Origin of the sequence: Kitasatospora sp. NPDC085464 (assembly GCF_044541955.1) — a bacterium.
Taxonomy (GTDB): domain Bacteria; phylum Actinomycetota; class Actinomycetes; order Streptomycetales; family Streptomycetaceae; genus Kitasatospora.
This window is the reverse complement of record NZ_JBITTM010000015.1, coordinates 56,159-171,501: the sequence shown is the minus strand read 5'-3', so window position 1 is coordinate 171,501 and position 115,343 is coordinate 56,159. Positions and strand designations below refer to the sequence as shown.

Annotated in this window: 96 protein-coding genes and 2 pseudogenes (2 of these 98 running past the window's edge); 46 read left to right on the top strand and 52 right to left on the bottom strand. The window is 71.5% G+C overall.

All coding sequences use genetic code 11. From position 1 onward, the window contains the following. Positions 1–680, top strand: the 3' portion of a protein-coding gene (locus ACIGG8_RS15985) for a hypothetical protein (protein WP_396548457.1). It extends 256 nt beyond the left edge of the window; the window shows 680 of its 936 coding nt (coding positions 257–936); its start codon lies off the left edge, out of view; its stop codon occupies positions 678–680. Between the two features lie 90 nt (positions 681–770). Here ACIGG8_RS15985 and ACIGG8_RS15980 read toward each other — a convergent pair whose 3' ends face one another. Then, positions 771–1,517 carry a DNA-methyltransferase gene (locus tag ACIGG8_RS15980; protein ID WP_396548456.1) on the bottom strand — a complete coding sequence of 249 codons (747 nt, stop codon included), beginning with the start codon at positions 1,515–1,517 and terminating at the stop codon, positions 771–773. Between the two features lie 574 nt (positions 1,518–2,091). Here ACIGG8_RS15980 and ACIGG8_RS15975 point away from each other — a divergent pair. The 14 genes from ACIGG8_RS15975 (at position 2,092) to ACIGG8_RS15910 (ending at position 16,498) form a co-directional block, all read left to right on the top strand. Continuing rightward, a complete protein-coding gene (locus ACIGG8_RS15975) occupies positions 2,092–3,273 on the top strand; it encodes a C40 family peptidase (RefSeq protein WP_396548454.1) in 1,182 nt (393 codons plus the stop codon). Between the two features lie 81 nt (positions 3,274–3,354). After that, positions 3,355–3,663 carry a DUF6112 family protein gene (locus ACIGG8_RS15970; RefSeq protein ID WP_188308008.1) on the top strand — a complete coding sequence of 103 codons (309 nt, stop codon included), beginning with the start codon at positions 3,355–3,357 and terminating at the stop codon, positions 3,661–3,663. Beyond that, on the top strand, positions 3,663–4,358 hold the full coding sequence (locus ACIGG8_RS15965; protein ID WP_396548451.1) for a hypothetical protein: 696 nt from the start codon (positions 3,663–3,665) through the stop codon (positions 4,356–4,358). Before ACIGG8_RS15970 ends, ACIGG8_RS15965 begins: the two co-directional genes overlap by 1 nt. A 36-nt stretch (positions 4,359–4,394) precedes the next feature. Further along, entirely contained in the window at positions 4,395–5,825 is a 1,431-nt protein-coding gene (locus tag ACIGG8_RS15960) for an ATP-binding protein (protein WP_396548449.1), read from the top strand. A gap of 148 nt (positions 5,826–5,973) precedes the next feature. Next, positions 5,974–7,443, top strand: coding sequence for an SCO6880 family protein (locus ACIGG8_RS15955; protein ID WP_396548447.1), 1,470 nt, complete (start codon positions 5,974–5,976; stop codon positions 7,441–7,443). A 35-nt stretch (positions 7,444–7,478) separates the two neighbouring features. Then, entirely contained in the window at positions 7,479–7,928 is a 450-nt protein-coding gene (locus tag ACIGG8_RS15950) for a DUF6238 family protein (protein ID WP_396548445.1), read from the top strand. A gap of 23 nt (positions 7,929–7,951) precedes the next feature. After that, the gene (locus ACIGG8_RS15945) at positions 7,952–9,457 is read left to right on the top strand and encodes an ATP-binding protein (protein ID WP_396548443.1); all 1,506 of its coding nucleotides are present in this window, start codon (positions 7,952–7,954) and stop codon (positions 9,455–9,457) included. Between the two features lie 297 nt (positions 9,458–9,754). Then, positions 9,755–10,513 carry a hypothetical protein gene (locus ACIGG8_RS15940; RefSeq protein ID WP_396548441.1) on the top strand — a complete coding sequence of 253 codons (759 nt, stop codon included), beginning with the start codon at positions 9,755–9,757 and terminating at the stop codon, positions 10,511–10,513. Positions 10,514–10,618: 105 nt separating this feature from the next. Next, a complete protein-coding gene (locus tag ACIGG8_RS15935) occupies positions 10,619–11,116 on the top strand; it encodes a hypothetical protein (RefSeq protein ID WP_396548439.1) in 498 nt (165 codons plus the stop codon). A 77-nt stretch (positions 11,117–11,193) separates the two neighbouring features. After that, complete coding sequence (locus ACIGG8_RS15930) at positions 11,194–11,697, top strand: hypothetical protein (protein WP_396548437.1); 504 nt, start codon at positions 11,194–11,196, stop codon at positions 11,695–11,697. A gap of 145 nt (positions 11,698–11,842) precedes the next feature. Beyond that, a complete protein-coding gene (locus ACIGG8_RS15925) occupies positions 11,843–13,075 on the top strand; it encodes a hypothetical protein (protein WP_396548435.1) in 1,233 nt (410 codons plus the stop codon). 100 nt (positions 13,076–13,175) lie between these two features. Then, positions 13,176–14,960 carry a type IV secretory system conjugative DNA transfer family protein gene (locus ACIGG8_RS15920; RefSeq protein WP_396548433.1) on the top strand — a complete coding sequence of 595 codons (1,785 nt, stop codon included), beginning with the start codon at positions 13,176–13,178 and terminating at the stop codon, positions 14,958–14,960. A gap of 126 nt (positions 14,961–15,086) precedes the next feature. Further along, positions 15,087–15,320 (top strand): hypothetical protein, encoded by a 234-nt coding sequence (locus tag ACIGG8_RS15915; RefSeq protein ID WP_396548431.1) that lies wholly within the window; start codon positions 15,087–15,089, stop codon positions 15,318–15,320. Continuing rightward, the gene (locus ACIGG8_RS15910) at positions 15,320–16,498 is read left to right on the top strand and encodes a DnaB-like helicase N-terminal domain-containing protein (protein WP_396548429.1); all 1,179 of its coding nucleotides are present in this window, start codon (positions 15,320–15,322) and stop codon (positions 16,496–16,498) included. Before ACIGG8_RS15915 ends, ACIGG8_RS15910 begins: the two co-directional genes overlap by 1 nt. A gap of 138 nt (positions 16,499–16,636) precedes the next feature. On the opposite strand, the gene ACIGG8_RS15905 is transcribed toward ACIGG8_RS15910, so the two are convergent. Next, entirely contained in the window at positions 16,637–17,689 is a 1,053-nt protein-coding gene (locus tag ACIGG8_RS15905) for a hypothetical protein (RefSeq protein ID WP_396548427.1), read from the bottom strand. A 1,573-nt stretch (positions 17,690–19,262) separates the two neighbouring features. Here ACIGG8_RS15905 and ACIGG8_RS15900 point away from each other — a divergent pair. The 11 genes from ACIGG8_RS15900 (at position 19,263) to ACIGG8_RS15850 (ending at position 27,757) form a co-directional block, all read left to right on the top strand. Beyond that, positions 19,263–20,474 carry an MFS transporter gene (locus tag ACIGG8_RS15900; RefSeq protein WP_396548425.1) on the top strand — a complete coding sequence of 404 codons (1,212 nt, stop codon included), beginning with the start codon at positions 19,263–19,265 and terminating at the stop codon, positions 20,472–20,474. Positions 20,475–20,501: 27 nt separating this feature from the next. Continuing rightward, positions 20,502–21,215, top strand: a complete 714-nt coding sequence (locus ACIGG8_RS15895) for an HAD family hydrolase (protein WP_396548424.1) — start codon at positions 20,502–20,504, stop codon at positions 21,213–21,215. A 137-nt stretch (positions 21,216–21,352) separates the two neighbouring features. After that, a complete protein-coding gene (locus tag ACIGG8_RS15890; protein ID WP_396548423.1) occupies positions 21,353–21,943 on the top strand; it encodes a DUF4913 domain-containing protein in 591 nt (196 codons plus the stop codon). Next, the gene (locus ACIGG8_RS15885; RefSeq protein WP_396548422.1) at positions 21,940–22,680 is read left to right on the top strand and encodes a glycosyl hydrolase; all 741 of its coding nucleotides are present in this window, start codon (positions 21,940–21,942) and stop codon (positions 22,678–22,680) included. The genes ACIGG8_RS15890 and ACIGG8_RS15885 overlap by 4 nt, the downstream gene beginning before the upstream one ends. Next, positions 22,677–23,168, top strand: a complete 492-nt coding sequence (locus ACIGG8_RS15880) for a hypothetical protein (RefSeq protein ID WP_396548421.1) — start codon at positions 22,677–22,679, stop codon at positions 23,166–23,168. Before ACIGG8_RS15885 ends, ACIGG8_RS15880 begins: the two co-directional genes overlap by 4 nt. Further along, positions 23,168–23,815, top strand: a complete 648-nt coding sequence (locus ACIGG8_RS15875; RefSeq protein ID WP_396548420.1) for a hypothetical protein — start codon at positions 23,168–23,170, stop codon at positions 23,813–23,815. The genes ACIGG8_RS15880 and ACIGG8_RS15875 overlap by 1 nt, the downstream gene beginning before the upstream one ends. After that, on the top strand, positions 23,812–24,654 hold the full coding sequence (locus tag ACIGG8_RS15870) for a hypothetical protein (RefSeq protein WP_396548419.1): 843 nt from the start codon (positions 23,812–23,814) through the stop codon (positions 24,652–24,654). Before ACIGG8_RS15875 ends, ACIGG8_RS15870 begins: the two co-directional genes overlap by 4 nt. Before the next feature lie 15 nt (positions 24,655–24,669). Then, entirely contained in the window at positions 24,670–25,503 is an 834-nt protein-coding gene (locus tag ACIGG8_RS15865; protein WP_396548418.1) for a winged helix-turn-helix transcriptional regulator, read from the top strand. Between the two features lie 117 nt (positions 25,504–25,620). Next, positions 25,621–26,409 (top strand): DUF317 domain-containing protein, encoded by a 789-nt coding sequence (locus ACIGG8_RS15860; protein WP_396548416.1) that lies wholly within the window; start codon positions 25,621–25,623, stop codon positions 26,407–26,409. An 18-nt stretch (positions 26,410–26,427) separates the two neighbouring features. Beyond that, entirely contained in the window at positions 26,428–27,243 is an 816-nt protein-coding gene (locus ACIGG8_RS15855) for a DUF317 domain-containing protein (protein ID WP_396548415.1), read from the top strand. A gap of 28 nt (positions 27,244–27,271) precedes the next feature. Next, a complete protein-coding gene (locus ACIGG8_RS15850) occupies positions 27,272–27,757 on the top strand; it encodes a hypothetical protein (protein ID WP_396548413.1) in 486 nt (161 codons plus the stop codon). A gap of 7 nt (positions 27,758–27,764) precedes the next feature. Here ACIGG8_RS15850 and ACIGG8_RS15845 read toward each other — a convergent pair whose 3' ends face one another. Then, positions 27,765–28,004: a hypothetical protein gene (locus ACIGG8_RS15845; protein WP_396548412.1), complete on the bottom strand. Its 240-nt coding sequence runs from the start codon at positions 28,002–28,004 to the stop codon at positions 27,765–27,767. A gap of 218 nt (positions 28,005–28,222) precedes the next feature. Here ACIGG8_RS15845 and ACIGG8_RS15840 point away from each other — a divergent pair, with 218 nt between their 5' ends. From ACIGG8_RS15840 to ACIGG8_RS15805, 8 genes are all read left to right on the top strand, one after another. Beyond that, positions 28,223–28,570: a DUF317 domain-containing protein gene (locus ACIGG8_RS15840; protein ID WP_396548411.1), complete on the top strand. Its 348-nt coding sequence runs from the start codon at positions 28,223–28,225 to the stop codon at positions 28,568–28,570. Positions 28,571–28,601: 31 nt separating this feature from the next. Beyond that, complete coding sequence (locus ACIGG8_RS15835; RefSeq protein ID WP_396548410.1) at positions 28,602–28,946, top strand: hypothetical protein; 345 nt, start codon at positions 28,602–28,604, stop codon at positions 28,944–28,946. A 160-nt stretch (positions 28,947–29,106) separates the two neighbouring features. Further along, positions 29,107–29,349 (top strand): hypothetical protein, encoded by a 243-nt coding sequence (locus ACIGG8_RS15830; RefSeq protein WP_396548408.1) that lies wholly within the window; start codon positions 29,107–29,109, stop codon positions 29,347–29,349. 60 nt (positions 29,350–29,409) lie between these two features. Continuing rightward, positions 29,410–29,814 (top strand): hypothetical protein, encoded by a 405-nt coding sequence (locus ACIGG8_RS15825; protein ID WP_396548407.1) that lies wholly within the window; start codon positions 29,410–29,412, stop codon positions 29,812–29,814. Further along, on the top strand, positions 29,815–30,351 hold the full coding sequence (locus ACIGG8_RS15820; protein WP_396548406.1) for a hypothetical protein: 537 nt from the start codon (positions 29,815–29,817) through the stop codon (positions 30,349–30,351). Positions 30,352–30,438: 87 nt separating this feature from the next. Further along, on the top strand, positions 30,439–30,768 hold the full coding sequence (locus ACIGG8_RS15815; protein ID WP_396548405.1) for an esterase: 330 nt from the start codon (positions 30,439–30,441) through the stop codon (positions 30,766–30,768). A 112-nt stretch (positions 30,769–30,880) separates the two neighbouring features. Further along, entirely contained in the window at positions 30,881–31,111 is a 231-nt protein-coding gene (locus tag ACIGG8_RS15810; RefSeq protein WP_396548404.1) for a MarR family transcriptional regulator, read from the top strand. Between the two features lie 117 nt (positions 31,112–31,228). Beyond that, positions 31,229–31,582 carry a hypothetical protein gene (locus tag ACIGG8_RS15805; RefSeq protein ID WP_396548403.1) on the top strand — a complete coding sequence of 118 codons (354 nt, stop codon included), beginning with the start codon at positions 31,229–31,231 and terminating at the stop codon, positions 31,580–31,582. A gap of 56 nt (positions 31,583–31,638) precedes the next feature. Here ACIGG8_RS15805 and ACIGG8_RS15800 read toward each other — a convergent pair whose 3' ends face one another. Then, positions 31,639–31,872 (bottom strand): hypothetical protein, encoded by a 234-nt coding sequence (locus tag ACIGG8_RS15800; protein ID WP_396548402.1) that lies wholly within the window; start codon positions 31,870–31,872, stop codon positions 31,639–31,641. A 452-nt stretch (positions 31,873–32,324) separates the two neighbouring features. Between ACIGG8_RS15800 and ACIGG8_RS15795 the strand changes: the two genes are divergently transcribed. Both ACIGG8_RS15795 and ACIGG8_RS15790 read left to right on the top strand, forming a co-directional pair. Then, the gene (locus tag ACIGG8_RS15795) at positions 32,325–34,229 is read left to right on the top strand and encodes a glycoside hydrolase family 15 protein (RefSeq protein WP_396548400.1); all 1,905 of its coding nucleotides are present in this window, start codon (positions 32,325–32,327) and stop codon (positions 34,227–34,229) included. Beyond that, positions 34,196–34,666, top strand: coding sequence for a hypothetical protein (locus tag ACIGG8_RS15790; RefSeq protein ID WP_396548398.1), 471 nt, complete (start codon positions 34,196–34,198; stop codon positions 34,664–34,666). The genes ACIGG8_RS15795 and ACIGG8_RS15790 overlap by 34 nt, the downstream gene beginning before the upstream one ends. A 193-nt stretch (positions 34,667–34,859) precedes the next feature. Here the strand turns inward: ACIGG8_RS15790 and ACIGG8_RS15785 are convergent, their stop codons facing one another. The 12 genes and pseudogenes from ACIGG8_RS15785 to ACIGG8_RS15730 all read right to left on the bottom strand — a co-directional run bounded on the left by ACIGG8_RS15785 (position 34,860) and on the right by ACIGG8_RS15730 (position 64,104). Further along, positions 34,860–35,894: an RNAseH domain-containing protein gene (locus ACIGG8_RS15785; protein WP_396548475.1), complete on the bottom strand. Its 1,035-nt coding sequence runs from the start codon at positions 35,892–35,894 to the stop codon at positions 34,860–34,862. 588 nt (positions 35,895–36,482) lie between these two features. Next, positions 36,483–37,649, bottom strand: a pseudogene (locus ACIGG8_RS15780) (pPIWI_RE module domain-containing protein); the annotation flags it as partial. A 37-nt stretch (positions 37,650–37,686) separates the two neighbouring features. Beyond that, positions 37,687–39,762, bottom strand: a complete 2,076-nt coding sequence (locus ACIGG8_RS15775; RefSeq protein WP_396548396.1) for a hypothetical protein — start codon at positions 39,760–39,762, stop codon at positions 37,687–37,689. A 201-nt stretch (positions 39,763–39,963) separates the two neighbouring features. Continuing rightward, a complete protein-coding gene (locus tag ACIGG8_RS15770) occupies positions 39,964–40,986 on the bottom strand; it encodes a hypothetical protein (protein ID WP_396548395.1) in 1,023 nt (340 codons plus the stop codon). Then, positions 40,974–42,227 carry a hypothetical protein gene (locus ACIGG8_RS15765; RefSeq protein WP_396548393.1) on the bottom strand — a complete coding sequence of 418 codons (1,254 nt, stop codon included), beginning with the start codon at positions 42,225–42,227 and terminating at the stop codon, positions 40,974–40,976. The genes ACIGG8_RS15770 and ACIGG8_RS15765 overlap by 13 nt, the downstream gene beginning before the upstream one ends. An 83-nt stretch (positions 42,228–42,310) precedes the next feature. Beyond that, positions 42,311–43,072, bottom strand: coding sequence for a hypothetical protein (locus ACIGG8_RS15760; protein WP_396548392.1), 762 nt, complete (start codon positions 43,070–43,072; stop codon positions 42,311–42,313). A gap of 136 nt (positions 43,073–43,208) precedes the next feature. After that, positions 43,209–45,545 (bottom strand): UvrD-helicase domain-containing protein, encoded by a 2,337-nt coding sequence (locus ACIGG8_RS15755; RefSeq protein ID WP_396548391.1) that lies wholly within the window; start codon positions 45,543–45,545, stop codon positions 43,209–43,211. Continuing rightward, positions 45,542–52,582 (bottom strand): DEAD/DEAH box helicase, encoded by a 7,041-nt coding sequence (locus tag ACIGG8_RS15750; protein ID WP_396548389.1) that lies wholly within the window; start codon positions 52,580–52,582, stop codon positions 45,542–45,544. The genes ACIGG8_RS15755 and ACIGG8_RS15750 overlap by 4 nt, the downstream gene beginning before the upstream one ends. After that, positions 52,579–58,263, bottom strand: a complete 5,685-nt coding sequence (locus tag ACIGG8_RS15745) for an Eco57I restriction-modification methylase domain-containing protein (RefSeq protein ID WP_396548388.1) — start codon at positions 58,261–58,263, stop codon at positions 52,579–52,581. Before ACIGG8_RS15745 ends, ACIGG8_RS15750 begins: the two co-directional genes overlap by 4 nt. A 49-nt stretch (positions 58,264–58,312) precedes the next feature. After that, positions 58,313–61,453: an SNF2-related protein gene (locus tag ACIGG8_RS15740; RefSeq protein ID WP_396548387.1), complete on the bottom strand. Its 3,141-nt coding sequence runs from the start codon at positions 61,451–61,453 to the stop codon at positions 58,313–58,315. 81 nt (positions 61,454–61,534) lie between these two features. Further along, positions 61,535–62,878, bottom strand: a complete 1,344-nt coding sequence (locus ACIGG8_RS15735) for a protein kinase (RefSeq protein ID WP_396548386.1) — start codon at positions 62,876–62,878, stop codon at positions 61,535–61,537. Positions 62,879–63,198: 320 nt separating this feature from the next. Beyond that, the gene (locus tag ACIGG8_RS15730) at positions 63,199–64,104 is read right to left on the bottom strand and encodes a TrmH family RNA methyltransferase (RefSeq protein ID WP_396548473.1); all 906 of its coding nucleotides are present in this window, start codon (positions 64,102–64,104) and stop codon (positions 63,199–63,201) included. A gap of 89 nt (positions 64,105–64,193) precedes the next feature. Between ACIGG8_RS15730 and ACIGG8_RS15725 the strand changes: the two genes are divergently transcribed. After that, the gene (locus tag ACIGG8_RS15725; protein WP_396548385.1) at positions 64,194–66,938 is read left to right on the top strand and encodes a SpoIIE family protein phosphatase; all 2,745 of its coding nucleotides are present in this window, start codon (positions 64,194–64,196) and stop codon (positions 66,936–66,938) included. 54 nt (positions 66,939–66,992) lie between these two features. Here the strand turns inward: ACIGG8_RS15725 and cobA are convergent, their stop codons facing one another. The 16 genes and pseudogenes from cobA to ACIGG8_RS15645 all read right to left on the bottom strand — a co-directional run bounded on the left by cobA (position 66,993) and on the right by ACIGG8_RS15645 (position 87,523). After that, positions 66,993–68,240: a uroporphyrinogen-III C-methyltransferase gene (gene cobA, locus ACIGG8_RS15720; protein WP_396548384.1), complete on the bottom strand. Its 1,248-nt coding sequence runs from the start codon at positions 68,238–68,240 to the stop codon at positions 66,993–66,995. Positions 68,241–68,346: 106 nt separating this feature from the next. Beyond that, complete coding sequence (cobT, locus tag ACIGG8_RS15715) at positions 68,347–72,342, bottom strand: nicotinate-nucleotide--dimethylbenzimidazole phosphoribosyltransferase (RefSeq protein WP_396548383.1); 3,996 nt, start codon at positions 72,340–72,342, stop codon at positions 68,347–68,349. A gap of 507 nt (positions 72,343–72,849) precedes the next feature. Beyond that, a pseudogene (cbiE, locus tag ACIGG8_RS15710) lies at positions 72,850–74,102 on the bottom strand (precorrin-6y C5,15-methyltransferase (decarboxylating) subunit CbiE). 243 nt (positions 74,103–74,345) lie between these two features. Continuing rightward, a complete protein-coding gene (locus ACIGG8_RS15705) occupies positions 74,346–75,011 on the bottom strand; it encodes a GNAT family N-acetyltransferase (protein ID WP_396548382.1) in 666 nt (221 codons plus the stop codon). Positions 75,012–75,216: 205 nt separating this feature from the next. Next, on the bottom strand, positions 75,217–76,041 hold the full coding sequence (locus tag ACIGG8_RS15700) for a MetQ/NlpA family ABC transporter substrate-binding protein (RefSeq protein ID WP_396548380.1): 825 nt from the start codon (positions 76,039–76,041) through the stop codon (positions 75,217–75,219). Between the two features lie 75 nt (positions 76,042–76,116). Further along, entirely contained in the window at positions 76,117–76,848 is a 732-nt protein-coding gene (locus tag ACIGG8_RS15695; RefSeq protein WP_396548378.1) for a methionine ABC transporter permease, read from the bottom strand. Beyond that, the gene (locus ACIGG8_RS15690) at positions 76,845–77,870 is read right to left on the bottom strand and encodes a methionine ABC transporter ATP-binding protein (RefSeq protein WP_396548376.1); all 1,026 of its coding nucleotides are present in this window, start codon (positions 77,868–77,870) and stop codon (positions 76,845–76,847) included. Before ACIGG8_RS15690 ends, ACIGG8_RS15695 begins: the two co-directional genes overlap by 4 nt. 548 nt (positions 77,871–78,418) lie before the next feature. Then, positions 78,419–78,919, bottom strand: coding sequence for a GNAT family N-acetyltransferase (locus tag ACIGG8_RS15685; RefSeq protein ID WP_396548374.1), 501 nt, complete (start codon positions 78,917–78,919; stop codon positions 78,419–78,421). 209 nt (positions 78,920–79,128) lie between these two features. Further along, positions 79,129–79,386, bottom strand: a complete 258-nt coding sequence (locus tag ACIGG8_RS15680; RefSeq protein ID WP_350523765.1) for a winged helix-turn-helix domain-containing protein — start codon at positions 79,384–79,386, stop codon at positions 79,129–79,131. Between the two features lie 108 nt (positions 79,387–79,494). Then, complete coding sequence (gene argH / locus ACIGG8_RS15675) at positions 79,495–80,919, bottom strand: argininosuccinate lyase (protein ID WP_396548373.1); 1,425 nt, start codon at positions 80,917–80,919, stop codon at positions 79,495–79,497. 114 nt (positions 80,920–81,033) lie between these two features. Next, positions 81,034–81,582 carry an arginine repressor gene (locus ACIGG8_RS15670; protein ID WP_049652068.1) on the bottom strand — a complete coding sequence of 183 codons (549 nt, stop codon included), beginning with the start codon at positions 81,580–81,582 and terminating at the stop codon, positions 81,034–81,036. A gap of 23 nt (positions 81,583–81,605) precedes the next feature. After that, complete coding sequence (locus ACIGG8_RS15665; protein WP_350523767.1) at positions 81,606–82,811, bottom strand: acetylornithine transaminase; 1,206 nt, start codon at positions 82,809–82,811, stop codon at positions 81,606–81,608. Beyond that, positions 82,808–83,683: an acetylglutamate kinase gene (gene argB / locus ACIGG8_RS15660; protein ID WP_396548471.1), complete on the bottom strand. Its 876-nt coding sequence runs from the start codon at positions 83,681–83,683 to the stop codon at positions 82,808–82,810. Before argB ends, ACIGG8_RS15665 begins: the two co-directional genes overlap by 4 nt. A gap of 177 nt (positions 83,684–83,860) precedes the next feature. After that, the gene (argJ, locus tag ACIGG8_RS15655; RefSeq protein ID WP_396548469.1) at positions 83,861–85,015 is read right to left on the bottom strand and encodes a bifunctional glutamate N-acetyltransferase/amino-acid acetyltransferase ArgJ; all 1,155 of its coding nucleotides are present in this window, start codon (positions 85,013–85,015) and stop codon (positions 83,861–83,863) included. 14 nt (positions 85,016–85,029) lie between these two features. After that, positions 85,030–86,058 (bottom strand): N-acetyl-gamma-glutamyl-phosphate reductase, encoded by a 1,029-nt coding sequence (argC, locus tag ACIGG8_RS15650; protein ID WP_396548372.1) that lies wholly within the window; start codon positions 86,056–86,058, stop codon positions 85,030–85,032. A gap of 253 nt (positions 86,059–86,311) precedes the next feature. Then, the gene (locus ACIGG8_RS15645; protein ID WP_396548371.1) at positions 86,312–87,523 is read right to left on the bottom strand and encodes a methyltransferase; all 1,212 of its coding nucleotides are present in this window, start codon (positions 87,521–87,523) and stop codon (positions 86,312–86,314) included. 96 nt (positions 87,524–87,619) lie between these two features. On the opposite strand from ACIGG8_RS15645, the gene ACIGG8_RS15640 reads away from it, so the two are divergent. Both ACIGG8_RS15640 and ACIGG8_RS15635 read left to right on the top strand, forming a co-directional pair. Then, on the top strand, positions 87,620–88,024 hold the full coding sequence (locus tag ACIGG8_RS15640) for a VOC family protein (RefSeq protein ID WP_350523769.1): 405 nt from the start codon (positions 87,620–87,622) through the stop codon (positions 88,022–88,024). 134 nt (positions 88,025–88,158) lie between these two features. After that, the gene (locus ACIGG8_RS15635; RefSeq protein ID WP_350523770.1) at positions 88,159–88,533 is read left to right on the top strand and encodes a S4 domain-containing protein; all 375 of its coding nucleotides are present in this window, start codon (positions 88,159–88,161) and stop codon (positions 88,531–88,533) included. 36 nt (positions 88,534–88,569) lie between these two features. Here ACIGG8_RS15635 and ACIGG8_RS15630 read toward each other — a convergent pair whose 3' ends face one another. From ACIGG8_RS15630 to ACIGG8_RS15620, 3 genes are all read right to left on the bottom strand, one after another. Continuing rightward, positions 88,570–89,094 (bottom strand): FBP domain-containing protein, encoded by a 525-nt coding sequence (locus tag ACIGG8_RS15630; protein WP_350523771.1) that lies wholly within the window; start codon positions 89,092–89,094, stop codon positions 88,570–88,572. 37 nt (positions 89,095–89,131) lie between these two features. Further along, positions 89,132–89,689, bottom strand: coding sequence for an HDIG domain-containing metalloprotein (locus tag ACIGG8_RS15625; protein ID WP_396548370.1), 558 nt, complete (start codon positions 89,687–89,689; stop codon positions 89,132–89,134). A gap of 124 nt (positions 89,690–89,813) precedes the next feature. Continuing rightward, the gene (locus tag ACIGG8_RS15620; RefSeq protein WP_350523773.1) at positions 89,814–90,698 is read right to left on the bottom strand and encodes an SAM-dependent methyltransferase; all 885 of its coding nucleotides are present in this window, start codon (positions 90,696–90,698) and stop codon (positions 89,814–89,816) included. A 208-nt stretch (positions 90,699–90,906) separates the two neighbouring features. Here ACIGG8_RS15620 and ACIGG8_RS15615 point away from each other — a divergent pair, with 208 nt between their 5' ends. Further along, a complete protein-coding gene (locus ACIGG8_RS15615; RefSeq protein ID WP_396548369.1) occupies positions 90,907–91,815 on the top strand; it encodes a polysaccharide deacetylase family protein in 909 nt (302 codons plus the stop codon). A 15-nt stretch (positions 91,816–91,830) separates the two neighbouring features. On the opposite strand, the gene ACIGG8_RS15610 is transcribed toward ACIGG8_RS15615, so the two are convergent. Beyond that, positions 91,831–92,649 (bottom strand): SDR family oxidoreductase, encoded by an 819-nt coding sequence (locus tag ACIGG8_RS15610; RefSeq protein WP_350523775.1) that lies wholly within the window; start codon positions 92,647–92,649, stop codon positions 91,831–91,833. 314 nt (positions 92,650–92,963) lie between these two features. Between ACIGG8_RS15610 and ACIGG8_RS15605 the strand changes: the two genes are divergently transcribed. Next, on the top strand, positions 92,964–93,833 hold the full coding sequence (locus ACIGG8_RS15605) for a 3-hydroxybutyryl-CoA dehydrogenase (RefSeq protein ID WP_350523776.1): 870 nt from the start codon (positions 92,964–92,966) through the stop codon (positions 93,831–93,833). Between the two features lie 91 nt (positions 93,834–93,924). Here the strand turns inward: ACIGG8_RS15605 and ACIGG8_RS15600 are convergent, their stop codons facing one another. The 12 genes from ACIGG8_RS15600 to infC all read right to left on the bottom strand — a co-directional run bounded on the left by ACIGG8_RS15600 (position 93,925) and on the right by infC (position 106,423). Beyond that, positions 93,925–95,016, bottom strand: a complete 1,092-nt coding sequence (locus ACIGG8_RS15600) for a sugar ABC transporter substrate-binding protein (RefSeq protein WP_396548368.1) — start codon at positions 95,014–95,016, stop codon at positions 93,925–93,927. Positions 95,017–95,282: 266 nt separating this feature from the next. Continuing rightward, positions 95,283–96,119, bottom strand: a complete 837-nt coding sequence (locus ACIGG8_RS15595; protein WP_396548367.1) for a chitosanase — start codon at positions 96,117–96,119, stop codon at positions 95,283–95,285. 121 nt (positions 96,120–96,240) lie between these two features. Then, entirely contained in the window at positions 96,241–97,206 is a 966-nt protein-coding gene (locus ACIGG8_RS15590) for an ABC transporter permease subunit (protein WP_396548366.1), read from the bottom strand. Further along, complete coding sequence (locus tag ACIGG8_RS15585; protein ID WP_396548365.1) at positions 97,203–98,129, bottom strand: ATP-binding cassette domain-containing protein; 927 nt, start codon at positions 98,127–98,129, stop codon at positions 97,203–97,205. The genes ACIGG8_RS15590 and ACIGG8_RS15585 overlap by 4 nt, the downstream gene beginning before the upstream one ends. Further along, positions 98,129–98,566 (bottom strand): GntR family transcriptional regulator, encoded by a 438-nt coding sequence (locus tag ACIGG8_RS15580; protein WP_350523781.1) that lies wholly within the window; start codon positions 98,564–98,566, stop codon positions 98,129–98,131. Before ACIGG8_RS15580 ends, ACIGG8_RS15585 begins: the two co-directional genes overlap by 1 nt. A 148-nt stretch (positions 98,567–98,714) precedes the next feature. After that, positions 98,715–101,216, bottom strand: a complete 2,502-nt coding sequence (gene pheT, locus ACIGG8_RS15575) for a phenylalanine--tRNA ligase subunit beta (RefSeq protein WP_396548364.1) — start codon at positions 101,214–101,216, stop codon at positions 98,715–98,717. Beyond that, positions 101,216–102,337 carry a phenylalanine--tRNA ligase subunit alpha gene (pheS, locus tag ACIGG8_RS15570; protein ID WP_396548363.1) on the bottom strand — a complete coding sequence of 374 codons (1,122 nt, stop codon included), beginning with the start codon at positions 102,335–102,337 and terminating at the stop codon, positions 101,216–101,218. Before pheS ends, pheT begins: the two co-directional genes overlap by 1 nt. Before the next feature lie 265 nt (positions 102,338–102,602). Continuing rightward, positions 102,603–103,706 carry an ATP-binding protein gene (locus ACIGG8_RS15565; protein ID WP_396548362.1) on the bottom strand — a complete coding sequence of 368 codons (1,104 nt, stop codon included), beginning with the start codon at positions 103,704–103,706 and terminating at the stop codon, positions 102,603–102,605. Positions 103,707–103,871: 165 nt separating this feature from the next. Then, positions 103,872–104,738, bottom strand: a complete 867-nt coding sequence (locus ACIGG8_RS15560) for a TrmH family RNA methyltransferase (RefSeq protein ID WP_396548361.1) — start codon at positions 104,736–104,738, stop codon at positions 103,872–103,874. A 113-nt stretch (positions 104,739–104,851) separates the two neighbouring features. After that, complete coding sequence (gene rplT / locus ACIGG8_RS15555) at positions 104,852–105,247, bottom strand: 50S ribosomal protein L20 (protein ID WP_030055649.1); 396 nt, start codon at positions 105,245–105,247, stop codon at positions 104,852–104,854. 109 nt (positions 105,248–105,356) lie between these two features. Next, the gene (gene rpmI / locus ACIGG8_RS15550; RefSeq protein WP_045701618.1) at positions 105,357–105,551 is read right to left on the bottom strand and encodes a 50S ribosomal protein L35; all 195 of its coding nucleotides are present in this window, start codon (positions 105,549–105,551) and stop codon (positions 105,357–105,359) included. Between the two features lie 143 nt (positions 105,552–105,694). Next, positions 105,695–106,423, bottom strand: a complete 729-nt coding sequence (gene infC / locus ACIGG8_RS15545) for a translation initiation factor IF-3 (protein WP_396548468.1) — start codon at positions 106,421–106,423, stop codon at positions 105,695–105,697. A gap of 476 nt (positions 106,424–106,899) precedes the next feature. Here infC and ACIGG8_RS15540 point away from each other — a divergent pair, with 476 nt between their 5' ends. Then, positions 106,900–107,277 carry a DUF1844 domain-containing protein gene (locus tag ACIGG8_RS15540; protein WP_396548359.1) on the top strand — a complete coding sequence of 126 codons (378 nt, stop codon included), beginning with the start codon at positions 106,900–106,902 and terminating at the stop codon, positions 107,275–107,277. Positions 107,278–107,328: 51 nt separating this feature from the next. Here ACIGG8_RS15540 and ACIGG8_RS15535 read toward each other — a convergent pair whose 3' ends face one another. After that, complete coding sequence (locus ACIGG8_RS15535; protein WP_396548358.1) at positions 107,329–108,102, bottom strand: SseB family protein; 774 nt, start codon at positions 108,100–108,102, stop codon at positions 107,329–107,331. Between the two features lie 91 nt (positions 108,103–108,193). Here ACIGG8_RS15535 and ACIGG8_RS15530 point away from each other — a divergent pair, with 91 nt between their 5' ends. The 3 genes from ACIGG8_RS15530 (at position 108,194) to ACIGG8_RS15520 (ending at position 111,062) form a co-directional block, all read left to right on the top strand. Then, entirely contained in the window at positions 108,194–109,411 is a 1,218-nt protein-coding gene (locus tag ACIGG8_RS15530) for an alanine racemase (RefSeq protein WP_396548357.1), read from the top strand. 59 nt (positions 109,412–109,470) lie between these two features. Beyond that, complete coding sequence (locus tag ACIGG8_RS15525; RefSeq protein WP_396548355.1) at positions 109,471–109,899, top strand: hypothetical protein; 429 nt, start codon at positions 109,471–109,473, stop codon at positions 109,897–109,899. Positions 109,900–110,144: 245 nt separating this feature from the next. Next, the gene (locus tag ACIGG8_RS15520) at positions 110,145–111,062 is read left to right on the top strand and encodes a lytic polysaccharide monooxygenase (RefSeq protein WP_396548354.1); all 918 of its coding nucleotides are present in this window, start codon (positions 110,145–110,147) and stop codon (positions 111,060–111,062) included. Between the two features lie 125 nt (positions 111,063–111,187). On the opposite strand, the gene ACIGG8_RS15515 is transcribed toward ACIGG8_RS15520, so the two are convergent. The 3 genes from ACIGG8_RS15515 to ACIGG8_RS15505 form a co-directional block, all read right to left on the bottom strand. After that, positions 111,188–112,483: a DUF2510 domain-containing protein gene (locus ACIGG8_RS15515; RefSeq protein WP_396548353.1), complete on the bottom strand. Its 1,296-nt coding sequence runs from the start codon at positions 112,481–112,483 to the stop codon at positions 111,188–111,190. A 111-nt stretch (positions 112,484–112,594) separates the two neighbouring features. Further along, on the bottom strand, positions 112,595–113,395 hold the full coding sequence (locus tag ACIGG8_RS15510) for a 3-oxoacyl-ACP reductase (RefSeq protein ID WP_396548351.1): 801 nt from the start codon (positions 113,393–113,395) through the stop codon (positions 112,595–112,597). Between the two features lie 101 nt (positions 113,396–113,496). Further along, the gene (locus ACIGG8_RS15505; protein WP_396548350.1) at positions 113,497–115,017 is read right to left on the bottom strand and encodes a glutamine synthetase; all 1,521 of its coding nucleotides are present in this window, start codon (positions 115,015–115,017) and stop codon (positions 113,497–113,499) included. A gap of 174 nt (positions 115,018–115,191) precedes the next feature. Here ACIGG8_RS15505 and ACIGG8_RS15500 point away from each other — a divergent pair, with 174 nt between their 5' ends. Then, positions 115,192–115,343, top strand: the start of a protein-coding gene (locus ACIGG8_RS15500; protein ID WP_396548349.1) for a gamma-glutamyl-gamma-aminobutyrate hydrolase family protein. It continues 637 nt past the right edge of the window; the window shows 152 of its 789 coding nt (coding positions 1–152); it begins with the start codon at positions 115,192–115,194; the stop codon falls past the right edge of the window.

Here is a 115,343-nt window from a genome sequence, read left to right as displayed (position 1 = left end):
CGCAGGCCGTCTCCTACCTCACCTGGTTGAAGAGCAGCCACCACGAGTTCGAGGCCCTCGTCAGGGAAAAGCTGGGGTCCGAGGCGGCCGAGTCCATCGACTGGCGTTCTCCCCGGGCGCTGTGCATCGCGGCCGGGTTCTCGCACCACGACCGGGTGGCCGTTGGTGACCTGGGTCGGCAGTGGCCGATCGAGCTGGTTCGCTACCGGATCTTCGACGGCGGGCTGCTGAGCCTCCAGCTGGTCGAGCCGGTCTCCGCTGCCGTCAGCCAGGCAGCCGTGCGCAGATCGACCACACCTTCGGTGCCGGCGGCTGCCGCCGAGGCGGCCGAGCTGCGGGTCGTCGGCGACGTACCGGAGTGCCTCCGGGATCTGTACGGTGAGCTGGACGAGGTGCTCACCGCGTCGGGCGAGGTGGAGACCGTCGTCCTGAAGCACTACATCGCTTACCGTCGGCTGCAGAACGTGGCGAGCGTGATCTTCCGGCCATCGGTTTCGCACCGGGTGATCCTGGTGTACCTGCGACTGGACCCGGACACGGTGGAGCTGGAGGAGGGTTTCACACGCGACATGCGAGGGATCGGCCACCTGGGCACCGGGGACCTGGAGGTGCGGATCGCCTCGGCGGACGACCTCAAGAAGGCGGGACCTCTGATCGAGCGAGCGGTTCAGGCGGCCTGACGAAATGGTGAGGGCGGCTGGAGCTTCATGCTCCAGCCGCCCTTCTGCGTCTGCGGGCCGGTCGGTGGCGGCTGTTCGGGGTTCTCACTGTCACGCCTCCGGTCCGGCGAGGACGAGGTCGTTCTTGGTCAGCTCGGTACGCAGCCGCTGTTCGGCGACGTCGGCGTAGTGGGGCGAGAGTTCGGCGCCGACGAATCGTCGGCCTTCGCGTAGGGCGGCGACGCCGGTGGAGCCGCTGCCGGTGAAGGGGTCGAGGACGACGCCGTTCTCGGGGCAGATCTGGACGAGCTGCTGCATGATCTCCAGCGGTTTCTGGGTGATGTGGACGCGGTCCTTGCGGGGCTGGCTGGCGATGAAGTGGCCGGGCAGGTAGAGGGCGCGGCTGTTATCGAGGGTGCCCTTGACGCCCCAGGTGATGAACTCGGCGCTCTGCTTGAAGCCGCCCTTGCGCGGGCGGCTGGCGGGCTTGATCCAGGGGATGGTGCCCTGCCAGGTCCAGCCGGCCATCTGGAGGGCGTCGCTGGTGGTGGGCTCCTGACGCCAGTCGGAGAAGACCATGGCGACCGAGTGCTCGGTGCTTGCCCGGTACGCCTCGGTGAGCAGTTCGGTGAGCCAGGAGCGGTAGGAGCGCTGGTCGCGGTTCTCGCCTGGGAAGGTCTTGAGGTCGTGGATGCTGCCGCTGGTGACGTACTTGGCGCGGGCGTCGCGGCTGGTGCGCTCGGAGCTGGTCCGGCCGCCGCTGTTGTACGGGGGGTCGGTGATGACGGCGTTGACGGACTCGTCGGGGAGGGTCTTGAGCACGGTGAGGGCGTCGCCTCGGTGCAGCGTGTAGGTCACGGGTTTTCCTTCGGGGCGTGGTTGGGCCCGCTCCGGGCGGCGCCCGGCGGCAGCCGCCGGGAGCGGGGATGCCGAGGAAGGTAGCCGCGATCGACGGCCGTACCTAACGGGCGTTGGCGGGGGTTCCGGGCCTGGCCAGGGGGTCGTTTGGTGCGGCCGACTTTCGCGTCTACTGTCTCGCCATGCCGACCGGGCAGCAGGCCAAACGGCCCTGGCCCGAGGCGTGTTGATCCGTGCTGCCCTGTGCTCGCGGAGCCACGCGGGCAGCATCTCCCCTTCCCCCGATCCCGAGGAGCGCCGTCGTGTTCCGGCTGAGATTACGAGCGCGGCTGGCTGCCGCGCGTGACCCGAGACCGGCGTCCTGGAGCTACCAACTCCCGTGACCCGGGCCCGCCCTGAACGAGGGCGGTTTCACCACCGGCGCGGTGCCGGCGACTTCTTCGCACGAGAGGCCGGCACCGCGTTCTCCTACGAACCCCTGAGGAGCCGCTGCGATGCAGCATGCCCTGGCACACCCGTGCCCTCGTCCAACTACGCCACCCGGTCTGCCGCTGCCCGGTGACCGGGAGCCGTCGTGAAGAAGACGGTCGGCGCGCTCGTCGGCGTCGTCGCGTGCGGTCCGCTGGTGCTGGCCCTGCCCGTCGCGATCGTCGGCGCGGGCAACGCCTCGGCCGCCGCGTCCAGCTCCTGCCCTCCCGGCGGAAATCCACAGGGTGTGGATTCCTCGGCGGTGGCGGCGCAGGTCGAGGCGATCCTCAAGGGCTCCAGCCCGCTGTCGGCTCCGGCCGTGGCCGGGCTGAGCAAGCCGTCCGAGCAGATCCCCAACGCGAAGACGATCCAGGCCACCGGCGTCGCAATGCACATCCCGGTGCGCGGGCAGGTCGTCGCCCTGGCAACGGCCTTGCAGGAGAGCGAACTTCGCAACGTCAACGGCGGCGACCGGGACTCGCTGGGCCTGTTCCAGCAGCGGCCGAGCCAGGGATGGGGCACGCCGGAGCAGATCATGCAGCCGGTGTACGCCTCGACGAAGTTCTACGAGGCGCTGCAGAAGGTCAACGGCTGGGAGTCGATGACCGTCACCCAGGCCGCCCAGGCGGTGCAGCGCTCCGGCTTCCCCGACGCCTACGCCAAGTGGCAGCCCTTGGCGGAAGCGCTCCAGAAGGCCCTCGCGCCGCTGCTCGCCCCCGCCGCCGGTACCTCGCCTACAGCGAACCCGACGCCGTCACCGGCGCCAACGGCGGGCGCGAGCGCCAGCCCGACCGCAGGTGGCGGCTGCAGGACGCCCACGGCGGGCGGTGACGGCAGCGACTTCGGCACGATCCCCGCGGGCTCACTGCCCAACGGGTACACGATCCCGGCCGACGCACCACAGCCGGTGCAGACCGCGATCCGGTGGGCGCTCGGCCAGTTGGGCACCGCCTACCAGTGGGGCGGCACCTGCACAAATTCGCACGGTGCGGACCCGATGGGCAGGTGTGACTGCTCCTCGCTGATGCAGATGGCTTACCGCTCGGCCGGCGTCTCGCTGGAGCGGACCACGTACGACCAGGTCAAGCAGGGCAGCGCCGCCTCGGCGGACTCGCTCAAGCCGGGCGACCTGCTGTTCACCCGGGGCACCGCCGCCGTGCCGGAGCACGTCGGGATGTTCATCGGCAGCGGGCTGATCGTGCACGCGCCGAAGACCGGTGACGTGGTCAAGATCTCGACCCTGGCCTCGTGGCGGCCGGAGATCCTCGCGGTCCGCCGGGTCGTCTGACCCGCGCCCTCGCCTCCCCTCTCCCTTCTCCCCCTTTCTTCGGGCTGCCTTCGCGCGCCCTGAATTGCTCTGGAGCTTCCCTTGTATCTCGCGGACGCAGTCGTACAGCTCGCCTACGACCCCGGCATCGCCCCCGCCGAGGGTGGTCTGCCCGGCCTCTCGGTCCTCAAGCAGGTGATGGGCAGCCTGAATCTCTTCGGGATCGTCGCGGTCGTCGGAGCCCTCGCGGTCAGCGCCGGGGTGTGGGCCTGGGGTCACCACTCCGGCGGCCACCAGGCCGAGGCCAACGGCAAGAAGGGCGTCCTCGTCAGCGCGGGCGCCGCCCTGCTACTGGGCGCCGCAAACGGGGTCGTCAGCTTCTTCTCCGGACTCGGCGGCCAGATCAAGTGATGCAGAAACGTTCCCTCAACCCCCCTGCTCATTCTGGGGACTTCGGCGGCGCGGTGGTGCGCCGCCGGGCGCTGCTGGGCTCGATCATCCTGATGCTGCTCATCACCAGCGCCGGCCTTCTCGCCTACCTCACCCGGGACGGCCGTGACGCCGCGAACCCGGCTTCCACGAATGCGAGTTCGCCCGCAGCCCCCGGCCCGGTGGCCTCGGCAACGCCGGGCGGACATCCGAAGGCGCTGGCGGGTCCGCCCTCGACGCACGATCCGATCGCGTTCGCGAAGGCGGCGGCGGTGGCGCTGTGGTCCTACGACACCCGCTCGTCCTCACAGCCTGAGCTGGTGGCCTCCCTCCACCGGTGGCTGACCACCGAAGGGCAGTACGTCGACGCCGACTCGATCGACCGCCTGGTGCCCTCCCCGGTGCTGTGGGGTCGGATGGCCGACTCCGGGCAGTTCGCCACCGCGACCGCGGACGAGGCGCACTTCCCGGACAGGTTCACCAAGGCGCTGCAGGCCGATCCGGGGGCGATCACGCAGGCGTACGTCTACGCCGTGACCGTCTCCGGGAAGCAGTCGCTCTCCTGGAACGGCTCCCCGGCCGGTGGTGCCGAGGACCGTTCGGCCACCCTCGCCGTGCAGTGCCGTCCTGACCGCCCGTGTGCCCTTGCCGGTGTGCTGCCGGCCGTGGCGCCCTGAGCTGGGAGGTCCCTCGTGGATATCTGCAATCTCCCCATGGTCGCCCAGGTCTGCAACGTGGTCGACGGCATCAACTTCGCCAGCGACCCGGGCAAGTCGATCACCGATGGCATCGGCGCGTGGATCGCCAAGAGCATGGGCGAGCTGGCGGCCAGTGCCGTCGACCTGTGCGCGAAGGCGGTTGACGAGACCACGGCCATCGATCTGTCGGCGCCCTGGTTCAGGGACAACTACCAGCTGATCCTTCCGATCGGGTTGATCCTGACCGTGGGCACCTTCTGCGCGCAGCTGGTCCTCGCCGCGTGGCGGCGGGACGAGCGGGCGCTGGCCAAGGCCGGGTGGGGCACGATGACCGGCGTGCTGTTCGCCTTCGGTGCGATCAGCTTCACGGCGGTCGCGGTGACCGTGGTCGACGCCTTGTCGGCCGGGCTGTTCCAAGCCGCGCACACCAGCGTGGCCGACGCCGTCAGGCGCATGATCAAGGTCAGCCAGTTCGGCGCCATGTTCCCGCTCGGCTGGGCGATCCCCGCCCTCGTCGCGGTCGGCAGCGCGATCGGGGCGTTCCTCTACTGGGGCGTAATGGTCGCCCGCAAGGTGGGCGTGCTGATCCTGGTGGCTCTCGCCGCCTTCGCCGGGGCCGGCGGCGGCTGGGAGGTCGCCCAGCGGTGGCGGCGCGGCTGGATCGAGGCCACCGCCACCCTGATCGTCTCCAAGCTGCTGATGACCGTGGTCTTCCTCGTCGGCGTCTCCGCGCTCGGTAAGACGGACGCCAAGGACGGCATGGCCGCCCTGTCCGATGCCCTGGCCGGTGTCGTGATCATGGTGATGGTGCTGCTGTGCCCGTACGCTGTCTACAAGTTCGTCCACTGGGCGACGGATGGCAGCGGCCACGACGACACGCACCGTACCGGCATGGCCGGCATGGCGGTCGCGGCAGGGGCGGCGAAGACCGCCGGTTCCCTGGCCATGCAGATGGGCACCGGCGTCCCGGCGCCGCAGGGCCCGGCCCAGGTCCCTGGCATGAGCGGGGGCGGTGCCGCCTCCGGCATCGACCCGACCGGGCGGATCAGCAAGGAAGGCATCGACGCCGGTCCGCAGCAGCAGCCGACGAAGTTCCGCTTCGGCGAGGACCCGAGCGCGCCCGGCGACCGCGGACGTGCCCTGGTCACCCGGCCCGGCCTGCCGGCCCTGGTCACCCGGGCCTCGCCCGGGGAAGGTGGCGGCCAGCCGCAGTCCGGCGGCGGCCAGGAGGCCCCGGCCGCACCGCCCTTCCAGGACGCTGTCGCGGCAGGCACGCTCTCGCCGTCCGGAACCGCCGTGCCCCAGGCCGCGAGCCCGCCCACGCCCGGGGCGTCCGCACCGGCGCCTGGAGGACCGGCCGCCCCGGCACCGTCCCCTGCCGGAGCACCCGCTCCGGAGCCGGTCCGGTTCGTCTTCCCGAACCGGCCCGCCCAGCCCGGTTCCTGACCGGAGCCCCGTAACCCGGGGTGGGCGGCAGACTCGCCGCCCACCCCGGGCCCCGCCCCCGAGCCCCTGGAAGGAGCACCCGCGATGACGTCCAGAAGAGCGCCGCGCCCCCGCCCGCCGCCCGCACGCTCACCCCGCTGGAATCCCGATGTCCTCCTCCACGCCCGACCTCACCCCTGCGTCCGTCAAGTTCCCCCACCGCAGCCGCCGAGGCGTGCTGCTCGGCCTGAGCGCCCCGCAGCTGACCACCTGCTCCGCCACCGGCCTGCTGCTGCTCGCCGTGCTCATCACCCGGGGCGTCACCGGCGCCCTTCAGCTCATACCCCTGTGGGCGGGTGTCGCCGCCCTGGTGTTCATCCGCTACCGGGGCCGCACCCTCGCCGACTGGGCGCCCGTCGCCGCCCGCTACGGCCTGCGCCGCCTGCGCGGACAGCTCATCTGGCTCGCCCGCCCCTCCTCCCGCCCGGTGCGCGAGGGCCTGCTCCACCTGCCGGGCAGCGCGGCCAGCCTGCGCGTGGTCACGGCCCCCGATGGCCGCTACGGCGCCGTCCACGACCCGCACGCCGGCAACCTCACCGCGATCGTCAAGGTCTCCTCCCGCGCCTACGCCCTCCTGGACCCCGGCACCCAGAACGCCAACGTCAGCGGGTGGGGACGCTCGCTCGCGGCGCTCGCCCGCACCGGCCAGGTCGCCCGCATCCAGGTCATCGAGCGGACCGTCCCCGACACCGGCGACGCGCTGCGACGGTACTGGGAGGAGCACGGCCGCCCCGACGCCCCGCTGGCCGGTGAGCTGTACGGGGAGCTGATCCGCGGCGCCGGTCCGGCCGCCGCCCCGCACGAGGCGTACGTCGCCATCGCCCTGGACTTCAAGGGCGCGCGGCGGCTGATCAACCAGGCCGGAGGCGGCCTGACCGGTGGCTTCGCAGTTCTGGCCCAGCTCACCTCCGCGTTCGAGCAGTCCGCCCGCACCGCCGGCCTCACCCCAGCCGGATGGCTGAACGCCGGCGAGATCGCCGCCGTCGCCCGCACCGCCTACGACCCGAAGTCCCGTGCGGCGCTGGACCGCTGGTCGGAGGACGGGTGTCCGTCCGCCGACCCGGCCGCCGCCGGCCCGGTGGTCGTGGTGGAGAAGGCCGATCACATCTCGACCGACTCCGCCCACCACTCCACGTACTGGGTGGAGAACTGGCCCAGGACGCAGGTCAACCCCGGTTTCCTCCACCAGGTCATGTTCGCCTCCGGCGTGCGCCGCACCGTCTCCCTGACCTACGAGCCGAAGGACCTCGACTCGGCGCTGCGCGACGTACGCCGCAAGAAGGCCAGCGTGATCGCCGACTCCGCCGAGCGCGCCCGCAAGGGCCAGGTCTCCAGCGAGGCCGACTCCGTGGAGTACCAGGACATCCAGGACCGCGAGCGCCAGCTGATCGCCGGCCACGCCGACGTCGCCCTCACCGGGCTGCTGACCGTCTCCGCGGACACCGAGGACGAACTGCGCTCCGCCTGCGCCGTGGTGGAGACCGCCGCCGTGGGCGCCCAGCTCGACCTGCGCCCGCTCACCTGGCAGCAGGCCGAGGCGTTCACCGCCTCCGCGCTGCCGTTCGCCCTCGCCGCGTGACGCCGGCCCTCCCGCCTTCCGAAAGAGCACCCCTGATGCCGGCCCCCACCCCCGTCGCGCAGGACTTCGTCCCGTACGCGACCGCCGCGATCGACTTCCACCGCGCGCTCAACCTCCCCACCGGCCCGCTGGTCGCCTCCCGCGCCGAACTCGACTCGCTCCACGAGCACCTGGTCGCGCTGCACGGCCTCCTCGACACCCACGCCCAGCGCACCAGCCCGCTGCTGCCCACCGAGGGCGACCACCTCAAGGCCGCACGCACCCGCCTGTGGCAGGCCGCCGACCACCTCCACGCCGCCTACCACGCCTCGCCCCGCCCCGGCAGCGGCGAGGTCCCCAGCCCCCACGCCTGCCGCGCCCGACTGCCCGAAGGCGCACCGGAGCTGAGCATCTGCCGCCGCCACCAGGAGACCGCGCAGCTCGTGCGACGCCGCACCACCCCCGCCGACCTGCACACCCCGTTCACCGGCCTCGTCCGCCGCTGACCCCCACCCCGGAATCCGTGATCATGCCCAGGAACCGCGCCACCGCCAGCCCCCTGTTCGTCCCCCGCAAGATCACCCGCGCCCAACAGCGCGCCGCCCGAGCCGAGTTCGCCCAGGCCCGCACCAAGGCCCGCCACTCCCCGCCCGCCACCGAACGCCCCCGGAACAGCGGCCCCGACGCGGACCTCCAGCCCGTCTACCCGGCTGCCGGCCGCCCGGGTCCGGCCTCCGCCCGCGGCGGCAAGCTCCGCCTGCCCAAGCACCGCCTGACCACCGCCGTCGCCGGTGGGGCCTACCCCTTCCTCGCGGAGGCCGGCCTCGGCGCCGAGGGCATCTTCATCGGCCGCGACCTCCACGCCGAGGGCTCGTTCTGCTACGACCCCTTCACCCTCTACAACTCCGGCCGAATAGAAGGGTTCACGAACCCGAACGGCATCTTGTGCGGCGTCATCGGCATGGGCAAGAGCGCCCTGGCCAAGTCCATCGCCACCCGCGCCATCGCCCACGGCTACAAGATCTACGTGCCGAGCGATCCCAAGGGCGAGTGGTCGGGACTGGCTGAGGCGCTCGGCGGCCAGACCATCGCCCTGGGCCCCGGACTCCCGGGCAGGCTGAACCCGCTGGACGCCCCACAGCGCCCGGAGGGGGTGAGCGAGGAGGACTGGAGCAGCGAGGTCCGCAAGCGCCGGCTCCTGCTGCTGGCCAGCCTCGCGGCCACCGTACTCAAGCGCGACCTGCTGCCGATGGAACACACCGGCCTCGACGTCGCGCTCGACCTGGTCGTCGCCGACGCCCTCGCTGCCGACACGGTGCCCCTGCTCGGTGACATCGCCCACGTCCTCGGCCGTCCCGAGCGCCTCGACGCCGCCCTCGGCGGCCAGGCCGGAAGCCTCGGCCACGCCGCCGATGACCTCGCCCACGCCCTGCGCCGCCTGGTCCACGGTGATCTCAGCGGAATGTTCGACGCGCCGTCCACCGTGACGTTCGACGCGAACGCGCCGATGCTCTCCATCGACCTGTCCCGCCTCGGCAGCAGCGGCGACGACACCGCCCTCGTCCTCGCGATGACCTGCGCGAGCGCCTGGATGGAGGCGGCCCTTGCAGACCCTTCCGGTGGCCGCCGGTGGGTGATCTACGACGAGGCGTGGCGGATCATGCGCCATGTCGGCTTGTTGGAGCGGATGCAGCAGCAGTGGAAGCTCTCGCGGGGCCTCGGCATCGCCAACTTGCTGATCCTGCACCGGCTTTCCGACCTGCTGTCCGCAGGCGACGCCGGATCGCGCGGGCGGGTTCTCGCCGAGGGCCTCCTGGCCGACTGCAGCACGAGGATCATCTACCGCCAGGAACCGGACCAGATCCCCGCCGCCATGGCCCTGCTCGGCCTCACCGGCGTCGAAGCGCAGGCCATCGCTGCCCTCACTCGCGGCCGGGGCCTGTGGAAGGTCGCCTCGCTCTCCTTCATCGTCCAGCACCTCCTCCACAGCCGCGAACGGGCGCTCTACGACACCGACTTCCGCATGGCCGCATGACCTGCATGACTTCAGAAATCCTGAACCCAGGGGTCCACCACGGACGACTCGCGCCTCACACCGGACAGCGAAAAGCGGGTCCCAGCCGTCCTCGTCCGCAGCGGCCGCCTCCTCCGCCAGCTCCCCGACCTTGCGGCGCGCGCTTCCGGATGCGTGGTGCCCGGCCCGGCTGACATGCGCTCTACCAGCAGATTCCGGCCGGGCCAAACTCCCGGTTCTCCGCATCATCAGCTCCGCCGGAAGCCGTCTTCACGGCCCTGGCAGCCCTTGTCCGTACCAGCGAAGCGGAACCCCACCGTGCCTGCCGCCGACCCCACCCAGCTTCCCGACGTCGCCATCGGCCACCACCCGAACCACGGCATCGTCGCCTCCCTGCCCACCCAGAACCCGGCCGCCCAGTGGATGCTGGAACGCCTCGACTTCCAGCGCCTGCCCGGCAACCCGCGCCTGTACACGCTCACCGACCAGCACCGCGAGGCCCCCGAGCGCGCCGCTTGGGCCGCCAAGCTCCTCACCGGCGCCGGCTACCGTGTCGACACCGACATGTCCCTGGCTCCCGAGAAGACCGACGGGCAGGAACGGGTCCGAGCTCGACAGGCGCGCGCCACGCCGGAGGTCCCCGGGCCGCAGCGTGCACCCGCGCAGGACGCCGGTCCGGACGTCGCCATCGCCGAGCACCCGAGCCTGGGCATCGTCGCCGCTGTCAACGACGACCTGCCCTTCAACCCGGGCATCTTCCTGGACACCGACGGCTGGCGCTACCACCGGGACCTGGACGTCTACCTCCCCCCGGCCGGCACCCGGGAGGAGTCCCTCGACGTGGTGGCCCACACCGTCACGGGACTGCGGCGCGGTCACTTCCAGGTCGCCATGCAGCCCCAGCTCGCCGAGGACGTCGCCGCCCACCGCGTAGCGGTCCGCCAGGCGTTCACCACGCACAAGTTCCGCGTCGACGAGGCCGCGCTCAAGACGCCCGCCACCGTGCCGCCCGCTGTCGCCGTGAGCCCGCCGCCCGCGGCGGTCGACCCGCGCATCGCCTTCGCCCGCGCCCGCTGACCGACCCCGCCGCACCGTCCGGCCACCACCCAGGGGGCCGCCGCCCACCGAGCCGGTACGCACGCCTGATGTCCACTCCCCCGATCACCAAGGAACAGAATTCAGATGGCTGTGAAGAAGGTCTGGCAGATCACCCACCAGTGCGGGCACGAATCGGCAAGGGATCTTGGTGACCGTCCGGCCGACCGCCGGGCCGGCTTCGCCGAGTGGCTGGCCAAGCAGGAGTGCACCGACTGCTGGCGCGCCGCCCAGAGCGAGGATGAAGCGGGCAAGGCGCACTGGTTGGAAGCCAAGCGCGCCACCGAACAGGCCGAATCCAACGCCTGGTCCGAGCAGTTCCGGATGCCGCCGCTGGAAGGCACCGCCAAGGGCGTTGCCTGGGGGGTTCGCTGCCGCCACCAGGTCCTCGCCGCCGCCTACACCGCCCTCGTCCTCGACACCGGAATGCCGGAGCCGCAGTGGGAGCAGATCGAGGACCAGGCCCGCACGATCACCCGCGCCGGCTGGTGGATCGACCAGCGCGCCTGCGAGCCGGGCGACCTGCCCGAGCTGCTGGAGGCGGCCGTCGACGCCGACCGGCCGACCGAGAACCCCTTCGTCTGACCCGCCGGCGCCCCGCCCCGGCGCAGGGCACCTACCCCAACTCCTCGCCAGCGCGCACTGATTCGGAACACAGCACCATGGCCACCGCCCCTCTGCATTGCACCGTTAAGCGCACCGAGAGCACCCCCGACCTGCTCGCCGCGCTGTACGACGACGATCCCAGCTTCGAGTCCTACCTGCTGGCCTCGTGGTCGCCCGGCCCGCCCGCCGAGCAGGACATCGTCCTGCCGGACCTGGCCGCGCTGCTGGACGAGCCGGTGGCTTTGCGCAAGCCTCGAACCGGCCACACCCCCTCCCGGCGTCTGACCTGGCACTGCTCGATACGCAGTACTGGCGCGCTCAGCGACGATCAGTGGTTCGAGCTGACGTGGAAGGTGCTCGACGCCACCGGCATCGAGCCGGACGGCGACCCCGGCGCCTGCCGGTGGGTCGCCCTGCGCAACACCGGCGACCGAGTCGACCTCGTCGCCACCGTCATCCGCAAGGACGGCCGCTGGGCCCGGCTGCACAACGACCAGCGCCTCGCCCGGTGGGCCTGCGAGGACTTCACCCGCGACCACCGGCTCACCGCGCGGCGCTGACCCCCGCACGGCGCCGCAACTGGGCCCGGCCGACGACCGGCTACCACCGATCTCCGGCCGGCCCAAACCGGCGGATCTGCGGATTCTGTCCCCTGCCAACCCGCCCGCCGGGCCCCGCCGTCCACCGTCCGAGAAGGGGACGTTCGTGATCGCTCACCTGCAGCGCACCGCCACCACGGCCGCGCTGATCCCCGCCCTGTACGGCCTGGACGACCCACGCGGCCGCCGGCGCCCCCGGCTGATCGGCGCCGACTACCGCGGCGCCGACAAGCAGCTGCCGCTGTTCGGCGACCCGCAGGAGGTCCTCGGCGGCGTACTCGACGCCCCGGCCCTGCGGATCGGCTCCCGGGCGCCCGAGCAGCCGGTGTGGATGTGCTCGGTGCGCTCCGACCGCCGTCACCCGGACCTGAGCGACGCCCAGTGGGCCGACGTCGCCAGGCGCCTGGTCACCGCGACCGGGCTCGCCCCCGCCGGCGACCCTCACGGCTACCGGTGGGTCGCGATCCGCAACGACGACCGGTCGGTGCACGTCGTCGCCACCGTCGTGCGCGAGGACGGATACATCCACAACACCTACCGCGACCCCTTCCACGTGCAGGCCGAGTGCACCCGCATCGCCGCCGAACTCGGCCACCTCACCCGCACCGTCACCACCGCCAAAGACCACCGGATGCCCGTCATCACCATCAGCGCCGAGCCCAGCGGCAGCGTCGTCGCCACGGGCACCAGCGACGACCTGTCGGCCACCCTGCTCCGCCACGCGGGGTTCAAGCAGATCGACGACTGGCACGGCCGCCGGCACCGGCTGCCCACCACCACGCCCCGCCCCGACGCGGCCGCCTGCGCCACCCACGCCGCCGAGATGCTGCGTGCCGCCCGCTACAAGGTCGACCTCGACCCCCGGCTCCACGTCGAGCCGCCTAACACCGCCAGCCAGCAGATCCTCGATCTCACCGATGAGCTGCGCGGCAGCACCAACTTCGCCGAACTCGGCGGGGCGCTCGACCAGCTGCTCGACCCGGACGACGGGATGCTCGTGCGCCTCCAGGAGGCCATGGAGACCGCCTCCGAGCAGATCACCGATCTCGACCCCGACCAGGTCGAACTCTCCGACCGGTTCGGCTTCGCGTCCGACCAACTCGTCGCTGTCCAGGCCGAACTGGCCGGGGCCGTCGACGAGGTGCAGCGCGCCGCGTCCGACGCGGCAGGCAGCGCCGAGGTCCGAGCCGCCGCCGACGACCTGCGCACCCGCGCCGCGCTCGCCCGCAGCACCACGGCCCCTGTCGCCAACGCCCCAGCCGTGCCCGCCGCAGCCGCCTCCACCCGGCTGCCGCCCGTACCGGCCGCAGCGGCGGTTCCCGCCGGCCGCACCCGCTGAAACGTTCCGCCAGTCCCACCTCCCGTGGAGAGCACCGTGATCCGTTCGAGAGCCGAGCGTGCCCCGCCCACCGCCCGCTCGCAGCCTCCTGGACTCCCTCTTGCCCGCCCCGCGCACCGGCGCGCCGTCGACCACCTCCGGCACGGACGCGCTCCTCTACCTTCTGTTCGCCGTCGTCGGCGCCGCCCTCGCCTTCGGCTCCCTCGCCTGGCTGACCGGCAACCTCACCAACTACCTTGTCGGGACCGGCAGGTGGGCGCCATTCCACGTCGCCGAAGCCCTCCTTAACCCCGACCGGCTGTGGCCCCACCTCGCCCCGGCCGCCGCCCTGGTCGGCGCCCGCGTCGTCCCCGGCGCGCTCACCCTCGCCCTCACCGTCACCATGCTCGTCCTGTGGCTGCGCCGCCGCGTCGGGACAAAGAGCGGCATGGCCCGGCCGGCGGACATCGCTCCGCTCCTGGACAAGGAGATCACTGCCAAGGCCCGCAGCCTGCGCCCGAGCCTGCGGGACGAGAAGGACATCGCTCCGGCCGACCGCGGCATCCCCATCGGCACGCTCTCCCCGGGCAAGGCCGAGGTCCGCGCAAGCTGGGAGGACGTGATGGTCGCCATCATGGCACCCCGCTCCGGCAAGACGAGCGGCATCGCGATCCCCGCGATCCTCGCGGCCCCCGGACCGGTGTTGTTGACCAGTAACAAGGCGGCGAACGACGCCTTCACCACAACCGTTGACGCCCGTGCGAAGGTCGGCAAGGTCTGGACCCTCGACCCGCAGCAGATCGCGCACCACCCGCGCGAGATGTGGTGGAACATCCTCGCGGACGCCCGGGACCTCGCCGGCGCCAAGCGCCTCGCCGGGCACTTCGTCACCGCCTCCGTCGACGAGTCCAGCGGCTCCGACTTCTGGTCGACCGCGGCGAGCAACACCCTCGGGTCATTGTTCTTGGCTGCGGCGAGCCACCGCCGCCCGATCACCGACGTGCTGGCCTGGCTCGCTTCCCCCTCCGACCGCACCCCCGTCGACCTGCTTACCGATGCCGGCCACCACGCGGTCGCCGCCCAGCTCCAGGGCACCGTCACCGGCGCCACCGAGACCAGGGACGGCATCTACGAGACGGCGCGCCAGTACGCGAGCTGCCTGCTGGACCCGGAGATCGCCGCGTGGGTCACCCCCACCCCGGGCCTGGCGGAGTTCAAGCCGTTCGACTTCGCCTCCTCCCGCGACACCCTGTACCTGCTCAGCAAGGATGGCGGCGGCAGCGCCTCGGCGATCATCGCGGCTGCGGCCGACGCGGTGATGCGCGCGGCCGTCATCGTCGCCGAACGCAGCGGCGGCCGGCTCGACCCGCCCGCCCTGTGTGTCCTCGACGAGGCCGCGAACGTGTGCCGCATCTCGGACCTGCCGGACCTCTACTCCCACCTCGGCAGCCGGGGCGTCATCCCGATCACCATCCTGCAGAGCTACCGGCAGGGCCAGCGCTGCTGGGGCGATGCCGGCATGGACGCCCTCTGGTCGGCGGCCACCGTCAAGGTCATCGGCAGCGGGATCGACGACGCCGACTTCGCGGACAAGCTGTCGAGGCAGATCGGCGAGCACGACGTGCAGACCGTCTCCGTGTCCGACTCCGGCAGCGGTAAGTCGACTTCGGTGTCGATGCGCACTGAGCGCATCCTGCCGCCCGACGAGATCCGCGCCCTGCCCAAGGGCAAGATCCTGCTCTTCGCGACCGGCATGCGGGTGGCGATGCTCAACCTCAAGCCCTGGTACAAGGAGCGCTCCGCCAAGGAGATCGGCCCGGCCTCCTCCCGCGCCACCAAGGCCATCACCGAACGCGCCCTCGCCAAGAGCACCGCCAGCCGCAACGATTTCACCCTCTCGGCCTGACCCGCCCCACCCGGCCGCGCCGACCGGGAACCCGCCTCCTCTTCGGCCGACGCCGCCCCCCGGCCGACTCTCTTCCCCCGCCCACCGCAGCCGCTGAACCACCACTCAAGCACCCAAAAGGCCTTCATGTCCGACACCAACTCGCCAACTGCCTACCATTGTTCGGCTCCGCTGGCCGGGGCACCAGTCGTTCGCCGGGGCGGCCAGTGGTGGCTGGTCACCTCAGTTGGTTCCCTGCTCGCCACCGACCCGACGTTCACCGGTGAGCTGGACCGCTTCGCCGCCGCAAAGGCCGCCGCCGACCGCGCCGTCGCCCAACTCCGCATCGACTGCGGCACCCCGCGCCGCCGGAGCCGGTGATGGACCCGCTGCTCCAAGGCGAGCAGGCCGTACTCGGAGCGGTCCTGCTCGACCCCCGCCAACTCGGCGGCCTCGACTGGCTGGAGCCCCGCGACTTCTACCGGCCCGGCCACCAGGCGCTGTTCGCCGCACTGCGCAAGCTCCGCGCCGAGGGCCACCCGGCCCTCGGCGCGGAGGGAGCGGTGCCGCTGGCGTGGCTCACCAACTCCCTCGCCGAGGCCGAACAGCAGGTGCGCGGGCTCACCGCCTCCTACCTGCACACCCTCATCGCTGCCTGCCCGCGCCCCGCCAGCGCCCAGCTCTACGGGCGGATGGTGCTGGAGGGGTCGATCCACCGCACCGTCGCCGAGCACGCCACCCGCCTGCTCGCCGTCGCCCGGGAGGACGCTGGGCAGCATGAGGTCCACGGCACCGCTGCCCAGGCGGACGTACTCGCGGGCGTCCTGGACGACCTCGCCAAGCGCTGGGGAACCCGCCCCCGGGCCACCGCGCCCAGGACACCGCCGCTCCCCGCCGCCATCGAACCTCCCGCGGTGGTCCAGACAGCAGACGAGCAGTTCCTCCTGTCCCTGCTCGTTCACCAGAACGGCGCGATCGAGGAGGTCTTCGACTGGCTGCGCCCCCAGGACTTCGCTGTTCCCGGCCACGGCCAGCTCTACCGCTGCCTCGGCGCGCTCCACCACCGGGGCGAGCCGATCGACCCGGTCACCGCCCTGTGGGAGGTCCAGCGGCGCGGTCTGCTCACCGAAGGCACGCTCACCGAGGAACAGCTCACGCCCGTGCTGCGCGATGGGACGGCGGGTTCGACCGAGTGGCTGGGCGAGCAGCTCCTGCGTTCTTCCGCCACCCGCGCCGCTGCCGGCGCCGCGCTGCAGATCGCCGCCCACGCCGAAAACTGGCGGCTCGCTCCCGGGCAGTTGATCGGCCATGCGCTGCACGCCCTCGGCCCACTCGACGAGGTGCGGGCCCGCTGGCGCATGGCGACGTCTCCATCCAATCGGCAGCGCCGGCCCGATGTCGGCGAAGCGGCCCGCGTACAGGCGGCGCTCGCCCGGAGCCCCACGCCGGCGCCTACTCGCAGCACCCCAGCACCGGACCGCGTCCCTCCCGTCGGCCCGGCACCGAACCAGGGCCTCGACCGCGCCACCCCGCACCAACCCTCCCGGAGCCTCTTGTGAACGCCCCCGACAGCGAGTCCCTTGCCCTCCATGAGCACGCGACCGCCCTGGAGCGGCAGAGGGACCTGCTGCCCGCTGCCAGCTTCCCCGTCCAGGTGTCGGACCCTGTTGCCTGCGGCAGCACGCTGGGCGCGTCTGTCAGGACGCATCCCTCTCTGAGTACTGACGCAACCGCCAGATTCGCAGGACGCGGTCATCCCGGTCCCAATAGCTCTCCGGGACCAGTTGGGCAAGGAGTGCTGGCTCGGGCTCTTCACGTAGGGCCCGGACCTCACCATCGTCCGCGGTGATGGCCTCCAGGAACCTGAGGGTGTATAGCGTGCTGAGCGCGCCGAAGAAGGCCATTCCTTGTTCTGCAATCTGACGTGCCGCATCCTCGTCGGGAGCGTATGGCCTGTAGGCGTAGTCGATTCTCGCGAGCCGACCCTGACCGTCGAAGTGAGGCTCTTCAGTCTCAATCCAGCTGCTGTGCAACATGAGGAACCAAGCGAGGTTCTGCTCTCCAGGATCGGTGATAGCCCGCCCAGCACTTAGCAGTTCCACCCCTCCAATGGTGAACGCACGTGTCTCTTCGCCGTCCCCGAGCTGTTCTACCACCCGCTCTTTATCGCGATCCATGATCACCGAGAAGGTGAGAGGTGGCTCGCTCGCGAGCATTCCGTCCCCAAGAAGTTCCTGCATCTCGTTGGCCTTGATGGCCTCACCCAGGGGCAGTCGCTGCTGAGTCCCGACCTGGTTGAATACGGACGGATCGACCAACGTCCACATACCCATGCCACTCCAGAAGAGTGCGTAGAGCAATCGTCCGCCAGTGGCCTGGGCATAGGCCTGGGCTGCGGCCATGTCCTTGGCCCGCACCTTGGCCTCACGCCCGGTTGGGGCCACGTTCTTGACCTCGACCAGCAGCTGGGTGCCGTCACGCAGGACGATGCGGAAGTCCGGCGGTTGGAGTTCACCCGTGGCGTCATCGAAGTAGAACAGCCCCGAATCCTCCGTTTTGATCAAGCGGACTGCACCAAGGGCTACCACCACAGCTTCAAATGCATACTGCGTTTGCCAGCCCTGCAGCCTGGAGGTGTTGCCGAGCGACTCACCAAGAGCATCACTGATCGCTGCGACACTCTCTGCATGCCGATCGCGGAGCAATCTTTGCCCGTCCGGGGTTGGCAACGCCAGCTCGATCAGCGACATGACCTCTAGTCCCAAGTTGCCTTTACGGCCTCGTCGCAGCGCCATGTGCAATGCTCCCAACTGATGCTAGCTCTGCGTGGCGGGCGGTTCCCCCACCGGACCCGCTGGGGCTAATGCGTACACCAACCCAGACCGGTTGCGCCACCGAAATCCATCAAGAGTCCTTTGGGAGCGGATCTTGCAGCGAATCCATGCATGCCAGATGTTGCGTCGGGTATGGCGGCCTTGACTGCTGCTGAGCTGCGCAGAGCAGGTGATCAACACCGGAAGCTGAGCCCGTACAACCCTGTATCAACGGCCAGTTCGTTCGATTCTGATCTACCTTCTGCGGAGCCATGACGGTCTATGACGAACTTCAGTCGACATGCGGGTACGAGGACGACAGCGGCCGAAGCCAGCCCGCGTCCCGCACCTGTCACGAGATCACAGCCAATCTGGCCGCCGCGTCGTACGGAACCGACTCTGTACGTGCTGTTTGGTTCGGGCACATTGCCGACACATTGACCGGCCCGGTTCCAGGCCCCTACCGCCGCACCAGGCACAGGCCCGCTTGTCCGTGTTGCGCTCCAGCCGGTCCTTGCCCTCACATGCCCGGCATATCGTCCGGCCTGGTTCCAACCCTACCGTGCGACACCCAGCGCACCGGCGCTTCGCGGCGGCTTTCTTGCTCTCACAGGCCGAACAGACATCCCGCGACGGCCCGACCAGAGTCGGGCAGGTCCGGCACTTCCTCGGCCGCGGGCCGAAAGTCATCAGCCGGTTCGTGGAGTGAAGCTGGACAGGGTCCGCAGTAGTTCGACGGGTTGGCGCCTGCGCTACCTGGCCCCGTGCACACAGTCGGCAGAGCGATCGGCCCTTCCTCGCAGTCTTCCCACACTCCAGACACCTGCCGCGCTGTTGACTGATCACGCTCCCCCCATCGGCCAGTGATCGCGTCATCTGGACCTTACGCGGAGCATCCCCGCCGAGGAAGCCCTCTGAGGTGACCGCAGCCGGGGAGACTTGCAGCAGGGGGCGGTGCGCCACAGATGCTCAGTCGGCGAGAACGATTTGTCGGCGAAGCAGGTCTAATCCTGCCCGGCCGATCCTTCCCGCTTGATCCAAACGCGGCAAACTCCCGAGGCGGCGGCAAACAGCTCGACCCCGAACGGTCGGGACCGTACGCCAGCGCCGTCGCCCGGTGGGAGATGCTCATCCGCCCGACGCCGCCGGCCGCCGATGAGGCCAGCAAGCTCCGGGCCGAGTTCGTCTAGTGGCTGCAGGGACTTGAGCCGGGCTGGGTGACAGCCACCCCGAAGCTCGAACGTCCGGCCCAGCCCACCGCCCTCGGCAACGGCTTTGCGCCCCAACAGGCTTCCGTTGCATTGGAGTTGAGGCGGTTGCTGGCACCACCCCTTCCCCGTCGCTGTACCAGCTGAGGGGCTTCTACCTCTTTTTCTCGGCCGTACCAAATCCCGGAATCCACGGACTCTTCTCTCCGCAGCCGCACCGAATCGAGGGGCTGTCATGCCTGCGCATGCCCCGGTCCGGCGCGCCCGCGCGCCGCCGGCCGTACGACCGAAGGACCTCCTCCTTGAGCACCACCACCGACCGCGGCCCGGCCCAGGACAGCAGCAGTTACCGCGCTGTCCTGGGTGTGCCGCACGTCGCCCGTCTGCTGGGCGGCACCCTGATCGGCCGCCTGCCCACCGGCATGGCGCCGATCGCGATCCTGCTGCTGGTGCGCGCCGAGCACGGCCCGCTCGCCCTGGCCGGGCTGCTCGGCGCCCTGTACGGTCTCGCCTCCGCACTCGGGCAGCCGCTGCTCGGGCGCCTGGTCGACCGCCACGGCCAGGCCCAGGTCCTCCTCCCCGCCACGCTCGTCGCCACTGCGGCGTTCCTGGCGCTGCCGTGCACCGGCCCGGTGCGCCACCCGGTGATCGCCGCGCTCACCGTGCTGGTGGCGGGGCTTTCGACGCCGCCGCTGGAGGCCGGCCTCCGCGCCCTGTGGCCGCACCTTCTGCCCGACGCCGAACGCCGGCGCACCGCGCTCTCGCTGGACAGCAGCACCCAGGGCCTGGTGTTCGTCGCAGGGCCCCTGCTGGCCACCAGCTTCTCGGCCGGTGCCGGAGCGGTGAGCGCGCTGGTGGCGACCGCGGCGCTCGGCCTGCTGGGCTCCGGCCTGGTCGTCACCGCCCGCGCCTCCCGTACCTGGCGGCCTGCGGAGTTCGTCGAGGCCATGCACTGGGCAGGTCCGCTGCGGATTCCGGGCCTTCGGGTGCTGTTCGCAGCACTGATCGGCACCGGTGTCGCGCTCGGCGCCGTCAACGTCCTTGCCCTGTCCGCCGCAGAGCGCCACCACTCCGGGTGGCTGGCCGGGGTGATGCCGGCCGCGCTGTCCATCGGCAGCATGCTCGGCGGCCTCGCCTACGGCCGACACGCCTGGCCCGGCGCCCCCGCCCGGCACCTGGTCGCCGCATCCATCGGCTTCGCCGCCGGATGGCTGCCGCTGCTGCCCGACCCCGCGCCCGCCGTCGCCGTCCTGGGCGCCGTGCTGCCCGGCACCTTCCTCGCACCGCTGCTGACCGCCTCCTTCCTCACCGTCGACCGCCTCGCCCCGTACGGCGAGAGCACGGAGGCGTTCGCCTGGCTGATCGCCTGCATCGGCGTCGGCCAGGCCGCCGGCACCGCCCTCGCCTCCCTCGCCGCCACCGCCGGGCCGCTGCTTGTCGCCGCCGTCCCGCTCGCCGGGGCCGCCTTCGCGCTGTGGCTACTGCACCGCTTCAACGACCACCTCTCCGCCTGACCCTCCACGCCCCCAAAGGACACCGCCGTGAACACCCCCTTCTTCGACGCCGCAACCCCCTCCACCCGCATGCACGTGGTGTGGGACTGGAACGGGACGGTCAAGGACGACCTCGACGACCACGTCGACGCGCTGAACGCGACCCTGCCCGCCCTCGGCGGCGAGCCGGTCGACCGCGAAACGTACCGGGCCAAGCACACCGTGCCGATCCCGAACTTCTACGCCCGCCTGCTCGGCCGCACGATCACCGAGCAGGAGTGGGTCTCCAGCGACAACGCCTTCCTGGAGCACCTGCGTTCCCAGCCGGTGCGCGTGCGCGAGGGCGCCGTCGAGCTGATGGCCGCCCTGCGCGAGGCCGGGCACACCCAGTCGCTGCTGTCGCTGTGCCCGCACGACACCCTGCTGCGCGAGGTCCAGGAGGCCGGCATCGGGCACTTCTTCACCCGGTTCGAGGGCCGCACCGGGCCCTCCGGCGGCACCAAGGCCGCCCCGCTCGCCGCCCACCTCGAAGCCCTCGGCCTCACCGGCCAGGCGCACCGGGTGCTGCTGGTCGGTGACGCCGTCGACGACGCCGAGGCCGCCCACGCCTGCGGCGCGTACGCGGTGCTGCACACCGGCGGCCTGCACCACCCCGCAAAGCTCGCCGCCTCCGGCCACCCTCTCACCGCAACCCTCGACGGCGCCGTCGCCCTCGGCCTGCGCCTCATCCAGGACCACGGCACCCAACTGGCCTGCGCCTAGCGCGAATCGGCGGCCGGACCAAACCGCCGATCCTACGGACCATCCCCCCAACGACCGCTTCACCGGAGCCCCGCTGTGACCAGAAGAAGACCCGCCACGCCCGCCCTCCCCGTCCGTACGAACCTCCTGGATGTGCCATGTCCGAGTCCGACCCGATGCCGGGCACCCCCGAGCCCGAGCCGATCCGCATCCCCGACGAGGACCTCGACGACCTCGTCAGCGCCCTGAACCGCACCATGGCCGAGGTCCGCCAACACGGCGTCATCCTCGACCGCCTCGGCTCCGAAGCCGACGACGAGACCGGGTCCGGCCCAACCGGGCCGGACCCCGGAGCCGGGGCCGAACCCGCCACCGCCCCTCCTCTGTTCATCCTCGCCATGGGCGGCGCCCAGTACACCGCCGAGCTGGCCGAGCTCTCGGCCTGGGTCACCCACCTCCTGCTGCCCGTCTACGGCCGGGAGATCGGCTCCACCCGCCCCTGGTGCGCGAAGTGGCACGAACACCCGGAGGCCGTCGCCCGCCTCCACGCGCTGTGGCTCGCCTGGCAGCAGCTGACCGCCGCCGAGGCCGGCCAGGGCGGCCCCTCGACGTGGCACCGCGACCACCTGGACCACGCCCTGCTCCAGCTCCGTGCCCCGGACGGCCCGTTCGCCGCGTGCACCACCAGCCCGTCCCGACCGGCCCACCGCGTCCTGACCACGCCCGACCAGCTGGGACTCGCCGCATGAACACCCTCGACTTCCGCCTCGACGGCCTCAAGCCCTCCGACGAGTCCCTGGGCCATGCATACAACTACCCCTGGGAGAAGGACTTTCAGCTCATCTCCCAGCACGACGTGGGCGAGCGCAGCTTCATCATCGCCTTCGACAAGACGGCCACCTGGGACTACCCCAACAAGGCCAACATCGTCTCCTTCGACGCCGACCGCGACAGCAGCCGAGGCATGTTCAGCATGCACCGGGAACGGCACGCCACCTTCGCGTTCGCGCAGAACTGGCTCGTCAACCGCGGCTGCCCGCCGGACGCGCTCGCACCGGTCCTCGGCGGCCCCACCCCCGCCGACGAGCTGTCCATCCGGGTCGAGGACCGCATCCGGCGCTCGGGCGAGCGACTGGAGGTCGCCGACTACCGGGTCATCGACGGGGCCGAGACCGAGGGCTGGAGCATCGCCGTCGACAGCGAGGCCAAGGAGCTGCCCGTCCGCCTGTTCATCGAGACGCTTCAGCCCGATCAGTGGACCTACACGGTGCGCGAGGGGGCCTTCGCCGACCACGCCGCCGCCGATGAGTGGCTGGAGAAGCGCTCCACCCCGCTGCCCGAGCCGCCCGAGTACCGCCGCGACGCCCTGCGCACCCGCGCCGCCCTCGCCCGCAGCACCACCTCACCGGCCAACGCCGCCGCCGTACTGGCGTCCGCGCCCGCGGCAGCCGCCGTCGCGCAGCCCGATCGGGGGCGGTCGCTGTGAGCCGCGCCAAGTTCGCCTTCTCCGCCCACCCCGACGCCATCGCGGACCTGCGCCAGCTCCCGGACGCCATCCGCGACCAGGCCCTGCTGAGTCTGCAGGACCTGGTCCGTGGCGAACGCGTCGCCACCCGCCTGGAGGGCCGGCTGGAGGGCTACCACAAGGTCTACCTCGGCGTCGGAAACGAGTGGGCCAGCCACCGCCTGGTCGTGCAGTTCCGCGACGCGCCCGCCGCCTCCCAGCACCGGCGCGAGGTCCATCTCGTTGCTGCCGGCCCCCGGCTCGACTACCAGGTCTACCGCTCCGCGCAGAACCGCCTGGGCCGTACCGGACTCAACCTGCCGTCCGGCACCAGCCCGGCCGAGGAAGCCCGCGTCCGCGCCGCCCGCGCCCGGTCCGTACGCCCTGCACCGGTGGCTGCCGGCGGTCCGGCTTACACCACCGCCTCCCCTGGCTTCGCCACCAGCGCCGCCGCCCGAAAGGCCCGCTGATGACCACCCCCGCCCCCACGCACGCCGATCTCGCCGTGTGGCTCGCCGAGGCCGCCCACGCCGTCTCCGGCATCGTCACCGCCCGGCACGCCACCGCGCCCTCACGTTCCCACCTCCACCCCGTCCTCGGGCCACTCACCGCCGGACCGCAGGTGATCACAACACTCGCCGGCAGGCTGGAGGACCTGCTGGACGCCAAGCTGTCGACCACCCCCGCCACCCTGTTCACACTCGCCTCCTACGCCTCTGCCCTGGGCTGGCTGAGCGAATCTCTCGCCGAACTCACCCAAGCCGTCGACCTCCTGGTCTCCGAGGCCGCCCTGCCGGACGGCGCCACGGCCACCACCCCCGGCGAGGCTGCGGACTTCGACCTGTCTGCCTACGCCCCGCAGGACCGGCAGGCCATCACGGCCCTCGCCGCCGAGGCCGCCCTCCCGCCCGGCCTCTACCTGCAGATCCTGGGCCAGGCCCTGCTCGCCTCCACGGAATTCACCGAGGCGTGCACGGAGATCATCGGCGCCCTGACCGAGGACGCCCACCGACTACTCGACGAGTCGGTCAGCGTCGTACGCCTCGGCGGCGACGGCCCCGACAGCCTGCCCACCCTGGTCCGCTCCCTCCTCGCCCGGATGGAGACGGCCCGGTGAACCCGCACAACCCACTCACCCACCCCGGCGCCCATCTCGTCTACGAACGCCTCGGCGCGTACAACGCGTCGGAGCTGAGCGCCGGCTACCCCGGCTCGGACCCTCTCGGGCGCCTTGCCTTCATGGTCGCCTCCTCGGCCCGCGAGGTCGACCGGCTCCACCAGGAACTCGCCGCTCGCGCCCAGACGGTGATCGAGCGCCTGGAACCGATCGCCCGCGGTGACCACGCGAGCATGCGCGGCGTCAACGGCATCATCCAATCCGCCGGCCTCCAGGTCGAACTGCTCACCGCCCGCCGGGGAGCGGCCTACGAGCAACTCAGCAGCGCGGTCAACGCCTACGGGCGGTGCACCGAGGCGGACCTGCCTGCGCCGGAAAGTCGGCTTGCTCTCAAGCACGCGACGGCCAGCGTCATCCCGGTGTCGGCCGAAGGGCCCAACCTGCCCAGCGCGTCGGCCGGGTACGACCCCCGCGTCCGGGAGTTCGAGGCCCTGGCGGCGATAGACCGTGGTGATCTGCGGCTGTGCGAAAGCGCCGTCTACGGCTACAAGTTCATGTCCGATGGCAGTGGCGAGAGTCCGTCGGTCTGGCCGCACACCGTCGAGGAGCTGATGGCCGAGGACCTCGTCATTGCCGACACCAGCTCATCGTCCTACCGGCCCGGCCACCTGCTCTCACTGACGCCCGCCGGCAAGGCCCTCCTCGACGCCTCACGCGCCGCCGACCAGCGCGTATCCGCCGCGCTTTCCCGCAGTGCCACCAGCCCCACCGCACCACCTGCCGCCGGGCCTGCGCCGTCTGCCCCCTCCGTATCCGCCCACCCGCCCCGCTCCCGTTGACCAGGAACCACCGCCATGTCCCAGACCCTCGCCGCCGTGTCCTCCCAGCCGACCACCATGAGCACCTCCGACGCGCAGCGGTCCGAGGCCGTCCTTCGCCGTCTCGCCCCGAAGTGGACCACCCACGTCGTCCACACAATCGCCAAATGGGGCCCGGAGATGCGCGTTTCCGACGTCACCCCGCATCTTCCGGCGATCTCCCAGTCGTACGTCAGCAAGCGCCTGGCGGCGATGTCCGAGGCCGGCCTGGTGGTCCGCGACGGCGAGTTCGACCGCGTTGCGCCCTACCGGCTCTCGCCCGCTGCCTGCACGCTCGGCCCGGTCTACCGCGCTCTCGCCCAGTGGTCCATCGACCATGTCGACCACACCCCGCAGGGCCGGTACGACCGGATCGAGGACGCCCTGCACCGCCTGCAACTGGCGGACACCACCGAGACCGTCCGCCTGCTCTCCGAGCACGGGAGCCTGCGCCTGCCTCACGTCGCCGAACGCCTCGGCGCGTCCGAGCAGTCCGCCGCCGCCAGGCTGAGCCGCATGCAAGCTGATGGCCTCGTCGCCCGCGCCGGCAACCGGGTGCACGGCGCCCCCTACATCCTCACCGACGCCGGACGGGCGCTCGGCCCCGTCTACTCCGCCCTCCAGCAGTGGGACCAACGGCACACGACCACCGTGGCCCCGGCAGTGCCGGCCGCCACGCGCACCCTGGACTCCCCCGCGCAGTCCGTACGCACCGCTGCGGCACTGCGCCGCAGCCCGGCCCCCTCCGCACCGTTCAGCCACGCCCCGGTGCCGCAACCGCGCATCCCCTCCGCCGCAACCGCGGCCTCCCACCCCGCGCGGGGGCGGTGACCACCGTGGACTCCCAGCTCAGAGCAGCTCCCCGACCTCAGCGCCCCGGGCCCGCACGCCGCCTCACCGCAATTGGCGGTGTGCGGGTCCGCTCCCCGCCGCGTTCAGGAGCCCCCGTTGTCCTCCGCCGCCCCTCTGCTCGTTCAACCGCTGCGTCTCGCCGGCCCCGGTGACCACCGCCTCGTCACCGGTCTGCTGGCCGCAGCTCCCGGCTGGAGCCGCGCCCGCGCGCCGGACGGCAGTGTCCGCTTCACCAGCCCCTGCCGCACCGCCGCCATCACCTGCTCCGGCCCACCCGACCACTCTTGGGCCTGGACCGTCCACGGCTACCCCGCGCCCGGCTCAAAGCCGCTGTGGCGTGCGGCGTTCGGCCCCGGCACGCCTGCCGAGATCACCGCTGCCTTCACCGCCGTCCTCGTCGACGGCTTGCGCAGCGGGCACCGCGACTACCTGCGCGGCGGGCCGCACCACCTGCCCGGCACGCCCGCGTCCGTTCTCGCCGACCGCGGCTGGCAGCCCGACCAGGGACCGAAGGGCTTCCACGACCAGGTCGCGCCGGACGCCACCGCCCGCTACCGGCACCGCGTCGGCCACCAGATGGCCGACGCGGAGGTCGCCGGCCTGGTCCCGCCGTCGTGGACCATGCTCGCGGGCGACCCGCAACACCCCTCCTGGCGTGCGGACTTCACCATCGGCGTGCCGTTCTACCCGCTCCTGCGCGCCGCCCTCGCCTTCAGCTCCCCCGAGCGGCCCCTCGGTGGCGTCCCTGCCCGCCACCTGCCCCATGTCACCGCCCGCCGCGCCCCCACCGCGCACCCGGCCCGCCGTCCGAACGCCTGCCCGCCGCCGGGCCCCGCCGCCCCTGCCGCTGCGGTGCCGGCGCCCGGCGGAGCGCGTCGGCGCTGACCCCACGAAGGAATCCTCATGCCGTACACCCCCGAGAAGCCCCGCGAGTACCGCGTCCAGCCGCGCTACCTCGCGGGGTCGGAGGCCGACGCCACCGATGCCATCACCCCGCTGCTCAGGGCCGGGTGGGCTGCCAGCAACGACGAGCTGGGCAACGCCTACGTCACCGCACCGGACCTGACGGCCCGCCTGGCGTTCCTGCCCGAGGGCCAGGACTCGACGCTCTGGAAGATCAGCGCCGGTCCGGAGGCGACCGTTCCCAGGTGGCTGGTCACCTTCGACGACCGGGTACCCAACGAGATCGTCCAGGACTTCACCACCGCCCTCGCCGACGCCTACACCCAAGGCCCCGACGCCTACCTCGGCCCCGGCAAGCCCGCCCCGCGCCGGGTGGCCGGACGGCGGGCGGAGCCCATCGTCGTCCAGAGCCCCGACCAGCTCGTCACGCGATCGACGCGCCCCGGCTTCCTGCCGCACGCCGAGGAGATGGACGACACCAGCGCACGGTGGCTCTTCGAATCGGGACCGCCCGAGCGCCGCTGGTACGCCACCGCCTCCTCGCACGTGCCCGCACCCCTGCTGGAGACGCTCACCGCCGCCGCCTTCGACCCGGCCCCAGTGCACCGGTACCTGCGGCGCGCGGAGGTCGCGCGCCTGCCCGCGGACGCCGTCGCGACGCCCACAGTGCCGAGCCCGCTGGAGGTAGCGCGCGTGCGGGCCGCCACCTCCCGCTCCGTCACCGCGACGCGCACCCTGGCCGCCGCACTCGCCTACACCACCTCGACCCCGCCGCCGGCACCCCCTCGGGTCGCCCTCGCCGGCCCCTCCCGCTGACCACCCCACCAACCTCCCGGAGGACACCGTGTCCGACGCCACCGCCCTCGACCACGCGGACGCCATGATCGAGCAAGCCTGGAAACGGCCGATCGCCGAACTGGAGAAGGCCGCGCCCCGCCTGCCCGTCGAGGACGCGATGCTGCGCGCGGCCATGCACCACCGCTCCCACCTCGTCGTCGTGTCCAACTCCATTGCCGTGCACCAGGACCGGCTGCACGCCCTGACCCGGCCCGGTCACGTCCCCGCCTTCTACGACCTCGACCGGATCACCGCCTCGGCGAGCGCCCTGCGCACGGCCTACGCCGAGAGCAACACGGCCGTCCAGATGATCCGCCACGTCATCGACGCCCGCGAACTCGCGCTCACCGCCGAGGGCGGCCCCAACGCCGAGCGCGTGCGGGCCGCCACCGCCCGAAGCTCGCGAGCACCCCACCCCCTCGGGCTTCCCGCCGACCAGCCCGTCCCGCCTTCGGCTGCCGCCGTGGCCCAGCCGGTGGCGAACCGGCGCTAGCCGCAGATCAGTTCGCCTCCGGTCCGTGGTGGGCACCCGGGTCGGTGGCACCCACCACGCGAGCCAACTCCTCCACGGTCAGCTCCACCCGCCGGCCATCCGCCAGCCGTGCCTCCACCGCCTCGTCCTGCCGCCGCTCGGCGCGGCTCTTCGTGGCGACGGCCCACTGGCCCTCGCCGATCGCCGCGACGTCGCCCAACGTCCACGCCCGCCCCGCGCTGCGGATCTTGCGCTCCAGCGCCGCCATGTCCCGACCTCTGCCCGCCACCATCGCCTTCAGCCCCCCGTAATCCCGTACGGCGTAGCGCCGCAACCCTGCTTCAGCACCCGGGCACCCCGATCCATTCCCGCCCAGTTCGCCCACGGCAGAGGGCGGTTCCCGGTAAACGACTACGAACTTCGGGACGCTGCATGTCAACGTACTCATGTCGCTGAATCCGCAGGTCAACGAAGGGACCGGTCCCCGTGAACACCCCCAGCAGCCTCCTGCCCGCTCCCGTCCGCCCGTCCGCCGAAGAGCGCTCCTGGCTCGCGTCCGATCACAGCGCGGAGCCGGTCCTCGCCCTGCTCTCCGGCCTCGGCTGGCCGATGGTCGACACCCCCGAGGCCAACGTGCACTGCACCAGCCCGGACGGGCGCGTCTACGTCGGCTGGCTGCCCGAGGACCCCGGCGCGTGGAAGCGCGGCATCCTCTGGCGCATCCAGGTCCAGCCCACCGGCGCCGCCCCGTGGACCCAGGAGTTCGGCGTCCATACCCCCTCCGAGGCCGTCGCAGGCTTCCTCGCCGCGCTCATCGCCACTCCCGCCCACTGACACCGGCCAACTACCGCTCCCGGAGGACTTGTTGTCCACACCCCGCCTCGACCACCGCATCGCCCACGGCACCGCGCGCGACGCGCTCGGCCGCGCCCTGGCCGACCCGCACATCGCGTGCGCGGACGGCTTCCGCCTCTCGGTGCTCGCCCCCGACCCCGCCGACGTGTTCCTGCTGCCCGCCGTCACGCTGGAGGTCGGCTTCCCCACCCGCCGCCCCGAACCGTGGGCCCGCTGGCGCGAGCACCTCGACCCCGGCGCGGACGAGGACGACCCCACCGAATCCGTGTACCTGCACGTCCCCGTTGTCCTGGTGCGGGACCTGATCGAGGCCCACGGCGGCGAAGCCCCGCCCATACCGCGCCAGCGCGCCTGACCGGCCAGCGCCGCCACCGACTCCGGCAAAGGAGGCATCCCTGACGATCACCACCGTCTTCACCCGCGCCCCCGGCCCGGTCATCTCCGCGCTCGGCCTGACCAACGCCTTCTTCGTCCCGCCCGTCTCCAGCACGTTCGTCCTCAGCCTCGGCTTCGCCGTGAGCGGCCTGCTGCTCGCCCTCGACGACGTCCACGAGAGCGACCTGCGCCGGGATGCCCGCATCCTCGCCCAGCTCGCCAAGACACCGGGCGGCACCCGGGTCCGCCGGATCGGCACCGCCCTCGGCCTGCGCGATCGCACCGTCGCCAGGTCCCTCGGCCGTCTGGCCGACGACGGCCTGGTCCTCCTCGGCCCCGAGGACGGGCCGCTGCCTCAGCGCTCCTGCCGCCTCGCCGACTGAACCACCACCGGCTGGCCCGGCCCGCGCCTGGGGCAGCCGCCCACCACAAGGGGCAGTGCCATGACCACCCATCACGTCGCCTTCCACCCGCTCATCGTCACCGCCGCCACCGCCCACCACGCCGCCCGCCTCCTCCTGGCCAGCCCCGCCCTTCGGATCGTCCGCGCCGACGAGGTCCGCCCCGGCGACCTGATCGTCTCCGCCTTCACCACCGACACCCCGCGCCTGCGCCGCACCGACTACTTCGCCGGCGGCCCCTACTCGGCCGACCCCGGCCCGTACGACCCGGCCTGCGGCTGCGGCGTCTGCGGCCTGCCCGAGGTCGAGGGCCCGCACGGCACCGTGGTCCTCACCCGGGACTTCCCCTGGGAGTGCTGCGACCCGTGGCCCGCCGACGAACCCGTCCTCGTCCGTCCCCGACGCCGCCTCCCCGCCCCGACGATCCCGTCCGCCGAAAGGACCTGAGTGACCGTCCACCGCGCCCCGCTGACCAACCACCACTCCGACGACTCCCTCTGCCCGCCGGACCACAAGCACACCAGCTCCGGCAAGCCCCTGCACCCCGACTGCCCCGGCCGCGCCTACTCCAGCGCCGTCTGCACCTGCGGCAGCTGGGAGTTCAAGGGCCCGGCAAGGACTACGTCAACGAGTCCCGCAAGCGCCACCTCGACACCCACCCCCGGCCCCGTCCGAAGGCCCCGCCCGTGCTGCGAGAGAGGCTCCGCCTCGACCTCCCGTGACCACCGCCCACACCCCCACCGCCGCCCCCTTCACCACCCGGAGACCGCTGTGCCCCAGTACCTGACCGTCGCCCACCTGATCGCCCAGCTCCAGGACCTCGACCCCAACCTGCGCGTCCGCCTCGCCGTGAACCCGGACTGGCCGTTCTCCCACCTGCTGGCCTCGAACGTCACGGTCCACGACGGCCTCGTCTACCTGGCCGAGGACGGCCAGGAGGGCTACCTGCCCACCGCCGTCCGCGAAGAGCTCGCCTGGGCCTGAACCATCGCCCGCCCGAAGGAGACCCGCATCCCCACCACCCACCGCCTCGCCCACCCGCAGCCGCTGGAGCGCTTCGCGCTGCGCCCCATGCCGCCGTGGGCCAGCGGAGCGCTCGTCCACCGCGCCCCCGCCGCCCCCGACCGGCCGATCCAGACCCTGTGGCTCCCGAACACCGCACCCAGGCTCCCCTTCGGCCGCGTCCTGCTGCGGTGGGAGAAGGCTCCCGAGGCCGGCTGGGACGTCACCGCCCGCCTCGGCCTCGCCATCACCGACGTCCACCTCGCCACCTGGCCCGCCGCCCCCGACGACTGGCCCCGCCTGGTGCGGCCCACCCTCCACGAGGTCACCGGCCTGTGCTCCGCCCTCGCCCTCGCCACCGCCGCCCTCAACCTCGCCAACCACCTCGCCGACTCCTGAACACCACCGCACAAGGCCGCCCCGCGCCGACCAGACCGGGGCGGCCTCGCCGTACGCCCACCCGCGCGGCGGCGCGTACGCTCGTCACCGAAGCACCGAGGAGGACACACGCATGGCCGACGACCAGCGGCTCTGGAGCTACGCCGAGGTCGCCGCGCACCTGGGCATCAGCGTCGGCGCCGCCCGCAACCGCCGTAACCGCGGCACCCTTCCCGCCCCCGACGACACCAGCATCCCCGACCGCCCCCGATGGAAGCCCTCCACCTTCCAGGACTGGAAGCCGATCGGCCAGGGCCACCGCAGCGACCTGCGCACCAGGACGGCCACCGACACCAGCAGCTGACGAAGTCCGCCGTGCCCACCTCTCCAATGCCCTCGCCCCCGTTCCCCGCCTGCGGCTTCCGCGGCACGATGCCGACACGCCCGTGACCAGGCCGGCCCCAGGAAGGACTGCCCGCCGATGACCGATCGCCCGATCCGCCGCCCCGGCGCGCTCTTCGCCTGCTGCACCCTCACCACCCTGGGCGCCGCCACCGCCGTCCCGGCCGCCCTTACCGACGCCTACGCGGTGTGCGCCATCGGCATGTTCGCCCTCGCCGGCGGCGCGCTCGGCGCCTACCGCACGATGCGCGCGGCCGACGAGCGGACCGACCGCGCCGTCCTCGAACACCTTCAGCAGGCCCCCGGCCTCGCACCCGAGACGCTGGCCGACAGCCTCGGCCTGCGCCCGGTCGCCGTCCGGCTCAGCCTCCACCGGCTGACCGTCTCCAGCCGACTCCCCTCACCAGCACCTCCTCCGACTCCGGAGCGCTGACCAAGCGCAAGGGACCGCCGCCCAACACCGGGCGGCGGTCCCTTCGCGTTTCCTGCCTACTCCAGGTACAGCCCGGCGAACATGCCATCGAACCCCAATGCGATTCGGGCCTCGGTGAGGCTGCCGTACCGCGTCCAGGTCGGATCCGCGATCATGGCGTCGAAGTCCCGCCGGGTGATCTCCGGCTCCAGCCACTCCGCCCCGCAGCGACAGCCGATCCAGACGTGGCGGCGGTGGTTGATCAGCAGCCAGTCGCGGCGCGCGCGGCATCTGGAGCAGGTCACCGGCATGCCACGCAGCGCCAGTTCGGAGGGGCACTGCGCGAGGCGGACGGTCTCGGGTCCGCCGGGCGGCTGGGTCTCGTACTCCAGCCCTCCTGGACTCGGCCGGCTTCACCGGCACCGTCCTCAATCCCCAGCCCGACACCGGAACGGAAACGCCGTTCGGCTGGCAGGAGCACAACCTGCGGCGCTTCAGCGCCGTCCTCCTGTGGCGCCCGCAGGGCGCCCACCAGGTCCGCGACTTCCAGCAGCGATTCCTCCACCGTTCGCGCACCGCGCTGGTCGTCGGCTGCGACCTGGACGACCGCGCCCAGCGGTTCATTCGCGCCGAACTGCTCGGCGCCATACCCCGGTTGACCGTCGCCGCCGGCCTCGCCGCCACCGTGCGCGCCGCCCTCGACCACCTCAACGCCCAGACCACCACCCGGCCCTGAGTACCACCACCCACCCGCAGGAACACCATGCGCACCCCCGCCCTCCGCCCTCACCCCCGCATCGAAGACCTCGCCCTGATCGGCAACACCACCACCGGCGCCCTCGTGCACCGCGACGGCACTGTCAACTGGCTGTGTCTGCCCCGCTTCGACTCCCCTGCCGTCTTCGCCGAGTTGCTCGGCACCGAAGAACACGGCTTCTGGCACATCGCCCCGGCCACGGACGGCATCCCGCGACCGTCCACCCGGCGCCGGTACCGCGGCGACACCATGATCCTGGAGCAGGAATGGGTCACCCCGAACGGCATCGTCCGGGTGACCGACTTCATGCCCTGCAGCCCCCAGGTCCCCCAAATCGTGCGGATCGTCGAGGGACTCAAGGGCACGGTGGCGATGACCTCGCTGTTCCGCCCCCGTCCCGGCTACGGCGCCAACAGCCCGCTCATCACCCGCACCGCGCGTACCGGAGCCCCACGGCTGTGCGCCACCACCTACCCCGACACCTACTGGCTCGACGGCCAGCACCACACCGTCACCGAAGACGGTGCCCGCGCCGACTTCACCATCACGTACGGCGTGTACACCACCTTCACTCTCACCTGGCAGCCCTCACACCTGCCCACCACCCCGACCATCCGCAGCGCCCGCACAGCACTGGCACGTACCGAGGAATTCTGGCGCGAGTGGGCGTCCAGCGGCACCTACCAGGGGCCCGACCGCGACGCCGTGGTGCGCTCGACGCTCGTCCTCAAGTCGCTGTGCAACCCGGGCGGCGGGATCGTCGCCGCGCCGACCACCTCACTGCCCGAACAGATCGGAGGCGAGCGCAACTGGGACTACCGCTACACCTGGCTGCGCGACGCCTGCCTCACCGCCACCGAACTCGCCCGCCTCGGCCACGCCGAGGAGCCAGAGGCCCTTCGCGACTGGCTACTCTGCGTCCTGGGCCGCGACGTCGAAAACATGCAGATCATGTACGGCCTCAGCGGTGAAACCGACCTCACCGAACGGACACTGGACCACCTCCCCGGCTACGAGGGATCCCGGCCGGTCCAAGTCGGCAACGGCGCCGCCGGACAGCTCCAGCTCGACGTCCCCGGTGAGATCGCCGACTTCCTGCTCGCCGCCGAGGACGCCAGCCTTCCGCCCTCGCGCGACGCCGACGCGATGCTGCGCGCCCTCGCCCGCTTCACCGAGGACCACTGGCGCGAGCCCGACGAGGGCATCTGGGAGATCCGCGGACCGCGCCGGCACTTCGTCCACTCCAAGGTCCTCGCCTGGGTCGCCATCGACCGCACCATCACCCTGCTGCGCCGCCGGCCGGACACCGCCCCCAAGGAACTCGCCCGCTGGGAGCGACTGCGCCAGGAGATCCACACCGAGGTCTGCGAGCGGGGCTTCGACCCGGAGCGCAACACCTTCACCCAGTACTACGGCGGCAAGGAGCTGGACGCCTCGCTGCTGCTGGTCCCCCAGGTCGGCTTCCTGCCCCCGGACGACAAGCGCGTCATCGGCACCATCGAGGCGATCCAGCGCGAGCTGTCCACCGAGGACGGCTTCGTGCTGCGCTACCCCACCCACGACGAGTCCGGCAACAACGTCGACGGCCTCTCCGGCCACGAGGGCGCCTTCCTGGCCTGCTCCTTCTGGCTCGCCGACGACCTCGCCATGATCGGCCGGGTGCAGGAGGCCCGCGAACTCTTCGACCGACTGCTCGCACTGCGCAACGACCTCGGCCTGCTCGCCGAGGAATGGGACCCGAGGCTCAAGCGCCAGGTCGGCAACTTCCCCCAGGCCCTGTCCCACATCCCGCTAATCAGCGCCGCCCGACGGCTCGCCACCTGCGGCACCGTCCACCTGCCCGCCCAGCGTGACCGCGCTCCCGCCCCGTCGCCGTCGTGGTCCGCGACGCCTCGGGCCGGATCCTGCTGATCCGCCGAGCTCCGCACGACGTCCTGCTGATGCATCTGCGCGAAGACAGGCCGGGCATCGCCTGGCCCGGCTACTGGACGCCGATCGGCGGCTGTCGCGAGGCCGACGAGAGTGCGCGGGGCGCGAGGTCCGCGGGAGGCCGGCATCGAGATCACCGGGCTGCGGCCCCTCCCCGACACCACGACCTCGGCCTCCCGCTCACCCGCGTCCTGTACGCCCTCTGGAACGGCCCCGACAGCGACCTGCGGCTCGGGGGCGAGGGCCTGGCCGTACGCATGGTCCCCTTCGATGAGGTGATCAACCTCAAGGTCCCGCCCTACATGCACCCGACCTCCGCCTCCTGCCCGGGCTGCTTTTCCTGCGGGACCATTCCCTCCAGATGCTGGCGCCCCTCCTTCGCGAGCGCCGCCAGCTCCGGACGCCGGGTGCGGACGTAGCCGCGGATCGTCGAGTACGACGCCAGATCGAAGTCGCACTCGACCGCCAGGCGGACCTTGATCCGCTCGATGGTGTGCCGCTGCTTGCGCGGGGCCTCCAGATCGGCTCACAGCATCTCGTCGATCCGGACCTTCACCGGTCACCTGCCCAATACAGGCCGCGGATGAAGCAGAACGCCGCCAGCGTCTCCCTTTACGTCTCCTCTACCTTCTCCGCCTCGCCTTCCCACTCTCCGAGCGCCTCAAGCTCGCTGTCCTGCTCAGGCGCTGTACGCCGGTACTGCGGGTGGTCCTTGTCCATCTGAACGGCAGCATGGAGAGCGATCGGGTACTTGGTTCGGTTACTCCAGGCCAGAGGATGCGTGGCCATTCGGGCGGTGGAATTCACCAACTGCTCGCCCCGTACACCATCGGCCAGCGCGATGGGATAGATGCCCGTCGCAGTCATCGTGTACCAGTTCTTGGACACCTCGTTCTTCTCGCCGCGGATGCCGTTCTTCTTGTCCGGCTTGACGCCGTGGTTGGCGGTCCATCGGGTCTTGTCCTCGCCGAGGCGGCCCGCACCGCCACCGTCGAACTGGTGGGGAGTCGTGACCAGGATCCATGTAGGTGTTCCGAGGTCCGTCTCGACCTCGAACAGCATGTCGGTTCTCTTCTGGGACGAAAGGACCTTACCCTCGCCGTCGACACGGCTGAGGCCGATCGGGCGGGGCATCTCATCCATGTCGACGTTGACCCGGATGATGCCGATGGGACGGTCCTTCGCAGGGAGCGTGCTGCCCGGAAGCCAGGTCTCCTCCGCCTCACCGTCCTGGCCCTGCCGCCGGTTGTGGAGCCCGGCCCACAGCCGCCGAGTTCCGACCGCGTCCACCGTCACCGTGTAGGGCGTGTGGCCGAGGTAATCCGCGAGATCGGACAGCGCTTGGTCGATCTCAGCGGCCACCTTCTTGTAGCCGGCGTTGTTGTCGACGAGCTCGGTCAGCTTTCCCTCGGGATAGTCCTTGGCGTGGTAGGCAGCCTGGGCTCGGTCGTAGGGCTGCCACCTCGGAGAGGTGTACGACCAGCCGTGCATCGTCCATGCCTCGTCGTTCCGGCCTGGCGGGACCATCACCGTAGCCGTGACGCAGATCTTCGCCGCCTTCTCGCCGCTTCGCTTGGACTGCCGGCGGACATGGATGCCGCAGTGCGCGATCTCGTCGGGCTTGTAGGGGCCGATCTTGTCCCGCATCACCGCGTCGATTCGCCGGTCGATGATGCCGAGGCTGCGGTAGAGGTCCTGCAGTGACATGAACGCCTGGTGATCGCGGGCCTTCTCGCCGTTCTTCCCCGGCTTGGACTGCTTGAGGATGCTCGTGTACTGCACGTTCAGTCCCAGTTCTACGAGGACCCGGTGGGACAGGTGCTTACCGTCCTCGCTCTCGGACTTCTTCTTTTTGGCCTTCTTCTCCTTGGCTGTGAGCGCCTTCTCGGCGTCCTCCTCGGTCTGGTCCTCCCCGTTGGCTGCTTCCCAGTCGGTCTCGGCCCATACTCCGAGCAAGGTGGACGCATCCCGCCGCAAGACTTCCATCCCGGCGGCCAGGGCTGCACGCCCGTCCGCCGGTCCGTGGCCGAGGAACTCAGGCGCGTGCCAGAACACGACGCTGATCGTGTCGCTGTAGAGGGGCACCGGCATACCGTCGACTGGATCGAAGCCGTCGATGCCGTACGCCTCGGCGAGAGCGCTGATCATCCGCATCCGGTTCTCGTCTCGGTCCCACAGGCACACGAGCCTCAGCCGCTCGTATCCCATGGACTTGACGGATCGTTCAACGTCTTGGGGCGGTGACACCGGTTCCTTGGGGTTGGGGCGCTTGAAGCCGCTCAGTGTCGTCTTGTGTGACAGGAGCGGTTCTGTCTTCTCCCCGAGGGTCTCTCGGATGTGCTTGTCCAGTTCTCGCATGTAGTGCATGCCGACACCGCGCCCGATGGGGAACTTGAACGTCTTGTTCTGGATCGGGAACAGCTCACCGTTCAACCCGGCCGGTTGGGCCTTCGACGTGCCCTCGGGCTTCTTCATCAGTTCGATGGGTGGGAGCTCGAACGCCTCCGCGTCTGCATCCGTCTCGTGAGCTTCCCGCTCCAACTGGGCGCGCTGCTGGATCACCGTCAGCGGGGTGTTGTCCACCTTCATCTTCCCCAGCACCGCCAGGGCCATCGAGCTGACGTAGCGGGCCTTTCCGCGCCCGTCCAGCTCCACTTCCAGCAACGGAAGCGACTTGTCCCGCTGAGGGACGAGGACCTTACGCGCGAACGCCAATCGGTCCTTGAGGCGGGTCACCTGGGACGACACCAGGATCAGCGGATCGCAGACCTGTTCCATCGTCTTCATCTTGAGGCGGACCCGCGGGACCGCGAACGCCGTCACGCCCTAACCGGTGTTGTCCGGCTGGAACGTTACCTGCTGCCCGTCGACGTTCCATGTCTTCTGGGCAAGGAAACGAGCCAGCTCCCAGGTCACCGTCGGGTACACCCAGGTGTCGGCGTCGGGCTGTGCGTTCCCCTCCTTCCGGAGGTGGTCTGCGAGCTTGCGGGCCTCCCCCGGGGTGCTGGACACCAACTCGGCAAGCCTGGGTGGGTTGTTCAGATCGATGGCATCGACGGGGTCGCCGAGCGCCATCCGGTACATGAGAGTGATCACATCGCACAGGTCGGTATCGTCGATGGCTTCTCGGCTGGCGAGGACGTTCCTCTTCGGGTCGAAGTGGACGTACCCCCCGTACATGGCCCGCAGCACGGTCGACACCACCGAGTATGGGGCCTGGACCTGGTCCTTCCCCCGCCTCTCCCGGTACTCCCTGTCGAACTTCATCCAGAAGTTCTTGATGTTGTCGTCGAAGGTACGAACGACTACCGACGCCTCGCCCAACGTCTCGTTGAGCAGGCTGGGCGTGCAGCGGATCGCCGCGAAATCACACCGAAGCCACTCTCCGGGCTCGTCGGCCATGCGGGACTCCTCCCTTATGCGTTCGATAATTTGCGAGTCACATCACGTCGGCAGTCGTGCGGATACCGGCGTAGGCGAGGAAAGTCGACAGCGCCTCGCGGTAGATGTCGTTCATCCTCTGCCGTACCTGCGGTGTCCAGTTGTCGTGGATCCGGCGCAGGATCGTCCGCAGGTCCGACTGCCACGAGTCCTCTTGGAAAGCGTGGTCGACGAGGTGAAGCGTCATATCGGTGCCGCCTCGCCGGGCACGCCCGGCGAGCTGGATCATGTCGATGATCATCCCGGCGACGATCTCTTCCTGCAGGTCGCGGTGGGTGTTCACGAACCCGGGAGCGGACCGCATGATCAGGTGAAGCCGGCCCCAAGCCGCTTCCCTCGCGCGCTGCAGCAGCGCCACCGGCGAACCTGACGGGCTGCCAGCCGCGTTCAGGCCGGCCGCGTTCACTGACGCGTACATCTCTGCCGGATCGGTGAGCAGAGCAAGCGGCCTGGTGCACAGGTACACGGAGGTGATCGCCGAACGGATCCCAATCACGATGTTCAGCCCACGGGCAATCCTCGCCATCGGCACGATGATGACCTGTCCCCGTTTGGGGAAGTCCTCGAACTCGTCCGGTGTCAGCTCGATGATGCCGGGTGGCAGCTTGATCCGGCGCTGCAGCTCCTCCCGGCGATCCTTGTCGGGTGGCACGGCCACACACAGCCGGTGCTTGCCATCCTGGTACTTCCCCGAGCTGTACATACCGATCGCCATGTACCGACAGTGCTCGTAGGAGTTCAGCACGACCGCGTCGTGCGCGCGGTCCCGATCTTCCTCCGCCAGCCGTTCCAGCTCATCGTGGATGATCTCGTCGTACAGCCGCCGTCCCATCTCCGTCAGAGCATGCTGTTTGAGATGTTGGGGAAGACCCGAGATCTGGATCGGCTTGTTCAGCGCGTTGCGCAGCATGTGCGGCTTCGCCCGGATGCTGGCCTCCGCGGCGTCGGTCATCCACCACTTCACCCGGGACCGGATGTGCTCACGTACCGCCTGCGGGAAGTACGCCGTGGCCGACAGGCCGAGGACGGGACGTTCCACACCCGCCGAGACGAGCGACACGATGCTGCCGAGCTGCGCGGTGTAGGTGTGAGGATCACCGGACAAGCTCTGCGTCGTCAGCTCGGCTGACTCGTCCGGGTCGTCGAGGCCGGTGATGCGGTAACCGTAAATGGCACGTCCAAGCGCACCGTGCCGGATGACGTCAGATCCGATACCTGGCCCCAGCTTACGAGCGAGGTCCTGCGCGGACGACAGGCCCATGGACCGGAGGTTCTCCGTCATGTCACGGAGCCGTTCCAGGGTGCGGTCGAGCTCTGTCAGCCACACCCGGACGATCAGAAGCTCGATCGCCTCGCTCCTCAGGTGGGCATCCGGGATGTGGTTCTCCAGAACACCGTGCAGCTCCGTACGGACCGTGGACAGGAGGTCCGTACCTCGGGAGGCCAGCAGTCGACCCATGAGGTCCTGCACAGCCAGGAGATGCGGTTCCAGGTCGACCTGGACGGTCCTGAGCTCCGACGACTCGTTTCCGATCTCTGCCGGGTCCGGCGGGTGGATGGCGTTGAGCTTGGCAAACAGCTCGACCGGGACTTCCTGCTCGTTGGGGATGTTCTCCTCGGGAAACAGCAGACAGATCAGGCGCCGGTCCCTGGACCCGGCCAGGTGCCACATGCTGCTGTTCGCCTGGGGATGATCCGCTGCCTCCGACCGGCCGTCGTAGTACCTGAGGTTGAGCTCTCGACTCGAGACCGCGGAAAGCAGGAACTCCGTCAGGTATCGGGCGTGGGTCAGCGTGGGGCTGAGCTCCTTCACGGTGCTCGGCGGCATGCCACGTACGTCGTCGTGGAGCCTGATCAGCGGAAGGTCTCGGCTCTTCCTCCTCGAGTCAAGGACGATCTGGCTGGAGCAGGAGTCGATCGCCGACGACATGAACTGGTCGACCTCGTCGATGAACACGCCGGCACGGGTCCGCAACAGGAACTGTGCCATGGACATGTTCCCGACCTGCCGGCCGTCCAGGACAACGCCGATCGGGAATCGTCCCATGAAGAAGAAGTGGTGGTTCGTGATCACGACCGGTCGGTCGCAGGCCGCACGGTACTGCTCGAACTTGCCGCAGGTGGGAAGCCAGGGGCATGAGTAGCGGCCCGACTCGGGCGGGAACGCCTGCAGGTAGTTGCAGCTCTCCTGACCGGGTGGGTACGGATGAGTGCTCTCAACCGGCAGGGCGCACCCATAGGACAGCTGCCCGAGCTTCCACAGCGTCTTGGGTGGCTAGGCAAGGAACGGCCCCTGGATCCGGGCCGCGACCTTCATCGCCCGCTCGTGGAGTCGCGAAGGAGCCATCAGTGGAGCAACGAGCTCCGGATATCCGAGGTCCTCCAGGTCGCGGTTGATTTCCCACGTCGCGGACAGCGTCGCCTCGACGTTCGGCAGCACGATCGCCAATGGAATGCCGTTGATCGCACACCACGACGCGGCGACTCTGACGAGGACGCTCTTGCCGGTTCCGGTCGGGGCGTTGAACACCTCGATCGGGCCGGAGAGGATCGAGAGGACATCGATCTGGCCGTCTTCATCGCACTGCAGCTGCTCGAACAGGACCTTGAGGGTCTTGTGGAGGTACCTGTTCTTGGCCTGGGATTTCTTCGGGAACCGAGCCTTGTCAACGGCTTTGGCGTGCTTCAGCAAGCTCTTGACCGACAGCTCGAAGCTCTCCTGGTACGGAACTGTCGCGATCTCCGGAAGGCTCTCGACGTCGGCGCCCGACGAGAACGTGGTGGTGCTGTCGATCCGGACCCGTCCCTTCACCAAGCCCTTGCCGGCGATGTACGTCTCACGGGTGGCGTAGTCGCCCGGTCCGGCCGGCTTGTGCGGGCGCCTGGGCCTGTCCTTCTTGCGCAACCGGTCGACGACGCGATCGACGAAGCCGAGAAGGTCATCACCGACCTGGGGAACGACCATGGTTGCCCGAGCAGGATTCCCGACCGGCAGGAACGGACTGGTGCGTGTCTCCGCTCCAGCCTCCTGCACCAGGTGATCCCTCATGAAGCGGGTGAACTCGCCGAGGCTTTCGAGGTCCTGACGGGCGTAGCGCAGCACAAGTGCGATCCGTTGCCGCTCCATGTGAGTGATGACTCGCCACTGCTCCCACAGGTCCAGGTGCCCGGTGAAGAAGAAGTACGCGTCGTCGAACGATGCCGCCAGCTGGCCCTCGTCGTCCTTCTGCGGGAAGTAGTGAGCAGCCAGGGCCAGCGCCGCCCACGCCGAGCCCGTCGCCTTGCTCAGCTTGTCCACGGTTCCCCCACCAGCTCGCACAGCATTGCGCCGAAGTCGCCGGCCGCCATGGCCCGCATCCGATGCTGGCGGCAAACCGAGTCGAGCATCGAGATGGTGTTCTCCCGGATGTCCGGCACGACGAGCCACTCTGCGCCACCGCCGTCACCGCCATCGGCGTTGATCTTGTTAGCGAGGAGCGTCGCGTACGTGTAGTCCTTCACGTCCACGCGAAACTTCTTGATTCCCCCGTGGCCGCCTGGAACACCGACGAACAGGTCGTACCTGTCCAGGTCCGGCCAAAGCTCCACGACCAGGCCCTTGTCTCGTAGACGGGCCGTCGACAACACCTTGTATAGACCGAGCTCGGGAAGGCCCGGGATCGTGGTGCAGCGCCAGACACCGCGGACCAGAGCCTTGTGCCCGTCGGCGAGAACAGGTTCAGGGATCGGCGCCTTCGGATCAGGGGCAAGCACCGCGGCGTTCCCCGCCGCCGAAACCACCGTGGACAGAAGCTGCAGCCGTGGAGGGCTCCCTGGTGCTGGGATCTTGAACTCGTATGCCGCACCCTGCTGAACGTGCGGCCGGTGATAGCAGCGTGCCTTCCCTACGGCACGGCCGTTGGCGCCATGCACCGTGATCTTCATCGGCCACCAGCACACCGGACAGCGAAACCACCACCGGTCGTGCACGGCGTCGTAGGGGATCGGCTGGTAGAACTCTGCGATCGTCGCCGGAATGTTCAGCCGCCGCAGCTCTCGGTCGGAACCTGAGGGGACCTCGATCAGCGTTGACCGCCACGCCACGTAGTCCTGCTGGGACTCCGTACTGGTCAACTGCCGGTGAAGTCTAGTCTGGTCGAGTTCGCGGTCCAGCGTGTCGACGCCTACCGTGCGCCCGCCGAATCCAGCCTTGCGTAGAGCCTGGAGCACCATCCTCTGCTCGATGTCGAGGTCGAACATATCCGGTTCGAAGTCGTTTTCCTCGTCGATCAGCCGCAGACCCTTCATCTCCTCGGCCGGCACTCCGTCCGGGAGCAGAGCGGACAGATCCCCGAGGAGCAGCTCCAGGCACTGACTAAACGTCAGCGGTTGGCCGGGGCCGCGTGCCGCCAGGACGCGGCCGTGACCGTCCATGAGGGCACGAAGGCGGGCCTCGGGATCGCTGTCAGCGTTGGTCAGTGCCGCAGCCGCCACGGACGCGGCCCTCATCACGCTGTTCCGGACCGCCATCTGGTTGGCTGAGACTGAAGTGGTAGCCACTTTCGCGACTCTAATGCGGGTACAGGAACTGACCAGCCACGCAAGGAATTTGATGGTTATTTTTCGGGATTCGAGTGACAGCCCTACGCATCTCGTGGTAGGTCGCCCAGCTCGACGTCCGGGTACAGCTCACGGTACTTGTCGATGTGCTGGCGGATGTGGCCTCGTCCCGCCTCTGTGAGGTGCCACCGGTACTCCACGGCGTAGGCGTCCGCTCCTTCCCCCTCCCTCACGGGCACGGAGTCGATGAAGCCTCTGCTCGCTGCCCTCTTGCCGGGCCGAAAGCCTGTGCCGAGGTAGAACTTCGACTTCCCCCACAGCCCATCCTCGTGGAGACCTTCCGGGGCGGCCGAGGCAACCTTCACGAGGTTCCTCCAGAGCCATTCCGACAACAGACCCTTCGCCGGCCTACTGGCACGTTCGCCGACGCCAGCCCGCGCGCAGGCACGCCCCACCCGGGTCAACGACACCAAGACTCGGGGCGCACCGCCGAGCGGGAACACCTCGACCTGGTCCTCGGACAGCTCGATCAAGCCCCGCCTGAGCAGGGCAGCCAGCGTTGCTCCAGCGCCTTCATCAAGCGTGCCCTGCTCTCTTAGTCGCTCCTGCAGGGCGGTGTACCCGGTCAACGCCGGGTCCGCCTTGATCGTGAACGGTAGCTTTCTCCATTCCTCGGCCACTCCTGGGTCGCCGTACGCCGTTCGTGTGGCCTGAGCCTTCGCCTCCGCCACCTGGTCCTCGCGATAGATCGCGGTGAGGTACAGACGCTGCCTGTCGTTCAGCGCTTCCCAGGTCTGAACCGCCTTGGACGGCCGATTCTGGGAACGGGAGTTGGCTCGGTCCACCGACCCACCATAGCCGGGGTGTAATCCTCTGTGGGTTAACCCGAACCTTGTCGGTAACGGCAGTAGCGACAGACCCACGCTTCGTCTGCCTCGTCCACCTCCCTTACCCACTCACCGAGTTAAACGACCACCGAGCTCAGGCGGCGGCCCCGGAATGCGACCCGCCGTCTGCCAGTATGTTGGTAGCGCCTACGGCCTGTTGAGTGGCCTCCCTGGGCAGGAAGCGGCTGGCCTTGCCGTTCCAGGTGATGACGAGTTCGTCGCGGGCACGGGTGGCGGCGACGAAGAGGAGCGATCGGGCGCGCTGCTCCTCCTGCCGGTAGCGCTGTGGGTTGCTCAGGCGGTGGGTCTCAATGCGCTGGTGCGGAACCTGTCCTTCGCTAACGCTGGTGAGGAATACCCGCTGGAACTCCAGGCCCTTGAAGCGGTGCATAGTTCCAATCCGCACGCCCTCGGGACTGCGCGGGCCTTCCTTTCCCAGTTGTGTGGCCGGGATGTTGAATGGTGGATGGGCCAGCGTCAGCGCCATCTGAGTTGCCGCCGCGCCGTCGGGGACACTGATGGCCATCGCCTCGTACGGAGTGCCGTACCGGTCATGGCGCTCCTTGACGAGGGTGGCCACGGTCCGCATCTCGGTCTGCCAGTCCGGTGCACGGTAGAGCTGCGGAGCAAGGCCGGAGAGCACCGAGCGGTAGCCGTCAAGGGTGTCGATGCCGTCGTCGAGGTCGTCGAAGGTCTCGCCGTTTATCAGGCCGTTGGCACTGCCGAGGATCTGGCGGGTGGTGCGATAGTTCAGAGTCAGGCGGCGTGAGGCGCGGCCGGGGGTCTTGATACCGAGCTGGCCCAGCACCACCTGGTGGGCGTAGATGCGCTGATGCGCGTCGCCGACAAGAAAGATGTCGTTCGATCCCGGCCGGACCATGGCGCGCAACATCCGCCAGTGAGAGGACGACAGGTCTTGGGCCTCGTCGACGACGATGTGCTGGTACCGGGGCTTGAGCCACATCCCGCTGCCGGCCTCGCGGTGGACGAGGTCGACGCCGCCGTGTTCTTCCTTGTATTGCGTCTGGGCCTCGACCCGGGCCATGCGGTGTTCCTCCACGCGGGCGGCCTCGGCGGCGATCTGCGCGTAGGTGGTCTGGAGCGGCGCTTCGGCGAGCTTCGCCTGGTACGCCTCGACCAGGGCCCAGAGGCGCACGCGCTGGGAGCGCTGGAACTGGCCGCGACCCTTGCGTGGGGCCCGCATGTACTGCGCGCAGGTGCCGCAGCCCTGGGCGAGGATGACGTGCTTCCACTCCGAGTCGAGGAACTCCACGTCGAACTCGTACTCGCCCACCTCGGTACACACGGTGTGCCACAGGTTCAGTGCTGACTCGTCGTCGATCGGGCGTCCCAGGGGCAGGCCGGGCTGTTCCTCGACGATCTCTCGCGCGAGCTGGTCGACGGACTTGATGTCGACGCGCCGCAGCAGTTCGGTGCCGCCGAGGAGCTGGAGGCGGTGCCGAAGGTCCGCGGCAAGATTGGTGTTGTAGGTGGTCAGCAGGACGGGGCGGGTGTGGCCCGGTTGCAGTTGGTCCACGAGATGGCGCACGCGGTGCAGGGCGACGACGGTCTTGCCGGTTCCAGGTCCTCCGGTGACCTTCGCCGATCCCTTGAAGGTCGCGGTGGCCAGGCGTTGTTGTTCAGGGTGGAGGAACAGCCGCCAGGCGTCGAAGCTGGAACCGAGCGCGTCGAGGACGGCGGCGTCCTCGGTGCTGACCTGGGAAACCGGGCGGCGGGCGGCCTGGGCCCAGTCGTGGGGGTCGACGTGCTCGTCGGCCTTCCACTGGCTGGTGATGTGGTCACGCACGTCGTCGGGATCCATACCGCCATGCAGGGCGAGCAGGACGTCCTTGGTGAGTTCGGGAAGATTGCGGGCTAGCAGGGCGTCGAGCTGACTCGCGTCCGTGAGCTTGCGAAGTGCGGGTAGCAGGGAGGCGATGACGCCGAGGCTGGTGAGAGTGGTGTCGTCGAAGCGTGCGAAGAGCCGCCCCCTCAGGTTGAGGGTGGGCTGCGACGGCGAGTCCAGCCCCTGCGCAGTTGGAGGTTCGGGGCGTTCGGGCAGGGCGATGACGTTGGCGCTGACCTCGGCCTGGTCGACAAGCTCGATCCCGCCGGAGACCGGGTTGATGTCGACGGTCAGGCGGCTTAGTTCGTCGTACGCGACGGGTCCTTCGCGCAAGGCGAGAACAGTGAGGCGGTTCTGCTCGGTCTCCAGGAGGAGCGCCATGCGGGTGCTGTCGAGCACCGCCGTGCACAGCTGGCCGTTGTCGCCTGCCGCGCGCAGCGGGAGTAGGCGCAGCGCGCGGTTGGTGCGGTCGGCGCGCAGTCGGCGGACGAAGTCGCCGAGGGCATCCTTGGCGCCACGTCCCAGCCTGCGGATGTCCTGGTGGGCCTGAGGTGAGACGGTGACCTGTGTGCTGATCTTGTTCACCGTTCGCCTCCAGTCGTGATAGCGAACTGTGCCGGCTCGCTGAGAAGGGCGAGGAGTTCCTCGATGTTCCAGTCGCCTGGGGCACGCACGTGCCAGCCTGCCCTGCGGCACTGGTCCATGTAGGCGGGATCATCGGAGTCTTCGGCCAGTACCACGCCGATCCGATGGTCGGGCCAGGCGAGTTCGATGGGCCGCTCGACGCCATCGATGTCCAGACCCGCCTGGGCGACCGGGGCGCCCTTGTGTTCGGCGAGCATGCGCGCGAGGGCGTCGACCTCGGGGTCACCCATGTAGGACAGTTCCTTGAGAACGGTCTGCCACAGGGCGCGTTCCAGCGCTGTCTGCGTCTGCTCTGGGGCCGCCGGGGCTGGCTCGGGCTGGACCTGGGGGACGGCGGTGAGACCGGTGCCGGACCGGTTGTCGCGAAGCGCGGCAAGTAGCCCACTGGACTTGTCCGCGGTCGCGGCTGCAGTGCTGGATACGGCGGCCAGCAGTCCGGCATCGAACGCGTCGAGGCCGGAGCGGGCAAGTTGAAGTCCGTCGGCGCGTCCGGTGCCGATGGGGTCGAGGAACTGCAACAGGTTGCCCCAGCAGAGCCACGCCTTCCAGCGGCGGCGGTGCTCGGCGCGGTCGCCGTCCACCGCCTCGGTGCGGTCGTCCAAGACGGCCAGGCCACTCCAACGCAGTCCGTTGCGCCGGTCCGCGATCAAGGTGAGCGGGAGGCCCGAAGCATCTTGGACGGCGATCAGTTTGAGGCCACCGCCGGTGACTGCCGGCCGGGCCCCGCCTCGCAGTGCGGCCTCGATCCATGGCGTGGCCGCAACTGGCTGAGCGTCCACGGCATCGCCGGGGCGGACCCTGTACAGGAGCCCGCCCACCGCGTGGATGGCGAGGTCCTGCCAGCGTGCCAGGTCCGGGTTCCGCAGGAAGCCCAGGAGGGAGGGGATAGCCCCGGAGAAGACCAGCTCGTCGATCTCACGTGGGTCGCGCCGCGCCTTGCGCCACTGCTCGCGCACCTTGCCGCCGGGGCCGGCGTCGCTCGTCGTCTCGTACGGAGGCCATGCGGCGTCGGCAGCGGGCCCGGCGATCACTGCCGCAATGGGGTTGACGGGAGCATCGACGTCGTCGAGGCGAGGCTTCGCCGGTCCGCGGAGGCTCTGTTCCCAGGCCATGACGTCATCCCAGGTAATCTGCCACACCAGGGTGCCATCCGCGCGCAGCCGGGCGCGCTTCGCGGCATCGTCCGCTATGCGGTTCGTCTTCGAGGAGGCGTGCCAACGGTAGCCGTCGAGGTAGATCGCGACCGACAGCGGCGGGGCACCGTCCCCTGTTGTGTCGCCGGCCACCGGGCGCAGCAGCAGATCGGGGCGGGTGGCGTGTTCGGGCAGGTACTTCTGGGCGACGAGCTCCCAATGAATGGAGGGGCCCGACGCGTCGTCTCGGTGCAGGGTGAACTGCTTACCGGCGCGTCCGGTCGGTGTCTCGTCGTGGCTCCGGGTGGCGTGGTGGCCGGGATCGGCGAGCCAGGTGTCGAGGGCTTCAATGAAGCGGCGCTCCAGGTCGCTCTCCGCCTGGTCGGCGAACCGCAGCCTGGCTACGCCCGTCGCTTCCCTGCGGACCTGCCAGCCGCTGTGGCCGTCGGAGCCGAGGAGATCATCGAGCATCCAGAGGGCTTCCTGACGGTCGAGCAGTCGGTAGTCCCGTTGGGGGGCGTGGCCGAGCAGACACAGGTGGCAGGCGCGGCGCTGGGTGTCCACACAGGGGCATGCGCGCAGGGCCTGCTGGGCAGCGGCGAGTACTGCACGGAATTCCTCGCCGTCTGCGTCAGCCAGGCGCTGCAGGTAGCCGGTACCCCCGGCAAGGGCGTCGTACAGCACGAGGTAGTGGCGAGTCAGATCGGTGTCGCGGTCGGGTTCAGTGCAGGTGGTGGAGCGGATGTGGGCCGGGTCGCCTCCGTAGCGCAGGCCGATACCCAGGTGCAGGGCTGCGGAGAAGGAGGCGAGGCGCTCCTGGACTTGGAGGGTCGCGGCGGGCAGCAGGATGCGCAGGGCCTCAGTGCGGTGCTCGGTTGCGGTAATGACGCGCTGATCGTTGGGCTGCTGGAGGTGGCTGCGGCTGCGGGTGGGACACCAGGGACGGTGGTGGGCCAGGTCGGGTCGCCCGGCCAGGGAGTCGGTGAGGGCTTCCTGGACAGGCCCGTTGCCCGGTTCGCGTTCGGTCGCGCCGCCGCACATCGGGCACACGGTGAAGCCGGTGACGGTGGCGGGCTGTCCGGCGAATGCGGTGTCGGCCCGGCGCCCGTACTTGGCCGGACCGAGGTTGAAGCGCCGGATGACGGCCTCGCGGACGTGGTCCACACCGAAGGTGGCCTTGGTGTGCCGCCAAGTGTCCTTGATCGCAGCGGCGTCGACGTCGACAGCGGTGACGATGGTGTAGACGCCGCTGCGCCGGGCGTCGTGGTCGTCGATGATCCGGGCGTCGTCGCGCTTGTCGCGTGAGGTGACCTTGCGGGGCACGATCACGGTCTGTAGGGCTGCGCGCCCGCCGATGCCTGTGCCGGTACAGCGCGGGCAGGCGGTGGTGTTGCTCTCGGCGTCCCGGGTTCGCACGTATCCGCAGTCCTGGCACACCCGCCAGGTCTGCACCCCTGCCGGCGTGCCGTCCTCGGAGCGGCGGGAGCGCGGGCCGAGGTCGAAGCCGTCGATCTCGTGCCGGTAGCCGCGGACGTAGTAGGCGTTGCCGGGTGCGAGTTCGCTGAGCGCGGCCTCTGCGGGGCGTTCGTAGGTGCGCAGTTCGGTACGCCAGCGGGCCTTGGGCGTCGCTTGGTCACCTTCGGCACCGGAGTCGCGCTGCCTGCGGGCGGGCTCCTTGTGCGTGAGCGATGCCTCCAGGCGCACGCGGTCCTCGACGAGGCTGTAGTTGGGCAGGAGTCCCTGCTCGACCAGGAAGCTCTGCGCGCTGGCCTGGCCGAGTTCGACCAAGCGGCTGCTGACGCCTGCGGCTTCGCGTTCCAGGTTGCGCTTCTCGCGGGCCTCATCCTCGACGTTCTCCTGGAGCGCGTCGGCCGCCTCGTTGATCATCGCGCGGCGGTCCAGCAGTTCGGTGCGCTCGGCCTCCCAGGCATCCTCAGCCTTCCTGATCTCGTCCTGAAGGCCGGCCTCGGCATAGCGGCGCAGGGCCTTGCGGGCGTCGCGGGACACGCCTGCGTCGAGCACACCCTCGATGTCGGGGAAGAGGCAGAGGAACCCCTCGACCAGGTCCATCCGCCCGGCAACCGCATTGCCGAAGCTCTTGAGCCACCCGGTGCGGCCGAACAATGCGGTGACCCGGTCGGGCAGCGGCAGGACGCCCTCGATTCGGCCACGGGCGGTGAGGTCGACAAGGTGGGCGGTGTACTGGCGGCGCAGCAGCTCCACCGCGGAGAGGAAGCAGCCTGGGGGCAGAATGCGCCCGGCGATGAGCTGGCGCGGTTCGGCAAGGTGATAGAGCGCGCGGGGGCTGGTGTCGGCGATGCTCACCATCAGCGCGTTGCCGGTCGAGCGCCCCGCGCGGCCCACTCGCTGGACGTATCCGGCGGTGGACGGCGGTAGGGAGGCGAGGATGACCGCCTCCAGCTGTCCGATGTCGATGCCGAGTTCCAGGGTGGGGGTGCAAGACAGCACGTTGGGGTCGGTGTGGCGGCCGTTGCCTTGGCGGAAGCCCTTCTCGACGGCTTCGCGCTCCTTGCGGGTCAGCACCCCGGTGTGCTCTGCGGCGACCACGCTGTACGGATCCGACTCGCGGTACAGGCGACGGTAGTAGTCGGAGCGGAAGTCCCGCGCGGCGCGCCCGTCGGCGCTGGACGAAGGTACGGTCAGCGCACCCTCGCAACGCTTCAGCGGGCAGGGCAGCCCCTGCCACACCGGCACCCGGTCCGGGTGGACCGTCTGCGTCCACCCGCACTCGGGGCAGGTCACGGCTGCCCCACCGGTCTGGGTGTCGTCCAGCGGACGCACCCGGACATGCCCGGCCGTCAGCCCGTACACTCCGTGATCACTGTTCTGGCCGCCCGAACGCCCCTCGCCGGTGCGCCGGTGCGCGAGCGCTTCGACGCCCTCGCCAGCCAGCCGGGGCACCAGATCGGCCAGGTACGCGGCAGCCTCGGTGTGGTCCAGCCCCAGGCAGCGGTGGGTGAAGTCGGCGTACCAGCTGTCCTTCGAATCGGCCCGTTCGAAGTCGGTACGCCCCGAACGGGCACCAACAAGCAGGAACGACGGCGCGTCGGAGCCGCGCCCGAACGCCGGCATGCCCTCAGGGCGGCCGGTCCAGACCGGGTAGCGGGTGCGCCCCTCCTCGTCGACATAGGCGTGCAGCCAGGTGTGCTGGATGCCGCCGCTCTGCCGCAGATGCTCCAACAGGCCGCGGACGTAGCCCTCAAAGCGGCGCTCGCGGTCGACCCCCGCGGGCGGCAACGGATGCTTCATCGCTTCGGCGGCGGGGTCGTCGATCCCCTCCAGAACCTGGCGGCGGTCCAGGTGTACCTGGAGCAGCGACTCGGCGATCCTCACCGCCCGACCCGGGTCCTTGACGTGAACCTCGGCGGCGACGGTCCGAGTCAGCTCCAGAGTGCGGCCCATCCGGGAGTAGAGTCCGAACTCCAGAAGGGTGTTGAACGCCAGGCGCTCACCGACCAGGGTCCAGGTACTGACAGGGATGCGGTTCTTCTTGTCCAGCAGTCGCGCCACCCGGTCGACGTCATGCAGATCCGGCGGAACCACGGACGCCAGCAGGTTCTCCTCCGGAACGGCGGCGCGACTCACCAACGAGGCGATCAACTCGTTGAGCGGCACACCGTTTTCGCGGTAGTCGTCCGTGTCCAACGCGCGCCACCGAAGCTGCTCATGAATCAGGGAACGCAATGAGAACTTCCAGGCCCGGCTCGCGACGAACCCGGCCCGGTGCGCGGCGTCCTGCACCGAGTCGTTGAAGATCAGCGTACGGCGGCGGTCCTGCCCCTTCGCGTCCTTGCCCGGCAACTCACCGCCCGTGAACAGCTGGGTCACGACCACGGAGGCGAGCGGAGCGACACCGGCGCCCAGGAAGCGGATACCCTGCGCCTGGCCGCAGGCCGGGCAGCGTTCGTTCCTCGAGTAGTCGTCGGCCTCGGGGTTGTCGTACCAGGCGAGGACGTACACGCCGTTCTCCGGCACGGTCGCGATCCGCCCGTCGGCCAACAAGACCTCGTCCGGGTCGATGTAGCGCAGTGCCTCGCCGTTGTTCTCCAGGACCAGGACGGTCGCGTCATGGCTGGCCGCCCGGCGTCCTCGGCGCTCGCGCTGCTGAAGGATGGCTCGCGCCTGCTCGGCCGCCTCGGTCGGTGTAGCCGACACCAGGGCCCGCACGCGTGCCTTGATCGGACCACCCGCGACGCTGCGCCGGTAGATCTCGTCGGGATCGCTGATCAGCGCGGCGCGGTTCCGCTCCGGGGAGATTGCCGCCCACCCGGAGCGGCCGCAGTCGCGGCAGTACACGGACGGCAGGCGGCCGGCACGGGGAATACGGCCCTGGCTGTGCTGCGCTCGGTCAACGGGGCTGGTGACGGCGGCCTGGTCGTCGTCGGACCAGGAGAACACCGGCTCGGGCGCGACGAACCTCAGCACGCGTGACAGTGCGCGCAACCACAGGTGCGTCTCCACCAGCAGCAGCGGGCGCTCACGGTCGGCCGGCGCGGACGGGTCGCGGGCAACCGAGATCAGGGCGACGAGACGGGCCAACGCGGCGGCGGCCGTCGCCGGGTCCTGGACGGCGGTGGCACGCCAGACCGAGGTGGGATCGAACCCGGCGAGGGCTTCGACGGAGGTCAACGGTGCGTCAACGTCTGCGCGCAGCAGGGCGTGGATGAGCGGATGCTTCAGCAGGCGGGTCCCGAGCTCGCGCGGGTCAGCGGTGTCGCAGCCGGCAACGGCCTCGGCGATCCGGTCCAGCGCGTGCGGCGTGCGGGCAGGGTCGGGGAGCGCGGCCAGGTCGGCAGGGGACGGCAGGGGAAGCGTCAGGTCGACCGGGGAGAGGAAGGAGTTGAGGTCGCGCCGATCCTCTCCGACGACGGCGTCGTCGGGGAACCGCACGCCGAAGACCTGCGAGGCGACGTCCAGCATCGGACGGGCCGTCGTGACACCGCCGGGCTGGACGGCTCCCTCCTCGGGTGAGGTCGGCTTCGCGGTGGCGGGACTCTCCCCCAAGGTCGCCGAGGTCGCCACCGGGCAGATCCCACCCAGTGGGCGGCCGGGCTCGGAGGCCCCGACGGCGGCGGCCAGTCGCCGTAGCAGCATCGCCACGTCGGTGCCCTGGGCGCCGTCGTAGGTGTGGAACTCGTCGATCACGATGTAGGCGAGGTCCGCGTCGAGCCACAGCGGGGCGTCGTGCTGACGCTGCAACAGCAGGTCGAGCATCTTGTAGTTGGTGATCAGGATGTCCGGTGGGTTTCGGCGGATCTCCTGCCGGTCCACCATGACTCGCTTGTAGGGCGAGGCGGCACGCGAGGCGCCCGCCTCACCGATGTAGAGCCCTGCGGTGACCTCCGCCAGGCGCGGATCCTCCAGGAGGTCGCCGATCCGGTCGGCCTGGTCGCCGGCCAGGGCGTTCATCGGGTAGAGCAGAATCGCCTTGATCCCGGCCCGGCCCTGCAGCCGAGCACGGCGGCAGTGGTCCAGAACGGGGACCAGGAACGACTCCGTCTTGCCAGAACCGGTGCCGGTGGTCACCAGCGTCGGCAAAGGGGTGTGGCCACCCTTGGTTGTCAACCGTGCGAACGTCTCCGCCTGGTGCGCGTAGGGCCAGAAGCCGTCCTGCCACCAGTCCAGATGCTCCTGCCAGCCGGCGTCGGCCGACCGGAAGGGACGGCGAATTCGCAGGTACGGACCACGGAACAACCCGTCGGCAGGGTCAGTGAGGAACTCCGTCAGCGCGTCCTGGGTATCCGGCTCGGCCAGCGCGAACGTCGTGGTCAGGTATTCGACGGTCGTATCGCGCAACGCCTGCGCGGCAAGTGTGGGCCTCATGACTCGGAACCGCCCCCTGTGGTGTGCGAGTGCTCGGATGACGATGCCTCAGACTGGCGATGTTCATCGCTCGGGTCGAACGTATCGGCCGCCGCTGACACACCCGGTCCAGACCCTCCCGGCACCCAGCCGGCCGCGCGCATTCGGCGGGTGAACTCGGCGTGTGCCACCCTCATCTCCGTCTCGCGGTTTGCGCGGTAGAGAGGCCCGGTATAGCCAGTAGGCACATTCGCCGCGAGCGGGAAGTCGTCATGGGAGCTGAGCTGCTTCCAAGCGTCCTTGGGCTGGCCATAGCCACTAACTTGATGCGCTACCGCCGGATTCGTGATGCGACGCCCGGCGAAGTCGAACCACATGTTGCCGTCGTACTGACGAAGCTGTGGGAAACGAGACCGGTAGATCGTGATCAGGTCGGATGCTGTAATGCCAAGCCAGACGGCCACCAGCGCATCCAACTCTACAAGCGCGGCTCGCCTCGCCAGTTCGACACGCAACGGAGTGTCCTTCGTCCATGAGTCGCGCAGCCCTGCGGTGAGCGGCAGCAGACCCTGCCATTTGACCGTCCATGTGTCCTGGAGCCAGTCTGGACTGTAGAGCGCCGTCCACAAGTCTTCATACGCCCGCGTCTGGCAGTTCAGGCGCATAGTCCTCAGCAGAAGCGCATCAGCTAGTGGATGCTCACTCATCGGCGCGGGCATGGTCTTTGCATCCGAAACGTCCAGATGGCCGCGCGCCCTAATGCGCACTGTGTAGTCCAGCGGCAGCGCCGCAAGGAATCCCGCAGCCAAGACGGTATCGCGCATGGAATCCATTGCCGCACTGCGCACTGCATGAATGTGCATGGCTCCAGGGGGAATCACCGCGGCCGTGAGACTCCGCTCGGTATTGAACCGAAACATCTCGCGCCATGCCACTCGATAGAAGTCCGAGTATGGGTGGATACTTCTCTCGACAAGCTTGCTTTCAATCATCGCCGAGCGCTTATCTACGGGCAGCCAAGGCATGGCTTGATCGATCTCGCGACTGGCTGACGCGATCGCCTCCGCATCGCTCTTGAGTTTTTCCAGATATTCACGATCGAGCCACTTATCCAGGGATGGCGAATAGATACTCGAGTCAGCCGGGAGCCGATAGTTGGTGTTCGGCACCTCGGCTTCGGCGAGTTTCAGGTGGTCCCAAGGATGGTAGTCGCGCTGGCTACGTGAGCCGGTTGATGGCGGCTGCTTCCCATACGGGGTCGCCACACCGAAGAAGGGCCCTTGGAGGATGACCTCAGCCCACTCGTCGGCGGGCCCAGGAGTCCAAGCGAAAAGTCCCGCCGTTCGGTCGGTCTTCTCATTGAAGCCAGAGCTGATGCGTGCACCAAGGGCGCCCAGCCGCTGCGGCCAGGCAGCGATCGCCGCAATCGCGGACTCCTCCGCACTGGTGACCGGGAAGAGCATCTTGGCTTCCTCCAGCAGAGAAGCTTCCTCATCGCCAGCAAGTTCAAGCCAGGAGGCGAGAACCTTTCGGTCTACCGTGAGCACCCTTTTACGGTGCGGACGAAGGTCCCATTCGCCATCGACCTTGATTCCAGGGATTTCACCATTCCCGCAATGACGGACCGAACCAGTTAGGACTTTCGGATGCAGCAGCCAACTCATGTGTTGAAATCTAATACTGCGGCTAGCCCCATAGATGTTCACACTGAAGTGACTGCTATTCCCGACCGGGGACGGGAAAAGCTTGAGCTCATTGACGAAATCGGCATGGAATCGCAAATGCCCATAGGTTGCTCGCCGGAGCCTGCCTTCCTTCGCCCCCGTCAGGTGCGTAGACGGGTGCAGTAGCCCCGCGATGCCTCGCTCCCCAGTCGCGCGCCATACCTGGAGCATGAACGCCCGATACATGTCGGGGCGAGTTCCCGCGAGCTCCGGGTACGTGTCCGGTGCGGCTAGAAAGCTGGAGATCGCTGCGATACCGGCCAACTCGTCCAGGTAGGTCGAGCGCTTACCTGGCTGGTTGAGGATGCCCTCCTTCAGCTCGGCCCTCTCCTTAATTCCAGGCTTTTCGGACAGCTTGAACCAGGGCTCGAACTCTGCCAGCACCCCGTCCTCGTCCCATTCCTGGCGGACCCAAGGCGGGTTCCCTACCATCAGGTCGAACCCGCCCTCCGCGAACACGTGCGCGAGGTCCAGCTCCCAGTGGAAGAACCCGCGCTCGCACGCAATCCGGTAGGCCGTCCCATACCAAGGAAAGAGGTCGCCCAGGTCGTACGGTTCCTCCCACGCCGTGGCCTCGATCATCTGCGCATCGAGGTTCCGCTCTGCCTCGTCGAGCTGTTCCAGATCGGTGACCTCGGCGACCTCGAAGAACGACACCTTCTGCTTCCCCGAGTCGACATCCACCCGCCCCACCACGGCCTCGGCGAACTCAATCCAATCATCGAGGGACTTCAGTGCGGTCTTGCGTCCTGGGTAACCCTTCTTGATCTTCGTCAGATCGACGTCGCCCTGGAAGTATTGTGCACGGTCGGTGCCGTTCAGCAGCCCGACTTCCTCCAACGGCCAGAACCACAGCGCGCACCAGGCGTCCATCACCTGTCGCAAGCGCCAATATGGGCTGCCTTCGGCGTGCAACGCAGCCAACACTGCGTCGCGGTCCATGGCCCGTCCACCGGCGGCTTCACGCGTCTTCGCGAGCGCGTCGGCGCTTGCGCCCCACACGCCCACCGTGCGGGCGATCTCCTGCTCCGATAGCTGCAGCCGCTTGACAACCAGCTGCCACAGGTACTCCACCCGCTGGGCAAGCGCCATCAACCGGCCGACCTGCGCGCTCTGCTCGCTCTCCTCCTGCCGTACCTCTGCCCGCTGGACGCGCTTGACTGCGGCCATCCCCCGCCCACCGCCGGCCGACCCGCTGAGGTCCAGGGCACCCTGCTGCCACGTATCCAACCCGAGGTCCAGCGCCCCCTGCCCGTGCTCCTCCTCGAACGGCAGCGCCACGTCGGCCGTGACGGTCGCAGGCGCCGCCTTCCGCGCCGCCGCGGCCTTCTTCGCCGCGCCCCCGCCCTTCGGCGCACGGCGAATCCCCGCCCGCCACTTCGTCATCGCCTCGATGATCTCGGGTTCGAGCCATGGAGCCGCGGCACCGGCCACCACGCTCGTCCGGGTCTGGTCGGCCGCGCCCTTCTTGGGCTTGCGCACCGACACGTCCTCGACCACCGAGCCCCACCCCAGCGCGGGCAGCAGGAACTGGTGGACCGCCTGCCCGGGCAGCGGCTGCCCCAGCGGGACCTCCCTAGGGGCGGCCTGCCCCTTGCTCCGCAGCCACCCGCCCTCGTGGAGCGAGTTCCCCGGGTACACCTTCCGCGACGCGCCGATCAGCGAATTGCCCCGGTGCAGGTGCAGCCCGTACCAAGGGGCCTTCATCCCCGGGTACATGGTGTTGAGCCACAGCGAGATCTCCGCCAGCTCCACCGCCGTGTCGTTGAGGTCAACCCCGTACGCGTTGTGCAGGGCGATGTACGCCTTGGCCTTCTGGAATTCGCGCTGGTAGTCCTCCGGGTCGATCTCCACGCCCCGCTCGCGCTCGGCCAGGCGCAGATACAGCTCGGCGAGCTGGTTCACCGCCTCGTTGAGGAAGGCCCCCGAGCCCAGTGCCGGCTCGCACACGCGCCAGCGCAGCACGTCCGCCGCGTTCACCCACGCCTTCTCTGGCTCCTTCGGGTCGACATTCCCCTCCGGGTCCAGGCGGAACCGCAGGGCCTGCTCGACGGTCGCCTGGGTCAGGGACTCGGGCGTGTAGTACGACGCGCTGGTCTGACGGTCCCGGCCAGCGAGGCGGTAGACGTACGTACCCGCCGGGTACGTCGCGGACTCCTCCTCACGGGTCTCCTTGTCGACCAGTCGCTTCACGAAAACGCTGTCGTTGGGCCCGTCCGGGTAGCGTCCGGACTTGACCTGGATGCCCTTGATCAGCCAGGACCCGCCCTCCGGGTCGCCGCCCTTGGCGACCTCGTACAGCACATCGTCCGCAATGAACCCGGTGTAGGACATCAGGCCCTCGTACACGGCCCCGAGGTGGTTGATGCTCAAATTGGCATAGGAGATGAAGCCTCCCCTGCCGTATCGGCCCTTACCCTCGATCAGTGTGAGGTGGCGCAGCACCTTGTGCAGCACCTCGTTGCGCAGCCGCAGGTCCAACGTCTTGGGGCCGTCGCCGACGCCGTGGCTGGGAGCGGAAAGCCTCTGTCCGACGAGCCTTATCGACACGGGATCGAAGAGCCGCGAGCGCAGCGCCTCGATCCGCACACCCTCCTGCCCGTCGTCACCGCTGAGTACCGTCTCTTCTCCGGTACCCACCGCGTCGCGCGTGGAGACGGTCTCGGCGACGGGATGGCCGGTGAAGACCTTGTCGAAGAGCAACGCAAGCGAGTCATGGAAGTGGTGTCCGCGCCGGGCGCGGCTGTCGGTGAGCTTCTCCGGGATCACCAGCTCTCGCAGCCGACTGACGCTGTATCCGGTGACGTACTCCTCGCTCTTCATCGGCAGGATGTCGAGTTCCGGCCGGGCCTCCGCGTACAGCAGGAACAAGATCCGATACAGGTAGCGCAGTGACTCGGCCGTGAGCAGCTTTGGCAGGTCGCCCGGTTCCTTGAGGACGTCGGGCAGCCACGCGGCGAGGTCCTCAACCCGTACCTTCTGCTCGCGGACCAGGTTCAGCACCTCGTTGGCGATGAGCTGGATGGAAGCCTGCAGCCCCTTGCGTAGGTCGCCGGTGACGCCGACCGAGTGATCACGGGACTCTGCGACGAAGCGGGCGATGTCGTCCTCTTTGCCGTCCTCCTTGGAGCGCAAGGAATCTGCTCCGAAGAGTGCGGCAATGACGTCGAGTTCGCCGGCGTTGGCGCCCTTGGTCCCCTTTCGGGGCAGCGCGATGTCGAGGCTGACGGCAAGGTACCTGCCGCGGGCGAAGTGCTCCCGGTCAGCGAGGATCATCACACCGCCGAAGAGCAGCAGGGCGTAGCGCGGCGGGTTGTCCGCGCTGAGCAGCCAGGCCGCGAGGTCGGTGACGGTCGTCAGGGTCTTGCCGGAGCCGACACGGACGGGGGCGGGCAGTCGGCCCGCCGCGCCGTCACCGTCGCCTCCACGTACCTGGTCCACGGAAGTGGCGAAGCCACCGGTGAGGACGACGAGTTGGTCCTCACTGTGGGCAACTGGCACGGCGACCGCCCCGGCCGGGCTGTGGACCGTGCGCAGGCCGGGGACGGGCGTGTAACCCAGGGCCCGCAGCAGCCGGTTGTGCCAGTCGGCCAGCGCCGCACGCCATTCGGCCTCGGCGCCGGCCTCGTGGGCCCAGGCCGCGCCGGGCTCCGGGTTGGTGCGCGCCAGCGAAGAGGGCAACTCGTCGCGTTCCACGACCCGCAGGGACTTCAGCGCCTCCGCGCCCGCCCGCTGGGCGGCGACGGCATGCACGTCCTCGGTGGCGTTGAACTTGTCCGCGGCGTCACGCAGTGCGGCGCGGGCGGTGAGATAGGGCGCCGACAGGTTGCGCAACCCCTGTCGAGGGGTGTCCTCTCCCGCGCGTTCCTTCGCGGTCCACTGCTTCAGCGGGCCGTTCTTGAGCTGCGTGGGCAGAATCTCGTCGAGGTAGAAGGCAGGGAAGTACTCGCCCTCGTTGACCAGGGAATCGAACGTCACGCCTGCTTCTCCTGCCCACTACTGCGCTTGCTCATAACGTCGTTGTCGCTCATGCGCTCGGCTCCAGAACGGCCAGGACGCGCACCATGGGCCTGCCTGCCGTCTTCAGCCGCTCAGTGCACCTGCGCAGCTGGTCGGCGGTCTCGTCGCGTTCGCTGCGCGTGAGGGCGCCGAGCCCCGGCAGGGTCTGCTGCCAGTGCTCGATCTTCCTCTCGTACTCACGCAGCGGGGCGTCCACCAGCTCGTCGCTGATCTTGCGCAGCTCGTACAGTTCACGGCGGGTCGCGGCGACAGCCGCCGGAAGCAGCTCCTTGAGCGCGTCACGATCGCCCGGCGCGAAGTGGTCGTCCATGCCGGGCCCGACACCGAGCTCGGCGAGCAGTTCGCGCGTCAGCGGGCGGATTCGCGGACGGTCCTGCGTCAGCCGGTCGACGGCGAGCCAGGCAACGACGGTTGGGCGCCCTTCGGCGTTGGACCACAGCCCCTGGGTCAGGAAGACCGGATCCGGCACCTTCCCGGCGTCCACCTGCACTACGGGGGCGCTCTGGCGGCCGATCTGGACCAGCACCTTGTCGGTGATCCATTCCAGGACGGGGTGGAGCTCGCCAACATAGTGGGAGTCCGGCCACAGGGAGTTGGAGTGGGAGTCCTCGCGGGCGCGGCGCAGCGAGTCGGCCGCATCCGCGGCATCGAAGGTGAGGTTCAGGCGCCGGTCGATGCCCTGATCGCGGCGGTAGGAATCGGGCAGGACGAAGAGGCGGTCGGCCAGGTCCTCCGGGGTGTCGAAGCTCAGGTCGTTTCCGTCGACAACGGTCTTCAGCCGGAAGGGTTCCAGGTCTTCGAGCTCCTCGAGCGCGGTCAGAACGTACTCGCGCCGGGAGGAGAAGAGGCGCAGTTCCTCCACCAGGGCCGGCGCGGCGGAGGGGTCCTCCGCCGGTTCTCCGTCGGGTTCGACATCCCCCTCGGCGTCGAGCAGATCGAGAAAACCCATCCCGATCGGGCCATCGTCGTACTCGGCCATCAACGCCTGCTCGACGGGCACCTCGGCCACATCGAGCACAGCCCCGACCTCCAGGTCTCGGACCGCATCCTCGGGCCGACGGCCTGCGAGGAGCGATTCCATCAGCCGCCTCTCCTCCTTGTCGGCATCGTGTTCTCGGCTGACGGCTTCCACGGTGCCGAGCGTCTTGTGCACGGCCTTCTCGCGGTCGAGAACGCGTTGCGCAACGTCCCGATCGTCCAAGGCGCCCTCGACACCGGAGACGAGGATCATCGCGCGGAACTCCGGCGGGTGCTGCTGTCCGTAGCGGTCGATGCGGCCGTTGCGCTGCTCGACCCGGATCAGGCTCCAGGGCAGGTCCCAGTGGATCAGGTGGTGGCACTGGCGGTGCAGGTTCACACCCTCGGAAGCCCCATCACCGGTCAGCAGCAACCTCACATCGCTGCCCGCCCGTGCGAACTCGTCCACGTACTCCTGCTGTTCGGTGTCGGGCACCAGGCTGTGCAGCACCTTGACCGCGTTCCTGCCGCTCTCCTCGGTCTTCCAGCCGAGCAGCGGCGGGAGGATCGCCCCGAGCCAGTCGAGGGTCTCGCGGCGTTCGGAGAACACCACCGCCCGTGCCCCACTGCCGGGCCTGACGCCGATCTCCCGAAGCTCCCCCACCAGTCCGGCGAGTTTCGCCGCCCCGTACTGTCCTTCGTTGCCGACGGCCTGCTCGATCTCATGAGCCAGACGGGCCAGGCGCAGCAGGGAGGCTACCTCCGGGGTGGACGACGCCGGGTCGGCAGACGCCGGGTCGGTGATGTTCTGGTGGCCCTGCGGCAGCTTGTGGCCCAGTTTCGCCAGTCGTGTCCGTGTGGTCGCGAACAACGCACGGTGCGAGGACAGGAACGACTTGAGCAGCACATACGGGAACAGCCTGTTCTCGTCGCTGCGCGATTCGGCTCCGCCACTGCCCGCTTCGCCCGGGCGTCGCAGCCAGAACGAAGCGAGTTCCGCGAAGACCTGCTCCTCCAGATCCGTCGCATTCAGCGGCACCGGGCGCGAATCGCCCCGCGCCGCCCACTTCACGACCTCGACGGTCTTTCCGTCCTTGACCTCGGTCTTCGTGGCAAGTACCCGCGCCACCTCACGGCTGGTCTTGGTACGGCGGATATAGAGGTGGCTCAGCTCGTCCGGCTTGGGATCGTTGACGTCCTTGATGGCCATCGGGTCGAGCAATCGGACGAGGCCGGCGAACGACCGCACCTTGCCGTTGTGGGGCGTTGCGCTGGCCAGGATCAGCGCGTCGGTGTGCTCTGCCAGGAGATTGGCGAGCGCCCGGCGCTCGCTGCTCTCCCCGATGAGATTGTGCGACTCGTCGATGACGACGGCGTCCCAGTGGACGTTCTCCAACCAGGGCTTGTAGCGCTTCGGGTTCTTGATCGTGTCCATCGAAACGATCACGCGCTTGTAGTAGGTGAAGGGGTTGCGCCCAGCTGGCACCCGCCGCTCGATACGGGCGATTCCGGCGCTGTCCAGACGCACGAGCGGCAGCGCGAACCGGGTCCACATCTCGTGCTGGAACTGCTCCAGCACCGGGGCCGGCGTCACCACGAGGATCCGCTCACCGCGCCCGCGCCGGACCAGCTCACCGAGTAGCACCCCGATCTCCAGGGTCTTGCCGAGGCCCACCACGTCGCCGATCAGCAGGCGTGGCCGAAGCGGGTTGGCCAAGGCCTTCTCGGCGGGGCGCAGCTGGTAGTCCATGCGGTCGATCAGGAAGCCGTCGGTCAGCGCCAGGCCCTTCTCGGACTGCGGCAGGGGTGTCCGGCGCATCACCGCCTCGAGGAAGAGGCGGCTGCGCTGAAACTCCTTCGAGGTGTCGGTCACCAGTCGGGTGTCCTCAGGGCGCAGTACCCGAGGCTGGTCCAGGGAGGTGAGGAACCGGGCCTCGTGCCCTCGGACCAGGTCAGAGGCGCCGGTCACCTCGATCAGGTACTCGCCCTTCCTGGGTTCGCTCACGCTGCGGACCAGCCAGTCCTCCTCACGCACCTCGACAACGGTGCCGACGGCAAGACCGAGCGGTGCGGCTGCTCCGACGGGGTCGGGTGAGACGGCTGCTGCGTCCGGCATCGCGTGGTGACCTCTCGAAAAACGATTGCGCCGCTGTGCGGACGCTGTGCTGGCAAAGTGATCTTCAGTGTTCATCTGGTGCCACCCGTTCGGGGCGAGTGGCGGGCTTCAGCCCCTTCGCTTCACGGACGTTCGCCCGCGGTCGGAGCCGAACGTCTACAGGTTGCGGCTACGGGCATACGCCTCACGGAGGAACCTGGCGACGCGCAGCGCGGCCGCAGGTGCCTTCGGCGGCAACTGGGCAGCGCCGACAGCTTCCGGCGTTTCGATCGGGAGGATCTTCGTCGTCCTCCCTGGGGACGGGTCCGCAGGTGCCAAGGGCACTGTGACCGCGTTCGCAGGATCGACCAGCGTGGGTGAGTAGGCTACTTCGGGCTCAGGCGCCGGTTCGAGCACCACCGGTTCGAGCTCTTCCGGCGTGAACAGCTGCGCGAAGAGGTCATCACCGCCGACCCACGGCGCGTCGGGCGCGGCTCCGGCGTCCACCGCCTGCTGCGCCGCCGCCTGCACCTCGGCGTTCGCGGCACCCTCGAACGCCGAGGGGGGCAGCTCCGGCGCGAGCCCCGCTCTCTCCACCACCTCGCGCAACTGCGCATCCGCGTCCTCGGGTGTCAGCCCGTGCTGGACGAGGAGCTCGTGCAGTCCCTGCTCCACCCCGTCGAGCGTCGGCCGCTGCTCCGGAATATGCACAATGATCTTGGCGAGCAATGGAACGAACGTGCTGTCGATGTCGTCCCAGACCGGTGACACCGGGACAGGGCCGTGCGGATACGGCGGACGGCCTGCGGCCGCATGGAACAGTGTGGCCCCCAGGGCGTACACGTCAGCCGGTTCCTTGACCCGCTTCAGGTCGATCGCCTGTTCCAACGGCATGTAGCCGGCGGAGCCGAACCCCAGCCCGGTCTTGGTCAACGCCTGGCTGGTGCGACGGTCTGCCAGTACCGCAAGGCCGAAGTCGAGGACGACGGGACCGGTGGGGCCGAGGACAACGTTGCCCGGCTTCAGGTCCCGGTGCAGCAGCTTCGCCCCATGGATGGCACGCAGCGCGTCCACCAGTGCAAGCCCCAGCGCGGCGTAGGGGCCGACGGAGAAGACGCCCTTCTCCTTGATCAAGGTGCTGAGGTTCGGACCGTGCACGTAGTCGATCGCCAGCCATGGCTGCGCGGCCTCCGGGTCAGCGGCGAGCAGCGACGGCACCCTGTCACTGACGACCGCCCGCACCGCGCCGATCTCCTGCGCGAAACGGGCGCGTTTCTCATCCTCGTCCTGCTGCGTGTTCTGCAGGTACTTCGGGCTGATCACCTTCACCACCGAGAGCGCGTTCTCGCGGTCGGCATCACCCTCGGACAGGTAGTAGCCGGCCTCCAGTTCGGGGCCCAGGTTCTCCAGGGGCAGTCGCCTCGCGAGATATGCCCGCCCCATACCCCCCTCGCCGAGGACGGCCAGCAATTCGAACGGGCCTAGCACCAGCGGGTCCACATCGCTGTCCAACGGCTCCATCAGCGCCCTCGTACCCCCGCCCGACTCGGAACTTGACCTGGACCCTCGTGACCGCATCCGACGAAGCCCGACGCACCCGCCACGGACCCACGGCACAGCACACTGACCAGTTTAGGGGGCGTGCACATGAACCCCGCCAGATCCCCGAAACCCGTCCCGACCCGGCAGTCGCCGCCAGAGCTCATCGCGTGGCACGCGGTCTCGGCCACGCCTCCGAGTCGTCCGATCAAACGGTTCGGGCCCGGTCAACGTTCCGGCAGTGCCGAAGGCGGGCAGCTGCCTGTTCGCCTTCGTAGCCGAAGAGGAAGAGCCAAGCCTTGTTACCGGACCGGCTCGCGTCGCGGGCGGGTCGTGTAAAAGGCCACTGCCGAGGCTGCTGCGACGTTGAGCGAGTCGACGCCGGCATCCATCGGGATGCGGACATGCTCGTCGACCGAAGCGAGTGTCTTAGCGGCGAGGCCATCGCCCTCCGTGCCGAAGACCAGGGCGAGCTTCTCGTCGTCCCGCGCAGCGAGTTCATCGAGAGTGATCGCCTGGTCGCTCAGGCACAGCGCCGCGACCGTGAAGCCCGCGGAACGCAGGATCTCGACGTCCTTCGGCCAGGCCTCCAGGCGAGTCCACGGCACCTGGAAGACGGCACCCATCGACACCTTCACTGACCGGCGATAGAGGGGATCGGCACAGCGCGGGGTGAGGAGGATCGCGTCGACGCCCAGGGCGGCTGCGTTCCTGAAGGCCGCCCCCATGTTGGCGTGATCGACGATATCCTCGAACACGGCGACGCGCCGAACGGCATGTTCTCGTAGACCCAAAGGCAACACCGCGCCGAGGTTGGTGTGGTCGACCAGGCCCTCCAGGACCGCGACCCGGCGGGCTCCGGCGAGCACGTCGGCGGCGTCCGGGAGGGGCTTGCGCTCCATCGAGGCGAGGGCGCCGCGGTGGACGTGGTAGCCGGTGACGGCCTCGGCGAGCGCGGGCTCGACCACGTGGACGGGGGCGTCCGCCTCGGCGATGACGTCGGCCATCACGTCCAGCCACTTCGCCGTGAGCAGCATCGACCGCATCCGGTAGCCGGCGGCGAGGGCCCGGCGGATGACCTTCTCCCCCTCGGCGATGAACAGGCCTTCGGCGGGTTCGCGGCGACGGCGCAGTTCGACGTCGGTGAGGCCGGTGTAGTCGGCGAGTCGGGGGTCGGCCGGGTCGGTGATGGTGCTGGGTTCGGACACCCTGCGATCTTGCCAAGCCGGGGCGGGGAAGGCCAAACGGCCGATCGGACGGGGTGGTCCCCGGCTGGTCGGAGTGCAAATATGACCGTATGGCCCGTTATCCGGGCCGATCCCGGGCTCCGTCGGCCTCTGGCGCCACTGGCTCCGCCGGCTCCTCCGGTGGGCGCCCACACGGTCGGCCACAGCTGCCGCGCGCGATGCGGGGATGGCCGGTGTGGCACCGGTCACTGGCGGGACAGGTGTTCGCACTGCAGATCCTGGTCGTGCTGCTCCTGGTGGCGGCCGCCGTGGTGGCGCTTGTGGTGCAGTCGCACAGGGACGCCGACAACGAGGCGCGGAACCGGTCGGTGGCGGTCGCCCAGACCTTCGCGAACTCGCCGGGCATGGTCGAGGCGCTCCGCTCCCCCGATCCGACCGCGATCCTCCAGCCGAAGGCGCAGTCCGCGCGGGTCGGCTCGGGCGTGGACTTCATCGTCGTCCTGAACAACCAGGGCATCCGCTACACCCACCCGAACCCGGCCCGGATCGGCCAGAAGTTCGTCGGCGACTACGAGCCCGCGCTGCAAGGCCAGGTGGTGACCGAACACGTCACGGGCACGCTCGGCCCGCTGGTGCAGGCGGTGGTCCCGGTGTACGCGCCGGACGGCCAGGTGGTCGGGCTGGTCTCGGCGGGCGTCACGCTGGCGAACGTCAGCACGGCGAGCGAGCGTCAGCTGCCGGTGGTGCTGGGCGCGGCGGCCGGCGCGATCGGCCTGGCCACCCTCGGGACGGCGCTGATCAGCCGTCGGCTGCGGCGGCAGACGCGCGGGCTGGGCCCGATCGAGATGACCCGGATGTACGAGCACCACGCAGCCGTGCTGCACGCGGTGCGCGAGGGCGTCATGATCGTCGGCGGGGACGGGCGGCTGCTGCTCTGCAACGACGAGGCGCGCCGGCTGCTGGACCTGCCACCGGACGCCGAGGGCCGTCCGGTGACGGAGCTGGGTCTGGAGCAGGCCCCGCTGGCGCTGTTGACGGCCAACCGCCAGGTGACCGACCAGGTGGTGCTGGCCGGGGAGCGGCTGCTGGCGGTCAACGTCCGGCTGACCGACCAGGCCCCCGACGGCCCGCCCGGCTGCGTCGCCACGCTGCGCGACTCGACCGAGCTGCTGGCGCTGTCCGGCCGGGCCGAGCGCGCGCAGCGGCGGCTGCGGCTGCTGTACGACGCCGGCGTGACGGTGGGCAGCACGCTGGACGTGACGCGGACGGCGGAGGAGCTGGCGCAGGTCGCGGTGCCGCGGTTCGCGGACTTCGTCACGGTGGACCTCGCGGAGCAGGTCCTGGTGGGCGAGGAGCCGCCGGCCGGCACCTCGCTGGGGCGGATGCGGCGGGCGGCGGTGCAGGGCGTCCGGGACGACGCGCCGTTCTACCCGGTCGGCACGGTGCTGGACGTCGTGCCCGCGACCCCGCTGGCCGGGGCGCTGCACAGCGGGGAGCCGGGCCTGGAGCCGAACCTGGCGGAGGCCCGGCGGTGGCGGGACCAGGACCCGGAGCGGTCGGCGCAGGTGCTGGAGTACGGGGTGCACTCGCTGGTCCGGGTGCCGCTGCGGGCGCGCGGGGTGCTGCTGGGGGTGGTCCGGTTCTGGCGGGCGCAGCGGGCGGAGGCGTTCGAGACGGACGACCTGGCGCTGGCCGAGGAGCTGGTGTCGCACGCGGCGGTGTGCATCGACAACGCCCGGCGCTACACCCGGGAGCACGCGATGGCGGTGACGCTGCAGCACAGCCTGCTGCCGCGCACCCTGCCGGCCCAGAACGCGCTGGAGGTGGCGCACCGCTACCTGCCGGCCCAGGCGGGGGTCGGCGGGGACTGGTTCGACGTGATCCCGCTGCCGGGCGCCCGGGTGGCCCTGGTGGTCGGGGACGTGGTGGGGCACGGGCTGCACGCGGCGGCGACGATGGGCCGGCTGCGCACCGCGATCCACAACTTCTCGACCCTGGACCTGCCGCCGGACGAGCTGCTGGGGCACCTGGACGAGCTGGTGAACCGGATCGACCAGGACGAGGCGGCGAGCGGGGAGCACGCGGGGCTGACCGGGGCGACCTGTCTGTATGCCATCTACGATCCGGTGTCGCGGCGGTGCACGCTGGCCACCGCCGGGCACCCGCCGCCTGCCGTGGTGGACCCGCAGGGCCGGGTGGTGTTCCCGGAGCTGCCGACCGGGCCGCCGCTCGGGCTGGCGGTGCTGCCGTTCGAGACCGCCGAGCTGGAGCTGGCGGAGGGCAGCCGGCTGGTGCTGTACACGGACGGGCTGGTCGAGGACCGCAGCCGGGACATCGACGAGGGACTGGACCTGCTGCGGACGGCGCTGACCGGCCCGCCGCGCACCGCCGAGCAGACCTGCGCGGACGTGCTCGGGGCGATGCTGCCCTCGCACCCGCAGGACGACATCGCGCTGTTGGTGGCGCAGACCAGGGTGCTGGCCTCGGACCACGTGGCGGAGTGGGACGTGCCGTCCGACCCGGCCGCGGTGGGTGCCGTGCGGGGCGCGGTGGCCCGGCGGCTGGAGGCCTGGGGGCTGGACGAGGCCGCGTTCGTCACCGAGCTGATCCTGAGCGAGCTGGTGACCAACGCGATCCGCTACGGCTCGGGACCGATCCGGGTGCGGTTGCTCCGGGACCGTGCGCTGATCTGCGAGGTGTCGGACGGCAGCAGCACCTCGCCGCACCTGCGGTACGCGGCGACCGAGGACGAGGGCGGGCGCGGGCTGTTCCTGGTCGCCCAGTTCGCGGACCGCTGGGGGACGCGCTACACGGCGACCGGGAAGGTCATCTGGACGGAGCAGCCGCTGGAGTAGGAAGTCGGCCGGGCCGACTTCCCACTCCGCGGGCCGGGCACTCCGGGGACGGGCCTACCGCGGGAAGGCGGCGGCCAGGACGTTGACGACGTCGCCGACGACGATGACCGCCGGGGGCTTGACGCCCTCGGCCTCGACCACGGCGGCGACGGTGCCCAGGGTGGCGTCGACCCGGCGCTGGGCGGCGGTGGTGCCCTCCTGGACGATCGCGACCGGGGTGTCCGCCGGGCGGCCGTACTCGACCAGCCGGGCGGCGATCGCGCCGATCTTGTCCACGGCCATCAGCAGCACCAGGGTGCCGCTCATCTTCGCGGCGGCCTCCCAGTTGGTGAGGGAGCGCTCGTCGTCCGGGCCGACGTGGCCGGAGATCACGGTGAACTCGTGGGTCATGCCGCGGTGGGTGACCGGGACGCCCGCTGCGGCGGGGACGCTGATCGAGCTGGAGATCCCGGGCACGACGGTGACCGGCAGGCCCGCCTCGGCGCAGGCCAGCAGCTCCTCGCCGCCGCGTCCGAAGACGTACGGGTCGCCGCCCTTGAGGCGGACGACGAACTTTCCGGCCTCGGCGTGCTCGATGAGGGTCCGGTTGATCGCCTCCTGGGCCATGAACCGGCCGTACGGGATCTTGGAGGCGTCGATCACCTCGACGTGCTCGGGCAGCTCTGCGAGCAGTTCGCGCGGGGCGAGGCGGTCGGTGACCACCACGTCGGCGTCCGCGAGCAGGCGGCGGCCGCGCACGGTGATCAGGTCCGGGTCGCCGGGGCCGCCGCCGACCAGGGCGACGCCGGCGCCGTGCGAGCGGTACTGGCGGGCGGCCAGCGAGCCGTCCCGCAGGCCGTCCACGATGGCGTCGCGCAGGGCGGCGGAGTGGCGCGGGTCGCCGGTGAGGACGGCCACGGTGGCGCCCGCGTCGCGGCCGCTGGCCGGGGTCCAGGCGGTGGCGGCGGAGGCGTCGTCGCTGCGGGAGCAGAACACCCGGCCGCGCTCGGCCTCGGCGCTGACCGCCGCGTTGACGGCAGGGTCGTCGGTGGCGACCAGGACGTACCAGGCGTCGGCCAGGTCGCCGTCCCGGTACGGGCGGGCGTGCCAGGTGAGCTCGCCGGCGTCGGCCATCGCCTGGACGGCCGGGGTGGTGGCCGGCGATATCAGGTGCAGCTCGGCCCCCGTGGCGATCAGTGCCGGCAGCCGCCGCTGGGCGACCTGGCCGCCACCGACCACGACGACGCGGCGGCCGGCCAGCAGCAGGCCGACCGGGTAGGGGGTTCGGCCCTCGGTGCTCGGGTGCGGGGTGGGCGCGGTCATCGGCGGGGCTCCTGATCGGGGTGAGGGTGTGGGGACGGTACGGCGAGACGCCGCTCCGCGGGCCGGCGCGCCCTCGGGCCGGTCCGCGGAGCGGTGCGAGTGTGCGTCAGGCCTTCTCGGTGACCCCGGCGGAGTCGAAGGTGGCTACATCGTGCATCGCCCGGGCCGCGCTCTGCACCAGCGGCAGGGCCAGCAGGGCACCGGTGCCCTCGCCGAGCCGCAGGTCCAGGTCGATCAGCGGACGCAGACCGAGCTTCGCCAGCGCGGCCTGGTGCCCGGGCTCGGCGGAGCGGTGCCCGGCGATGCAGGCGGCCAGCACCTCGGGAGCGATCGCCTTGGCGGCCAGGGCGGCCGAACCGGCGATGACACCGTCCAGCACCACCGGGGTGCGCAGCGAGGCCGCGCCCAGCAGGAAACCGGCGATGGCCGCGTGCTCCAGGCCGCCGACGGCGGCGAGGACACCGATCGGGTCGCTCGGGTCGGGCTGGTGGAGGGCCAGCGCGGCGCGGATGACCTCGATCTTGCGGGCGTGGGTCTCGTCGTCGATGCCGGTGCCGCGGCCGGTGACCTCGGCCGGGTCGAGGCCGGTGAACACCGAGATCAGGGCGGCCGAGGCGGTGGTGTTGGCGATGCCCATGTCGCCGGTGACCAGCGCCTTGTTGCCCGCCGCGACCAGGTCACGGGCGGTCTCGATGCCGACCTCGACGGCCTGGAGGACCTCCTCGCGGGTCATCGCCGGGCCCTGGGTCATGTCGGCGGTGCCGGGGCGGACCTTGCGCGGCAGCAGGCCGGTGGCGCGGCCCTGCTGGACGGCCTCCGGCAGCTCGGCGGCCACGCCGACGTCGACCACGCAGACCTCGGTGCCGATCTGCTTCGCGAAGGAGTTGATCACCGCTCCCCCGGCCAGGAAGTTGCCGACCATCTGGGCGGTCACCTCCTGCGGCCAGGGGCTGACACCCTGGGCGTGCACGCCGTGGTCACCGGCGAAGATCGCCACGCAGGCGGGCTCCGGGATCGGCGGCGGGCACTTGCGGGACAGGCCGCACAGCTGGGCGGAGATGATCTCCAGCATGCCGAGCGAACCGGCCGGCTTGGTCATCCGCTTCTGGCGGTCCCAGGCCTCGCCGAGCGCCTTGGCGTCCAGCGGGCGGATGCCGCGCAGGGTCTCGGCGAGCAGGCTCTGCGGCGCCTCGCCCGGCAGCGCGCGGTTGCCGTACTGCTCCTCGTGGACGACCCAGGACAGCGGGCGCTTCTTGGCCCAGCCCTGCTGCTCCAGCTCGGGCTCGTCCGGGAAGGAGTCGACGAAGCCGACGCACAGATAGGCCACGACCTCCAGGTGCTCGGGCAGGCCGAGCTCGCGGACCAGCTCCTCGTCGTCGAAGAAGCTCACCCAGCCGACGCCCAGTCCCTCGGCGCGGGCGGCCAGCCAGAGGTTCTCGACGGCCAGGGCGGCCGAGTACGGGGCCATCTGGGGCTGGCTGTGCCGGCCGAGGGTGTGCCGGCCGCCGCGGGTGCGGTCGGCGGTCACCACGATGTTGACCGGGGTTTCGAGGATGGCCTCGATCTTGATTTCCTTGAACTGCTTGGCCCGGCCCTTGGGCAGCGAGTCCGCGTACGCCTCGCGCTGGCGCTCGGCCAGGGCGTGCATCTTCTTGCGGGTCTTGCGCGAGCGGATCACCACGAAGTCCCAGGGCTGCGAGTAGCCGACGCTGGGCGCGGTGTGCGCGGCCTCCAGGACGCGGATCAGCACCTCGTGCGGGATCGGGTCCGAGCGGAAGCCGTTGCGGATGTCGCGGCGCTCGCGGATCACCTGGTGGACGGCGTCGCGACCGGCCTCGTCGTAGCCCGGGGCGGCCGGGCCGCGCGGCTCGGCGGGCTCCTCGGGCTGCGGCTCCTCGGCGGCGGGCTGCTCGGCGGCGGCCTGCTCCGCCGCGGCGGGCTGGTCGGCGGGCTGGTCGACGGCGACCGGCTGCTCGGCCTGCGGTTCCTCGGTGACGGCGGTCTCGGGGGCCTGCTCGACGGTCTCGACGGTCTCGACGGCTGCGTCGGCGGGCGCCTCGGCCGGGGCCTGGGCCTGCTCGGCGACGGGCTCGGCGGCGGCCTGGGCCTGCTCGGCGACGGCCTCCGGCGCGACCGCAGCGGCCTCGGCGGCCTCGGCGACGGGCTGCTGCTCCGGCTCCTGCGCGGCGGCTTCGGCGGGCTGCGCCGCCTCGCCCGCGGCGGCGGACTCGGCGGTGGCGGACTCGGCGGTGGCGGACTCCGCGGTGGCGGGCTCGGCGGTGGTCGCGGCTGCGGTGTCGCCCGCGGCCTCGGCCTGGACCTGCTCGGTGACACCCTCGGCGGGAGCCTCGGCCGGCACCTGGGCCTGCTCGGCGACCGGCTCGGCAGGGGCCTCCACCGGAGTCCCGGCCTGCGTCTCGGCCGGGGCCTGGGCCGGGGCCTGGGCCGGCGCGGCCTCCTGCTGCTGCGGCTGCTCGGCCTCGGCGGCAGTTTCGTTGACGGCCTCGGTGACGACCACGGCGCCGGCCTCGGTGACGGTCTCGGCGCCGACCTCGCTGACGGCCTGCCCGGACGGCATCTCACCGGTGCCCGCGGCGGTCTCGGCGACCGGCTCGGCGACGGCCTCCGGCGCGACCACAGCGGCCTCGACGGCCTGCGGCGCGACGGCCTCGGCGGCCTCCGCGCCCTGGGCGGGCTCGGCGACGGGAGCGGCCTGGACGGCCTCGCCGCCTTCGACGGCCTGCGGCGCGTCGGCGGCCACTATGGGCACGGACTGCTGCGGGGCCGCCTCCTCGACCGCCGGACCCTGGGCCGCCTCGACCTTGGGCAGGCCGTGCGGGGTGGGTGCGGCGAGGAAGGCGGAGATCCGGCGCGGCTGACCGGCCGGAGCCGCGGCCTCGGCCCCGGCCTGCTCGACGGCACCCTCGACGGACTGGACGGCGGCGGACTCGGCGGCGACCGGCTCCACCATCACCGACTCGACCGCGACGGACTCGACGGCGGCCGCAGCGACGGCGGCCTCGGCCTGGGCCTGCTCGGCGACCGGCTCGACCACGACGGCCTGCGGCGCGACGGCCACGGCCGCCACGACGGCCTCGGGCGCCGCCACGGCCTGCGCGACCTGGGCACCCTCGACGACCGGGGCGGCCTGAACGGCCTCCGGCGTCTCGACGACCTCGATCACCTCGATCGCCCCGACCGTCTCGACGGCGAACACGCCCTCGACCGACTGCGAGTCCAGCGGCACCTGGAGCGGCTGCTGGACGTCCGGGGCGAGCGGCGGCTGCTGACCGTCCGCCACCGGAGCACCCGGGACCAGCGGAACGACCGGCGGCACCGGCGCCGCCGGAGCAGCGTGCGGCACGGCGCCCGGAGCCTGGAAGGCGGCCTCGGCCATCGGCGGCCGGCCGACGACCGGGATGCCGTGCGCGGGCGTGCCGCCCTGCGACGGGCCGCGGTCGGCCAGCGAACGGACCGGGACCTGACCGGTCATCAGCGACGGGTCCGGGATCGGCGGCCCGGCGTGCAGCGGGCGGCGCGGCGGCTGAGCCTGCGTCATCGGCTGCTGCATCTGCTGCTGCATCTGGACGGGCTGCTGCTGGACCTGCTCGGCGCCGAGCACCGGCGGGTCCACCGGCGGCCAGGACGGCTCGACCGGGGTGCCGTCCTGCTGCGGCGCGAGCGGCATCTGCTCGGCGGGGACGGCCGCCATCGGCTCGCCCCAGGAACCCTGCGGGCCGGGCATCAGCAGCACGTCGTCATCGTCGTCCAGGCCGTCCGGCGAGTCGGGCTGGTCGAGGAAGTGGAAGGCCGGGCGCGGGGCGCCCTGGTCGACGCCCCACCCCTCGCCGGGGAGACCGGGCGCCGGCACGCCGGGGACGGCGTAGCCGGGCTGTCCCTGCGGCGGGATGGTGCCCATGCCCGGCATCGCGCCGGGCATGCCGCCGACCGGGGCCGCCGGGTTCGGGATCATTCCGCCGTCCGTCGCGACGCCCTGCAGAGGTGCAACGCCCGCGACGCCCTCCGGTCCGCCGAGCGGGTCAGGCCCGGCGTGCAGGTGCTCCGGCAGTCCCTCGCCCGGGACGTGGCCGCCATCGGTCATTGTCAAAGCTCCTTCCAGGCCGCTGCCGCGCCCTTGGCGACACGATCACCGATCGCAGCGCCCATCCGCACGGGCCGGGCCTGCACCGACCCGCCCCTCAACCACACGCGGCCGCCGCGCCGTAGCGCTGCGGCCCAAGTCCTTCCGGCGCGCTGCGGCACCCCGGCCCGGCGCACCGCCCGCACGGGGCGACGCATCGTCTGAAACAACGACAACCCGGAGCAACCGGCACGACCGCACCGGACCCTACGGCATTCTCCAGGTCCGGCACGAAGCTCGTCGAATTGCCCACACTCCGAGCGGAACCGGCCTGCACCACGTCAAAAAGGTGACAAACCGACCGAATCGGGTGGGTCGCCGACCGCTGCAGCCGCCCAGGACGTCACACTACCGGCCCGGCGCGGTCACCTCTCGAATCAGTGTCCGGATGCGACCTGGATCACCGTCCGCGCCGTGCGCGGACCACCGCCCGCGCGACCGCCGCGCCCCGGCGCGCGCCCGAGGCCTTCACACGATCTGCTCACCCCAGAGCACCAGTGCGCCGGTGCCGCCCGCCCCCAGTTCCAGCCCGCCGCCCTCGCCCGCGGACCGCAGCGGGGTCGACTGGAGCAGCGCGCCGTCCGCCCGGTAGCCGGCCCCGTCGATCGCCCGGCGGATCTCCTCCGCCTCGGCGAAGGTCCGGGCCAGGGCGACGAAGCGCGCCGGCTTGCGGGCCAGCACCGCGCGCACCACCTCCGGTCCGCCGGACTCCACCACCGCCGCGTCCGGCTCCGGCAGGCCGCCCAGCACCTCGGGACCGCTGCCGTACACGGCCTCCACCTCGACGCCGTACCGGCGGGCGTTGACGGCCAGCCGGGCGCAGGCCGAACGGGAGCCCTCGACCGCGACCACGGCGGCGCCGAACCGGGCCGCCTCCACCGCGAGGGCGCCGCTGCCCGCGCCGACCGACCAGACCAGGTCCCCGGGACGTGCACCCAGACGGGCCAGCACCAGGGCGCGTACGTGCGCGGGGAGCTCCTCCGACGCGCCGGTCCCACCACCCGTGCGCCCGGCGCCCGCGTAGGCATCACCGGGGAGCGCCCAGCCGCGCTCCGCGCCGGGGTAGCCGACCGGGCGACCGGCCAGCCGGCCGCCTGGTCCACCGCGGCGGCCTGGGCGCCGCCGCCGATCACCAGCACCACGTTGGGGTCGCGCCACACGTGGTCGGCGATCCGGTCGGAGGTGAGGACGGTGACGTCCTCGTCCGGGGTCCCGAGGGCCTCGCAGACCACGAAGGTCCGGTGCACCCCGCGCAGCATCAGGGCGAGTTCGGCGGGCCCGGCGCCCGGGGCGGTCAACACCGCGACCTTGGGGTGGGCCCGGCAGATGTTGGCCGCGCGGCGCAGCCGGCCGCCGTGCGCGCTGACCACCTGGGCGTCCTCCCAGGGCATGCCGGCCCGGGCGAAGGCGGTGGCGACGGAGGAGACGGCGGGCAGGACCTCCAGTTCGAGGCCGTACTCGGGGCGGCGCAGGGTGCGCACCACGCCGAAGAAGCCCGGGTCGCCCTCGGCGACCACGACGGCGGCGCCGCGGTGCTCGGCGATCCGGCGGGCGGCCTGCCGGATGTCGCCGAGGGCGATCCGCTCGGCGGCGTCCGGCACCGGGAGGGCGCTCAGTTGGTAGGGGGCTCCGGCCACCAGGGTCGCCGCGGCGAGGGCCGCACCGGCGGCCTCGGTCAGCGGCGTGCCGTCCCACCCGATGACCGTGATCCGGTCAGCCATCTGCGGCCGTTCTCCCTCGACTCGGTGCGCCACTCGGTGCGCCGCGGTGCGCGGTGGTGCGGCGCCGGTCAGAGGCTACCGGGTGTGATCCCCCGGAGGCGGACATCTCGTACACATGTCCGTGGCGGGCGGGTGACCGGCGGCTCTCCGGCCGGGCGGGGCCCATCGCGCCCGGTCCGACCCGGCGCGGTCCGGCAGGGCTCGGTCCGACCGGGCAGGTCCGGCGGCCCCGGTGCCGCGGGTTCAGTCGCGCAGCACGTAGCGGCGGTCGCCGTGCCATCCGTCCCGGTGCAGCTCGGGCGACTCCAGGTCCTCCGGGAGCAGGCTCCACAGGATGAGGTCGCTGCGGCTCTCTCCCCCGGCCCGGCGGCCGGGCGGCACCCCCACCACGACCTCGCCGGGCTCGTCGCGCACTATCCAGGCGCTGCGCAGCACGCCCTCGCTGATCGCACCGATCTTCCCGGCGACCTGCTGGGCGGCGGTGTTCCCCGCGGCGGTGCGCATCTCCAGGCGCAGGAAGCCGCGGTCCTCGAACAGCCACTGGGCGACCCCGAGGACGGCCTCCGGGGCGTAGCCCTCGCCGCGCGCCCAGGAGGCGGTGACGTAGGAGATCTCGGTGCTGCGCAGCCGCCAGTCGGTGTTGCGCAGTTCGACCAGGCCGACCAGGCGCTGGGTCAGGTGTTCGGTGACGGCGAAGACGATGCCGCGCCCGGCGGCCCGGTGGGCGGGGGCGAGGGCGCGGGCGAGCTCGGCGGCGTACGCCTCGGTGAACGGCTGCGGGAGGTCGGTCCAGGCCAGGACGAGGTCATCGGCCATCATCGTGGAGAGGCCGGGGGCGTCGTCCTCCGCAAGGGGACGCAACAGCAACCGTTCGGTGCTGATGGCGGTCTCGGGGAAGCTCGCTGCCATGCCGTCTCTCCTCGCCGGGTCGTGAACACAACACCGTACGCCTCCGTCGCACTCCGGGTACCACGCGGTGCGCCGCGCGCACGACGGTACGTCAGAACGCGGTCGCCCGAAGGTGTCCCTGGTGCATACTGCCCGACCGGGCCCCCGCCGAGGTGCGGCGGGGGCCCGGTCGGGCGTGGGGGGCGTACGGCGGCGGTACGGCGGATCAGAACGCCGGGACGACCGAGCCCTGGAAGGTGTCCTCGATGTACTTCTTGACCTCGTCGGAGTGCAGCAGCTCGGCGAGCTTCTTGACCCGCGGGTCGTTCTCCTTGCCCTTCTTGACGGCGAGGATGTTGGCGTACGGGTTGCCCTCGGCCTTCTCCAGCACCAGCGCGTCGGTGGCGGGCTTGAGGCCGGAGTCCAGCGCGTAGTTGCCGTTGATGACGGCGGCGTCGACGTCGGCGATGGAGCGGGGCAGCTGGGCGGCCTCCAGCTCCTTCCACTTGAGGTTCTTCGGGTTGCCGGTCACGTCGGCCGGGGTGGCGGCGGTGCCGGCGCCGTCCTTGAGGGTGATCAGCTTGTTGTCGGCGAGCAGCTTGAGCGCGCGGCCCTCGTTGGTGGCGTCGTTGGGCAGGCCGATGGTGGCACCGTCCGGGAGGTCGGTGATCGACTTGACCTTCTTGGAGTAGACGCCGAGCGGCTCCAGGTGCACGGTCCCGACCGAGACGACGTCCGTGCCGCGCTTCTTGTTGAAGTCCTCCAGGTACGGGGCGTGCTGGAAGTAGTTGGCGTCGGCCGAACCGTCCTGCACCGCCGTGTTGGGGGTCACGTAGTCGGTGACCTCCTTGATGTCCAGCTTGAGGCCGGCCTTCTCCGCGAGGTTGTCCTTGACGAACTTGAGGATCTGCCCGTGCGGGGTGGGGCTGGCGACGACCTTGAGCGGCGCGTTCGGGTCCGAGGAGGACGAGCCCGAGCTGCTGCAGGCGGCCACCGAGAGGGCGAGGCCGGCGGTGGCGAGGACACTGGTGAACTTCACAACGTTGCGCACGAAAAGTGCCTTTCTGCGTGATACGGGGAGCCGCGCCCGGGGATCGGACGTGGGAGGTCTGGGAGGCGACGGGGCCTAGGAGGCGACGAGGTCCTCGTCGGCGGTGGCGGCGCCGGGGAGGCGCAGCAGGCGGGTCCGGCCTCCGCCGTGGCCGCGGTTGGCCAGGCGGCGCACGAGGTAGTCGCCGGCCAGCTGGACGGCGGTGACGATGAGCGCGATCTCGGCGACGATGATCCACATGAAGGCGGTCTCGAAGCGCAGGTAGCCGTACCGGTAGGCGAGGTCGCCGAGGCCGCCGCCGCCGACGGTGCCGGCCATCGCGGAGTAGCCGATCAGCGCGATGACGGTGGTGGTGACGGAGGCCACGATGCCGGGGAGGGCCTCGGGGACGAAGGTCTTGCGGACGAGCGTCCAGGTGCCGCCGCCCATCGCCTGCACGGCCTCGACCAGGCCGCGGTCGACCTCGCGGACGTTGGTCTCGACGAGCCGGGCGAAGAAGGGGATCGCGCCGACGGTCAGCGGCACGGTGGCGGCCTGCCAGCCGAGCGAGTTGCCGGTCAGCCAGCGGGTGAAGGAGATCAGCGCGATCATCAGGATGATGAACGGCAGCGAGCGCGCGAGGTTCACGATCGCGCCGAGCACCTTGTTCACCGGCTGGTTCTGGAGCGCCCCGCCCTTGGACGTGAGCACCAGCAGGACGCCGAGCGGCAGGCCGAGCAGCACGGTGAAGACCGTGGACACGCCGACCATCTGGAAGGTCTCCACCGTGGCGGGCCTCATCAGGGCCCACATCTCGTCCCAGGTCATGCCACCGCTCCTTCCGCCGCGCCGATCACGTCCACCTGCAGGCCCTGCTCGCGCAGGTAGCCGATCGGCACCACGTTGTCCTGGTGCCCGCCGGTCAGCTCGACCCGCATCCGCCCGACCATCCGGCCGCCGATGGTCTCCACCGCGGCGCCGAGGATGTTGATGTCGATCTGGTAGGTGCGGGCCAGCTGGGAGACGAACGGCTGGGCCGAGGTGTCGCCCTGGAAGGTGATCTCCAGCACGGTGGAGCCGGGGTGGCCGGTGCCGAACTCGCTGAGCGGGAACAGCTCGCGGGCCAGCTCGGAGCCGGGCTCGGCGAGCAGGTCGGTGAGCGCGCCGGACTCGACCACCTTGCCGCCGCGCATCAGGGCGGCGGAGTCGCAGACGGACTTGATGACGTCCATCTCGTGGGTGATCAGCAGGACGGTGAGGCCGAGCTGCTGGTTGAGCTCGCGCAGCAGGTTGAGGATCGAGCGGGTGGTCTCCGGGTCGAGTGCCGAGGTGGCCTCGTCGGAGAGCAGCACCTTGGGGTCGCCGGCCAGGGCGCGGGCGATGCCGACGCGCTGCTTCTGGCCGCCGGACAGCTGGTTGGGGTAGCTGCGGGCCTTGTCGCCGAGGCCGACCAGGTCGAGCAGTTCGGCGGCCTTGCGGCGGCGCTGGGTGCGGTCCAGACCGATGATCTCCAGCGGGAGTTCGACGTTCTGCTGCACCGTCCGCGAGGACAGCAGGTTGAAGTGCTGGAAGACCATGCCGATCCGGCGGCGCGCCTCGCGCAGTTCCCGTCCGGCCCGGTTCTCGCCGCCGGGCAGCGCGGTGAGCTCGACCCCGTCCACGGTGACGGTGCCGGAAGTCGGGCGCTCCAGCATGTTCACGCAGCGGATGAGGGTGGACTTGCCGGCACCGCTGGTGCCGACGACGCCGTAGACCTCGCCCGGGCGGACGTGCAGGTCGACACCGGCGAGGGCGGTCACCTCGCGGCCTCGGGAGCGGTAGACCTTCGTGAGGTCCGTGGTGGTGATCACAGCTGCTTCCGTGGGTCGGGGGCGGGCGGCACGGGTCGACCGCCCGACCGGGTTCCGGTCGGCGGTTTCCTGCGGCGCTCCGCCGGGGGGATCCGGACCTGACGCCCTTGGTCGTGGCCGCCGGGCGGCCGGGACGCGCGACGGCGCGGCCCTCACGAGTCACCGGCGCCCGCGAGTGGGCGGGCACGGCAAGGGAAGGGGTCCGGGAGGATGGGCGCGCTCGCACGGGCGGGAGCGGCGCCGAGTCTCGCTTCGGGGCGCGAGGGGAGGCACCCGTACGGGGGTGCCGGGGGCGGTGGCCCTCAGCAGTGACACATTCGACGGCACATGGCACGCTCACCTGCCGGCAGCGTGCCGGTGGGGGTGCAGTTCGTCGTCGCAGTCATGTGAGCCAGTAAAACAGATGGTTCGGGGTACGCCCAATTATTTGGCGGTCGCTGTCCGCAATGCGGACAGCGACCGCTGTGACCAGGGAAGACATGACTCGGCGCCGCCACCGGACCGTCCGGATGGTGGCGGCGCCGAGTGGGGGGCGCGGTGCGGCGGGGTCAGGCCGTCGCGGCGAGCGGGGTGCCGACGGCCTTCTCCAGGTGGACGAAGCTCAGCCGGCTGTTGACCTGTTCGACCCGGGTCTGACGGTAGCCCTGGCGGGCGTACAGGCGCAGGTTGCCGAGGCTGCGGTGGCCGGTGAACAGGCGGTAGGCGGACACCGGGCCGTCCTCGGCGAGCCGGCGCTCCAGCGCGTCCAGCAGGCGGCCGCCCAGGCCGTGGCGCTGCATCCGCGGGTGGACGACCAGACGCCCTATCCGGCCGACGCCGTCGGCGTCGATCCGGCCGCGGACGGTGCCGACCACCTCGTCGCCCAGCCGGGCGACCAGGAAGTGCTGCTCGGTCAGTTCGGCGCGCAGGCTCTCCAGGCTCTGCGTCAGGGGCTCGATCGCCCAGTCGCCGTACAGCTCGGCCTCGGGCTGGTACCCGAGGTACTGGAGCTTGAGGATCTGCTCCGCGTCCTCGGCCGCCGCGGCCGAGATGATCACGCTCATGCCCATGTGGAGGGGCCTCCCCAGTCGTCGTGCCCTGCGCGCAGAGGGTGGCGCGCTCACGCTCAGTATCCGAGTGATCGCGGCACCGTCAAGAGCTGCGTTCGCCAGCGCTCTACCCGGGCGTCAGCTCCCCTCAACCTTCGCGGGGCCGGACGTGGCGAGGGTCACGCCCGGTTCCGGGGGCGGCGCGGGTGCCCGGAGGGCCCCGGGGCGCGTCACGGATAACGCTCCGCTCGGAGCAGCGTGCGCAGGCAGGCGAGGCAGCGGGAGCGCGTGGGACCGATGGAGCCGCGGGGCATGCCGAGGCGCTCGGAGAGCTCGCGGTAGGTGGGCGGCGGGTCCTCGGCGAGGGCGGCGATCAGTTGCGGACAGCGGCCGGGCAGGGCGGCCACGGTCTCGCGGACCACGCGGCGGCGGCGTTCGGCGAGGTAGACGTCCTCGGCGGAGGGGACGGGGGGAAGGGTGGTGCACACACCGTGCATGACGCACCGGGGCGGGGCCGGTTACGCCCGGGCCGTGGCGCGGACGCCGGAGGGGCGCGCCGGTCGGACCGCCGCGCCCCTCCTCCCGCCGGCGGCCGGTCAGCCCCGGGCCCACTCCTGCTGCCGCGCCAGGTCCGCCTTCACCTCGGCGAGCTGGACCGCGACCGCGGAGGGGGCGGTGCCGCCGCGCCCGTCGCGGGAGGCGATGGCGCCGTGCACGCTGAGCACCGAGCGCACCTGCGGCGTCAGGTGCTCGGAGATCGCGGCGAACTGCTCGTCCGTCAGGTCGGACAGCTCGATGCCCTCGGCCTCGCAGACCTTGACGCAGGCGCCGGCCACCTCGTGCGCGACCCGGAACGGCACGCCCTGCTTGACCAGCCACTCGGCGATGTCGGTGGCGAGCGAGAAACCGGCCGGGGCGAGCTCCTCCAGCCGCTCCCGGTGCACGGTGAGGGTGGCCATCATCCCGGTGAACGCGGGCAGCAGCACCTCCAGCGTGTCGCAGGAGTCGAAGACCGGCTCCTTGTCCTCCTGGAGGTCCCGGTTGTAGGCGAGCGGCAACGCCTTGAGGGTGGCCAGCAGGCCGGTCAGGTTGCCGATCAGGCGGCCGGACTTGCCGCGGGCGAGCTCGGCGATGTCCGGGTTCTTCTTCTGCGGCATGATCGAGGAGCCGGTGGAGAAGGCGTCGTGCAGCGTGATGAAGCCGAACTCCTTGGTGTTCCAGATGATCACCTCCTCCGCGATCCGGGAGAGGTTGATCCCGATCATCGCGGTCACGAAGGCGAACTCGGCGACGAAGTCGCGCGAGGCCGTGCCGTCGATCGAGTTGCCGACCGAGCCGCCCTCGAAGCCGAGGTCGGCGGCGACGGCCTGCGGGTCGAGGCCGAGCGAGGAGCCGGCCAGCGCCCCGGAGCCGTACGGCGAGACGGCGGTGCGGGCGTCCCACTGGCGCAGCCGCTCGGCGTCCCGGCCGAGGGCCTGAACGTGCGCGAGGACGTGGTGGGCGAAGAGCACCGGCTGGGCGTGCTGGAGGTGGGTGCGGCCCGGCATGGCGGTGTCCGGGTGCGCCTCGGCGAGGCCGACCAGGGCCTCCTGGAGGTCGAGAAGCAGGCCGCCGATGGTCTTCGCGTGGTCCCGCAGGTACATCCGGAACAGGGTGGCGATCTGGTCGTTGCGGGAGCGCCCGGCCCGCAGCTTGCCGCCGAGCTCGGCGCCGAGGCGCTCCAGCAGGCCGCGCTCCAGGGCGGTGTGGACGTCCTCGTCGGCGACAGTGCCCGTGAAGGTGCCCGCCTCGACGTCGGCGAGCAGCCGGTCGAGGCCGGCCAGCATGGCGGACAGCTCGTCGTCGGACAGCAGCCCGGCCTTGTGCAGGACCCGGGCGTGGGCCTTGGAGCCGGCGATGTCGTACGGCGCGAGCCGCCAGTCGAAGTGGACCGAGGCGGACAGCCTGACCAGCGCCTCGGACGGGCCGTCGGCGAAGCGCGCGCCCCAGAGGCGGACGTCGGAGGACTGCTGGGCGGTCATCGCGTGGCTCCTTCATGCATGTACAGCGGACGGCATAAGTATGCACGATGGCGTATGGAACACAAAACCCCGGCCGCATGGATCCGTCGGCCGGGGTCGTGGGGTTTCCGGGCGCTACTGCGCCTTCGCCTGGGCGAGTTGCATGAGGTGGTCGGCGAGCGCCTGGCCGCCGGCCGGGTCGCGGCTGATCAGCAGCACCGTGTCGTCGCCGGCGATGGTGCCGATGATCTCGAACACCTCGGCCTGGTCGATCGCCGAGGCGAGGAACTGGGCGGCGCCCGGCGGGGTGCGCAGCACGACCAGGTTGCCGGAGGCCGTCGCGGAGACCATCAGCTCGCCGGCCAGCCGGGCCATCCGGCCCTCGCTGGCCGACTCCCCCATCGGTGCGCGCGGCGTGCGGTCGCCGCCCTCGGCCGGGACGGCGTAGATCAGCGCGCCGTCCCGGTTGCGGATCTTGACCGCGCCCAGCTCGTCCAGGTCCCGGGAGAGGGTGGCCTGGGTGACCACGAGTCCGTCGTCGGCGAGCAGCTTGGCGAGCTGGCTCTGCGAACGCACGGGCTGGCGGGTGAGCAGGTCCACGATCCGCCGGTGGCGCGCGGTGCGGGTCTGCGGGACCTGCGGCGTCGGGCCGGCGGCGGACGGGCCGGAATGGGAAGCGGTCATGTGATTATTCTCCCGGACGACGGTCAACTCGCATCGGCCGGGGCGTTCTCGCGCACCGTCCGGAGGATGCCCGGCAGGGCCGCGAGGAAGGCGTCCGCCTCCTGCTCGGTCAGGACGAGCGGCGGAGCCAGCCGTACGGCGTCCGGGACGGCCGCGTTGACGAGGAAGCCGGCCTGCTGCGCGACGGCCTGGACCTGCGCCGAGACCGGAGCGGTGAGCACGATGCCGAGCAGCAGGCCGGCGCCGCGCACGTGCGAGACCAGCGGGTCGCCGATCGCCTCGACGCCGTGCCGCAGCCGTTCGCCGAGCTTGCGGACGTGCTCCAGCAGGCCCTCGGACTCGATGGTGTCCAGCACCGCGAGCCCGGCCGCGGCGGCCACCGGATTGCCGCCGAAGGTGGTGCCGTGCTGGCCCGGGGTGAGCAGCTCGGCGGCCGGGCCGAAGGCGAGGACGGCGCCCATCGGCAGCCCCCCGCCGAGCGCCTTGGCCAGGGTGACGACGTCCGGCTCGACGCCCTCGAAGGCCTGGTGGGCGTACCAGTGGCCGGTGCGGCCCACGCCGGTCTGGATCTCGTCCAGGACCAGCAGGGTACCGGTGGCCCGGGTGATCTCGCGCGCCGCCTTCAGGTAGCCGTCCGGGAGCGGGACGGCGCCGTTCTCGCCCTGGATCGGCTCCAGGAAGACCGCGGCGGTCTCGGTGGTGACGGCCGCGCGCAGCGCCTCGACGTCACCGAACGGGACATGGGTGACGTCGCCGGGCAGCGGGCGGAACGGGTCCTGCTTGGCGGGCTGGCCGGTGAGCGCGAGGGCGCCCATGGTCCGGCCGTGGAAGGCGCCCTGGAGGGCGACCAGGTGGGTGCGGCCGGTGCGCCGGCTGATCTTGAACGCGGCCTCGTTGGCCTCGGCTCCGGAGTTGCAGAAGAACACCCGGCCGCCCGCCCGGCCGTCCAGCTCCAGCAGGCGCTCGGCGAGGGCGATGGTGGGCTCGGCCATGAAGAGGTTGGAGACGTGGCCCAGGGTGGCGATCTGCCTGCCGACCGCCTCGACGACGGCCGGGTGGGCGGTGCCGAGGGCGTTGACGGCGATGCCGCCGAGCAGGTCGGTGTACTCCTTGCCGTCGGCGTCCCAGAGCTTGCTGCCCTCGCCGCGCACCAGCGGGATCCGCGGGGTGCCGTAGTTGTCGGTGAAGCTGTGCTGCCACCGCTCGGCGAGCTGCTCGTTGTGCGTCATGCCAGTCCCCCGGTCACGGTCGGTTCGTCGTCCGGCACGACCATCGTGCCGATGCCCTCGTCGGTGAAGATCTCCAGCAGCAGGCTGTGTGGCACCCGGCCGTCCAGGACGCGGGCGGTGCCGACGCCGGAGCGGACGGCGCGCAGGCAGCCCTCCATCTTGGGGAGCATGCCGCTGGCCAGGCCGGGCAGCAGTTCGTCCAGCTCGCTCGCGTTGAGCTGGCTGATCACGTCGTCGGAGTTCGGCCAGTCCTTGTAGAGGCCCTCGACGTCGGTGAGGATGACGAGCATCTCGGCGCCGAGCGCGACCGCCAGGGCGGCGGCGGCGGTGTCGGCGTTGATGTTGTAGACGTGGCCGTCGGCGCCCCGTGCGATCGAGGAGACGACCGGGATCCGGCCGTCGGCGATCAGCGCCTTCACCGCGCCGGCCTCGATGTTGACGATGTCGCCGACCAGGCCGATGTCCACCTGCTCGCCGTCCACCACGGCGTAGCGCTTGACCGCCGTCATGGTGTGCGCGTCCTCGCCGGTCATGCCGACGGCGAACGGGCCGTGCTCGTTCAGCAGGCCGACCAGCTCGCGCTGCACCTGGCCGGCCAGGACCATCCGGACCACGTCCATGGTCTCGGGGGTGGTGACCCGCAGGCCGTTGGTGAAGCTGGACTCCAGGCCGAGCCTGTCCAACTGGGCGCTGATCTGCGGGCCGCCGCCGTGCACCACGACGGGGTGGAGTCCGGCGTAGCGCAGGAAGACGACGTCCTGGGCGAACGCGGCCTTCAGCTCGTCGTCGACCATGGCGTTGCCGCCGAACTTGATCACGACGGTCTTGCCGTGGAAGCGCTCCAGCCACGGCAGCGCCTCGATCAGCGTCATGGCCTTGGGCAACGCGGTGTTGTTGCGGGCCTGTTCGCCCTTGGGTGCGATCTGCACGGGATTCCCTCGTCGATGGGGGTCCCCCGGGCCGGAGGCCAGGGGGAGGACGTCGCGGCTCGGTGCTGCCGCGGCTCGGTGCTGCCGCGGGTCAGGATGTCGCGGACGAAGTGACGTGGATCAGGTCGAGTAGGCGCTGTTCTCGTGAACGTAGTCAGCGGTGAGGTCGTTGGTCCACACCGAGGCGCTCGCGGGGCCGGCGTTGAGGTCCGCCGTGATGACGACCTCGCGGCCCGTCATGTCCACCAGGTCGCGGTCCTCGCCGACGCCGCCGTCCTTGCAGACCCAGACCCCGTTGATGGCGACGTCCAGCTCGTTCGGGTCGAACGCGGCGGAGGTGGTGCCGATCGCGGCCAGCACCCGGCCCCAGTTGGGGTCCTCGCCGTGGATGGCGCACTTGAGCAGGTTGTTGCGGCTGATCGTCCGGGCGACCTCGACCGCCTCGTCCTCGGTGGCGGCGCCGGTGACGTCGATCCGGATGTCCTTGCCGGCGCCCTCGGCGTCGCCGATCAGCTGGCGGGCCAGGTCGGCGCTGACCGTGCGGACGGCCTCGGCGAACTCGGCCCCGTCCGGGGTGACGCCGGAGGCGCCGGAGGCGAGCAGCAGCACGGTGTCGTTGGTGGACATGCAGCCGTCGGAGTCGATCCGGTCGAAGGTGGTCCGGGTGGCGCCGCGCAGGGCGGCGTCCAGGCCGGCACTGTCGACGGCGGCGTCGGTGGTGAGCACGACCAGCATGGTGGCGAGGCTCGGCGCGAGCATGCCCGCGCCCTTGGCCATGCCGCCGACCGTCCAACCGGCCGGGCTGGTGACCTGGGCGGTCTTGTGCACGGTGTCGGTGGTCTTGATGGCGATCGCGGCGGCCTCGCCGCCGGTCCCGCTGAGCTCGCCGACGGCCTGGGTCACGCCCGGCAGCAGGATGTCCATCGGCAGCCGGACGCCGATCAGGCCGGTGGACGCGACGGCGACCTCGCCCGCGTTGAGCTTCAGCTCCTCGGCGACCTTCTCCGCGGTGGCGTGGGTGTCCTGGAAGCCGAGCGGGCCGGTACAGGCGTTGGCACCACCGGAGTTGAGGACGACGGCGGACACCAGGCCGCCCTTGAGGACCTGCTCGGACCAGAGCACCGGCGCGGCCTTGACCCGGTTCGCGGTGAAGACGCCGGCCGCGGCGAGCGACGGGCCGTCGTTGACCACCAGGGCGAGGTCGGGGGTGCCGGAGGCCTTGATGCCAGCCGTCACACCGGCGGCGCGGAAGCCCTTGGCTGCCGTCACGCCCACGTTGGTGGCAGTGCTCACGGTGCGACTCCGTTCACGGGAAGGCCCAGCTCCTCGGGAAGGCCGAGGGCGATGTTCATGCTCTGCACCGCGCCGCCCGCGGTGCCCTTGACCAGGTTGTCGATCGCGCTGATCGCGACGATCCGCCCGGCGGCGGCGTCCAGGGCGACCTGGACCAGGGCGGTGTTGGCGCCGTAGACGCTGCTGGTCTGCGGCCACTGCCCCTCGGGCAGCAGGTGGACGAAGGCCTCGTCCGCGAACGCCTCGGTGTAGGCGGCGCGCAGGCTCTCGGCGGTCACGCCGGGCTTCGCCTTGGCGGAGCAGGTGGCGAGGATGCCGCGCGGCATCGGGACGAGGGTGGGGGTGAAGGAGACGGTGACCGGCTCGCCCGCGAGCGGGGTGAGGTTCTGGGCCATCTCGGGGGTGTGCCGGTGCACGCCGCCGACGCCGTACGGGCTGACACTGCCCATCACCTCGCTGCCCAGCAGGTGCGGCTTGGCGGCCTTGCCCGCGCCGGAGGTGCCGGAGGCGGCGACCACCACGGCCTCCGGCTCGGCCAGCCCGGCCGCGTACGCGGGGAACAGCGCGAGCGAGACTGCCGTCGGGTAGCAGCCGGGCACGGCGATCCGGTTGCTGCCCTTCAACGCGGCGCGGTGGCCGGGGAGTTCGGGCAGGCCGTAGGGCCAGGTGCCGGCGTGCGCGGAGCCGTAGAACTGCTCCCAGTCGGCGGCGGCCTTGAGCCGGAAGTCGGCGCCGCAGTCCACCACCAGGACGTTCTGGCCGAGGGCCTCGGCGACGGCGGCGGACTGGCCGTGCGGCAGCGCCAGGAACACCACGTCGTGATCGGCCAGCACCTCGGGGGTGGTGGGTTCGAGGACGCGGTCGGCGAGCGGGATCAGGTGCGGCTGCAGCGCGCCCAGCCTGGCGCCCGCGTTCGAGCCGCCGGTGAGCGCCCCGATCTCCACCTCCGGGTGGCCGAGCAGCAGGCGCAGCACCTCGCCGCCCGCGTACCCGCTCGCGCCGGCGACGGCGACTCGCAATGCCATGGCGTTCCTCCTTAGTCTTGGCATGAATATACGCGCGACGGAAAATTCATGCAAGGAGCTCATGGCGGACCCCGGCCTCCGCCCCGGGCCGGGCCGGGGCGGGGCGGGGCGAGGCGGCGGTCAGGAGGCCAGGAGGTCAGGGGTGGTTCAGCCGGTCACGGGTGGTTCGGCTCGTCACCGGGCCGGTTCGGTCGCGCCCGCCCGGCCCGGATCGGCGCTCAACGACGCCGGATCAGCGCTCGACGGCGCCGGATCAGCGCTTGACCGCCCGCAGCACCACGAACTTGGGGTTGCCGGCCACGAGCCGGCAGTTGCCGAAGAGGCGACGCAGCTTGACGTGGTAGCCGAGGTGGCGGTTCCCGACCACCCAGAGCTCACCGCCGGGCCGCAGCGCCCGCTTGGCGCCGGTGAACATCCGCCACGCGGTGGCGTCGGTGGTGGCCTGGTGGGAGTGGAACGGCGGGTTGTTGAGCACCAGGTCCACCGAGCCGGGGGCGACCGCGTCCGTCGCGAGCGCGTCGGCCGTGAGGAACTCGGCCGGGGCGTCCGGGCCCAGGTTGGTGCGGAAGGTCTCCTCGGCGGAGGCCACCGCCTGGTGCGACTCGTCCACGAAGAGCAGTTGCGCGCCCGGCCCGGCGAGCGCCGCGGCCGTGCCGACCACGCCGTTGCCGCAGCCGAGGTCCACCACCCGGGCGCCCGGGGCGGGAGTGGGCAGGTGGGCGAGGAAGAAGCGGGTGCCGATGTCGAGGCGCTCGGCGCAGAAGGTGCCGGCGTGGTTGACCACCGTACGGCCGGCCGCGGGGCCGATGTCCGACGGCAGCGCGTAGCGGTGCGGCCACGGGTTCGGGCCGGGGTCCAGCGCCGGGTCCGGGGTGCAGAGGATCAGCCGGGCCTTGCGGACGGCGAGCGAGGTGCGGGTCGGGCCGAGGATCCGCTCGAAGAGCTGGAGCGTGGAGGTGTGGATCTCGGTGACCATGCCGGCGCCGATCACCACGGTGCCTGGGTGGATCGCGGGGGCGAGCCGGTGCAGTTGGTCCTCCAGCAGCGCCAGGCTCTTGGGGACGCGCACCAGCAGCACGTCGATCCGCTCCGGCGGGGTGTCCCGGGTGGTGAGCAGCCGGTCCTCGTCGACGTCGGCGCCGGCCCGGGCCAGGTTGGCCAGGGTGGCCTGCCGGCCGAGGTGGGAGTCGGAGATCTGGACCGGCCGGAATCCGGCGAGCGCGGTGGTCAGCGCGCCCCAGCGGTCGCCGAGGACGGCGATCCGGCGGTCGGCCAGCTCGGTCGCGGCGCCGGCCGCGCTCGCCGCCTCGCCCGCGAGGTGGCGCAGCAGGTACTCGTCGGCGGCGTCCCAGGCCCGGAGCCGCTCGCGCGGGTCCTCGGGGAAGCGGGTGAGGTCGAGGGCGCCCCACGGGGTGGCCAGCAGGGTGGTCGGCGGGTTCGCGGCGGGCGTGGTCTGCGGATTCATCGTGTTCTCAGGCTATCGGACGGGCACCGGGGAACAGTTTTGGATGACGGCCGCCGGACGGATACTGGAAGAGCCCGACCGAGAGGGGTGAGGGCGATGGACTGGAAGCTCGAAGTCGTGGTGGTCCCGGTGTCCGACGTGGACCGCGCGAAGCTCTTCTACGAGGAGCAGGCCGGCTTCACGGTGGACCACGACACCCGCCTGCGGGACGGGGTCCGGGTCGTCCAGCTGACTCCCCCGGGCTCGCCCTGCTCGATCGTGGTGGGCAAGGGGGTGATCGACTCCCCGCCCGGGTCCGTCAAGGGCCTCCAACTGGTGGTCGCGGACATCGAGAAGGCGCACGCCGAACTGCGGGCGCGGGGCGTGGAGGTCAGCCCTGTCCAGCACTTCGTGGCGGGGGCCCGGGTGAACGGGCACGGCGAGGCCTGGAACAACTTCGTGTTCTTCAACGACCCGGACGGGAACGGCTGGGCGGTCCAGGAGGCGCCGCGCGCGGCGTAGGCCGGCGGACGGCGGCGCGGACGCCCTTCCGCCGCACGGACGTCGGGGGCGTGCCCCCGGCCGCGCGGGTCCCGCCTGCACGCCCCCGGCCGCGCAGCCCGGGAAGGACCGGACCGCTTGGGTAGGCTCCGAGGATGGCTGAACACGAGGGAAGCGTGCGGGTGGACAGCTGGATCTGGTCGGTCCGGCTGGTGAAGACGCGAGCGCTGGCGGCGGCCGCCTGCCGGGCCGGGCACGTCCGGGTGAACGGGGAGCGGGCCAAGCCGGCCCAGGCGCTGAAGGCCGGGGACGAGGTCCGGGTCCGCGAGGAGAACCACGAGCGGGTCGTGGTGGTGCGGAAGCTGATCCGCAAGCGGGTCGGTGCCGAGGTCGCCGCGGAGTGCCTGGTCGACAACAGCCCGCCGCGGCCGCCGCGCGAGTTCGTCGCGGCGGCCGGGCAGCGGGACCGCGGGGCCGGGCGCCCGACCAAGCGGGAGCGCCGCGAGCTGGACCAGCTGCGCGGGCAGTGAGCCCGGGGCTTGGGCGCCCTACGCGGACACGGGGCGCTACGCGGACACGGCGGACCCGACGGACGTGTCGGTGAGCACCTTGGCGACGAAGGCGTCGAGGTTGCCCACCGTCCGGGCGATCTGGTCCTCCAGCGGCAGCGACTCGTCGGGCCTGGTGACCAGGGCGGACTTCTTCAACCCGCGCACGTACAGCGAGCAGGCGAGGTCGGCGCAGATGTACGTCCCGACCGTGTTGCCCTCGCGCCCGGCCGCGCCGGCCCGGCGGGCGGCGAGCAGCGCGACGCCGGTGCCGGCGTGCGCGGTGATGCACAGCGAGCAGACGTTGGTCTTGGTCAGGCTGCGCCGGACCGTCGGCACCCGCAGTGTCACGCCGACGAGTTCGCCGCCGTGCCGGGCCACCAGGTAGGCGCGGTCGGGGGCGCCCTGGTCCCGCCAGCCGAGGAAGTCCAGGTTCTCCCAGGGCAGTTCGGCCAGACCCCGGGGCAGGTTGAGCCGACGGGCCTCGCCCTTGGAGCAGTTGACGAAGGACGCGCGGATCTCGTTCTCGCTCAGGGGTTCCATGCCCGGAAGCTAACACCGCGCCGCGGGCGCTGTCGCGTCAATTTCTCCCGGTTCGTACGGGGTGCCCGGCCTGGACGGCGAGCCGCCGCGGGGCGTCCTCGCCGATCCGGGTGAGCAGGTCGTCCAGGGCGAGGAAGGCCTCCCAGCGTTCCCGGCCGCCGGCGGCGGCGAGCCGGTCGACCACGCGGTCCTCCAGGTCGGGGACGCGCTTGTTCTTCCAGGCCTTGTCGGCCAGGCTGACCAGCAGTTCCTCGACGGTGGTGCCGGGCTCGCCCCACCGCGCGTGGCTGCGGGCGAAGCGGGCGAGCCGCTCGGGGACGCCGCGGGCGATCAACAGGGCGTGGCCGGCGGCCTCGTGCGCGGAGCCGGGCGCGGAGAGCTCCTCGGGGTGGACGGTCTTGCCGATGTCGTGGGTGGCGGCGCCGTACCGGACGGCCTCGCGGTCGAACTCCAGGCCCTCGCGGGCGCAGAAGTCGGCGATCTCCTCGGCGACCTCGTGCACCAGCGCGAGGTGGGCGACCAGTCGGGGCGGCGCCGCGAGGGCCCGCAGCAGGTCGGCGACGTCGGCGGGCAGCGGCGGCAGGGCGGTGGTCACGCCGCAGGCTACCGGGGCGGGTGAGGGGTTGTCAGTGCGGGTGCGTAGGCTGCGGTGACCCGGTCCCGGCGCAGGAGGGAGGCGCCGGGACCGGGCTCGGTCCCGTACGGGTCGGCCGGCGGGGCTACGGCTTGAAGGCGACGCCCGCGTACGCGGAGACGTCCTGCCAGCCCTCGGGCAGTTCGGTGGTGGGGACGTGGCCGGCGGTGGGGCGCCAGAGCGGGAGCTGGACGAGCCCGGGGCCGGCGAACTCGAAGTCGCCGAAGAAGGGTTCGACACCGGCCCGGGGGCGCAGCACGAGCGGGGCGCTGGCGCTCCGGTAGATCCGGGTGCCCTCGGCTGCGCTCTCGCGGGAGGCGAAGTCGGGGCTGCCGTGCGAGAGGATCAGGGCGCTGCCGGGCGCGAGCGCGTCGCGCAGGGTGCGCACGATCTGCTGCGCGCCGTCCTCGTCGCGGATGAAGTGCAGCACGGCGACCAGCATCAGCGCGACCGGCCGGGAGAGGTCGACGGCGGCGGCCAGCCCGGGGTGGGCGAGGATCGCGGCCGGGTCGCGCAGGTCGGCCTCGATCACCGAGGTGTGCCCGGCGGGGTGGCTCGCGAGCAGGGCGCGGGCGTGGGTGGCGACGATCGGGTCGTTGTCCACGTACACCACGCGGGCGTCCGGGGCGACCCGCTGGGCGGCCTCGCTGGTGGAGCCGACGGCCGGGATGCCGGTGCCGATGTCGACGAACTGGCGGATGCCGCGGCCGGCCGCGAACTCCACCGCGCGGCCGAGGAACTGCCGGTTGGTGCGGGCCAGCAGCGGCAGCGCCGGGTAGGCGGCTATCGCGGCCTGGGCGGCCTTGCGGTCGGCTTCGAAGTTGTCCTTGCCGCCGAGGTAGTAGTCGTACATCCGGGCGGTGTGCGGGACGCCGGTGTCCAGCTCGCTCGGCGGCTGCCAGTCGTCCGCCCTGGCCCAGCCCCAGTCGGTGCCGCCCGCCTGGCCGGTGGCCGTGGTGTCGTCGTGCATCCTGTTCCGCCCCCAATGCGCAATGCCGGAATTGTGCGACCGCCCGTCAACACGCGGTGCGCGGTGATCGTATCCAACGACACACCGTGGAAACAGCGGTAGTTCAGGTTTACGCAACGCCCGTAGACAGAATGTGTGCACGTCAAGACGATGGGGACCGGTCATACCGGATCGCCCGCCCCGGCCGTGCTCTCTATGCTGGCTGCCGATGACTGCCGACCGCCGCACCGTACTGCGCACCGCCGCCAAGCTGGCCGCCCTCTCCGCCGCCGGTGGCCTCCTCACCGCCTGCGGCACCGACGTACCCCGCCGCGCCGACCCCGGGGCGTTGGCCGCACACCCGGGCACCGTCGACCCGCAGCACGTCACCGACCCGGCGTGGAACGGCGGCGAGGGCCCGGCCTCCCCCGCCCCGACCACCCCGGCGGAGCCCCAGCCCACCGCCGAGGCCACCCCGGCCGCCGCCCAGGCCTCCGCCCCGCCGACCCCGCCCCCGCTGCCGCCGCTCGCGCCCGGCACCCCCGTCGAGGTCGTGTACGGGCCGCGCACCGGCAAGAACGTGGCGCTCACCTGCCACGGCAGCGGGGACCCGAAGCTGGCCACCGCGCTGCTGGAGATCGCCGAGCAGCGCGGCGCCAAGCTGACCGTGATGGTCGTCGGCAGCTGGCTCGACCAGCAGCCGCAGATGGCCCGGCGGATCCTGGACGGCGGCCACGAGCTGGGCAACCACACCCAGAACCACCTCAACATCTCCGCCATGACGCCCGACCAGGCCCGCGCCGAGATCGCCCAGTGCGCCGACCGGCTGCAGCGGCTCACCGGCTCGATCGGCCGCTGGTTCCGCCCGTCCGCCGCGCAGTACGCGACCCCGATGGTGCGCGAGCAGGCCAGGGCCGTCGGCTACGAGCACGTGCTGTCCTTCGACGTCGACCCGCGCGACTACAACGACCCCTCGGCCGCCGAGCTGCAGCGCCGGGTGCTGAACTCGGTGCGCGGCGGCTCCGTCGTCGCGCTGCACATGGGCCACCAGTGCACGGTGGACGCGCTGCCGGCCATCCTGGACGGCCTCGCCAAGGCCGGGCTCAAGCCGGTGACCGCCAGCCAACTCTGCGCCTGAGGGCCCCGGGGCCCGTCAGACCATCGGATCGTCGTCCTTGTACGGGCGCAGCCGCAGGGTGCGGGCGTCCGAGGCGCGGATCGCGTCGGCCCGGCCGACCATCTCCTCCAGGTCGTCCCGCCCGGCGTGGATGAACCGCCCGTGCAGCCCGTCGAAGCGGCCGCGGGCGGCGTCCACGGTGACCGCGACCATGTACGGGATGGAGCCCCAGGTCTTCATGTCCTGGAACATCGGCATCCCGGCGGTCATGTCGGTGGCCACCGCGCCCGGGCTGATGTCCAGGACCACGACGTCGTGCTGCGCGAGCGAGTCCGCCATGTTGTCGGAGAGCTGGAGCAGCGCGCCCTTGGACGTCGCGTACGCGGTGTAGTTGCCGTCCGGGCGCAGCGCGAAGCCGGAGTTGAGGTTGACCACCCGGCCGCTGCGCCGGTCGACCATGCCGGGCAGCACGCAGCGCAGCAGGTTGTAGGGGCCGCGCAGGTTGGTCTCGATCACCTGCCACCACTGGTTGACGTCGGTCTCCCAGATCGGCACCTCGGCGCGGTCGACCAGGCCGGCGTTGTTGACCAGCAGGTCGATCGGGCCGAGGTCGCGCTCGACCAGCCGGACCGCCTCGCGCACCGATCCGGGGCGGGTGACGTCGGCGGTGACGGCGACACCCCGGGAGCCGCGCTTGACGCACTCCTTGAGGGTGTCGGTCAGCGTCTCGTGCGTGCGGCCGACCAGGCCGACCGCCATCCCCTCGGCGGCCAGGCCGATGGCGATCTCCCGGCCGATGCCCCGACCGGCGCCGGTGACCAGGGCGACCTGTCCTGCGAGCGATCCCGTCGACACCGTGTGCTCCCTTCCCGCCCCCGGCCCTGTCCGCTGTTCCGCTGTCCGTCCGCGGCCCCCGTCTGCGGCATTCTGTCGGCCACCGGGCGGCGGCGGCCCCGGGCGCACGGGCCGGGACCGCCGCCTCACCCGTTCGGAGGACCCACCCGCGGTGGCACTCCGCCAGGGAGGGGGTGACCTACTGGCCGGTACGGAGTAGTAACGTCGTCGGGGCGGTGACCGGTGCACCCATTCCGGTACACCGACCCGCTGACCAGCAGCTCGCTGGGCCACCAGTCGCTGGGCGACCCCCAGCACCACCGAAGGGCAACTGAGTGAGTGACATCGCGCGCGTCGGAGTAGTCGGCTGCGGTCTGATGGGGTCGGGCATCGCCGAGGTCTTCGCCCGGGCCGGGCTGGACGTCCTGGTGTCGGAGGCCACCGGTGAGGCGCTGGAGCTCGGCCGTACGCGGCTGACCAACTCCCTGGACACGGCGGTCAAGCGCGGCAAGCTGACCCCCGAGCAGCGGGACGAGGCGATGGCCCGGCTGTCCTTCACCGTCGACCTGGCCGACTTCGCCGACCGCGACCTGGTGGTCGAGGCCGTGGCCGAGCGCGAGGACATCAAGGTCCGGATCTTCCAGACCCTGGACCAGGTCATCGTGCGCCGGGACGCGATCCTCGCCTCCAACACCTCCTCGATCCCGATCGTGAAGCTGGCCGCCGCCACCTCCCGCCCGGAGCAGGTGATCGGCCTGCACTTCTTCAACCCGGCGCCGGTGCAGAAGCTGGTCGAGGTCATCCCGACCCTGACCACCTCCGCGGCGACCACCGAGCGCGTCGAGGCCTTCGCCTCCCAGGTGCTCGCCAAGGAGCCGATCCGCGCCCGCGACCGGGCCGGCTTCGTGGTCAACGCGCTGCTGGTGCCGTACCTGCTGTCCGCGGTGCGGATGTTCGAGTCGGGCGTGGCGACCGCCTCCGACATCGACAAGGGCATGGAGGCCGGCTGCGCCCACCCGATGGGCCCGCTGCGGCTGTGCGACCTGATCGGCCTGGACACCATCGTGTCGATCGCCGAGTCGATGTACGACGAGTACAAGGAGCCGCTGTACGCCGCTCCCCCGCTGCTCTCCCGGATGGTCGACGCGGGCCTGCTCGGCCGCAAGTCCGGCCGCGGCTTCTACGACTACACCGCGAGCGCCTGACCCGCGAAGGACGCCTCCGCACGAAGGCGGCTCCGGCCGGCGGCGACGCGGCCGGTGCCCCGCCCCGCGGGGCGGGGCACCGGTCCTCGCACTACTTGACGCCGGCCGCCGCGCAGGCGTCCGCGTACTGCGCCGTGCAGATGTCAGCGGCCTTGTAGAGGCCGCCGCCGACCACCGTGGCCTGCACCTTCGCCTTGGTCACCACGATCGGGGTGAGCAGCAGGGACGGGATGTGCAGCCCGCCGCTGTCGGTGATCGAGGTCGCCGTCGAGCTGATGTCCAGGCCCTCGACCAGCTGGACGGCGATCCTGCCGGCCGCGTCCGCCTCGGGCTTGTACGGCTTGTAGATGGTGTAGGCCTGCTCGCCGGTGAGCACCCGGTGCACCGCGTCCATGGACGCGTCCTGGCCGCCCACGGGCACGTTCTTGATGCCCGCCGCCTTCAGGGACTCGATGACGGCCGCGGCCATGCCGTCGTTGGCCGCGTAGACGGCCTGGATGCCGTCCTTGCCCAGGCTCTGGATGGCCTCGTTCATCTTCGCCGTGGCCACCTCCGGCTTCCACTCGCCGGACTGCTCGTAGGCGATCTTCTTGACCTTGCCGTCCAGCGCGCGGTGCGCGCCCGCCTTGAACTGGGCCGCGTTGGGGTCGGACTCGGCACCGTTGATCATCACGACATTGGCCGAGGCGGCCTTCGGGCCGAGCGCGTCCAACAGGGTCTGACCCTGGAGTTCACCGGTGCGCCCGTTGTCGAAGGACACGTAGGCGGCGACCTTGCCGGCGGCCAGCCGGTCGTAGGCGACGACCTTCACGCCCTTGGCAGTGGCGGCCTCGACCCACGGCGCGGTGCTCTTGGCGTTGACCGGGTCGAGCAGGATGACCTTGACGCCCTTGGCCAGCATGTCGTCGAACTGGCGCTTCTGGGTGCTCTCGTTCCCGTCCGCGTTGGCGTAGTCGATCGTGCACCTCGGGCAGAGGCTGGTGACCGTCTGCTGGATCAGCGGCCTGTCGAAGGCCTCGTAGCGGGTGGAGGAGGTGTTCTCCGGCAGAAGCAGACCGATGCTCCGTTCGCTCCCGCCGGCCCCCGGCTGCTGCGACGCGACGGTCTGACCGCAGGCCGCGAGGGTGAGTGCGAGCGACACGGCGGCCGTGCCCGCGGCCGCGAGACGCATGGGTCTGTTCATGATCGGTGGTGCCTCCTGTACGGCGCCGCGACGTCGCGGCAGTGCCAGGGAGTCAAGCGTCACCGGACCGATGCGTCAATAAGTGAAGGAGACTTCGCCGCCCTCCCGTCCGATTCGTTATGAAGCGAATGATCCGTGCGCATCGCCGCAGGAAGGCCGCCGGACGGCTCCGGAGCGGCGTCGACTCCCGAAGGAAGCGTCAAGCCGAAAGCCGACGGCGGGCGACCCCGAGGAGAGGGGTCGCCCGCCGTCGGGACGGTGACGGCTCAGCTGTTGATGGCGTAGCTGTCGCCGTAGACCTTCCACTTCAGCGGCGGGTTGAGGTCGAAGTTCTTGGCGTTGAGGAAGACCATCTGCTCGGTGTCCACCCGGCTGGTGTCGGAGTGGGCCTCCTCCTTCTTCATGACGACCTTGCGGGCGTCCAGGAAGGCCTTGATGTAGGCGGCCTCGTCGCCGCCCTGGGCGGGGGTCTTGGCCTTCTTCATGGCGGCGGCGCGGATGCCGCCGAAGCTGTCCGAGCTGTTGCCCGGGCCGTGCATGACGATGGCGTCGTAGTAGGCGAACTGGCCGAGCCCGCGCAGGCCGTCGGCCTTGGCCTGCTTGACGGCGGGGTTGAAGTAGACCCGGTCGCGCTCGTCGTTCTGGGCCTGCTGGAAGACGGCGTCCTTGGCGGCGGTGGCCCAGTCGCGCTCGAAGGCGGAGCCGAGGCCGGCGTGCGAGTCGGTGCCGTTGACCTTCTTCAGCGCGGGCAGGTACTTCGCCAGGACGTTGCCGGGCTTGAGGTCGGTGTAGTGCTCGACCAGCTCCAGCATGTCACCGGTGCCGGAGCAGAAGCCGATGATGCCGGCGGTGTAGCCCCGCCCGTCCTTGATGTCCTCGATGTACTTGTACTGGGCCTTCCAGTCCAGCGACGAGTTCTCCGCGCTGGACACCAGCTGCATGGCGATGTCCTTCTTGTGCGGGTCGTCCAGCCCGACGCCCTTGAGCTGGACGGCCGGGGCCGGGGCGGCCTGGGCCGCCGAGGTGGCCGCGACGGTGAGGGGCGCGGCCACCAGGGCGGCGGCGAGGGCTATGCGGAGGGCACGACGGGGCTGAGGGCGCATGGGACGCTCCGATTCCTCGATGGGTTAGGAAACTTTCCTAACGAGGAGTAGGAAACGCTGTCCGCCCGTACTCCGCAAGGGTTTTGACGGAAACTCTTCAAGCCCTCCACGGCCCCGCAGGTCAGACCGCCCGGCGCCGGACCCACCAGACCGCCGCCGCGCCCAGGACGACGGCGAGCGCGGTCGTCCAGCCGAACTCGATGAACTGGAAGGACCAGTAGCGGCCGTCCGGCTGGTAGGACTCGTGCAGCGAGTAGCCGCCCTCGCCCAACAGCTTCTCCGCCCCGTAGTAGTCGCCGCCCAGGTCGTACAGCCGGTTGAGGTCGAGCCGGCTCCCCGCCGGGTCGGTGGCCCACAGGCCGCCCTCCCAGCGATGGTCGAGCGAGCCCTGGGCGAGCGTGTGCACGGTGTCCTCAAGTGGCGTGCGGTAGTGGAACCGCAGCGACTCGGCCACCAGGTTGGTCACCACCGAGGCCCCCACGCCGATCCCCACCGCCACGACCGTCCGCCGCAGCACCGCCCCGGCGAGCGCGGACAGCGTGAAGACCAGCAGCACCCGGCCGACCAGCGCGGGCGGAGCGCTGCTGAACGCCAGCGGGGTGAACCGGCCCGCATGCGTCGCCAGCGGCGCGATCCACCAGTTGAGCACCGCGGCCGTCAGGGCCGTCGCCACGGCCAGCACGCCGCCGACGAGCACCAGCCCGCCGGCCGTCCACCGGGTGCGCCCCGCCCCCTGGGTCCAGGCGAACCGAACCGTGCCGTGCTCGAACTCGCGGGCCAGCAGCGGAGCTCCCACGAACGCCCCGAGGGCGCCGCCCAGGAAGTAGACCAGGTTCCCCCCGACCGTCAGCGCGGGGCCGTACCCGCGCAGGAACACCTTCCAGCGCTCGTTGCAACTGCGCAGCGCCGTGTCGCACCCGGCCGCACCGGACCGGTCGAGTCCGGCATGGACGTAGTACCCGGTGACGGCCAGCACGAGGAGCAGCCCGGCGAGGACACCCAGCAGGGTCCGCAGCGCCGGCCGGTGGCGCAGCCCGGCGGCCCGCAGGACGGCGGAGCGGGGCGGGGCGAGGGTCAGGGAACTCACGACAGCAGGGCCTTCTCGCTCGGACGGACGGCCCCGCGCGGGCCGGGAAGGGCGGAGGCGGTCGGCTCGCGCAGGTAGGCGAGCACCAACTCCTCCAGGCCGATGCGCTGTTGGCGCCAGCCGGCGGAGACCGGGGCGTCCACGCCGCCGGTGCGCACCAGCAGGTGGGACTGCGCGTCGGCGCGGCGGTCGCGGACCACCGGCAGCTGCTCGGCGATCCGGTCCGCCTCGGCGGTCGGGCCGGTGAGCATCCGGTGGCCGCCCAGGAGGTCGTCGACCTCCCCCGCCACCTGGACCCGGCCGCCGCCGAGCACCACCAGGTAGTCGCAGCTCTGCTGCAGCTCGTTGACGGCGTGCGAGGAGAACACCACCGAGAGGCCGTCCTCGGCCACCGCGGTCAGCAGCACGGCCATGAAGTCGTGCCGGGCGAGCGGGTCGAGTGCGGCCAACGGCTCGTCCAGGAGCAGGAGTTCGGGGCGCTTGGCGAGCGCCAGGGCGAGCGAGACCTGGGCCTGCTGGCCGCCGGAGAGGCGGCCGTACCTGCGGTCCAGCGGGATGCCGAGGCCCTCCAGGTGGGTGCGCGCCCGGGCGTCGTCCCAGCGGCGGTTGAGGTGGCGGCCCATCGCGAGCAGGTCCCGTACGGGCAGGCCCGGGTAGAGCGCGGCGTTCTGGGCGACGAAGCCGATCCGGTCCAGGGCCCTCGGTGAGCCGGGGAGTTGGTCGCCGAGGACGGTCATCGCGCCCTCGCTCGGCAGGGTCAGGCCGGCGGCCAGGCCGAGCAGTGTGGTCTTGCCGGCGCCGTTCGGGCCGACCAGCGCCACCACGTGCCCGGCGGGGACGGCGAGATTGCAGTCCCGCAGGGCCCAGGAGCGGCGGTAGCGCTTGCCGATCCCGCCGCAGTCGATCACGGTGTCCCCCGTCATCACGCCACCACCCCGTCGCGCCCCTCACGCAGGTCGCGAAGCGCGTCCTCGAACACGGCGACCATCCCCTCGTCGTCCAGCCCGGCGGTCCGTGCCGAGCGCATCCAGTCCAGCAACCCCCGCCGCAGCGCGGCCCGTTCGCGCAGCGGCACCACCCCGGCGGGCAGCCCCCGCACGAAGGTGCCCTGGCCCCGGCGGCCGGCCGCGAGACCGCGGTGCTCCAGCTCGCGGTACGCCTTGAGCACGGTGTTCGGGTTGATCGCCAGCCCGGCCACCACCTCGCGCACCCGGGGCAGCCGGTCCCCCTCGGTCAACCAGCCCATCCGCAGAGCCTGTTCGACCTGCTGCACGAGCTGCAGGTAGGTCGGGACGCCGGAGGCCGGGTCCAGGCGGAACTCGATGGGAGAGGGCCGGTCATCACCTTTATCTACTTCCATAGGTAAAGAGATAAACGACGGACTGACGCCGCGTCAAGCCGGAGCGCGGCCGAAGCGTTCGAAGCGGCCGAATCCGGGCAACACGAGGGGCCCCGCCCCCGGACCGGGTGGTCCGGGGGCGGGGCCCCTCTGCTCGGGTGCTACGGCATCAGGCGCCGCGCAGCACCGCTCCGGTACGGGCCACGGCCTCGGCGACGGCCGCCTCACGGGCGGCGGTGGCCTCGTCCGCGGTCAGCGTGCGGTCGACGGCCCGGAAGCGCAGCGCGTACGCCAGCGACTTCTTGCCCTCGCCCACCTGCTCACCGGTGAACACGTCGAACAGCCGGATGGCCTCCAGCAGTTCGCCGGCGCCGGTGCGCAGCGCGGCCTCGACGTCGGCGGCCGGAACCGCGGTGTCGACGATCAGCGCGACGTCCTGGGTGGCCACCGGGAAGCCGGAGACGGTCGGGCCGCTGACCCGCTCGGCGCCGTCGGCGGTGAGCAGGTCGACGTCGATCTCCATCGCCGCGGTCCGGGCCGGCAGGCCGAGCGCCTTGACCACCCGCGGGTGCAGCTCGCCGGCGTGGCCGACCACCCGGTCGGTGCCGGTGACGACCAGCTCGGCGCAGCGGCCCGGGTGCCAGGGCGCCAGCTGCCCCTGGCGGACGGTCAGCTCGACGCCGGCCGCGCGGGCCACCGTGCGGGCCGCCTCGACGGCGTCCGCCCAGGAGGCCTGGGCGCCCTTGCCCCACCAGCCCGACGGCAGCCGCTCGCCCGCGAGGGCGACGGCGATCCGGCGCGGCTGGTCCGGCAGCGCGGCGTCCAGCTCGGCCAGCTCCTCGTCGCTGGGCCGGTGGTCGACGGCCGGGCGCGGGGCCACGGACAGCTCGTCCTTGGGCAGGAAGACGGTGCCGGACTCGAAGACCGCCAGGTCGGTGTTGCCGCGGCCGATGTTGCGGCGCAGCGCACCGAGCAGGCCCGGCAGCAGCGTGGTGCGCAGCGCCGGCTCCTCGTCGTTGAGCGGGTTGACCAGCTTGACCGTACGGCGGCGGCGGTCGCCCGGCTCCAGGCCGAGCGCGTCCCAGGCCGCGTCGCCGAGGAACGGGTAGTTGTTGACCTCGACGTAGCCGGCCCCGGCCAGCGCGACGCCGATCCGGCGGTTGACCCGCTGGGCCTCGGTCAGGCCCTTGCCAGGCGGCGCGGCGGGCATCCGGGCGGGGACGTTGTCGTAGCCCTCCAGCCGGATGACCTCCTCGGCGAGGTCGTACGGGTCGGTCAGGTCGGGGCGCCAGGTCGGCGGGGTGACCTCCAGGACGTCGGCGCCGGAGACCGAGCAGCCGACCTCCTGCAGGCGCCGGGTGACGGTCTCGCGGCCGTACTCCGTGCCGGCCACCCGGTCGGGCAGGTCGGCGGCGATGGTGATGGTGCGCACCGGGTGCGGGGCGGCGATGTCGGTGACCCCGGCCTCGGCGGTGCCGCCGGCGATCAGGACCAGCAGGTCGACGGCGCGCTGCGCGGCGGCGCGGGCGGCCTCCGGGTCGACGCCGCGCTCGAAGCGCTTGGACGCCTCGGAGGGCAGCTTGTGGCGCTTGGCGGTGCGGGCGATCGCGACCGGGTCGAAGTGCGCCGCCTCGATGATCACCTCGGTGGTGCCCGGGCCGGCGGCCGGGTCGAGGATCTCGGTCGACGCGCCGCCCATGACACCGGCCAGGCCGATCGGGCCGCTGTTGTCGCAGATCAGCAGGTCCTCGGCGGAGAGCTTGCGCTCGACGCCGTCGAGGGTGGTCAGGCTCTCGCCCTGCTCCGCCCGGCGGACCGTGATCGGGCCGTTGACGCGCTGCTTGTCGTAGGCGTGCAGCGGCTGGCCGACTTCGAGCATCACGTAGTTGGTGATGTCGACGGTCAGCGAGATCGGGCGGATGCCCGACTTCTGCAGGCGGCGCTGCAGCCAGATCGGGGACTTGGCGTTCGGGTCGACGCCGACGACCGTGCGGGCCACGAAGCGGTCGCAGCCGGCCGGGTCGTTGACCTTGACCAGGTAGCCGAAGGAGTTGGCCGGCGGCACGTCGAGCAGCGCCGGGTCGGCCAGCGGCAGCCCGTACGCGGCGGCGGCCTCGCGGGCCACGCCGCGCATGGACAGGCAGTAGCCGCGGTCCGGGGTGACGGCGATGTCGAGCACCTCGTCGACGAGCTGGAGCAGCTCGATGGCGTCGGTGCCGGGCTCGTACTCCGGCGGGAGCACGATGATGCCGTTGTGGTCGTCGCCCATGCCCAGCTCGCGGGCGGAGCAGATCATGCCGGCCGAGGTCTGGCCGTAGGTCTTGCGGGCCGCGATCGGGAAGGGGCCGGGCAGCACGGCGCCGGGGAGCACGACCACGACCTTGTCGCCGACGGCGAAGTTGGTCGCGCCGCAGACGATCTCCTGCGGCTCGCCGGTGCCGTTGGCGTCGCCGACGTTGACGAAGCAGTGCCGGATCGGCTTCTTGAAGCCGGTCAGCTCCTCGATGGAGAGCACCTCGCCGACCACCAGCGGACCCTTGAGGTCGGCGCCGATCTGCTCGACGGTCTCGACCTCCAGGCCGGCCCGGACCAGGCGCTCCGCGACGTCACGGCCGGTCGCGCCGGTCGGCAGGTCGACGTACTCGCGCAGCCAGGAAAGCGGGACGCGCATCAGATCTCCATCCCGAACGGGAGGGTGAAGCGCACGTCACCCTCGACCATGTCGCGCATGTCGGCGACGTTGTGACGATTCATCAGGATCCGCTCCAGGCCCAGGCCGAAGGCGAACCCGCTGTAGCGCTCGGGGTCGACACCGCAGGCGACGAGCACCCGCGGGTTGACCACGCCGCAGCCGCCGAGCTCGATCCAGCCCTCGGAGGAGCAGGTGCGGCACGGCCGGTCCGGGTTGCCGACGCTCGCACCCAGGCACACGAAGCACTGCAGGTCGACCTCGGCCGACGGCTCGGTGAACGGGAAGTACGAGGGCCGCCAGCGCAGCTCCAGGTGGTCGCCGATCAGCTTCTCGACCAGGACCTCGATGGTGCCCTTGAGGTCGGCGAAGGTGATGCCCTCGTCCACCGCAAGGCCCTCGACCTGGCGGAAGACCGGGGTGTGGGTGGCGTCCAGCTCGTCGGTCCGGTAGACCCGGCCGGGGCAGACCACGTAGACGGGGGGCTCGCGGTCGAGCATGGTGCGGGCCTGGACCGGGGAGGTCTGGGTGCGCAGCACCACGCCGGAGTCGGCGGAGCCGTCCGGGGCCTGGACGAAGAAGGTGTCCTGCATCGAGCGGGCCGGGTGGTCCGGGCCCAGGTTGAGGGCGTCGAAGTTGAGCCACTCGGCCTCGACCTCGGGGCCCTCGGCGACCTGGTAGCCCATCGCGACGAAGGTGTCCTCGATGCGCTCGGCCATGGTGGTCAGCGGGTGCCGGGCGCCGCGCGGGGCGCGGTCGTACGGCAGGCTGACGTCCACCGCCTCCTCGACCAGCACGCGGGCGTCGCGCTCCGCCTCCAGCTCGGCCTGCCGCTTGGCGAGGGCCTGGTTGACGGCGCCGCGGGCCTGGCCGATCAGCTTGCCGGCGGCGGCCTTGGCGTGCGGGGGCAGGGCGCCGATCTCGCGGTTGGCGAGCGAGAGCGGGGACCGGTCGCCGGTGTGGGCGACCTTGGCCTGCTTCAGCTCGTCCAGGGTGCTGGCGGCGGCGAAGGCGGCGACGGCCTCGTCCCGCGCCTGCTCCACCACCTCGGGCTTGAGGGCCTCGACCTCGACCGGGTCGTACGACTTGTTGGGTGCCGACATCTCTATCTTTCCCGTGCTCCTGCTCGTCCGTGCTCAGGTGTGTGGGTTCGCCTTCGCGCCACGCCCGGCGGGGCCGGGGCACGGGCAGCCGGTTTCCGTTCACCGGAGGCTCACGGGAGTGGGTGTCCGCGGCTCAGCCGCGCAGGGCGTTGCTCGACGCCAAAGGTCGAGTGTAGTCGCAGCGCGTAGCGCCGCTGCCGCGATGCCCGTCCGGCGGGACTCCGGCGACCGGTCAGAGCGGGCTCTGCTGGTCGTCCGAGCTCTCTCAGAGCATGAAGTCCGGGACGCCGGCGGGCAGGATAAATCGGAACCGGGCGCCGCCGCCGGGCGCGCGGTCGACGCGGATCGAGCCGCCGTGGGCCTCCACGATGCCCTTGACGATGTAGAGGCCCAGGCCCGTGCCGCCGCGCTTGGAGCCGCGCCAGAAGCGGGTGAAGACGCGCGGCATCGACTCCTCGGGGATGCCGCTTCCTTCGTCGCTCACGGTGACCGCTGTGCCTTCCACGATGCGGGGCGGGGTGCCTGAGCGCTCCCAGACGGGCGCCTCGACGACCTCCTTGGCCGGTGCCACCTCGATCGTGACAGTTCCCTCGCCGTGCCGCACCGCATTTTCCAGCAGGTTGGCGAGCACCTGGTCGACCTTGTCCGGGTCGGCCCACAGGACGGTCAGCGGCTCGCTGACCCGGACGTCGAAACGCTCCTCGGGGATCCCGGTGGCGACCTTGCGCTCGACGTGCCGGCGCACCGCCGCGGAAAGGTCGACCACCTGCTTGCGCAGCTCCAGCCGCCCGGCGTCGATCCGGGAGATGTCCAGCAGCTCGGCGATCAACCGGGTGACCCGGTCGGCGTCGGCGTCCACGGTCTCCAGCATCAGCCGCTTCTGCCCGTCGGTGAACCGCTCCCACTTGGCCAGCAGCGTCGCCGTGAAGCCCTTGACGCTGGTCAGCGGGGAGCGCAGCTCGTGCGCGACGGTGGCGATCAGCTCGGCGTGGCTGCGCTCGGTGCGGCGCCGGGCCTCGGTGCCGCGCAGGGCGATCACCAGGCGCTCCAGCGGCCCGCACGGCGCCGCGCGGACGTACCGGGCGGAGACCAGCACCTCGTGGCCGCCGGGCAGCAGCAGGTTGCGCTCCGGCTGGCGGGTGCGGATGGCCAGGCCGCCGTACGGGTCGGTCAGCTGCCACCAGCGGCGGCCGTCCAGGTCCTCCAGCGGGAGGACGTCCTCCAGCGCGCAGCCGAGCGCGACCTCCGGGAGCACACCGGTGAGCCGGGCCGCAGCCCGGTTGAAGCAGACCACCCGGCCCAGCGCGTCGGCGACCACCAGGCCGTCCGGCAGGTCGTCCGGGTCGAGCTCGGGCCCGCTGCCGACCATGGGTTGCCTCCCCGATTACCCACCGTGCCTATCCCCACACCGAGGCAGACCCTAGCGCCTCGCAGGCCCCCGCAGTAGGGCTTGCGGGGCGGATCGCCCGGGCCCGGCGGGATCCGCCCGGCGAACCCCGCGTGCCACGGGGTGATCCGGTGCGCCCCGGGTGCGTCAGGCGTTCGAACGGCAGCCGCCGGGCGAGCGCTGCGCCCGGGCCGAGGCGTACAGGCAGACGGCCGCGGCAGTGGCCAGGTTGAGGCTCTCGGCGTGCCCGTGGATCGGGACGCGCACGACCTCGTCGGTGAGCGCGCGGGTCTCCTCCGGGAGCCCCCACGCCTCGTTGCCGAACACCCACGCGCCGGGCGCGCCCAGGGTGCCCTCGTCCAGCTCCTGGTCCAGGTCGCGCTCCCCCGCACCGTCCGCGGCGAGCACCCGGATCCCGGCCTCGCGCAGCTTCCCGACGGCCTCCTCGACCGGCACGCCGACGGCCACCGGCAGGTGGAAGAGGCTGCCCACGGAGGCGCGGACGGCCTTCGGGTTGTAGAGGTCCACCGAGGCGTCGGTGAGCACCACGGCGTCCGCGCCGGCCGCGTCGGCGGTGCGCAGCACCGTGCCGGCGTTCCCGGGGTCGCGCACGTGGGCGAGGATCGCGACCAGCTTCGGGCGGGCCGCGAGCACGTCGTCGAACGGGGTGTCGATGAAGCGGCAGAGCGCCACGATGCCCTGCGGGGTCACGGTGTCGCAGATGTCGGCGATCACCTCGTCGGTGGCGGTCAGCACGGGCAGCCCCTCCGCCAGGGTGGCCTCGACGATGCCGGCGTGCCGGTCGGCCGCCTCCGGGGTCACGTAGACCTCGACCACGGCGTGCTCGCCCGTGCCCGGCAGTCTGCCGAACGCGACGGCCTCCCGGACGGCCTGCGGGCCCTCGGCCAGGAAGCGGCGCTCCTTGGTGCGCTGGTTGCGCTTGGCCAGCCGGCGGGCGGCGACGACGCGCGGCGAGCGCAGGGAGGTCAGCAGGGGGGTGTCGGTGCTCGGCATGGTCTCGATCTCTGGAGGCGCAGGCGGACGGAGGGCGCTGAGGGGCGGAAATGCAGAACCGGACCCGCAGGAGAGCCTGCGGGTCCGGTCAGAGCTCAACCGATCTCGGAAGATCAGGCGGCGTCGGCGGCGGCCTTCGGGGCGTTCACGTCGGCCGGCAGCGCCTTCTGGGCGACCTCGACCAGGGAGGCGAACGCACCCGGGTCGTTGACGGCCAGGTCGGCCAGCATCTTGCGGTCGATCTCGACGCTGGCGGCCTTCAGGCCCTGCACGAAGCGGTTGTAGGTGATGCCGTTGGCACGGGCCGCAGCGTTGATGCGCTGGATCCACAGCTGACGGAAGTCGCCCTTGCGCTTCTTGCGGTCGTTGAAGTTGTAGACCAGCGAGTGGGTGACCTGCTCCTTGGCCTTGCGGTACAGGCGCGAGCGCTGGCCACGGTAGCCGCTGGCGCGCTCCAGGATGACCCGGCGCTTCTTGTGGGCGTTGACTGCCCGCTTGACGCGTGCCACTTCATTACTCCTTGGGTTGGACCACGGACTACTTCACGTGGTCCGTCATTCGAATGGGTCGGGAAGGATCAGCTGCCCCGCACACGGCTCGCGCCGGGCGGGAGGGCGATCACTTGCCGAGAAGCTTCTTGATCTTCTTGGCGTCAGCGGGGGCCAGCTCGATCGTCCCGGCCAGCTTGCGGGTCAGCGTCGAGGGCTTGTGCTCCAGGAGGTGGCGGCGACCGGCGCGCTCGCGCAGCACCTTGCCAGAGCCACTGATCTTGAAGCGCTTGCTGGCGCCACTGTGCGTCTTCTGCTTCGGCATTTCGCCGTATCTCCTCGTCGGTCCCGTTCACGCCCGCGCAGCGTCTGCCACACGGGCGTGAACTGGATGGATCTGTGGTGACCGGGCGGGCTGCCCCGTCACCCTTGGGGCCGGTCTCCCGGGCTGCCCTGAGCCGTGAAGGCTCAGGCGCCCTGGGACGCGGCCGGCTGCTCGACCGGAGCGTCGGCCTCGACGGCCGGCGCCTCGGCCGGGGCGTCCTGCGCCTCGGTCACGGCGTCGTCGACAACGGTGTCCTCGGCCACGGCCTCGTCCGCGGGGGCGTCGGAACCGGCGGTGCGGCCCTGACGCTCGGCCTTGCGGGCGTCCGCGAGGGCGCGGGCCTCGGCCATCGCCTCGGTCTTCTTCTTGTGCGGGCCAAGAACCATGATCATGTTACGGCCGTCCTGCTTCGGCGAGGACTCGACGAAACCCAGGTCCTGGACGTCGTCGGCGAGCCGCTGCAGCAGGCGGAAGCCCAGCTCGGGGCGGGACTGCTCACGACCACGGAACATGATCGTGATCTTGACCTTGTCGCCCTGCTTGAGGAACCGGACGACGTGACCCTTCTTGGTGTCATAGTCGTGCGGGTCGATCTTCGGCCGGAGCTTCATCTCCTTGATGACCGTGTGCGCCTGGTTCTTGCGCGCCTCACGAGCCTTCATGGCCGACTCGTACTTGAACTTGCCGTAGTCCATGAGCTTGCACACCGGCGGCCGGGCGGTCGCCGCGACCTCGACCAGGTCGAGGTCGTACTCCTGCGCAAGCTCCAGCGCCTTGGCAAGCGGCACGATGCCGACCTGCTCGCCGCTGGGACCGACGAGTCGCACCTCCGGAACGCGAATCCGGTCGTTGATGCGGGGCTCGGTGCTGATGGGGCCTCCTCGGTTGCACCTTCTGCGATGCGGCCGTCGGACGGCGGTCGCACGTAGTGGACTCGACCACTGGGCGGGGCTTCATTCGTGCTGCGCTGCCCGGCACCTTCCGGCACCGTCGCACCCGCGACACGAAAAAAGCCCCGCTCGGTACAAGCGGGGCTCCACACAACCGGGGGCTGCGCCCGGTGAGGGGCGCTGCGGCGACTAGGCGCCAGGCGCCCGTCGCGGACCGGGACCCGTCGACCGCGAGGCCGATCGGGTGGGAGACTTTCGCGGTTGCCCTCTCGGGCCTCCTCAGTGGAGCCTCCACTTGCTGGCCAGGCGCCCATGCGGGATCCCGGCCGGTCAGTCTCGAAGCATACAGCGCCGGGAGGCCCGACGCCATTCCGCCCCGGCGCAGCGCCTTCCCGGCGCGCCACGGAGCCCTTGTACGCTCCACGTGTACCCACACGGCACGACGGAACGAGCCCCCCTTGAGCAGCCAGCCCACCCAGACCCCCGGCACGGACGACGACGCGATCGGCTTCGACGACCTCACCCGCGACATCGCCGAGGTCCCCGCCGTCGAGGTGATCACCACCGTCGCCGTGCACCTGATGAGCGCGGCCGCCGTCAAGTGCGGTCTGGCCGAGGGCGGCGAGAAGGACAAGGACCTGGACGAGGCCCGCAAGCTGATCACCGCACTGGCCGGGCTGGTCACCGCCGGCGCCCCGGAGATCAGCAACTTCCACGCCGCCCCGCTGCGCGACGGCCTGCGCTCGCTGCAGCTCGCCTTCCGCGAGGCCTCCATCGTCCCGGACGCGCCGGGCGCGGGCCCGGGCGAGAAGTTCACCGGGCCGGTCTACTCCTGACCCGCATGGGAGGGGGCACCTACCAGCTCTGGTAGGTGCCCCCTTCCGCGTCTAGCGCCGGTACAACGGCTCCCCCGGCAGCTCGGCGCTCGCCGGCAGCACCGCGAGGTCCAGCCCGCGGTCCAGCCGCACCCGCAGCACCGGGTCCGCGGCCACCGCCTGACCGACCCGCTGCGCGGCCGCCTGCAGCCCCGCCTGGTCCAGCGCCGGGTCGAACACCACCGCGAGCACCCCGTCCGAGCCCCCGGAGGCCGCCAGCAGCCCGCTGACCACGTCCGGCTCGGCCGCCAGCAGCACCCGCACCGCCTCGCGCACCTCCGGGTCCAGGGCCGGCGGCACGAACGGACGGTTCTCCGCGAGCGCCCGCAGCCGCGCGCCGCTCAGCTGGAAGGCCACCGGCCCGGCCGGGTCGATCAGCAGGGTGTCGGCGCGCTCCGAGAAGGCCACCATCGCGGCCTGCGGGGCGGCCGTCGGCGCCGGACGGGCGTCGGCGCGCCACCGGGCGAGCGACTCCAGCGACGTGAAGGCGGGCAGCGCGCGGCGCCCGTCCGGGGCCTCCAGCACCGGGACGGCCATGTCGCTGGTCTTCTCGTGCTTGTGCCCGTGCTCATCCACCTCGACCTCGCCGAGGATCGCCACGATCGGCACCATCAGCCGGGTGGGGGTCAGCGCCGCCAGCACCTCGGGCTCGGCGGCGCGGTCCTGCGACCAGCGGGCGAGGGCCTCGACGAGCGCCGGGTCGGCGGTGCCGTCGTCGTCACCGAAGCCGGGGTTCGGGATGTTCTTGCCGACGAACGCCGGGTTGGAGAAGTCTTTGCGGTCCACCCGCCCGACCCTATGCCACCGCACCCGACCGGCCCGATTTCCCTGCACGCGCCCCCTACCCACCGGTAGGCCACTGTGGCACCCTGCGCCCATGGTGATCCTCGACGCACCCGCGCCCACCCCGGTCTCCGACCGCCTCCGGTACGACCGCGCCACCGCCCACCTGGACGGGCCGGTCGCCGTCGTCGACCTCGCCGCCTTCGACGCCAACGCCGCCGACCTGGTGCGCCGGGCGGGCGGCAAGCCGATCCGGGTCGCCAGCAAGTCGGTGCGCTGCCGGGCCCTGCTGGAGCGGGTGCTGGCCGTGGACGGCTTCGCCGGGGTGATGAGCTTCACTCTGGACGAATCGCTCTGGCTCGCCCGCACCGGCGTCCGGGACGTCCTGCTCGCCTACCCCTCCGCCGACCGGGACGGGTTCGCCGCCCTCACCGCCGACACCGCGGCCGCCCGGGAGATCGCCGTCGTCCTGGACGACCCGGACCAGCTCGACCTCATCGACAAGGCCCGGGCCGGCGACGCCGAGGTCCGGGTCTGCCTGGAACTGGACACCGCCCTGCACCTGCTCGGCGGCCGGGTCCGGGTCGGCGCCCGGCGCTCGCCGCTGCGCACCCCCGAGGACCTCGGCGCCTTCGCCGAACTCGTCCAGCGCCGCCGGGGCTTCCGGGTGGTCGGCCTGATGGCGTACGAGGGACACGTCGCCGGGGTGGGCGACCGGGTGCCCGGACGGCCGGTGCGCTCGCACCTGATCCGGCTGATGCAGGCCAAGGCCCGGACCGAACTGGCCGAGCGCCGCGCGGCGGTGGTCCGCCGGCTGCGGCAGGTCGCCGAGCTGGAGTTCGTCAACGGCGGCGGCACCGGCAGCATGGAGTCCACCGTGGCCGAGCGCGCCGTCACCGAGGTGGCGGCCGGCTCCGGGCTGTACCAGCCGCAGCTGTTCGACAACTACCGCTCGTTCCGGGGCCGTCCGGCCGCCCTGTTCGGCCAGCCGGTGGTGCGCCGCCCCGGCGTCGGCGTGGTCACGGTGCTCGGCGGCGGCTACCCGGCCTCCGGCGCGGCCGGCCCGGACCGCTCGCCGGTGCCGTACCTGCCGCCGGGCCTGCGCTACGACCCCATGGAGGGCGCCGGCGAGGTCCAGACCCCGCTGCTCGGCCCGGCCGCCGACGACCTGCTGATCGGCGACCGCGTCTGGTTCCGGCACGCCAAGGCGGGCGAGCTGTGCGAGCGCTTCGCGGAGCTGCACCTGATCGAGGGCGAACGCGTCGTCCGGACCGTGCCGACGTACCGGGGTGAGGGGAAGACATTTCTCTGACGGTTCGTCCGTCTCTGCCCTACCGTGGTGCCGACAGAACGGTACGACAAGGGAGCAGCATGGACCCCGAGTTCACGGACATCGCCACGAGGGGCGCGACCGCTCTGGCCGGCCTCATGGTCACCTCGGCCTGGGACCGGGTCAAGCCGCGTGTCGCCGCGATGTTCGGCGGCAGGGCGGAGTCGATCTCCGAGGATCTGGACGAGACCCGGGCCGAGGTGGCCGCAGCGCCGGAGGACAGCCGCGAGTCCGCCATCCGGAGCGCCCAGGGCGAGTGGCAGCCGAAGCTGCGCCGGCTGCTGGCCGACAACCCGGCGATGGCCGAGGAACTCCAGGCGATCCTGGACGAGTTCATCCCCAAGCGGCCCGAGCAGGTCACCGTCTACCACAACGAGCTCAAGGACATGACGGTCCACGGCACCGTCCTGCAGGTCGGCCATGGCAAGGTCGTCACGACCGAGACGATCAACGGCGACCTGAACTTCTGACCTTTCCCCAGCCTTAACCAGGCCCGATGGAACGGCTAACTACAGCCTTCCATCGGGCCTTTGCGCTGTTCCGGGGCCTACAGTCCGTCAACAAGTGGTCCACGCGCGGCTATTGCGCTCTGGTCCAGACCAATCCTACGCTCGGGCCGGGGGTCGCGATCCGGGCCGACCGGCCCCCGAACGGGCAGGCGTGCCCGCTCTCCCCCACAACTCGCCCGGCACGACGGTCAAGGAGTCCCCACCCCATGTCCATCAAGCGAAGTGCCCTGTCCGTCGGCGTGGTCGGCGCCGCGGTCCTCGCGGTGGCCGCGACCACCGCCGGCACCGCCAGCGCCCACGGCACGATGACCAACCCCGTCAGCCGGGTCGCCGCCTGCTACGCGGAGGGCCCGGAGCACCCGGTGTCCCAGGTCTGCAAGGACCTCGTGGCCGCGAGCGGCACCCAGCCGCTGTACGACTGGAACGAGGTCAACATCGCCAACGCGGCCGGCAACCACCAGGCGCTGATCCCGGACGGCAAGCTCTGCTCGGCCAACCGCGACAAGTACCAGGCCCTGGACTGGCCGCGCACCGACTGGCCGGCCACCCCGGTCAAGGCGGGTGCGTTCACCTTCCAGTTCCGCACCACCGCGCCGCACGTCGGCACCCAGACCGTCTACATCACCAAGCCGAGCTACGACCCCACCAAGCCGCTGAAGTGGTCGGACCTCGACCCGACCCCGGTGGCCCAGGTGCAGGTCACCCGGACCGCCACCAACGGGTACTACACCTACTCCGGCACCCTGCCGCAGCGCACCGGCCGCCAGCTGCTGTACATGGTCTGGCAGCGCAGCGACAGCCCGGAGGCGTTCTACAGCTGCTCCGACGTCGACTTCGGCTCGACCGCCGCCGCTGCCGCCCCGGCGCTCGCCGCGCAGGCCCCGGCCGCGCCCAGCGACGCCCAGATCGCGGCCGACGCGCCCAGGTCCACGGTCGCCCACCACGGCCACGGCGGGGACCCGAACGCCCCGGCCGGCCAGATCGTCCCGACCACCTCCGCCGCCGTGGCCGGCACCTCGGCCACCGGCCCGCTGCTGCTCGCCGGTGCCGCCGCGATCGGCGTCGGCTGGGCCGGCATGGTGCTCCGGCGCCGTCGTGTCGAGGCTGTTCGACGCGACTCCTGACGCCGGACGCGGGCGCCGGGCCGGTCACACCCCCGTCCGGCCCGGTTCCCGTGACCGCATGACGGCGGCGGCCCACCCGGGGGTCTGTCTCCCGGGTGGGCCGCCGCCGTGTGAGGAGCGCGGGCTCAGGTGGTGGTGCCCCCGGTGCCTCCGGTGCCTCCGGTGCCCCCGGCCGCGCCGCCGCCCGCGCCGCCGGGGCCGGAGCCCGAGCCGGGCAGCCCGGGGATGCTCGGCAGCTTGCCCTTGTAGTCCGTGATGCCCTTGACGATGGTGTCCATCACGGCGACGTCCGGCGCCTTGTCGGCGATGTCGAAGCCGAAGTGCACCGAGACCAGCGCCTTGCCGTCGGCGGACGGGAAGACCACGGTCTGCACGTAGCCGGGGTTGCCCTTGGCGACGTCCACCTTCCAGCGGACCAGGTAGCCGTCCTTGCCGTTGACCTTGACGGCCTCGGACTTGAGCTCCTGGTGGCCGGTGATGCCGACGTACGAGTCCTTGGCGGCCTTGTCGATGTCGGCCTTGGCCGCCGCCTGGGCGTCGGTGCCCGCACCGTCGATCCGTCCGGTGTTCGCCCCGCCGAGGGTGCACTCGTTGCCGCTGCCGTCGGGGCAGTCGTACGGGCCGACGGTGATCATGGCGTAGCCGTTGTCGGTGGTGTCGGCCTGCCAGCCGCTCGGGACCGGCAGGGTGAGCCTGTTCACCATGTCGATCGCGGTGTCGGCGCCGGGCCGGACCCGGCCGTTGCCGTTCCCCTGACCGTTGCCGTTGCCCTTGCCGTTCCCGTTGCCCTTGCCATTGCCATTGCCCTGGCCGTTGCCCTGGCCGTCCTGGCTGCTGCCGTCGCCGCCGCCGGAGCCCGGGTAACCGCCCCAGGGGCCGAAGTTGCCGCGGGGGGTGTGCTGGGCGACCGGCTTGGACTTGTCGCCGTGGCCGTCCATGGCGAGGTAGGTGATCCCCGAGCCCGCGCCCAGGCCGAGCAGCGCGGCAACGGTGGTCGCCACGACCAGCTTCGACGGCTTGCGCCGGGCCTTGCGCGGCGGCCCGGCCGCGCCGAAGGCGGCACCGAAGGGCGGCGGCTCCGGGTAGCGGACGGTCGGGCCGCTCTCCAGGACCTCGCCCTCCAGCACGGTGGGCTGCTCGGCCGTCTCCGCCCCGGGCTCACCGGCCGCAGCCGAGGCCTCCGGGGCCGCCGGGGCCTGCGGGGCGTCCGAGGCTTCCGGGGCGTGCGAAGCCTCGGGGGCCGCCGCCGCACCGGACGCCGACGCGGCGCCCGGCTCCGGGGCGTCCGTCTCCGGGACGTCCGAGGCTGAGGGCCGGGTGGCGCCCGTCCAGCCCTTGCCGTCCCACCACCGCTGCGTCGCCGGGTCGCCGGTGCCGGCCTTCGGGTCCGGGTACCACCCGGCGGGAATCTGCTCACTCACAGCAGAGAATCTAAAGGCAGCCGGATAAACGCGAAATCAGCGCGGCACGGAATTCCCGCGGTTTTCGATGAGATTACGGTGAGAAGGCGTGGCGGTCCCTGCCGGCGTCGCTCAGAGCGGGGTGACGTAGGCCCCGGAGATGCCGCCGTCCACCAGGAACTCGCTCGCCGTGATGAACGAGGAGTCGTCGCTGGCCAGGAAGGCCACCGCGGCCGCGATCTCCTCGGCCCGGGCGAACCGGCCGAGCGGGACGTGCACCAGTCGGCGGGCCGCCCGCTCCGGGTCCTCGGCGAACAGCTCGCGCAGCAGCGGGGTGTCCACCGGCCCCGGGGAGAGCGCGTTGACCCGGATCCCCTCGCGGGCGAACTGCACGCCCAGCTCGCGGGACATCGCGAGCACCCCGCCCTTGGAGGCGGTGTAGGAGATCTGCGAGGTGGCCGCGCCCATCCGGGCCACGAAGCCGGCGGTGTTGATGATCGAGCCCCGTCCGTGCCGGCGCATGTACGGCAGGGCGGCCTTGCAGCACAGGTAGACCGAGGTCAGGTTGACCTCCTGGACCCGGCGCCAGGCGTCCAGGCCGGTGGTCAGGATCGAGTCGTCCTCCGGCGGTGAGATGCCCGCGTTGTTGAAGGTCACGTCCACGCTGCCGTAGGTCTCGTACGCCTCGTCGAAGAGCGCCTCGACCATGTACGGATCGGTGACGTCGGTGTGCACGAACAGCCCGCCGACCTCCTTGGCGGCGGCCCGTCCGGTCTCCTCGTCGAGGTCGGCGCAGACCACCTTCGCCCCCTCCGAGGCGAGCCGGTGGGCGGCGGCCAGGCCGATGCCGCTGCCCGCGCCGGTGACCACGGCGGTGCGGCCGACCAGCCGACGGCAGACCTCCCCGTCCTGCGCGGCGTGCTTCTCGCTCATCGGACTGTCACTCCTCGCTCTGGATGACGACGTTCCTGGCCCCGCATCCGTCGGTCATGTCTCACTTCCGTCGGTCATGCCTCACATCCGTCGATCATGCGTCACATCCGTTCGAAGGATCGGTAGCGCTCCCAGTCGGTGACGGCGCCGTCGTAGGCGGCCTGCTCGACCCGGGCCATGTTCAGGTAGTGGTCGACGACGTCGTCGCCGAAGGCCTCCCGGGCCAGTTCGCTCTGCGCCCACAGGTCGGCGGCCTCGCGCAGCGATCCGGGCACCCGGGCGTACTCCTCGACCGCGTAGGCGTTGCCCAGGCAGGGCGCGGGCAGCTCCAGCTTGCGTTGCAGCCCGTACAGACCGGCCGCGATCATCCCGGCCACGGCGAGGTAGGGGTTGACGTCGCCGCCGGGCACCCGGTTCTCCATCCGCAGGCCGGTGCCGTGGCCGACCACCCGGTAGGCGCAGGTGCGGTTGTCCCGGCCCCAGGCGACGGCGGTCGGGGCGAAGGAGCCGGGGCGGTAGCGCTTGTACGAGTTGATGTTCGGGGCGTAGAGCACGCTGAACTCGCGCAGCACCTTCAGCTGGCCGGCCAGGAAGTGCCGCATGGTGTCGGTCATCCGGCCGTCGCGGTCGGCGAAGGCCGGGGCGCCGACGGCGTCGCGCAGCGAGAGGTGGATGTGGCAGCTGTTGCCCTCGCGCTCGTCGTACTTGGCCATGAAGGTGAGCGCGCAGCCGAGTTGGGCGGCGATCTCCTTGGCCCCGGTCTTGTAGACGCTGTGCTGGTCGCAGGTGGTGAGGGCGTCGGCGTAGCGGAAGGCGATCTCGTGCTGGCCGAGGTTGCACTCGCCCTTGGCGGACTCCACGACCAGGCCGGCGCCGGCCATCTCGTTGCGGATCCGGGCGAGCAGCGGCTCGACCCGGGCGGTGCCCAGCATCGAGTAGTCCACGTTGTAGAGGTTGGCCGGGGTCAGGCCGCGGTAGCCGCCGAGCCAGGCCTGCTCGTAGGTGTCGCGGAAGACCAGGAACTCCAGTTCGGTGCCGATGTCGGCGGCCAGGCCGTACTCGGCGAGCCGGGCGATCTGGCGGCGCAGCAGTTGGCGCGGGGCGGCGTCCACCGGGTGGCCGCCGTGCCGGGCGAGGTCGGCGGTGACCTGGGCGGTGCCGGGCTGCCAGGGGGTCAGCCGCAGGGTGCCGAGGTCGGGGCGCATCGCGAAGTCGCCGTAGCCGGTGGCCCAGGAGGAGAAGGCGTAGCCGTCCACGGTGTTCAGGTCGACGTCGACGGCCAGCAGGTAGTCGCAGGCCTCGGCGCCGTGCTCGGCGACTTCGTCGAGGAAGAACCGGGCGGCGAAGCGCTTGCCCTGCAGCCGGCCCTGCATGTCGGTGAAGGCGAGCGCGACGGTGTGCACCTCGCCGGCGTCCACCAGGGTGCGCAGCTCGTCCAGGGTCAGCGGCGGCCGGGGTGGCACGGCCGCGGCGGTGGTCCCGGACGTGGTGCGCTCCGGCGCGGCGTTCCCGGGGGCGGCGCTCCGCGGGGTGGCGCTCGCGGGCTTGGAGTTCCCGGGTGCGGTGTTGCCGGGGCCGGCGTTCTCGGGGCCGGCGTTCTCGGGGGCGGCGTTCCCGGACATGGCGGAGCCCTCCTTCCTCGACGTCCTGCATTCCTTCGATCACTCTTCGAGATCAAGCAGTCACAGCGAACCGTACGGCCTGCGACTCGCGGGGCGGAAGAGGGCGGACTGGTGTGGCGCGCCGATATGCGTGGTTGACGGTGGATCAGGTGGTTCGGGAGGAGAATGCGCGCCATGAATCGCAGGCCTTTGATCGGCGTCAGCACCTACCTCGTGGACGCGAGCTGGAGCGACTGGCGGGGCCGCCGGGTCGCCCTCGTGCCCGAGCGGTACACCGCGTACGTCCGGGACTCCGGCGGGATCGCCGTCCTGCTGCCGCCGGACGC

Coding starts and splice junctions, on each gene's coding strand:
- ACIGG8_RS15965 (WP_396548451.1), top strand. CDS start 3,663: ATGCAGAAACGTTCCCTCAACCCCCCTGCTCATTCTGGGGACTTCGGC.
- ACIGG8_RS15960 (WP_396548449.1), top strand. CDS start 4,395: ATGGTCGCCCAGGTCTGCAACGTGGTCGACGGCATCAACTTCGCCAGC.
- ACIGG8_RS15955 (WP_396548447.1), top strand. CDS start 5,974: ATGTCCTCCTCCACGCCCGACCTCACCCCTGCGTCCGTCAAGTTCCCC.
- ACIGG8_RS15950 (WP_396548445.1), top strand. CDS start 7,479: ATGCCGGCCCCCACCCCCGTCGCGCAGGACTTCGTCCCGTACGCGACC.
- ACIGG8_RS15945 (WP_396548443.1), top strand. CDS start 7,952: ATGCCCAGGAACCGCGCCACCGCCAGCCCCCTGTTCGTCCCCCGCAAG.
- ACIGG8_RS15935 (WP_396548439.1), top strand. CDS start 10,619: ATGGCTGTGAAGAAGGTCTGGCAGATCACCCACCAGTGCGGGCACGAA.
- ACIGG8_RS15930 (WP_396548437.1), top strand. CDS start 11,194: ATGGCCACCGCCCCTCTGCATTGCACCGTTAAGCGCACCGAGAGCACC.
- ACIGG8_RS15915 (WP_396548431.1), top strand. CDS start 15,087: ATGTCCGACACCAACTCGCCAACTGCCTACCATTGTTCGGCTCCGCTG.
- ACIGG8_RS15910 (WP_396548429.1), top strand. CDS start 15,320: ATGGACCCGCTGCTCCAAGGCGAGCAGGCCGTACTCGGAGCGGTCCTG.
- ACIGG8_RS15905 (WP_396548427.1), bottom strand. CDS start 17,689: ATGTCGCTGATCGAGCTGGCGTTGCCAACCCCGGACGGGCAAAGATTG.
- ACIGG8_RS15890 (WP_396548423.1), top strand. CDS start 21,353: ATGTCCGAGTCCGACCCGATGCCGGGCACCCCCGAGCCCGAGCCGATC.
- ACIGG8_RS15885 (WP_396548422.1), top strand. CDS start 21,940: ATGAACACCCTCGACTTCCGCCTCGACGGCCTCAAGCCCTCCGACGAG.
- ACIGG8_RS15875 (WP_396548420.1), top strand. CDS start 23,168: ATGACCACCCCCGCCCCCACGCACGCCGATCTCGCCGTGTGGCTCGCC.
- ACIGG8_RS15865 (WP_396548418.1), top strand. CDS start 24,670: ATGTCCCAGACCCTCGCCGCCGTGTCCTCCCAGCCGACCACCATGAGC.
- ACIGG8_RS15855 (WP_396548415.1), top strand. CDS start 26,428: ATGCCGTACACCCCCGAGAAGCCCCGCGAGTACCGCGTCCAGCCGCGC.
- ACIGG8_RS15845 (WP_396548412.1), bottom strand. CDS start 28,004: ATGGCGGCGCTGGAGCGCAAGATCCGCAGCGCGGGGCGGGCGTGGACG.
- ACIGG8_RS15825 (WP_396548407.1), top strand. CDS start 29,410: ATGACCACCCATCACGTCGCCTTCCACCCGCTCATCGTCACCGCCGCC.
- ACIGG8_RS15815 (WP_396548405.1), top strand. CDS start 30,439: ATGCCGCCGTGGGCCAGCGGAGCGCTCGTCCACCGCGCCCCCGCCGCC.
- ACIGG8_RS15810 (WP_396548404.1), top strand. CDS start 30,881: ATGGCCGACGACCAGCGGCTCTGGAGCTACGCCGAGGTCGCCGCGCAC.
- ACIGG8_RS15805 (WP_396548403.1), top strand. CDS start 31,229: ATGACCGATCGCCCGATCCGCCGCCCCGGCGCGCTCTTCGCCTGCTGC.
- ACIGG8_RS15800 (WP_396548402.1), bottom strand. CDS start 31,872: ATGCCGGTGACCTGCTCCAGATGCCGCGCGCGCCGCGACTGGCTGCTG.
- ACIGG8_RS15795 (WP_396548400.1), top strand. CDS start 32,325: ATGCGCACCCCCGCCCTCCGCCCTCACCCCCGCATCGAAGACCTCGCC.
- ACIGG8_RS15785 (WP_396548475.1), bottom strand. CDS start 35,894: ATGCGGGACAAGATCGGCCCCTACAAGCCCGACGAGATCGCGCACTGC.
- ACIGG8_RS15750 (WP_396548389.1), bottom strand. CDS start 52,582: ATGAGGCCCACACTTGCCGCGCAGGCGTTGCGCGATACGACCGTCGAA.
- ACIGG8_RS15740 (WP_396548387.1), bottom strand. CDS start 61,453: ATGAACACTGAAGATCACTTTGCCAGCACAGCGTCCGCACAGCGGCGC.
- ACIGG8_RS15735 (WP_396548386.1), bottom strand. CDS start 62,878: ATGGAGCCGTTGGACAGCGATGTGGACCCGCTGGTGCTAGGCCCGTTC.
- ACIGG8_RS15725 (WP_396548385.1), top strand. CDS start 64,194: ATGGCCCGTTATCCGGGCCGATCCCGGGCTCCGTCGGCCTCTGGCGCC.
- cobA (WP_396548384.1), bottom strand. CDS start 68,240: ATGACCGCGCCCACCCCGCACCCGAGCACCGAGGGCCGAACCCCCTAC.
- cobT (WP_396548383.1), bottom strand. CDS start 72,342: ATGACCGATGGCGGCCACGTCCCGGGCGAGGGACTGCCGGAGCACCTG.
- ACIGG8_RS15705 (WP_396548382.1), bottom strand. CDS start 75,011: ATGGCAGCGAGCTTCCCCGAGACCGCCATCAGCACCGAACGGTTGCTG.
- ACIGG8_RS15695 (WP_396548378.1), bottom strand. CDS start 76,848: ATGACCTGGGACGAGATGTGGGCCCTGATGAGGCCCGCCACGGTGGAG.
- ACIGG8_RS15685 (WP_396548374.1), bottom strand. CDS start 78,919: ATGGGCATGAGCGTGATCATCTCGGCCGCGGCGGCCGAGGACGCGGAG.
- argH (WP_396548373.1), bottom strand. CDS start 80,919: ATGACCGCCCAGCAGTCCTCCGACGTCCGCCTCTGGGGCGCGCGCTTC.
- ACIGG8_RS15670 (WP_049652068.1), bottom strand. CDS start 81,582: ATGACCGCTTCCCATTCCGGCCCGTCCGCCGCCGGCCCGACGCCGCAG.
- ACIGG8_RS15665 (WP_350523767.1), bottom strand. CDS start 82,811: ATGACGCACAACGAGCAGCTCGCCGAGCGGTGGCAGCACAGCTTCACC.
- argB (WP_396548471.1), bottom strand. CDS start 83,683: ATGACGCTGATCGAGGCGCTGCCGTGGCTGGAGCGCTTCCACGGCAAG.
- argC (WP_396548372.1), bottom strand. CDS start 86,058: ATGGCATTGCGAGTCGCCGTCGCCGGCGCGAGCGGGTACGCGGGCGGC.
- ACIGG8_RS15645 (WP_396548371.1), bottom strand. CDS start 87,523: ATGAATCCGCAGACCACGCCCGCCGCGAACCCGCCGACCACCCTGCTG.
- ACIGG8_RS15640 (WP_350523769.1), top strand. CDS start 87,620: ATGGACTGGAAGCTCGAAGTCGTGGTGGTCCCGGTGTCCGACGTGGAC.
- ACIGG8_RS15635 (WP_350523770.1), top strand. CDS start 88,159: ATGGCTGAACACGAGGGAAGCGTGCGGGTGGACAGCTGGATCTGGTCG.
- ACIGG8_RS15630 (WP_350523771.1), bottom strand. CDS start 89,094: ATGGAACCCCTGAGCGAGAACGAGATCCGCGCGTCCTTCGTCAACTGC.
- ACIGG8_RS15620 (WP_350523773.1), bottom strand. CDS start 90,698: ATGCACGACGACACCACGGCCACCGGCCAGGCGGGCGGCACCGACTGG.
- ACIGG8_RS15615 (WP_396548369.1), top strand. CDS start 90,907: ATGACTGCCGACCGCCGCACCGTACTGCGCACCGCCGCCAAGCTGGCC.
- ACIGG8_RS15600 (WP_396548368.1), bottom strand. CDS start 95,016: ATGAACAGACCCATGCGTCTCGCGGCCGCGGGCACGGCCGCCGTGTCG.
- ACIGG8_RS15595 (WP_396548367.1), bottom strand. CDS start 96,119: ATGCGCCCTCAGCCCCGTCGTGCCCTCCGCATAGCCCTCGCCGCCGCC.
- ACIGG8_RS15585 (WP_396548365.1), bottom strand. CDS start 98,129: ATGACGGGGGACACCGTGATCGACTGCGGCGGGATCGGCAAGCGCTAC.
- ACIGG8_RS15580 (WP_350523781.1), bottom strand. CDS start 98,566: ATGGAAGTAGATAAAGGTGATGACCGGCCCTCTCCCATCGAGTTCCGC.
- pheT (WP_396548364.1), bottom strand. CDS start 101,216: ATGCGCGTCCCGCTTTCCTGGCTGCGCGAGTACGTCGACCTGCCGACC.
- pheS (WP_396548363.1), bottom strand. CDS start 102,337: ATGTCGGCACCCAACAAGTCGTACGACCCGGTCGAGGTCGAGGCCCTC.
- ACIGG8_RS15565 (WP_396548362.1), bottom strand. CDS start 103,706: ATGGTCGGCAGCGGGCCCGAGCTCGACCCGGACGACCTGCCGGACGGC.
- ACIGG8_RS15560 (WP_396548361.1), bottom strand. CDS start 104,738: ATGCCGAGCACCGACACCCCCCTGCTGACCTCCCTGCGCTCGCCGCGC.
- rpmI (WP_045701618.1), bottom strand. CDS start 105,551: ATGCCGAAGCAGAAGACGCACAGTGGCGCCAGCAAGCGCTTCAAGATC.
- ACIGG8_RS15530 (WP_396548357.1), top strand. CDS start 108,194: ATGGTGATCCTCGACGCACCCGCGCCCACCCCGGTCTCCGACCGCCTC.
- ACIGG8_RS15525 (WP_396548355.1), top strand. CDS start 109,471: ATGGACCCCGAGTTCACGGACATCGCCACGAGGGGCGCGACCGCTCTG.
- ACIGG8_RS15520 (WP_396548354.1), top strand. CDS start 110,145: ATGTCCATCAAGCGAAGTGCCCTGTCCGTCGGCGTGGTCGGCGCCGCG.
- ACIGG8_RS15510 (WP_396548351.1), bottom strand. CDS start 113,395: ATGAGCGAGAAGCACGCCGCGCAGGACGGGGAGGTCTGCCGTCGGCTG.
- ACIGG8_RS15505 (WP_396548350.1), bottom strand. CDS start 115,017: ATGTCCGGGAACGCCGCCCCCGAGAACGCCGGCCCCGAGAACGCCGGC.